Here is a 91,484-nt window from a genome sequence, read left to right on the forward strand (position 1 = left end):
GTGAACTCTTGGCCGGGGAACTCCGGGTTGTTCGGATCAATGTTGGGGTCGATCGGCTCGGGCAGCTGGTTGGCTGCCACGGTCACGGTGACGTTGGCCTGCTCGGGCGTGCCGCCATCGGTCTGCGCCGTGTAGCTGAACTTGGCGTCACCCACAAAGCCTGCCTTGGGCGTGAACTCCAGTTGGCCGCCCACCAGCTTGACGCTGCCGCTGCCGTCGGTCAGAGCCACCGCAGCACCGCCTTCGGTGATGGCCTTGCCATCGACCTGCGTGATCGTGACGTTGCTGCCTGCGAACTTGTCGTTGCCCAGCACGTCGACGGTGACGGACTTCCCAAAGCCGGTGCCCTCGATGTCGTCGTACGCATCCTGCTCCGCTCCGACATTGACCGTCACTGTAGTGGTGGTCTTGCCGCCCTTGCCGTCGTCCACGATCACTTCAAAGCTGTCTGTGCCGGGACCGCTCCAGTCCTTGTTGGGCGTGTAGGTGTACTCGCCGGTGTTCTTGTCGATGGTCACTGTGCCATGAGCGGGCGGTGTGCCCAATCCGTAGGTCAACGAATCACCATCAGAATCCTTGCCCACAACCTTGCCATTGAAGGGCTGATCTTCGCGCACAGTGACTTTGTAACCGCCATTGCTGAACTCCTGCCCCGGCACGTGACCCGGGGCACCAGGGCTCAGCCCTTTATTGGGATCTACGGGCTCCGGAGGATTGTTGACATTCTTGCCACCTCCACCGCTCCCGCCACTCGACACGGCCAGCCCCCCCAGACCCAACCCCACAAGCCAAGGCAGCCACGCAGCAACCGACTCATTCGATTCGATCTCAGTGAACTCGAAGCCCTCCCAGGCCCCACCATATTGGCCCCACCAAAGCACGCCCTGCTGATCTTCCAAGACCAGATCGTTGCGCCCTTCCTCTGCATATGGCGCGAAAAATCCGTTCACATAGATTTGTTTTCCATCGACCAAAGTCAGCACCAGATCATTACCGACACGGGTCGATTTGGCGATCTGTTCCGGAGCAACTTTGAGGATGACTGCAGAAGGCTTATCTAAAACCAGGCCTTGCTCTGTAGAGGCGACTTTTCCACCAGACTTGTATACGGCTTCCATGAACTTCTCCTTGATTCCTAACCTTGGCAAAGTTCTGAACCCTCTACCTTGGGGTGCTCAATGCCAAATGCTCGCGAATGCTAGGAGTTAGCGATCTGGAACGCTTTTGAAAAAGCGAACATTCCATCTGCCTACCAGACAACGATTCAAAACAAATGTCAATTTCGCTCTCAACAGACATTCACCCAATCACAGCAATGTTTAAAAACAGGAATTTGCTTTTGAAATTCGGAAAAACTTGTAAACAAACGTCAGATTAGGTGCATCTACGTGAGCCCCGGCTCCAAAACGTAACACGCCGTTAAAAATCATCTTCACAATCCATAGTTTTTCAAAATAACCATCTAACTTCGGATTGTTGCCGTGTCTTACTGGTCACCTGCAGGCCCTTCGAGTGAACGAATCCTCGTCATCGACGACAACGTGACTGAACTGAAAATCCTGCTGGAACTGCTTCGAAGTAATGGCTATCGCCTTTCGGTCGCCATGGACGCCATGCAGGGCTATCGCCGTGCCACTACTCAGCAATTTGAACTAATCCTATTGGACGTAAATATGGGCAGCGTAGATGGATTTGCCGCCTGCAGACTATTAAAGGCAGATCCGTCCACAGCAGGCATTCCCGTGATCTTTGTGACTTCTTGTGCCTCCCCCAAAGAGCGTTTAATGGGGTTGCAGTTAGGTGCTGTGGACTACATCCCAAAGCCGTTCGACATCAATGAAGTTTTAGCGCGTGTGGAAATCCACTTGGCTTTGGCGAAACGCCAAGGAATGCCATATCAAGATGTTCGCGCTTTACCAGATCCGCAACCGTCAGTCCCCGCTCTTGAGCGAATAACGGAAACACTGAGCATTGATCACAATTTAACGTTGCTGCGAGCAGCCCAGCAGTTGGTGCTTTCCGATTTGTCCAAGGTTCCTACTCTGCCTGAATTAGCCTCCAAATTAGGCACCAATGAAAAGCGCTTAACACGCGTCTTCCAGGCTCACACGGGCAGCACGGTTTACAAGTTCATCCGGGAGACTCGCCTTCACGAAGCTCAACGCATGCTTGCTAGCTCTGCCATGCATATAGAGGAAGTTGCGGCAGCAGTAGGATTTTCCAGCGCTGCTAATTTCTCGTCAGCCTTTCATTCCTATTTTGGGTGTACCCCATCATCTTTTCGGCGCTCATACATGAGTCCAAAACCATGAGGCAATGCACATCGAGCTATGTTCGTCTGCTCTGCAGCATATTTCTATGGTGGGCAATCAATGCGAGCGCACTTGAAGCGTCTGCGCCCCCTCGAATTCAGATCAGCGATGTAGCTCTCGGCCTTCCGGTCCTGGACAACACAGTCGAGGTCTGGGAGCGAGGTATGGCAAACGAAGCACCACTACAGGTGGCAGCCCTTCCTAGCAATGAGATTGACGGGTTCCATACCGTTACAGCCAAGGCGCTTGAAGGGCGATTCGATATGACACATCTGTGGCTCAGGCTGGCACTGCACAACGATCTAAACACCCCTCAATCAGTGCAACTGGCTTTGGGGGTGAGTTGGCTGCAACACGTGACTTTTTATGTTGTACGCATACAGGAAGGTCAAGTTCGTGCAAGTCGAACCCTGGCGGGAATCAGCGACCCAAACGAGTCGCTCAATCGAGTACCCCAGATCGCCATAAATCTCGCGCCAGGAGAGAAGGTGCGTGTACTTGTTCACGTCAATAGTCACGCGTCAAGTAAGTTGAAAGTCACGCTGCATACAGTGAATCAATGGCATAGGGTGGAGCGTGACTATGCGTTGTTCAGCGGACTTCTGATTGGCAGCATACTGGTGTTCGTAGTCTATTCCGCGGCGCTCTGGAGAATTCTGCGATCTCCCTTGATGGGATGGCAAACACTGGGGCTGTTGCTGACCGCACTCTATGAAGCTACCTATCGTGGCTATGCACAGACAATACTTTGGCCCAGCAGTACAGAATGGGGCTACCGAGCTCATCACGTTTTGGTTGCTGGCATCGTGCTGAGCATATTGCTATATCTGCGTGCGCGATTAGAAAAAACCCAGAACTATCTACCCTCAGCAGGAGTAATCCTGCTCAAGGTCGTTGCCCTCTTAGAGAGCATTGTTCTCATCGGTGCTTTATTTGGGCCTTATGACTGGTTTGCCCCAACTGGCATCATCGTTGCACCACTGAGTCTGCTAGCAATTCTGGCTTGCACATACATCTATCATCGTAGTGGAGGGCCTGGCAGCCTGACAGCTTTGCTGCTCGTATCTGTCTTGGCATGCTGTGCATTGCTGCGCGCCGTTGCTCTCTTGATACCAAACATCGCGCTGGTTCAGCTCTTCGAGCAATATGCGCTTGTACTGCCCGCCTTGACGGTCGGTCTGTTCGTCATCACCAGCTGGGCCTATCAGCATTCCCACCAACGTCACCAGGCACAGCGCACATTGCTCCAATGGCAAAGCCAGCAGCAAGAACGCCTTGAGCATGAGGTCAAGTACAAAACTCGCGCTCTTAAAGAGGCTCTGGAACAAGCTGAGCAACGTTCGTTGGAGCAAAAGGAGCTGCTCGCCTATGTCAGTCATGATTTGCGAGCGCCAGTCTCCGCGATCATTGCCTATCTACAACTGATGCAACTGTCCCCGAGCAAAGTTGACATAGATAAATTGGCCGCAGTTGAAAGAAGCGCTACTTATCAATTGGCATTGATCGACGAATTGGTGGACTATGCCAAAGATGAGTTGCAGCCTCCTTTGGCATTGAATGAGCAGTTGGTAGATCTAAGCTCTCTGCTGGATGAACTCACCAAGTACGCTCATGCGCTGGCCCAGCGTCAACGCAATAAGTTCTCACTGCAAATACAGAGCACGCTGCCCGTGCATATCTACTTGGACGGAAAGCGCCTGCAACAGGCTGTACTCAATCTCTTGTCCAACGCTGCGAAATTTACATTCGACGGAAGCATTGACCTGAAGCTGCAAGGTAAGTACGTTGGCCGAGACAAATGGCATCTTCGCTTTGAGGTTAGCGACAGTGGTTCCGGCATGGAGCCGGAAGTACTCGCCAGAATTCAAAAATCGCTGACAGCTAGTCGCACTCATGCAAAACGAGGACTGGGGCTACTGATCGCACAACGCATCATTGAGAGGATGACCGGCCATCTATCTATTGATAGCCATCTAGGGCGTGGAACCAATGCAGTTTTTTTTCTAATGGTCAAACAGGTATCGGATAGTCCTCTCTTCCAAGCTTTGATACCTCTGCCCACATCTGATAAACACTGTGAGCACAAGATCATGCAGAAGCTGGAGGCTCTTCAAGAAGAGCAGAAGTACGAATTGGAGCAGCTTGCAAGGCGGGGGAACTGGAGCGATTTGCATGCCTGGATTGATGCCATGGACAACGGTACAGACTACCAAGGCCTGGTCAGTGCGGTCAGGCATGCGCTGGATGAATTGGATTTTGAGCAAATCAGCAATATTGCACGCACTGCTCCATTGCGGAGTTTGAACAGCGATTCTTCATAAAGGCTGCTTGTCGGCCTTCCAGGAAGCTGGTGTACCCATAGTCTGATCTATGCTCCTAGAGACGGTCTGTCCTGCACAGTTCCAAGCGGCCATACATCGAACTTCTCACGTTACACGCGCGTGACACCTACTCGCAGGAGGTGCCCTTGCTAGTCAATGGCGGCAAGACTGACTTTGTAGCGACGACACTGCCCATCTTCAGGCACCCATACTCGATCAGCGACACCCCCATCTTGAGCGAGATCTCGCACTTCCTCTCGCTTGACTGGACAATGATCCAGAGCCTCAAGATGATTCACCACTAGCTCGCCAGGCCAGCAACTCGCTGCTTCCATTACATCTTTGGCATCCATAAGAATTTCTCCTCCCATATCGAAGCGTGCTCCGCCTGCTGGCAGGATGGCGATATCGGGTCTCAGCCTATGCAAGCAGTCACGTACTGCAGGAGTAAGCAAAGTGTCGCCGGCCAGGTAGACACTAGGTTCGCCAGGCAATTCCAGCAGGTAGCCGTGACCATGCTCCATGAGTCGCCCGACCCACCCTTTCCCATGTACACAGAGGATTGGAGTAATGTGGCCACCAAGACTCCAAAACTGACGCTCCTGAGCGCTCAACGACTCTGCATTGAGGCCCCGCTGGCAAAGATACTCCGCATCACGCGGCATGCAGAACACAGGGATCCTTCTCTCACGTAGAAAGCGCTTACCGATGCGATCCAGGTGATCGAAGTGTCCGCGCTGGCAATGGGTAATGAGCGCATGCGTAACTCGCTCAAGCACGGCCTCTGAATTCGCAGGAAGTTCGACGATTGGATTGCGCTGCCGTCCACGTCCCAGATAACGCAACCCAGGCAGACTTCCGCGAGGGGCGAGCATTGGGTCGACAAGCAGACCAATGGCCTTGCCTTGGGCCTCAAACTCTAGAACGATAGTGGCATTGCGTAACTGGGTGATTTGCATGAAAAACTCGGAGCTGGAGGAAATGCCTCATTATTCCGATATGCCTCTGCATGGAAAATGGCAAGACTAGTCAGTTAATTACCAATTCATGCCAGATTCCACATCTCAAATGGAACCATTCCGCCTTGCATTGCTGCTGTATCCCGAATGCATGCCGGCCGGCCTCTTTTCTGTAGCGGACATGGTGCGAGCCGCCAACCTGCGCGCCAGGCGTATGGTGTGCGACGTGATCTGGGCAGGAGTAGATACAACGCCAGTCACAACCTGGCAAGGACCGTCGATAGCTCCGAAGACCTGCCTACATGCTGTGCGCGCGGACGCAGTGGTGGTACCAGGCCTGTGGCTATCGTCTGCAAGTGACCTACGAGCCCCATTGCAGAAACTGGCTCCGGTGATCCGAGCATTGCGGGAATTGCCCAAGGAAACTCAGGTGTGGAGCTATTGCGCAGGAGTTCTGCCAGTTGCTGCGAGCGGGAGATTGCATAGGCAACGTGCAACGGCAACCTGGTGGCTGCGGGAGTCATTGCAAACCAGCTTTCCACGCGTTGAATGGAGCTTTGATGAGCCAATGATCATCAGTGAAGGCTTGTTGACTGCTGCCGGCGCTCACGGATATCTGCCGCTCGTGCAGCACATGTTGACCAAGAGGCTAGACTCCGCTGAGCTTCGCGATCTACAAAATCTACTAATGCTGCCACGCCCGGCAGTGTTGCATGCCGCATTTGCCAATTTGGAACTCATTACCCTGACTGATGAGTCTCTACGTCAGGCACAGATGATTGTGCAACGCAGCCCCGCAGGCGAGTTGCGCTTGCCGACGCTTGCTGCCCAACTGCATATCTCTCCACGAACATTGGCTCGACGAGTGCAGGAGCATACGGGTCTGGCAGCAGCTCAGTGGATGCGACGCATCAAGCTGCGCCAAGTGGCCGAAGCACTATGTGAGACCCAACAGCCGCTCAAACGCATTGTCGATGACCTTGGCTTCGCCAGCGAAGCGAGCCTCATCCGGGCATTCAGACAAGCGACCGGCATGACGCCTGTGGCGTATCGTACGGCCCACGCCTGAATTTCGACTCAGCGCCTGCTTGCGTTTGTGTCACGTATGTGGATCGCTTAGGAAACCTCTGGATAAATCCCGCACGCATGTGCTTGCGCATGCGTGCCAATTGCAGCTGCACCCCGGCGCATGCAGCAATCGGATCGGGACCAGAACCTCTTCACCAAGAGCCGCTCACACTACCCATCCACGAGTCATGCACAGATGATTGTGACAGCCGATTTCAGCAACACTTCTGGCATCCAGCCTCTTTTCAAAGCCAGCTTGCCGAGTTGCTGCTCTCGGCTCCTCGCCTGGCAATCCTGCAGGCGATACCGCACTACCTCAAGCAGACACGGCAGCGTCTGTTGTCGTAACCTTTTTCGATGTGAAGCCTTACCATTTGTTTACGTGACCGCCCCGGCAGGTCTGCAACGGCTGCATCGCATCCAGATACTTCTCGAACGTCGCGGAGGCGGCCTGCCGACAACACTTATGGCTTGCGTGAATTGGCTTTACAGCAAGTCAGTCATCGCAGTGGTTTAGAAGGGATCATGCCTGATGTGTCAGGGCTGCCCATGGTGACGTCGAAACACCGTTTGAATCAAGTCGCCTACTTTCAAATGCTTGGACAGACTTGCTTTCGCCCACATTTAGTGAGCAGCCCATTCAATTTTGGAAAGATCAACGCCTTCCAAATGCATTTCCCACAAAGGACTCATGTCGCGAAGTTTGGCAACCTTCTCTTTAAGCAAGTTGACAGCAAAGTCAATCTCAGCCTCCGTTGTGAATCGCCCCAAAGAGAAGCGAATGGAGCTGTGAGCCAACTCGTCATTTCGCCCCATTGCGCGCAAAACATAAGAAGGCTCCAATGAAGCGGAAGTACACGCAGAGCCCGAAGACACGGCCAAGTCGCGAACTGCCATGATCAACGACTCGCCTTCAACATAGTTAAAGCTGACGTTAAGAATGTTGGGAACGCGCGACTCCAAAGATCCATTCACATAGATCTCATCAATGGCCTGCAGACCTTTCCACAGCCGATCACGTAGCTCGTGAAGTCGAGGAGCTTCATTTGCCATCTCAAGCTTAGCGATCCGGAAGGCCTCTCCCATCCCAACAATTTGGTGGGTGGGCAGCGTACCGGAGCGCATCCCTCTCTCATGCCCTCCTCCGTGGATCTGTGCTTCCAATCGAACGCGGGGCTTGCGTCGTACATAGAGTGCCCCGACCCCCTTTGGGCCGTACAGCTTATGAGCAGTCACCGTCAGAAGATCCGCGTAGATCTCATCAACGTTGACTGGAATTTTCCCTGCGGCTTGAACTGCATCGCAATGAAAAACAATCTTCCGTTCACGGCATGCCTTGCCAATTTCCGCAACCGGCTGAACCACACCCGTTTCATTGTTAGCCATCATGATGGACACAAGCGTGGTGTCAGGGCGTATCGCCTTAAGCACTTGCTCCAACGTAACAAGACCGTCTTCGTTGACGGGCAAGTAGGTTGTAGTGAAGCCTTGACGCTCTAACTCTCTGAAGGTGTCGAGAACAGCCTTGTGCTCCGTTGCCTGGGTGATGATGTGTTTGCCCTTTTCCTTCAAGAAATTTGCAGCACCTTTGATTGCCAGGTTGTTGCCCTCGGTTGCACCCGAGGTCCAGACAATCTCACGCGGGTCAGCACCCAAGAGCTCAGCGACAAATCCCCGTGCTTCCTCAACAGCACTCTCTGCATCCCATCCATAAGAGTGGCTTCGGGAGGCAGGGTTGCCGAAGATGCTGCAAAAATAGGGTTCCATCGCATCAAAGACGCGTCGATCAACAGGCGTCGTAGCGCTGTAGTCCAGGTACACCGGCAAGCGTGAGGGAGTAGTTGTCATGATCAAAAATCTTTCAAGGTTTTTTATTATAAAAAAAAGCTTTTAAAGTAAGCTAAATGCACCCTCGAAAGGTATGGACTTCCAGCTCAAGGTTTGGCAGATTGATCAGGAGGCAACGAGGCCGAACGGATGCTGACAAGCTGAGATGAACTGATGAACGGGCAATGCCCTCCTTCCCGAACTGGCGACTTCAAAAGAACGCAGCTATAAAGGCTTTAGGCATTGGAAACACCAGAGCTGCCCCCCTCGGCATCCTCTGTTCAATGGAGGACCCCGGATTCAGCAGCCTCTGGCGATAAAGAGGCAGGAGGCTATGTAACTCCTCCTGATTGCGTTATACGACTTCGCGCTTTGCGTCCAAGGCAGCTTCTACAGCGAGTGCAACAGATGCTAGATCAGCATCGTTGCCATTTGTGGAAGCCAGCATCAGTCCAACGGGTAGATCGCCTTGCAGATGGCAGGGGATGCTGAATGCACATCCGTCCAGAAAATTGATCGCGAACGTATTTCGCAACAATAGTCCGTTGGCCTTGAAGAATGCGTCATCGCTCTTGACCAAGCCAGCAATCTCAGGCGCAACGATTGGTACTGTCGGACTAATCATTGCATCGAAGGGCGCCAGTACTGCCTCTGCACGCGCAATCCAGCGCGTTCTGGCGTCCTGCATCTCAATGTAGTCTGCAGCGCTAACAGTGGAGCCCAACGCAATGCGCTGCGCCACTCTCGAGTCGAAGCTCTGTTGCTGATGCGCGAACTTGGCTTTATGCACCGCGTACGCTTCGATTGCTGAAAAGCCGCCAGGCGAGTTCAGACGTGGAATCTCAGCAAGCTCTTCAAACGCAATTGTCGTGATGTGGGCTCCTGCTTGAGACAGCCAAGACAATGCTCGCTCAAACGTCTGAGTAACAACGCTATCAGCACCGTCAAACATGACGGAACGTGGAACTGCCAACCGCATGCCTTCAAGCGGGCGACGCTTCACATCAAGTGGAGCACCAGAAAGAGCAGCATCTACAGTAATACAGTCCGCAACGCTTCTCGTCATTGCACAGACAGTATCCAAGGTCCGAGAGAGCTCAAGCGCTCCCTGCCTTGGTACTCGAGACTGAGTACTTTTAAACCCAACCAGTCCGCACAATGCTGCAGGTATACGTATCGAGCCACCCGTATCTGAACCCAACCCCGCAATCGCCAAACCTAGCGCCACTGACACGGCTGCTCCCGAGGAGGAACCTCCGGGAATGCGCGCAACTTTGGCATCAGCAGGATTCACTGGAGTGCCGTAGTGAGGATTGATGCCCACGCCGGAAAACGCGAACTCGGTCATGTTCGTTTTACCAACAATCGCCGCCCCTTCTTTTCTCAAGCGAGAAACGGCTAGAGCATCAACCAAAGCAGGTTGCGCGTTGCGATAAACAATGCCCCCGGCTTGTGTTGGCTCACCAGCAATGTCGTACAAATCTTTCACAGAAACTGGTAAACCAGCAAGCGCCGGGATCTCAGCTCCCGCAGCAAGAAGCTGATCGGCAGATCGTGCAGCCGCTAACGCGGCATCTGCGTACAGAGCAGTAAAGACATGCTGGGCGGAAGAATGCGCGGCCTTCTCCAAGGCACTGGCTACCACTCGCTCGTGAGTTGTCTCTCCACGCAGTATGCGCACTCTAATTTCGGAGATGTTGTGGCTCATGATCGTCGAATACACCAAGTATCAAGCAACAATCGGGAGCATTTCCACGGTGTAGCGATGCACGATAGAGCGGTTCTTACGCGGGTCGTGCAACGCTATCTGCATTTGTGTTGCGGGACGGATGCCCTTACCTTGCTCATTAGGAATCGCACCTAACGTTCCGCAGAACATGAAGTTCCCCTCAAGTCGCTCATTCATTGATTTGAAGAAGCCATCGCGCAAGGATTCCAGAGGACGGATCGAGGCAAGTGTCCCGCTCTGGTAGGTCACCCATTTATCGCCTTCCAAAATGCTCGACTGGAGCTGAATTTCGTCTTGGTAACTCGCAATCTCCGACCAGCGCCAAGCTGCATTTGCTATGGGCTTTGGACACATCTGCTTGGACACCGCAACCGAATAGCCTTCGACTTTTCGATCTGTGTGGTCAGAGCCAACCGTCAGCCACCACTCCCCCTCTGCATAGAACATTACGGGCTCGGCTTCACCGGAACTCTCTGAACCAATGACCTCCTGTACGGAGTCTTGGCAAAGCAGATTTTTTCCAACGCGGTAATACAGCGGTACAGAGGATGGGCGAGGCACACCGAGCTCTGCGAGTTCTTCGATATGGTGCTCAATGGCCTTTGCATCACGCCCCGTCCAACCAGCAACAATAAAACGATGCGGATTAATGCCAATAACGCGGCTTGCAGAATTGCCATTGGGATTATCAGAAATGCAAGAGAAATAAATCATGGCTGTCGATCAAAGGTTATGCATCTGAGCGCAGTTCAATTTTGTTAACTCCGCTAACCGATCAGCCAGTCCTATTTCAGTAGCTATTTACCTGAAATTCCCGAAATCGCTTTCCCACTTTTTTCAGACTCAGAAGATAGGGCTTTTAACAAGGCCACGGTTTGGCCAAACCCATCCACAAGCGATCCTAAAATTCTAGAAAGTTCCTGGAAATCAGATTTTGATAACTCACCAAATAGTCTATTATTGACTGAAACAATTTCTGGCTCTATTGCCTGTACCTTGGCATAGCCAGATGGAGTCAAAGTTAGTAATACACTGCGCCCATCATCAGGGTTAGATTTTTTATGGATAAATCCGCTCTTTACGAGCTTCTTTACCTCATTGGTCACAAATGCGCCTGTTACGTTGAGTCTGGTTGCAACGTCGCTGACGTTCACTCCATTTTCACCACCTTGTCTCGCAACCACCATAATAATGTTGTATTGAGACGAGGAAACGCCTAAGTGCTCCGCCAAATATTCGCGAGCCGATTCAAGAAGATCTGCCACGACATAAATGTCATAGATCAATTGACGAAACTTGCTATCTGACTGAGGGCTTTTGTCGAGAAGCGCAGGAAGAGAGACGGTAGGACCCAACGTCAACTTTTTTTTCCTTGTCTTTCTTCGTAGCGCTTTCACTCGATTTCGCTGGGCGACGCTGCATGCAGAAACTCCAGAAGTTCTATGGAACAACCAGAGATTGTGACGCATCTTGATCCTTAGCTTGTCAAGCAGGATCGTAGTAGTGGGTCTCCAGCAGATAGCACCCGTTCTTCGATCGGAAGGGACCATGCCACGCTCCAGGGGGACGCACGGCGTATGTGTAACCTTCAAAGGACTCGCCACCATGGCCACTGTCATCAGCACCGACGGTCATGTCGCCCTCCAACATGAACACCTCTTCCCAGTAGTCATGGACGATGGGCTTGTATGTTGCAAAGCCGGCCGGGAAGCGCAGGATACGAGTACGACTACCCTGCTTTTTCTCCGTGTCCAGCGAGCCGGAGATGATGGTCTCCAACGCACCGGAATCGGGGGCATAGCCTTCAGGCAGCTTCCAGCCTGGCGCGTTGAGGTCAATTTTGTGAAACTCGTGATGAGCTTTGGTAACAGCCATTTCACTTACTCCTAGGTAAAAAAACATCAGATCGACGCTGAGATCGTCGGCTGCTGCAGGGAGGCATATCGCCCACTAAAGAAAACCAGAGGTGAGCCCTCTTCACGCTTGTGAATACGCAATACACGGCCAACAAAAATCACGTGATCGCCACCGTCATATTCGGCATAAGGAGCACATTGAAAGGCGACAATAGAATTGGCCAACGTGAATGGAAGCCCGTCATGCAATTCCACTTCCGTTTCACCCCACTTATCACCTTTTGCCGTTGCAAATCTATTTGAGATGTGCTCATGCTGTTGACCCAGCACATTGACACTGAACATCTTGGCTTTACAAAGAGCCGGCAAGCTCATTGCTCTCTTATCGATAGAGAAAAGAACCAGTGGAGGATCGAGAGAGACCGAATTGAACGACGTAATAGTCATTCCAATCCGAAACTCGCCTGCTTCATCATCTGCAGTAACTACCGCTACGCCTGTTGGGAACAACCCAAGTGCAGAGCGAAAGTCTTTTCGATCAATTTCCGGATAAGGTGCAAACGAGTAATTCATGACAATGTCTCCTTAACAATGCGGACAGGCGTGCGCCAAATCTATTTACAGATATTCCGCAGGAACGCCGTAGCTGGACATCAAATGCTCCGCCACGCCTTCCAAGGATTTCCAGTCTGTGTGCATATAGTTGTAATTGCGCACGACAAACGAAGCACCCGCGTAGAACTTCTCGTACTGTTGATGACGGCCAGCAAACTCAGAGCCCGTCAAATCCCAGGCCAGCTTGTAAAGCTTCATGCGTTCGACGGCCTCGGTCTGTGGCGTTGTCCAGTACTTCTCAAACTGAGAACGCATGTGCGCATCGCCCATCACCGAGATGTCTGCAGGCATCTGAAACACACTGCCGCCGCATAGTTCACGCAGTTGATCGATGATGATCGAATGATTTTCGGTACACCAGTTCAGCGCCGCATACTGGAAACGGCGGTTGAAGCACAAGAAGCCTTCTGTTGGCCATTCCTCGGCACTTTGGATCTGGCCATGGATTGCAGCGTCAAGCATGCCTTCCCAAGCGGCTAGCTTGCCCAGTGTTTCTCGCACCGCTGGAACCTGGTCGGCTCCCGAAGCCTTAGTGATCTTGCTTGCCAGACCGACGATGAGCTGCAGCTTCGAATGGAAGCGCACATTGGACTGGTGATTGCCATAGGTGTGGCTCGGAGTCTTCACATAGATCTGGCTTGCCAGTGCGGCGTCGTTGTGTACGAAAACCTTTTCCCATGGCACTTTGACTTCGTTGCAAAGCAGCATGCAATCTGATTCATCGTAGCGATAGGCCAACGGATTCTCGAACTCTGCCTTCACGTCACGAGACAGCGGCTTGCGCGACCACAGCTCCAAGCCAGGTGCGTTGCAAGGTATCGTGCAAGTTATCGATTGCTCGGCTTGGTCAGGTGCCAGTGGCGTAATGTTGCCGACCCAGATCTCGTTGGTGTATGCAGCACCTGTTGCCAGCATTTTCTGGCCGGAGATCACCAGACCATCATCCTCCTCGCGCACCACGTGCAAGGTCGGCACCGGAATATTGAGCTTCTTGTAGGGCTCAGGATTGCGGCCGGCTTGCGGAGGGATGATGGCATACGTCGAATAGATGTCATTCTTTCGCATGTGCTCGTAATGAGCCATCAAGTTGTCGGCGTACTTACCAAAAACTTCAGGCGCCAAGCTCATGCCAGTCACGAAGCTGGCAACGTGGTCTGGCGAACGGCCGAACATGCCATAGGTCTGGTCGGCGATAGCACGGTGCACGCGGCTGCGGAATTCCAGGTCTGCCTTGCTGCGGGCCCGCAGAAAGTAACCGCTGTAACGCTCACCGTTTTCCGCATATGTCATGAAATCACGGTTCTCAGGCGCCGCCTTCATGTCATAAATGGCTGCAATCGATTGCGCACCATTGCGGAACGCAGGGTGTGTCGTCACATCCGTCACACGCTCGCCACCAACGAAAACCACACGACCATCGCGTAGTGACTCAAGATGTTCAGCACCAGTCTTCAACATGTCCATATCTCCATTGGTTTGTTCTTGCGTTTTGGCCGATTCATGCAGCTCTGCTATCTAGAGCTCATGAATCGTTCGTATCAATCCGCGAGCCAATTGTATTACTAACTTAGCTAAGTTAGTTAGATATATAGTCGTACTTTTAATGCTCGGAAACCCCTACAAGGGCCTCCAACCGAACCTGGTCGGGCACTTCGCGACCGTCCGCGTTGTCATATACGGCCACGCCACGATCAAGAACGATGACCCTGTTGGTGAATTCCAGTGCCAAGGAGACATGCTGCTCAACGAGCAAAATCGCCAGATCACCTTCAGCGCGCAGCCTATGCAGTGCCTGAACGAGACCATCGATGATTACGGGCGCAAGCCCTTCCATGGGCTCATCGAGCAGAAGAACGGACGGATTGCCCATCAGTGCCCGGCCCATGCTGAGCATCTGCTGCTCCCCCCCCGGAAAGCTGGTTGCCTCCGTTGTTGATTCGCTCCCCTAAACGAGGCATCAAATCGATGACACGCTCCAGATTCCAGGGCTTCGCGCCAGGAATCGCAGCTGGCTTGGCGGCCACGAGTAGGTTCTCACGCACTGACAGCGATGGAAATATTTCCCGCTCCTGCGGTACAAATCCGATGCCAAGCTTGGCACGCTCGTATACAGGCAGCTTCTCGATGTTGGTTCCCGCCAGAACGATGGAACCGCTCTTGTGTGAAGCTCGCCCGACAACGCTCGAAAGCAAGGTGCTTTTGCCAACACCATTTCGCCCAAGCAGTGCCAAAACCTCTCCCGCACCGAGAGAAAGAGAAACGTCAGATAGAACTTGGGTATCACCCCAGCCGGAACAAAGCCGGGCACAAGTCAATATCGAATCACGCATGGTGTGCCCTCCCCAGATAGACTTCTCGAACCTGCGGGTCCGCAGCAATTTCAGCCGGCGTTCCTTCTGTCAGAAGCCGTCCTCGCACCAAAACACTGATTTGCTGTGCAAAGCGGAACACGAGCTTCATGTCGTGTTCAATGATCAGCACGGCAATATCGCCAGGAAGACTTGCAATGGTGTCCATCACCAGATGAGAGTCTGCAGGCGGAACCCCCGCTGCTGGCTCGTCTAGCAGCAGCACTTTCGGCTCCAGCGCGAGCGCGATGGCAATCTCTACCAAGCGCTGCCGGCCGTAGGCAAGGGCGGAAATACGATGGCCAGCGTGTGACGCCATCCCAAGCTTCTTGAGGATGTCCATGGCCACTTCCGCGGCCTCGCGCTGCTCACGAGCTCCACCAAACATGCGAGATCCAACACCGCGCCGCTCCAGTACCGCCAACTGCACGTTCTCCAGGACGCTCGATTCCCGCAATAACGTGTTGAGCTGAAAAGTTCGCACGATGCCACTGCGCACACGATGATGCATGGGTACATTGCTTATGTCCTCGCCAGCGAGCAAAACGCTGCCGCTCGTTGGAGCAACCTGCCCGGTGAGCAAGTTCAGAAATGTAGTTTTTCCAGCACCATTCGGACCGATCAGAGCTCGCCGCTCGCCCGCACTCATCGAGAAAGTGACGTTGTCGGTGGCGACGAAGGCTCCATACTTCCTGACCAAATTTTTGGTTTGAATAATTGGTTGCGTCATTTGACGACCTCCAGACACTCGACTTCAGAGCGCTTCAGTTTCTGGAAAAGCAAGTCAGCTATACCAAGCAATCCGCCACGATTGAACAGCACTGTCAAAACCAGCAGCAGACCAATCCAGAACAGCCAAAATGCCGGTTGATCCTTAGACAAGGTGTCTTGAGCCACCATGTAAACCAAGGCGCCAATGAAGCCTCCGTAGAGTCGACCAACTCCACCCAGCACCAAGATCACGATCACGATTCCAGAGAGTTCTAAGCCGAATACCGACAGAGAAACAAATTGATTGGTTTGCGCAGAAAGTCCACCAGCGAGTCCTGCGAGAGCACTGCTGATTGCAAATGCAACGAGCTGTCGCGTCCACACTGAAACGCCCAAAGCACGCATCCGTGCAGGATTCTGGCGAATGCCGACAAGAGAACGGCCGAACGGCGCATTCACCAGATGACGAACGAACAGCCACGCGGCAAACAGAACGACAAGGGCATACACATAGGCGGTCTTTCCGAACATGTCGAAATCGAACTTGCCCAAAATTGCCGCTACATTCATCCCTTGGAGTCCATCCGCACCGCCCGTGATCTGTACCGCATGGTTGGCGAGTTCCAGTAGCAGCAGTGATACAGCCATCCCCAACATCAGGAGTGCTAGACCTTTGGTGCGCAGAATTACTGCTCCCGCAATGACACCAAGTAATCCGGCAACTAGACCAGAAATTGCCAATGCCGAAATCGGCTCACTCCAGCCATACTTCGCAAGCAAGCCCGCCGTATAAGCTCCCGCACCGAAATAGGCTGCATGACCCAAGGTCACGATGCCTCCGTACCCCAGCAAGAGGTCGAACGACAGGGCAAAGAGCGCCATGATCAGAATCTGCGAACCAAGTTGCAGATACTGTGGAAAGACAAAGTACGCAGCAATGGCCAGCAGCCAAGGGAGCGCCTCGATCGGCCGAAAGCGGCGGATCGACAGAAGTTCGTTGATTGCAGGATGGGAGCTCATACGCGTCCAAATAAGCCGTTGGGGCGGATCAGAAGAAGAATGAAAAGCGCGACATAGATGAAGATGCCTCCGAACTCGGGCGCAAGAATCTTGCAAGCCGAGTCCCCGACACCTAATAGCAGCGCTGCAAAGAAGGGCCCCTTTACCGAGCCCAAGCCGCCAACTGCAACAACAATGAGGAAGTACACCAAGTGCTTTAATGCGTACTCTGGTTCGATCGCCATCACCTCTGCACCGAGTGAGCCACCGAGAGCGGCCAAAACGCTGCCAAGCGCAAACACGATTGCAAACATCCTCTTGCTATTCATCCCTGTGGCTTCAGCCATCGCGCGGTTGTCCACCGCAGCACGGATACGTGCCCCCACCAAGGTTTTCTCAATAGCTACCCACAGCGCGCCAAAAACACACAGACCAGCACAGATCAGGAATAGTCGATACACAGGGAACGAGTAACCACCCAATGTGAGCTGTCCATTTAGTAGATCCGGCAGAACAACACGGACGGGCTGCGCACCAAACTCGACATGAGCCACCGCGGTGGCCATAAAGATCAGACCCATGCTGAGAACCACCTGATCCAGTTCGGTGCCTCGATATACGCGGGAGTACAGGGCTCGTTCAAGGATCAAGCTGATCAGGCCAACGCTGACGCAGGCCAATGGCACAGACAAGCCAAAAGGCAGTCCCAGCTGATCCATGAAGGTCACGAGGAAATAGCCACCAGCCATTGCAAAGGCGCCATGGGCCAGGTTTGCGACACCTAGCAGGCCCATGGTCACTGACAAGCCCACAGAGGTCATGTACAGGACCATGGCGTAAGCGGCACCGCTAAAGGCGATGCCAACCAGTATGTTGAGAACGTCCACGCTCTGCTTCCTAAAGATAAACCGATTCCAGAAACGTGATCACTTTTCAGGGTTGACCAACTTCCAAGGGTCCTTGACGTCTTTAACGACGTCGAACGCGACGTTCTCGTACTTGTCTCCGACCTTCTGAATCTTTGCGAGACTGACCTCGTGGACGATGTCTCGTGTTACTGGGTCAATTGCAATGGGGCCCGCAGGCGTGTTTGGAGATTTCCAATTCTTCAAGACACCCATAGCTTGATCAGAGGTGAAATTCGCGCCATGCTTTTTGATGATCCCGAATACCGCCTCCATGCTGTTCCAAGCGGCGACAGCAGGTAGATCTGGGTATGCGTTTTGACCATAGGCCTTTTGGTATGCGGCCAGAAACGCTTTGGCACTTGGACGCGAATCGGTCGCGATGTACACAGCGCTGTTAATCATCCCCACCGATGCTGGTCCTGTCTGGGGCAACTGCTGATCCGAGACATTTTGTGCAGTACTGAGCAACTGAACACCTGCAGCCTGTAGACCTGAGTCACGGAACGCTTTCATCGTTGCAATACTCGGTGCGCCGCTCAGCGTAAAAACAAATAGCGACTTGGGCGATGCCGCTTTGATACGCGCCATAGCAGGCAGATAGTCAGTCGTCCCCATCGGAGTCCTGTCTGAGCCCACGATGGTGCCCCCGTTGTCCTCAAAGCCGCGCTTGAAGCCGGATTCCATATCATGACCCGCGGCGTAGTCGGCTACCAATGTGTAGGCGCTCTTGATGTCGTGTTTGGCAGCCCAAGCACCCATCGTGTAGGCCATCTGCCAGTTTGCATAAGAGAAGCGCACAAAATATGGAGACGAGCGCGTCAATGCTCCAGTAGTCGCGTTCATGATCAAGGTCGGCACTTTGGCCTCTGTCGAAACCGGCGCAATAGTCAACGCCTGAGGACTCAAAGTCACGCCAGTCAGGAGTTGGACCTTGTCACGCACGACCAACTCCTGTGCCAGACGCTTTGTGCGATCCGGATTGCTACCGTCATCACGCTTAATTAGTTCGACTTTCGTGCCTGAAGGCAGGTCTTTACTATGCAGCGCCAAGTACAAGTCCGCGCCACGGACCATGCTTTCGCCGATATCTGCTCCAGGGCCCGAAACACCAACAACCATCCCCACTTTTACAGTCTGGGCGGCTGCGCTTGTGACACTGACCGACAGTGCACATAGGACCCCTGCACCGAACGAAATCTTGAATCGCGACCATGCTGACATCGTTGTCTCCTTTATGAAATCGATCTGACTAGCAACTCATCTCTTTTTGCAAACAAAGAAAGCTTACTAACAAAGCTATCAAAATACCAGAAAGTATTGCCAAACCAAGGGAAAGTCAGTAGAAGGGACTGAGGCGATACATTGCCTTATCTGATCGATCAACGCTGAAGCAGCAACGGTTTAGCGAACTGAATCCCACCGGATTTACTAGAGACTCAACCCTTTGAGAAAACCGATCCATGAGCAGCTAGTGAATAAATTCACACCAGAAGTGCGTGAGCGCACAGTGCGGCTGACGCAACAGTTCAATCGCGTTCCCCAGTGTTATGTGCGGAATACAAGTTCATCCCTCAAGATTGGCTGCAGCGTCGCTACATTGAGCAACTAGGTTCTGCGTATCGAGATTGGAGACACGTCGCTATCGCATCCGGATACTTCTCGGACGTCGTGGAGTCGGCCTATTGGCACTCCTGACGAAGATCACCAGCACTGGTGCCTCTGGCATCTCCTACGATGTGTTGTTTGCTGCCGATGGATTTATGCCCATCTCCTGCCCCACCAGGAGCTTGATGAAGAGGATTCACCGATGCTGGCTCGACCCCAGTCAACCTGGTCATGTTCGCTCGGCCGCACCAGCATCGCCAGCTGCAGTTTCTGCCAGACACCGCTCGCTAGTCATACTCCTGCCATAGCCCTAGGCCTGAGGGATATCCTCCAAAGGAACGCCTGTTTACGGCACAAACAGGATGCCGTCGAGAGCTGTTTCATCGCTCACAGAGAGCTTACGTACGCCGCCTTTGGCAAAGGTGCGAAGGCTGGAATTAGGGCAGCAGCCATCGCCACAGTTCTTTGTTAACGGATTGTCTTGCCATGAAGGCATGAAGCATCAATGCTTCAGGTTGGCATCGAAGAGGATCGCGTTATCGTCTCTACCCAGCCCCCCTGTCCCCTGGGAGACGATTTTTCCACCCCCCTAGGGTTTGCTGTCTTTGCGTGGCCGCATTCGGCTTCTAGGCTTCTAGATTGCCAAGACTCCCTTTTTACTGAGCAAACAGAACATGGCCTTCATCAATTACGTGACTCAGATCCAGTTTGACTTTGGCGCCGTTCAAATGCTGCGCCAGGAATGCGAGCGTGTCGGTATCAGCAAGCCGCTGATCGTGACCGACCCCGGCGTCAAGGCGGCAGGAATCTTGCAAAAAGCCATAAATGCACTGGGTGGCCTGCCCCATGCAGTATTTGACCAGACTCCTTCCAACCCCACCGAAGCGGCAGTGCGCGCTGCGGCTGAAATCTACAAATCCCAGAACTGCGATGGATTGATCGCTGTGGGCGGAGGCAGTGCCATTGACTGCGCCAAAGGCGTGGCAATTGCAGCTACGCATGAAGGCCCGCTCTCGTACTACGCGACGATTGAAGGCGGCTCGCCTCGTATTACGGAGCGAGTTGCACCGCTGATTGCCGTCCCCACCACCAGCGGCACAGGCAGCGAGGTAGCGCGTGGCGCCATCATCATCGTGGACGACCATCGCAAACTGGGTTTTCACAGCTGGCATCTGGTGCCCAAGGCTGCCATCTGCGACCCCGAGCTCACCTTCGGCCTCCCCCCCCATGCTGACGGCAGCAACCGGCATGGATGCCATAGCCCATTGCATGGAAACCTTTATGGCCTCGGCCTTCAATCCACCAGCTGACGGCATTGGCCTGGACGGGCTGACCCGGGGCTGGGCGCATATCGAGCGGGCCATGCTCAATGGCAACGACGCGGAAGCCCGCCGCCAATTGATGAGCGCAAGCATGCAAGGGGCCATGGCTTTTCAGAAAGGGCTGGGCTGCGTGCATAGCCTCAGTCACAGCCTGGGCGGCATCAACCCGCGCCTGCACCACGGCACGCTCAACGCCATGTTCCTGCCCGCAGTCGTGCGCTTCAATGCCGAAGCCGAAAGCGTTCAGCGCGAGGACCGCCTCAACCGCATGGCACATGCCATGGGTCTCAGCAGCGGAAGCGATATCCCCGACGCGATTCGAGATATGAATGCCCGCCTGAACCTACCATCGGGTCTGGCTGCCATGGGCGTGGAGCGCGCGCAGTTTGATGCAATCATCAGCGGTGCACTCAAGGACCACTGCCACGCCACCAATCCACGGCTGGCATCCGCACAGGACTATGAGCAGATGCTCAGCACCTCGCTCTGACAGACTGCACACAGTGCTCAAGCCTCAACGACAGGGCTCTGCTTGAGCGCTTCGCGCACATCGTCCATCAATTGCCTCGCCATGCTGCTGAGCACCTCGAGCTCATCGTCGGACATGTTTCGAGGCTCGTCATCAAGTATGGAAAGGCAGCCCAGCACATTGCCTTTTTTGTCCACCAGAGGCACACCCGCGTAAAAGCGCAGCTTAAGGCTATGCACCACCGAGTCGCTTGCAAATCGGGGGTCTCGCGCCAAGTCTCCGACCACAATGGCCTCTTCTTCATACACGACATAGGAGCACACCGTGCCATCACGAGGGACGCCTTGTTGAGCGCCCTCCTGCGCTGACAGCGGCAGCAGACTGCCCGGCGCAAAGACACGTTCAGCATCCACCCAGGAAACTTGAGCCCACTTGGTGTTGAAAGCGTTGACGGCCTTCTTGGCCGTATCGCGATATAGCGCTGTCAATGCTGGAGCCAGCACTCCGCTTTCATGCAGCATTTTGACGCGCTGCTCATCGTCATCGGGAATCGGAGCAGCAATCACACACTCGCCGGGATCTCCAACCTGCATGGCCTCTACCCACAGATGCAACTCACGCAGACTGGTAACGCAGGCCTGCGCTCCTGTCTGTCGGGCAAACTCGGGGTCAGCTGCCACGGCTGGAGCATTCCACAGGCACAGCACCACTCGTGCACCCGGCCAATGGCGGCGAATGCGCCGCACGATGCGTCTCGCCATGCTTTGTGGCTGGTGATTGAAGATCGACAGCACCAATAGATCCGATTGCTTCACGGCCTGAACCCACTCGCGATCCGCCAACAAGCCATTGGCATCAAACTGCAAGGACTTCGAGTCCGGGGCAAGTGCCCATCCGGAGCAGCTAACCTCATGACCATGCAAACTCTCTGCATGGGCCACCATGGCTGCGCCCAGGGCATCCACCTCCCAGCGCACACCCGCGCAATGAATGCGCAGGCATCGACGCTGATCACCTTCACCGGGAGCCGCCTGGGCATGCTCGCCACTGCTTCTGAATGCATATTGGTCCTGCAACTCATCAAGCAAGGCTGCCATGCCATTGGACAGACGCAAGCGATGTTCGGCCGTTGCCGACTCCAAATGCTGCTGGGTTGCAATACGCAGAGCAGGAATGGCAACCTCATCATAAAACCCGCTGACGGCACTGGCTCTGTCATCCTGGTTGGGCTTCGAGAGCAGACGCTCCTCCACGGACTGTACGGCCATGCTGATGGCATCATCAGCGTCATCGGCCAGCAGACGCTGGTACAGCCGTTGCTGCGGCCCGAGCACAGGCTCGCTGCCCAGCAATACCTCCATGAATTTGAGCGAAGGGATGTAGCGCCCCAGCACCAGCAGGCACACCGTCAAAGGTGTGGAAAGAATCAGGCCGATCGGCCCCCAAAGCGCTGTCCAGAAGGTTGCGGCAACAATGATTGACAAGGTCGACAAACCTGTACTTGAGCCATATAGCCATGGCTCGATCACATTGTTGCTGATCAGCTCCAGCAGCAGAATCAGGCCCAGAGTCATCAAAAACATATCCCAACTGGGATCGACCGCAAAGGCCAGCGCCAGCGGAAATACCGCAGACATCATCGGGCCCACATAAGGCACAAATCGCATGATGGCGCCCAGCACCCCCCAGAGAATTGCCCCTGGCACACCAATGAGCAACAAGCCCATGGCGAGTGGCACGCCATAGCTGACGTTGACGATGAACTGCATGCGCAGATATTTGCCAATGCGCTGCGAGGCCTCATCCAGCGCATCGGTGGCCACATTGAGGTTGCCCCCCACCAGCCTAAGCAACCGATCCCTCAGCTCGTCCCTGTCAAGCAGAATCAATATGACAAACAGCAACACGATGCCTGCGGTCGTCACCGGCTCGGCAATACGCCCCAGCCACTGCAGCATCCGTGTAGTGGGCTTGGATTCGGGAGGCTGAACCTCCACTTTCTGCACCCGCGCCCTGGCGCTGTCCACGCTGGCAATCTCTTTCTCAACGGTGTTGTAGGTCTTGAAAACGCCATCCCAGGCGCTGGGCATGTTTGCGCTCTTGCGCAGGCTGCGCAATTTGTCGCGAATCGTCGATTGATAGGTCGGCAGATCGGCACTGAGTTGCTGCACCTGACTACCCAGATACATGCCCAAGCCGCCGAGTGCTGCCAGAGAAAAAGCCACGACCACAATGGCCGAAGCCATTCGCGGCAGCCCCCAGCGCTTGAGCTTGCTGACAGCAGGGTCGAGCAAGAAGCCGAACAGCATTGCCAGGGCCAGTGGAATCAGCATGTCCCGCCCGAAATAGAGGGCAAGAATCACGATGGAAGCAATCATCAGCCCGATGAGCAAACGCAGGGCCGGCAGCATTTCTGCCAGATGCACAAGCCCCGGAGCCACGTTGGCCCTGGCTCGTCTGTCCATGCCCTCCCACAAACCGGGAGCTGGCTGCCGGCCCTCTCCGGCCGAACCCGCCTCTCGCGAGAAAGTCTCGATTTCGACCGGTGCCCCCGCATACGGCTTGGTTGGCGCAACCGCGCCAAAGTTGACCTCGGGGATTGCAGACGACTCATCGGACGGGGAATTCTCGTTTCGGTTCTCTGACATTGGCATCCTTGATGGACTGTTGTCTATGATTTTCTGAGACAAAGTGCGCTCATCCAGAATTCCAACTGGCTCTGCCCCCCTCTGCTGTCAGGCTTTGTCGTAAATTGCAAAAAAGCGCTATAGAGCCTCGACCCGACCCGGATCAGGTGCATGCAGCCACTGAGCAAACTCATCGGCCAGTTGCCGGCTGGCCGCCGCCGCGGCATTCCAGGCCTTGGCGCGCGCATCATGGTCTGTGCCATAGCTCAGAAAATCGTGCCGATCCGGCAACTTGGCGTTTGGCAGGCAAGCCACCCAGGCGGGATCAGGGGCCAGCACAATCATCGAGTCCAGATACGAACTCGGTCCATGACGCCATTTCAGCCCCTTGTCCAGCCATCCAGGAATCACCGCCTTCTGGAAATGAGGATATAGCACCACCCCATCGCCGTTACGAGAGGCCAGATAATCCAGATGCATGTGATAGTCGGTAATGCCGCCATCCCAGTAGGCCCCCTTGGGAGCATCTGAAATGTCTTGCACGGCATCCAGCACGAAAGGGATGGAGCAACTGGCTCGCAAGGCATCCATGAAATTACTCTCCGTCAGCCGGGTCTGCGCAGACCGAATGTCCGCAACCCCAAAGGGCAGAGCATGCACGGCATCGTTTGCAGAAGAGGAAAAGATCACACGCTCCAGCAAGCAGCCCAATGCCGACCGATGCAATGCATTGCCGGCAAACGCGGCCGCATAGCCCAATGGCGTGCGCCAGGACGATGCACGTGACAGCAGACCACGCCCGCGGGCGGCGATCACATGCAGCCTATAGCGAGGATTCGCCAGAACCTCGCTCACACGCCCCCCCGTAAAAGTCCTGTAGTGACTGAGCAAACCGCTCACTGACCAGCGATGACGGCGTGCGCTTCTGCCCTTCGGGAGGATCAAAGCGCTGTGCAATATAGTCACGCTCCAGTCGCTCAAAGGCTTCCACTGGTTCGTCCAGGCAAGCCGTCGCCATGCGCCAGGCACCGATGGAAGCGCCAATCAGATCCACCGGCTGTGCGCTGGCCTGTAACCACTGTCCAAAGATGAAGCGATCCAGAGGTCCGAGAATCAAGCCCTTGGGACCGCCCGCGGCCGCCGGTATGACTCTGACCATATCCGGCTGCAAGCCCCGCCGCTCTATAGACTGCCGCGCCTTGAGGCCGGCATAGATTCGCAATGCTCTTGTGGATGACGTCATGTGGGCATTGTGCTTTCAAGCCCCGTTGCTCGCGATCAGCTCGGTGACTTCACCAGTTGAGCGTGACCGAGGTACCGCCACCGGCCCGGGCTGAGATGCTCAGTTTCGCCCCCATGACAAGCGCTCTGCGGCGCATATTGACCCACCCCATGCCAGCAGATGCTAGGTCCGGGATTTTCCTGCCACCGGCCGATCTGACGGGCCCCGCATCCTCAATGCTCAGGCGAGCATGCACAAAGGAGGCATCTGAAACATTTGAAGCACTTTTCCACTGTTCGTCGGCAGCCAGCGTGATCCAGAGTTCAAGCGCGTCAGTGTGCTGCAGCACATTGCTCACGGCCTCCTTCACCACTGCCATGATTTCCTCGGCCATGGCGCCGCATGGCAGGCTGCCGGTATCGCCAGACATCTCCGGGTCCCAAACATCCCAGTGCAGACTCATGCCTCGATGATCCAGCACGGGTTGCAGCCTGTGCCTGAAACGTGCAAGAAGGACGCCCAAGGGTTCATTTCGGCTATCCATGGAATCAACAATCAGCCTTAGATCGAGCAGGCATTGTTCTGCGTTGCTGCGAATCGCCGGGTCCGTGCCGAGCCCTGTCAGGCTGATCAGCTGCACCAGTTGGCTGCCGACATCGTCATGCAATGCCTCCGCTATGCGCCTGCGCTCCAGCTGTACCTCTCTCGATGGACGTGCGCTTTTACGTCTACGCCACAGCACGCTGCGATATGCCAGAGGCAACAGCCAGACGACAGCCGCCATGCTGCCTGCCGCGCCTAGCGCAGCAGTCCACCAGGGAGCTGAATTGAAAACCGCTCCAGGCTGCAAAAGCCAGGGCAGCCACAGCAGCAGCTGAACACTCCAGAGAAGCAGCTGCCAGACGTAGGACATGGTGAAAGCGTTCGCAGACACTGGCGCCTAGAACCAGCCACGCAAGTAGGCGAAACGCACGGCCTGTGCTCGGGTGCGCACCTGGAGCTTGCGATAGATGTTCTTGATGTGCGTGTTGACCGTCATGGTGCTGATCTCCAACTGCACGCCGATCTCTGCACTGGTATTGCCACTGGCCACCATGCGCAAGACATCGCATTCGCGGCTGGAGAGCCTGTCGGACATACCGGACCCCGGAACAGCCCCGGTGGCCGGCCGCTTGTCATACCGCTGCAACAGCCGCCTGGCGAGACTGGGAGTGATGGATGCACCGCCATTGACGACCTGCAGCACCGCTTGAGGATAGTTGCCAAACCAGGAGTTCTTGACCAGATAGCCGGTTGCTCCCAGCTCGAAGGCGTGCAACACCTGCTCCTCCGTCTCCACCACCGAAACCACAATGACCTCGGCCTGCGGGCGTTGGCTTTTCATCACCTCGATCAACTCAAGACCATCGTCAGCCCCCAGCTTCAGGTCCAGCAACATGACATCAAACTCATGTTGACGAATGGCTTTTCTTGCATCCTTGAGGTTGTCCGCCTGAGCAACCACCATGGTGCGTCGATCATTCATGATTTCCTGTGCGATCACCATGCGTAGATGCGCATCATCGTCCACCAACAGCACTCTGACGGGCTTGTCGGGCTGCCCCACCATATGATCGGGCCACATGGAAGGACTACCGAGCTCCACAGCCATGGGTCGGAGCATCAAGGCATCACCAGAGTTGTTTGCACCGTTCGGGTCCATTTCTCTCTCCTGGCCAGAGTTGCCTGCCGGGGACTCAGGATGGTGCTCAAGACACCATATAGATAAAAACTCCCCAGCGCGTCATTAGATAGTTTTTAGCAATTAAAACTGCAACTCAGCGTAAGAAAAAATGCAATTTGAGTAATCACGGTTTTCTGACGACACCTACTCAAAACCGCCAACTCCTCATCACAGGGGCCCAGGTGCACTAAAACTGAACATCCAGAGAACCTGCCGCGTGCCAGTCGATGGATGCCTGACGCAGCACCATGTCGATGTCCATGCTCAGCGCCAGTCCAGTTTCAGCAGGGAAAGTCACTGCCAGCTGGCGCTCACCCCAGTTAAGTGCGCGGGTCGATGCCCGCCAGATGGCCAGATGCAGCACCCCCGTCAAAGGCTCGAATACAGGCTGCTCCATCGGCGCATGCATGAACTGAAAGGCATCGCTGACCTGCTCCGGAAAATTCCACTGCCGCGCCAGATGGGCTGTAATCTGCCCCGAGCAATAGCCCATCAGCTGCATTTCGACCTGGGGGCGCTTGGGATGCATGGGCTCCAGCAACTCGGAAAGCCTGAAGAAAGTGTCAGGGTCGGCAGCCTGCAGCAACAGCTCTCCCAGGCCATGCAGCAGTCCCAACGCATAGGCCTGCGAGGCATTGGCCTGAACCGACATTGCGAGCGCGCGTGCCATGCGTGCCGTGTCCAGGCTGTAGCGCCAGAAATTCGCCAGACTCCAGCCTGCCGAAACATGAGATGCGCTGACTGGAGCCGCCTTCTGCATCAATTGCCGCAACTGAACCGGCGCCAGCAGCACCAGTGCTTCGGGAATGCTGTGCACGCGTTGCCCCAGCAGATGCGCTGGCCCATTGGCCGCGGCCAGCAGACGAGCGGTCAGGACCGGATCGGTGGAAAACAATTGCACCAGGCTGCGCATGCCGGGCTCCGGCTTGCGCAGTTCACTCGACAGCAGCGCAACGACGCGCGGCTGGCTTGGCAGCAATACATGCTGCTCCAGCAACGTTGACAGGCTCAATGGTTTGACGCGGCTCATCTGGATCAAAGGCAGTGGCAAGGCTGTCGCCACCACGAAATGAACACGAGTGGGCCCATAGGAAGGTCAGAGCTTTTCATCTCTATTCAGTTGCACTGGCTGGCCCATGACCAACTGGCTGGCAAGCTTGCGTGTCAGGGGTTGTAACACGGAAAAGTGATCAGCCCCCTGAACCGAGACACAGTGCAGCTGATTCGATTTTCGTGTGGCGCACATATTGTCAAGACTGTTGGTATTGCCGGGGCTCTTGCTGCCCTCGATGATCCACGTCGGGCTCTTTATGGCATGCAGCCAGTAGACGGGCGAACGCAAGCGCTTTTCATCCGCCGAGATCAAGCCCCATTTCACGGGCCAGCCATAGCCGCCGATCTCGTCCACCGGACCAAACGCGAACACCCCCTGAACGGGCAAGCCTGCCGTCGCCGTCAGCAAAGCCAGCGTGGCTCCGGTACTGTGCCCACCGAGATAGATGCGTGCCGGGTCGACATAAGGCAGCTGTGCTGCCTGCAGGATGGCTGCTGCCACATCCTGCACCTCCCCCCAGAAATACTCACGCTGGCCGGGATTGTCATTGCCGCCGCGCAATGTGGGAAACAGCATCGCCATGCCAGCCTTGCGAAAAGCGCTGGCGCTTTGATCATTGGCGGCTGGCCCTTCGCTCCAGAAATCGTCCAGGCTATTGGTATCTCCCCCCGTCAGCCAGACCATCAAAGGCTGCTTCCTCCCATCTCTGGGGTCCGGGGTGACAAAGGCATTGAGTTTCAGATCCCCGCTCCGATAGCTCATGGAAACAAACAGCTGAGAAGGCGGTGTCGGCATCGGCTGGATAGGCTTATGCGCCGCCGGCAACAAGGCTGTCGCAATCTGTGTTGTCTTGCCTGCGCGAGCCTGCATCAGGTTCTGCAGAGCGATTTCGCCAGAAGCGATCTGTTGATCCACCACCTGCTCGATCTGCACCTGCTCCGCGCGCTGGCTCTCGTGCTGCTTGCGAGCGGCAGCGTGACGCACTTTGGCCATCTCATGCTCTGCCATCGCTGCACGCGTGATGCAGCGCCGCTGCTGATCTATGTTGATGCCCTCTTCCTGGGCCTTGTCAACCTGGGCAAGATTGAGCTTGACGGTATGACAAAAGTCATCGCTCTCTGGCGCCAGGGCTGGTGGCCAGACCAAGGCTGCAGGCTGCTGGGCATGGGCCTTGTCTTTGATTCTGTCCAACGATATCCAGCCGCGCGATGCCATCTTGGTGCCAATAAAGACCACCAAGATTGCCACCCCTATGGCCGGTAGTATCACCCGCCCTCTCGCTTTGCGCATTGATGTGCTCCCACAAAAAAGGCCGCCTGTAATATGAATTAAGTGGCGGCCCGGTAGGAGATTATTTCTTTAATCCTTGCAACTTCGCAAAGGCTGATGCCATGGCGTTTTGCTGTGTGGGCTGGCTGCCACGCTGGGGTTGCGCATAGCCACCACGGTTGCCGGCACCGTAGTTGTTGCCACGACCAGCGCCTTCAAAGCGGTTGTCGCGCGGGCCGTCTCGGCGCGCAGGCGCAGCGTCCAGCTTCATGGTCAGGCTGATGCGCTTGCGGTCCACATCGACCTCCAGCACCTTGACCTTGACGATCTGGCCGGTCTTTACCACTTCACGCGCATCTTCGATGAACTTGTGACTCATCTGGCTCACGTGCACCAGCCCGTCCTGATGCACGCCCAAGTCCACAAACGCGCCGAACTGGGCCACGTTGCTGACCGTACCTTCCAGCGTCATGCCTTCCTTCAGATCCTTGATGTCTTCCACGCCATCATTGAAGCGGGCGACAACAAAGTCGGGGCGCGGGTCACGGCCGGGCTTCTCCAGCTCGCCAAGAATATCCTTGATGGTCACAGCACCAAATTTGTCATTGGCAAACTGCTCAGGCTTCAGAGACTTGAGCACCTCGCCACGACCCATGATCTGGTCCACGGGCTTGCCGGTAGAGACAATGATCTGCTCCACCACGGGATAGGTTTCGGGGTGAACGCCTGTCATATCGAGCGGATTGTCGCCACCGCGAATGCGCAGAAAGCCTGCGGCCTGCTCGAAAGTCTTGGCTCCCAGACCGGCCACTTCCATCAGTTGCTTGCGGTTCTTGAACGAGCCATTGGCATCGCGCCAGCGCACCACCGACTTGGCGACCGAACCCGACAGGCCTGAGACGCGTGTCAGCAGCGGGGCCGAAGCAGTGTTCAAGTCCACACCCACGGAGTTCACGCAATCCTCGACCACGGCATCCAGCTGGCGCGCCAGCTCGCTCTGGTTCACATCGTGCTGGTACTGGCCCACGCCAATGCTCTTGGGGTCGATCTTGACCAGCTCGGCCAGCGGATCCTGCAGGCGGCGGGCAATCGATGCCGCACCTCGCAGGCTCACGTCGATATCGGGCATTTCCTGCGCCGCAAACTCGCTGGCCGAATAGACCGAGGCACCTGCCTCGCTCACCACCACCTTGTCGATTTTCTTGTCGGCCTTGGACGCGATCTTGATCAGGTCCGCAGCCAGCTTGTCCGTCTCGCGGCTGGCCGTGCCGTTGCCGATGGCGATCAGATTGATATCGTGCTTTTCCACCAGACGGGCGAGCACGGCCAGCGAGCCATCCCAGTCGCGGCGCGGCTCGTGGGGGTAGATGGTGGTCGTATCCACCAGCTTGCCGGTGCTGTCCACCACGGCCACCTTGACGCCGGTGCGAATGCCGGGGTCCAGGCCGATCACGGCACGCTGGCCGGCAGGCGCCGCCAGCAGCAGGTCACGCAGATTGTCGCCAAACACCTTGATGGCCACCTTCTCGGCATCTTCGCGCAGGCGGCTGAACAGGTCGCGCTCGGTGGACAGGCTCAGCTTCACGCGCCATGTCCAGGCGACGCATTTACGAATCAGATCGTCAGCGGCGCGCTTGGCATGGCTCCAGTCCAGGTGAAGCGCAATCTTGCCCTCAGCAAGGCTGGGTTGGCCCGGTTCAGGCTCGACCGGTTGCACCAGCTTGGCTTCGAGAACCTCCAGCGCACGGCCGCGGAACACGGCCAGGGCCCGGTGCGAGGGCACGCGCCCAATCGGCTCGTCGTACTCGAAGTAGTCGCGAAACTTGGCGACTTCGGGGTCGTTCTCGTTCTTGCTCTCGACCTTCTTGGACTTGAGCAGGCCTTCATCCCACAGCCATTCGCGCAGCTTCTGCACCAGTGCCGGGTCTTCGGCCCAGCGCTCGGACAGGATGTCACGTACGCCGTCCAGCACGGCAAAGGTGGTGCTGAAGTCGGGGCCGGGCTTGCCATCGTCCAGGGTCGTCGCGGGCTTGCAGAAAGCCTCGGCTTCCTTGTGCGGATCCAGTGTGGGGTCGGCAAACAGCTTGTCGGCCAGCGGCTCGATGCCGAATTCCTTGGCAATCTGGCCCTTGGTACGGCGCTTTTGCTTGAAGGGCAGGTAAATGTCCTCCAGCTCCTGCTTGGTCGGCGCACTGGCAATCGCCAGGCGCAGCGCATCGGTCAGCTTGCCCTGCTCGTCAATGGCCTTGAGCACCGTCTCACGGCGGTCGTCGAGCTCGCGCAGATAGGTCAGGCGCTCGTCCAGCGTGCGCAGTTGCGTATCGTCCAGACCGCCCGTGGCCTCCTTGCGGTAGCGGGCCACAAACGGAACCGTGGCGCCGCCATCGAGCAACTCCACAGCCGCGCTCACCTGCTGCGGCTTGACATTCAGTTCTTGAGCAATCTGACCAATGATTTTTTGCATTCGATATTCGCCCCACGGCGTTCAACACAGGAAGCCAATGAGTTTGCCATAGGCATGCCGCCAGACTGCCCTCGATATCCAGCATAAGTGCAAGCAAACCTTAAAAACTATGCTTTCCATAGCTGCTTTCCCTTGATGAGCATGCACGGAAGGCCAATTTCATTAAAATTATTGCGACATGCCCGATACCTTCCAGGACGATTTTTTTGCCGATGAGCTGCCTCCACCCGGAGACGGTACCGGTAAGGCTCGGACTGAAGAAGCGCCGCAGGCGGATGACACAGTTGAACGCAAACCCAGGCGCGGCGCTATTTCTCTGGCCCCTGCAGCTGCGCAGTACCAGGACCTGGCCGCGCAACTGCCTCCCCTGCTGCGCATGGGCGTCTCGACCTGGTCCTACCCGGGCTGGGAAGGCCTGGTCTGGGACGGTGCCTACGACAGCAGCGTGCTGGCCAAAAAAAGGTCTGACGGCCTATCACCAGCACCCACTGCTGCGCACCGTCTGCGTCGACCGCACCTTCTGGCGGCCGCTGACGGCCAGCCAATATGCAGCCTTTGCCGCGCAGGTCGATGACGACTTTCGCTTTGTCGTCAAATGCCCGGCCGGAATCACCGATGCCCAGGTACGCAGCGAGGAAGGCAAGCCGCGCGAGAGCAACCCGGCGTTTCTCGACCCTCACCTGGCCATAGAGCATTTTGTGCAGCCCACACTCGAAGGACTGGGCAGCAAGCTGGGCGTTCTGGTCTTTCAGCTCAGCCCCCTGCCGTGGAGTCTGCTCAGCCGCCCCGGCCTGCTGATGGACAAGCTCGGACTGCTGCTGTCCGCCGTAAGGCAGGCGCTACAAGCACATCCGCAAGTCGTCGTGGCCGTCGAGGTCAGAGACCCCGAGCTGCTGACCCCGACGCTCCCCCAGACACTCAAGACCCATGGCGCAACCTATTGTCTGGGCCTGCACGGCAAGATGCCTACGATTGAAGAGCAGTTGCCCATGCTGCGTGCGCTATGGCCCGGGCCGCTGGTCTGCCGCTGGAATCTGAATCGCATCTTTGGCGCCTACGGCTATGCCGATGCCCAGAAGAAGCACCAGCCGTTCAACGAGATCCTCAGCGAAGATCGGCATACCCGGGAGCGGCTGGCCCGCACGATTGCGGGCATCACCGGTGCCGGTCAACCCGCTTTCGTGACCATCAGCAACGATGCCGAGGGATGTGCCCCCCGCTCGATAGCGCTGCTGGCGCAGGCGCTTGCGAGCCTTTCAGACTCAGGCTCTGACAAGCATCCGCGGCCGTCATCCTGAATTAATACTCGAATCCCCCTCAGACGCTTACTTTCAAAGCGCTGATGGCTATCAAAAACAAAGCCCGACAGGCCACAAACCTGCCGGGCTTTCTGAATGACAACTCCAATCAGTCCTTCAGCGCCGCCAGCGGGTGCGAATGTGCAGGCCAGGGGCTGTCAAAGAACGCCTGCCACTCGGTATCGCTCACCTCTTCGATGCTGGCGGGATTCCAGCGCGGGCTGTGATCCTTGTCCACCGCCAATGCGCGGATGCCCTCCACGGTCTCGCTGCGGCCCGGACGCAGATAAAAGCAGTGACGCACCATATCGCGCTCCATGCGCAAGTCCTCTGCCAGATCCATCTGGCGCGCACGGCGGATTTGCTCGAGCACCACATGCAGCATCAGGGGCGAGCGCTTGCGCAGCGTGGCAGCCTCGGCCTGGGCCCATTCGCTGCCAGCCTGCAAGGTCTGCACAACAGCAGCCACCGTGGGCTGAGAAAAACAGGCATCGATTTCCGCGCGGTGAGCGGTTGTCTTGGGCTCGGTGCTCACAAAGCGGGAGCGCACCACGGCATTAAGCGCCTCCACATTGGCAAAATCCGTGGTTGCCAGGGTCTCCCACAGCTCTGCCTGCTGTTCGGCAGGAATGCAGCCATCGGCCAGACCAAAAGCCAGGGCATCGCCCGCGCCTATAGTGTCGCCGGTCAAGGCCAGCCATTCGCCCACGGCACCGGGGCAGCGCGAGAGGAAATAGCCCCCCCCTACATCGGGGAACAGGCCAATGGCCGTCTCGGGCATTGCCATCTTGGTGCGCTCGGTCACGATACGCAGCGAGCCGCCTTGGCTGATGCCCATGCCTCCGCCCATGACGATGCCATCCATGAAAGCGATATAGGGCTTGCCAAAGCTGTGAATCAGATGGTTGAGCGCATATTCCTCGGTGAAGAAATCTTCGAGCTGCGGATTGCCGCTGCTGCCGGCCGCGTGCAGGAAACGAATGTCGCCACCGGCGCAGAACGCCCCGAACACCCCTTCCTTGTTGCTGCCACGAATGGCCACGCCCAGAATCGAGTCGTCTTTTTGCCAGGCCAGCAAAGTACCCAGCAGATCGCGCACCATGCCCAGAGACAGCGCGTTGAGCGCCTTGGGCCGGTTGAGCGTAATCATGCCCAGCTTGCCACGGACTTCGGCAATCACATCGGACATATCGGCGCTCGGGGTGGGGGTCATTGTCTTGCTCCTTGAATCAATTCCATGCTGGTCGCCAATCGGTCGCCAGGCCATGCGCACCGATTATGCGGTTGCACTCCACGCAAGCAGGGACAAGGACGTGACAAATACCGCCAGCATCGCAGCCACAAAGCCCGAGCGGTCTGCAATGCTGACTAATATGGGAGCCGTGCCAGGCTGCAGCTTCTGCGGCCCACCTTCTGCCTCATGAACGATCTGCCACCACCGCCCGAAACCCCTCGCGAAGAACCGCACCTGGAATCCAAGCAGCTTTCCGCACCGCTGCGCTATCTGCTCATTGCCTTTGCGCTGGTTTGCGTGATATTGGGGCTGATAGGCGCCGTGGTTCCCGGCATGCCCACCACGGTATTCATATTGATGGCCGCCTGGGCGGCTGTGCGCAGCTCACCCAGACTGCATCGCTGGCTCTATGCTCACCGAGTGTTCGGCCCGCTGCTGCACAACTGGGACACTGGCGGCAAGGTCAGCCGCCGAGCCAAATGGACGGCAACCGTCAGCATGGGCGCCAGCAGCCTGCTGATTCTGTATTTCTCGTACAAGCCATGGCTCACGGCCATGACGCTGAGCATCATGGCCTGCGTATTGCTCTGGCTGTGGCTCAGGCCGGAGCCGCAGGTTTAGAGCAGTTCACCGCACTTTCCACGAAGCGTGTGCAGACAGTTGCTGCCGCCACCAAGTATTGCTGCCAATGACGGACGCGACTGTGACAACTAAGCTGCGTGATCTCCGTTACGAGCGAGCAGATGGTTGAGCTGCAGCATGAACACGTTCCTGACGCGACTCTTCAAGGTGCTCCATGAACGTGGTGCCTGTGTAGCGGGAGCGGAACAGGCCGGCTTCCACCAGGCGGGGCACCAACTGTTCCAGCACGCAATGCAGAGACTCGACGGAGCCGCCGGGCGCGGCCAGAAAGCCGTCGATGGCGCCGGTGGCGCTCCATTCGACGATCTGCTCGACGGCATCGTCCACCGTGCCGACCACCTGCCAGTGCGCAGCCGAGAGGATCTCCGGCCGCAGCAGCAACTCGTCGATCCGCAGTGACTCGCGCTCGATCAGGCGCCTGAGCAGGCCCGCATGCGTGCGGCTGGAGGGCGTCGCCACAGGCACCGGCAGGTCAGCTCCGGTAATCGGTCGGTCCGCAGGCCAGTCCGTGAGGTCCAGACCGATCATGGCCTTGATCGAGGCCAGCTTGCGGTCCCGGTCCACGCGGCCATGGGTCTGCCTGAACATCTCCCGCGCCTGTTCGCGGCTGTCGGCCAGGTACAGGCTCAGGCCGGGCAGCAGGCGCACATCCTGGGCCTGGCGGCCATGGCGCTGCGCGCGCACGGACAGGTCCCGGCGCAGTTCCAGCGCCGCGTCGAGGTCGGGCGTGGGCGCGAAGACGATGTCGGCCACGGACGCCGCAAAATCGCGCCCGGTGCTGGATGCGCCTGCCTGAACCAGCGGAATTCGCGGGCCACCGAAGGCGGGCAGGTTCAGGGGGCCACGCACCTTCAGATGCGGCCCCTCGTGGTCTATGGGGCGCACCAGTGAAGCATCGACATAGCGGCCGCTGCCCCGGTCGATCTTCAAGGCCTCGTTGGGAAAGCTATCCCACAGCCGGCGCACCACCTCTGTGAACTCGGCAGCCCGTGCATAGCGTTCGTCGGCGTCGGGCATGGCCTGCAGTCCGAAATTCTCGTGGCCCTGCAAGGCGGTGACGATGTTCCAGCCGGCGCGGCCCTTGCTGATCCAGTGCAGCGACTGGAGCTGGCGCGCGACCGCATAGGGCGGGAAAAACGTGGTCGATACCGTGGACACCAGGCCGATGCGCGAAGTCTCGCGCGCAAGCGCGGCCATCAATACCGTGGGGTCCAGGCTGGCGAAGCCGGCGCCCGTCTCCAGAACCTCCATGGGCAGAAAGCTCACGTCGGGCCGGAAGACGAAGTCCAGGTGCGCGGCCTCGGCGCGCCGGGCCAGGTCAAGGGCGAAGTCGCTGGAGTACAGCCCTTCGATATTGCTGCCGGGCCGCCTCCAGGCATCGCCGCTCAGCCAGGTGGGGGCCAGCGAAAGGCCGATGTGCAGTGGTTTGCGCTTTGTCATGCTTGCATCCTTCCCCTCTTAGAACGTTCCGCGTACGCCCACGCCGATCATGCGCGGCGCCGTCATGCTGGCCTCGATGCCGCCGATGCCGCGGTTTTGCTGCAGGTAAGTGGGTGCCCGCCTGTCGAAGACGTTCTTGATGTAGCCGTACAGCTGCACGTGCGCGTTGTACGCGTAGCTCATGCGCAGGTCGGTGATGGTGTTGGAGCCAACCACATAGGCACGGGTGTTGGCTGTATCGGAGTAGTAGCCGTCCAGGTGGCGCACCTGAGCCGAGACATTGAACCGGGGAGTGGCATCCCAGCTCACGCCGACGCTGACGGTGTAGCCGGGCGAGCGGGCGAAGCGGTTGTGCTCGTAGCCGGGGTTGCTGCTCATCTCCTCGATCCTCGTGCGCAACACGCCGGCGCCGGCCTTGATCCTCAGATTGTCCAGCGCGCGGTAGTCGGCGCCCAGCTCAAAGCCGTAGGCATGGGCCTTCTCGGCGTTGATGGTGTAGGACTGAGCCACGCCCGGCGAGATCACCACCGGAATGTTGTACTGCGCATCCCGCATGTCCATGTAGAACAGATTGGTGTTGAGCATCAGCCTGTCATCGAGCAGGCTGGTGCGGCTGAACAGCTCGTAATTCCAGATCGATTCCTTCTTGAAATAGGCCCATTGCCGGCTGGTGAGGTTTAGCGATACGCCGCCCGGGTTGTAGCCACGGCTGACCAAGGCACCCACCGTCCAGCGTGGCGTGGCTGCATAGGCCAACGAGATCTTGGGCAACAGGGCCGAGAAGGTCTTGGTGTAATCCAGAGGGGTAGGCGCCAGCACCGAGCTGCCGTTGCGCACCACCTCGTCCTGCTGGTAGCGCAGCCCGCTGCTCAGGGTCCAACGATCGGTCAGGCGCAAGTTCAGCTCGCCGAAGACACCCAGGTTCTTTTTCGTGTCATCGAAGGCGGACAGGCCGCGCAGCAGCAGGCTTTCGTCAGTGCTGGTACGGGCGTAATAGATGCCGCCGAAGCCGCTCAGGCGATCTTTTTCGTTGCCCACGAAGGCGCGGAATTCGTTGGAGAAATTATTCTGGCGGATATCGGCATCACCCTCGCCGGAAATACCTGTGTAGCGCTGCACGGACGAGCGCGAATACTGGGCCTGGTTGACCAGCCGCAGGCCGTTGCTCAGTTCGTAGCTCAGATCGAGAATGCCGGTATCGGTCTTTTGCTTCCAGCTGGGCATGGTCGTCGTCCAGTGCTTCAGCGCGCCGAACGGAGCTGAAGCGGCCTCCTGGGTCGGGCGGTTGCTGTCGTTGTGCGAGTAGGTGAATTTGGCTTCCAGGCCGGGGATGCTGTTTGGCAGCCACAGGAGTTTCAGGCGCGCGTTGAGCGCACGGAAATCCTGGTTGGCCTGGCCCTGCTGGAACCGCGGATTGTTGTAGTCGATAAAGGTGTCGCGCCCCGCATAGTCCACGGCAAGCCGCGCGGCCAGCTCCTCGCCCACGGGACCGGAGACGGCGATGGAGGCGCGGCGCGAGTTGTAGTTGCCGGCCTCCAGCTGGTAGGCCGCCTCGGGCTTGAAGCTCGGATCCTTGGTATTGACGATGATTGCGCCCGCTATCGCATTCGCGCCCTGCGAGGTGGTCTGGGGACCGCGGAACACCTCGATGCTCTCCACATCCCAGACCGAGGTCGCGCCGAAGAACATCTCGTTGTAATTGAGGTAATGGCCATCGAGATTGATGGTGGCGCGCGGTACCGTACCGCCCCAAAAGACGTTCTGCCCGTTGTTGGGGCCCTGCGTGTCCTGCCCGCGAATGATGGGTGCACCCACCGTGTCGGTGTAGACCACGTTGGGCACGTCATGCAGCACCTCGTGGACCGAGGCATTGCCGCTCTCCTCCTTCTCGATGTCCTTGCCAGACTTGACCGACACGGAGGATGCCGTGTCCTTGAGTTCTCGCCTGACCTTTTCACCGCTGACCACGACCACGTCAAGCGTGGCGGTTTCCTCCTCGGAGCCCGACACACCCTGCGCGAAGACGCCGGCTGGCGCCATCAAGGTAGAGAGTACGACAGCGCCCGCCCGGGAGGGGAACCTGCGATGCAAACACAGTTTCACAGCATCTTCCTTTAATGAGAATGATTCTTGTTTTTATGTTACAGCATGATGCATAGAAATTCCACCATCAGGAATTCATTCCCATCTGCGGAAAACAAGAACAACACTGAAAAGATGTATGCGTACCGGGGGTGCCTTCCACCCGAAAGGAGCCGGTATCATCGAGACCAGCGGCGCCCGGGCGCCCACCTGCGATGCTCCAAGTACAGGCAAGGAAGCCGAGCCTTTGAAAACAACAACACCTCAGACAACCGCCGGGGAGAAGCGCTCCGGCACCATCCAGTCGGTCTCGATCGCCGCCCGCTTCCTCATGGTCCTGGCCAATGCCGAAAGCGAGCTGGCGCTTGGCGAGGTGGCAAGGCGCACCGGAACGGGGGGCTCCACGGCCCACCGCTACCTGCAAAGCCTGGTCAAGGAAGGTCTGGCAAGACAGGACCCGGCCAGCGGTCTCTACGACCTGGGCAGCGCGGCACTGAGCATCGGCATCGGCGCGCTCAAGCGCGTGGATGCGGTGGAAATTGCGGCGCAGCATATGAAGTCGCTGACACACCAGCACGCGCTCAGCGGCGGCGTGGCCATCTGGACCGACCGCGGGCCGACCCTGGTACGCTGGTACAGAAGCGCCTACTTCTCTATCAATCCGCTGGCGCTTGGCGACATCCTTCCCATAGACAACACCGCCTGCGGTCTGGTGTTCCAGGCCTTCCTGCCCAAGGCCACCATCGACGCCGCGCGCCGCCAGCAACCCGCCCATTTCCGCGGCAAGCCACCGACCAAGGCCGTGCTTGATGAAGTGCGCGAGCGCTGCTGGTCCGAATTGACCAGCCACCTTCTGTCCAACGTCACGGGCCAGGCAGCACCGGTGTTCGACGCACAGCATGAGATCGCCTGCGCGGTCACCACTGTCTCTGACCTGGGCCAGCTCAAGTCGCCCGACGACAGGCATGCGCTGCTGCGCGAAGCCAGCCTGATCAACCAGGCCACAGGCGGACGAGCCTTTGGCTCAGACTCTCCCTAGAAGCGACGCGCAGGAAGATACCCAGGCGCTTCAGCCTTCCATGGCATGCATTGCCTTGCGCCTTCTTGGCACCACCAGGGGAGTCCCGGTCACAGGGTCAGGAATGATCACCGATGACAGGCCGAACACCTCCTCGACCAATTGCTCGGTAAAGATCGCTTCGGGCTTGCCCTGTGCGGCGATGCGCCCGTCGCGCATGGCGATCAGGTGTGAGGCGTAACGGCAGGCCTGGTTGAGATCGTGCAGCACCGCAATCACGGTGCGGCCGGTCCGGTTGATGTCCGCCAGCAACTCCAGCAACTCGATCTGGTGTGCAATGTCCAGAAACGTCGTGGGCTCGTCCAGCAACAGGATGGGCGTCTGCTGCGCCAGCACCATCGCAATCCACACACGTTGGCGCTGCCCGCCTGACAACTCGTCCAGAAGCCGGTCCGAAAGGGCCATCACATCAGTGGCCTGCATGGCCTCGGCCACCGCCTGCTCGTCGACATCCGTCCACTGCTTCAGGAAAGACTGATGGGGGTAGCGCCCACGCGCCACCAGGTCTGCCACCGTGATGCCCTCGGGCGCGATCGCGCTTTGCGGCAGCAATCCCAGGCGCCGCGCAACCTCCTTGGCAGGCCATTGCGCGATATGCCTGCCATCCAGGATGACCCTCCCTATGGTCGGTGCCAGCAGGCGCGAGAGCGCGCGCAGCAGGGTGGACTTGCCGCAGGCGTTCGGCCCCACGATGACGGAAAAGGAGCCATCGGGAACAGCAAGGGACAGGCCCTGCGAAATGGTGCGCTCGCCGTAGCGCAGCGTCACTGCATCAGCACTCAGTCGATATGTCATGGCCGGTCATGCCCCACAAGCAATAGGTCCTTAGGCATTACAAATTCGGAATGCATTCTACAATGAGGAACACCCTGAAGAACCTTGACCTTGATGTACTCGGCCCTGTCACGGTCAGATCGATATGAACAGACTAAAACTTACCGCCCTGGGGGCGGCTGCGGCACTGTCCGTGCTGGCCGGTATCGCGCTCATGCAGCGCAACGCCGTCCACGAAGCCGGCGCCACGCAGCAGGCTTCTCTACCGCAGCGCATCGTGTCCACCTCGCCCAGCGTGACGGGCATCCTGTTGGCCATCGATGCCCCCGTGGCGGCAACCGCAGCCACCACGCCCAGCCGGTTGACCGATGACAAGGGCTTTTTCTCGCAATGGGCCCACGTTGCCGACGAGCGTGGCGTACAGGTGCTCTACCGCAACCTGCAGTTCGACATCGAAGCCGTCCTGGGCGCCAACCCTGATCTGCTGGTGGCCTCTGCCACCGGCGCCGACAGCGTGGCCCAGCACCGTTCCGAGCTGCAGGCCCAGGGCGTTCCCATGGTCATGGTCGACTACTCCAGCCAGTCCTGGCAGGACATCGCCACGCAGTTGGGCAGCATCACCGGTCGCACGAAGGAGGCTGCGGCGGCGATTGCCCGCTTCGATGCCCACGTCGCCCAGGCCGCCGCATCCATCACGCCTCCCGCCAAGCCGGTCAGCATCGTCGCCTACAACCTGGCCGGCAGCTACTCAATAGGCCGAGCCGCCAGCCCGCATGCACGACTGCTGGCCGCGCTGGGCTTCAAGGTGGAAGGCCTTCCGCCCACGCTGGCCGCTCAGGTGACGCGTTCCTCGGACTTTGAATTCATTTCCCGCGAAAACCTGTCGGCCGCCATCACCGGGGATGCCGTCTTTCTGCTGGGTGCCTCGCAAAGCGATGTCCAGGCCTTCCTGGACGACCCGCTGCTGGCCAACCTTCCCGCCGTCGCCGGTCGGCGCGTCTATTCGCTGGGGCCGACATCGTTTCGCATCGACTACTACTCCGGGCAACAGATGGTCGATGCAGTGGCCAGCCATTTCCACTGAGCCATGCGCGCATTGCTCCAGAGCGCGCTAGCTCGGCCCGCTCCACACTCGCACCTGCGCCGCAGGCGCAGCCTGAGCCTGGCGGGCGGCACGCTGGCCCTGGGTATCGTCGCCGTGCTCAGTATCACCGTGGGCTCGCGCGACATCGCGCTGGCCGATATCCTCGCCGCGCTGCGCGCGCCCGACCTGGGCGATGACCGGCACCTGGTCGTCAGCCTGCTGCGTGTGCCGCGTACCGTGGTTGCCATCCTGGCCGGCATGGCCCTGGGCGTTGCTGGCGCGCTCATGCAGGCCGTGACCCGCAATCCCCTGGCCGAGCCGGGCCTGCTGGGTGTCAATGCCGGCGCAGCCCTGGCCGTGCTGATCGGCATGACGGCCCTCGACCTGACAACCGTGGCCCAGTATGTCTGGTGCGCCTTTGCGGGAGCGGGGCTGGCCGGCGCGGCCGTCTTCGCGTTCGGTCAGTCCCGGGGGGCGGGCACGCACCCCGTGCGCCTGGTGCTGGCCGGGGCCGGCCTGTCCGTCATGCTCACCTCCAGCGCGGGCATCATCCTGCTCAATGCGCCCCCGGAAGTCTTTGACGGCTTCCGACACTGGGCGGCCGGTTCACTGGAGGGCAGCGGCTACGCCGGCGCCGCCGTGCTGGTGGCCGCCGTGGCGGCGGGGCTGGCGGCGGCCTGGTCCATTGTCGGCCAGCTCAACGCCATGGCGCTGGGCCATGACCTGGGCCTGGCGCTGGGCGTCAATGTCCGCGCCACCGCTCAACTGGCCTGCCTGGCGGTCATGCTGCTGGCCGGTGCAGCCACGGCAGCCGTGGGTCCTATCGCCTTCGTCGGCCTGGTGGCCCCGCATCTGGCCCGCCTCTCGTCCGGGCCCAACTACCGCTGGATCCTGCCGCTGTCCGCGCTCTACGCTGCAGTGCTGCTGCTGGGTGCCGACGTGCTCGGCCGCGTCGTCGCAGCGCCTGCCGAAGTGGCTGCGGGCATCGTCGCCTGCCTGATCGGCGGGCCGTTCTTTGTCTGGGTGGCGTGCAGAAACCGGTTGAGCAGGCTATGAAGGCGTCCGTGAAGACTTCGGTACTGCGCTGGGGCCCATATTCGTTCCGCTGGCGGCCAAGGCCGCTGGCCGTGGGCATGGCACTGGTCGTGCTGACCCTGATGCTGGGTGTGTTGCTGCTGGGCACGGGAACCCTGTCGCTGAGTCCGACCGAGGTGCTGGACAGTCTGCTGGGCACGGGCGCCAACCCCGCCGCCGAGCGCGTGGTTCTGCGCGTGCGGCTGCCGCGCGTGCTCACGGCGGTCTTCGTGGGTGCGGCGCTGGGCATGGCCGGTGCCATCTTCCAGTCCGTCTCCCGCAATGCGCTGGGCTCGCCGGACGTGATCGGCTTCACCACGGGCGCAGCCAGCGGGGCAATTGCGCTGATCGTACTGGGCGATGCCGGGCCACTGTGGATATCGCTAGCCGCCGTGCTGTCGGGCATGGCCACGGCGGCGGTGGTGCTCGCGCTGTCCAGCGGCCGGCGCGTGGCAGGGGGCTACCGGCTGGTGCTGGTGGGCATAGGCGTAGGGGCCACGCTCTCGGGCCTGAACACCATCCTGCTGGTCATGGGCGATCTGGACCGGGCCGTCTCCGCACAGCGCTGGCTGGCCGGCTCGCTCAGTGCGCGGACCTGGGCGCATGTCGTGCCAGCCGCATTCAGCTTCGTCGCCATCGTGCCGGTCGTGCTGCTGTGTGCCCGCCGCATCAACCTTCTGGAACTGGGCGATGACGCCGCCACCCAGCTCGGCGTCAACGTAGCGCGCACCCGGCTGATCATGGTGATGTGCGCCGTTGCCCTGACGGCCATCGCCACGGCGGCGGCCGGGCCCATCGCGTTCATCGCGCTGGCAGCGCCCCAGGTGGCCAGGCGCCTGGGCCTGTCACCTGATGTACCTCTGTTCACGGCCGCAGCCATGGGCGCCGTACTGCTGCTGGCGGCCGACCTGCTCAGCCAGTGGGCGCCGGTGCGCCTGCATCTGCCTATTGGGCTGGTGACGGGCTTGCTGGGTGGGGTGTATCTGCTGTGGCTGCTTTTTCGTTCCCGCAAAGGCTAGGAGTGCGACAGCAGAGGTTGAGACCGCACTTCTATCTCTCTTCGAGCCATCGCCCTGAATAGTCGTACGACATCATGCGATCTGGATAGAAAAAGGGCTCCTAACTTTACAGTTAGGAGCCCTTTTAGATTGGTCGGAATGGCGGGATTCGAACTCGCGACCCCTTGCACCCCATGCAAGTGCGCTACCAGGCTGCGCTACATTCCGTGTCGATGACGCTATTGTAACCGATTTTCGACCATCTTTTGGGAAGGCTGCAACTCAAGCAGTTGCTCGATTATCAGCCACGACGGTCATCTGGCGCTGCAGGTTTCATAGCAAACCTCGCAGCGACATTGAAAAAGGCCTGTGATTTTCATCACAGGCCTTTTCAATTTGGTCGGAATGGCGGGATTCGAACTCGCGACCCCTTGCACCCCATGCAAGTGCGCTACCAGGCTGCGCTACATTCCGTGTCGATGGGATGAATTATAGGGAGGAAAAACACCCTCCCCGGGGAAAACGCGCACTTTTTTCAAAAAAGTATCGAACTGGTGCTGAAAGCTGCAGGCCTGATATCAACGCACACCCGGCCGCATAAGCGCTCAGCACGCACAGCACACTCCGGCCAATCGCGAGCCCTGCGCAGGGCCTGACCAAGGCTGCCCAAAGGAACGACAAGAGTGGGCGCTTCAGCGATTCCAGGCAGGCATCCATCGCCGAGTCACTCCTGTTCCATCCGCTGACGCTGTCATCCCCGAACCTCCTGATCAAACCTGGTCCACCAGGAATGACTGTTATTCCTTGATCACGAAACCCTCAGTACTCACTCTCGCTCAGCTGGCTTCACCCAGCCGCTTTGCACGGCAATATTGATAGCACCAACACGGTGCACACAAGAGATTTCCCTGAGTCCTTGAGGTAAAAAAACCACTGTCATATCGCTGAAAAGATGATTTCATCGGCATCCGCGGAACTGCAGAGCAAGCTGTATACAAACCCCCGCTATATTTCAAAACGTAAATCCAATATCTAACTCGAGAGGACACTCATGAAGACTGCTTTTATCGCCATGGCTGCAGCCCTGGCCTGCTCCGGCGCCGCTTTTGCCCAGAGCAATGTGCAACTGACCGGACTGGCCGATATGTATGCCGGCTCGGTCAAAATGGCCGGCCAGGATCGCAAGGGCGTTGTCGGCTCCGGCGGCATGACCACTTCCTGGTGGGGCCTGAAGGGCACGGAAGACCTGGGCGGCGGCCTGAAGGTCGATTTCAACCTCACCGCCTTCATGCGCATGGACACGGGTGAACCCGGCCGCTTCCCCGGCGATACCTTTTTCTCGCGCGATGCCAACATCGGCCTGAACGGCAATTTCGGCCGCATCGGCCTGGGCCGCGACAAGGCGCCCAACTTCCTGCCCACCATTCTGACCAACCCCTTCGGCGATTCGTTCACCATCTCGCCTCTGGTGCTGCACGCGAACACGCCCACCGCAGCCTGGGGCGGCAACCGCCTGACAACGCCCGCCGACACCGGCTGGAGCAATATGCTGGTCTACACGACACCTAGCTTCGGCGGTCTGACTGCCAATGTCTACTACCAGTTCGGCGAGCAAACGACTCCTGGCAACAAGAGCAAGAAGAACGTCGGCGTGAACGCCCTGTACTTCAACGGTCCTCTGAGCCTGACGGCCTTCTACGAGCGCGACCAGATCACCAACCCCGGCAGCGGCACAGTCATGCCCACCAAGAGCGACTGGATGGTCGGCGGCAGCTACAACTTCAACGTCGTGAAGCTCTACGCCACCTACGGCCAGGCCAAGGTCAAGGATCTGGATAGCAAGAGCAAGACCTACTCGCTGGGTCTGGACATTCCTGTCTCCGGTACCCCCGGTACTGTCAAGGCCGCCGTGGCCCGCACCAAGTACGAAGCGGCCACCGACGCCACCCGCACCACAGCGACCCTGGGCTACGACCACTTCCTGTCCAAGCGCACCGATGTCTACACCGCTCTGATGTATGACCGCGTGACCGATGCCAATCCCAAGACCGGCACCAGCCTGATCGCCGGTATCCGTCACCGCTTCTAAGCACCGGGTTTGAGCGAGCCTCTGGCTCGCCATCCACTCAAAAGCGAGGCTCAGGCCTCGCTTTTTCATTTTCAATCCGGTGGCCGGCCTATTCACTTGGGTGCGGATGTCTCCAGAAGCTTCAGCCGACGCTGCAGCTGCGCCTGCTTTTCCACATCGCCGCCCTGCTGCGCTGCCTTGAGTTGCAGCAGAAGCCAGGCCATCAAAGGCCTGCGCCAGCCTTGCTCCGAAGCGGTATCGACGCCTTGCCGCAGTAGGTCAGGCACCGCAGCGCCGCCACGCAGCAGCACACCCGCAGCCACCAGTCTCGATAGCGGATCCTTGATCTCGGCCACAGCGGCTACACCTGTTCCGCCGCCGAGCAACTGCCGCGCCACGCCGCGCTGCGCCTCGGGCAAAAGCTCTATATCACCCGCTTGTGGACTCGCCTGCAGATAGCGGGCATAGGCCTGCTCTGGCTTGCCCGCATCCTGCGCCAGCGCCTCATAGGTCGGGCAGCTGTTCCAGTCCAGGCTGGCCACCTGCGCCGCGCAGCGCATCAGCTCCAGCTTGGCGGCCTGCGCGGGCTGGCCGGTGCTTGCCACTGCATCACGCGCCTTCTGCCACTGCAGCGCCTCCACGCGCTGATGCCCTTGCAAATAGGCCTGAGTAGCTTTTTGCGCCGCAGCTTCGGCACTCAAGGCCCAATCCGGTGCCGGGGCTTGGTTGCCACAGGCCGAAATCGCCATGACGGATATAGCAGCTATCACTTTCCCACATTGACCCAGAGTCTGCTTTTGGTTGATTTTTTGCGTCATGGCAGCTTCAACTCCGGCTTGTGGGAAAACGGCCATTTGCGCTGCAGATCGTTGAGCACAGACTCCAGCCTCAGCAGATTGCTTTCGACCTCGGCGCGCAGCGCACCCAAGTCGGTCGAGGCCTCGCGGGCATTGCTGCCCACCACCTGCATATCGGCCAGTACGGCATCGACCTTGGCCATGCTTTTGCGCGTATCGGCCAGCAAGCCGTTGAGCTGCTCCATGGTGGCCTTGACCTGAGGCATCACGCCATTCGCATCAAAGACCTGGCTGTCGGCGCGCGCCACCATGCGGTCCATGCGTCCGAGCAGGGAGTTGGCGCGCTCCAGCATCTGGCCGACCTTCTTCGCTTCCTCGTCGCTGCCCAGCACCGCTCCGAGAACCCCGCCCTGGCCCTGCATGCGCTCGGCCAGCTTGCGCACTTCGGCCAGTGATCCGCCCAATGCCGAATCCGTGGCGGTCAGTGCCGCCACATTGGCCAGCACCTCCTTGGCGGAATTGATGATCTGGGGCAGCTCTGCCGTGGCGTCGCCGCTGAGCACGGGCCGCACGGAATCCGGCGGCAGTGGCGCATCGCCCAGCATGCCGGTATAGGCCTTGATGGTGGTGCCGCCCACCAGTCCCTTGACCAGCGTGAACACGCTGGACTGGCGCAGCCAGTGGGCATCCTTTTCGGTCACATCGACCAGAATGCGAACCGAGCCGTCCTCGGCCAGCTCTATCTTGCGCACGCGGCCTATGGGAAAGCCCGAGAACGTCATGTCCATGCCCACGATCACGCCCTCGGAGTCATCGGCCGTCAGCACCAGACGCTGCGTGGGCTCGAACACTCCACGCGCGTAGAGCAGATAAGCGGCAGCACTCAGAATCAAGACCAGGGTCAGCGCCAGCAGCGCGGCTGCCTTGGCACGCAGATGTGCGACGGGTTTGAGGCTGAGCAACTCCTCGTCGATCAGTTGCTCCTCGGCCATACGCGTTTCGCTCATGGCTCCATCCTTTTCAGTAATAGTTGCCCATGAGCGAGATCACCTCGATCAGGAGCAACACGGCAAACATGCGTGCAAAGCCACCCAGCTCCGCCCCACCCTGCCTGTGCCGCGCAACAGGCGTGTACATGGCAGAGGCCAGCGGCATGACGGCCACCGTGAGGCTGAAAAACCAGGTCTTGAGCACAAACACCAGCGTCAGCGACGGCGTGAAGATCTGGCCGAAGATGCGCGTGTAGGCAGCAAACCCGGCCAGACTGAAGCCATAGACGCTCAGATACACGGTGACCAAGGCCACGATGCAGCTGAGCGCAGCCAGCGTGACGGCCGCAAACACGCCCGCCGCAGCGCGCGGCACCAGTGCCGCACGGACAGGATCAATGCCTTGCGTCTTCCACTTCGCGAGCTGGCCCTGCATACGCATCTGCACCACCTGCACGCCGGCCGGAATGGTGCAGCGCATGGCCACAAACAGTGCGGCCGTCAGCGGTATCAGCTCGATCACCATCACTCGCACCACCAGATCCAGCGCATAGCGCGACAGACCGTAACTTTGTGCGGTAACAATGACGATGCGCGCAATCACCGCACACAACAAGGCCGCCAGCGCGGTAAAACCTGTGAGTATGGGGGCGGTCTGCGCAAACATCTGCTGGGCCAGCATGGCCCGCCCGTGCTTCTGGTAGCTGGATGGCGACATGACCAGCACCAACAGCACGGCTGTCAGATAAATGCTGCGCCACCACGCCAGGGCCTGCGCGCCCAGCGCGGCCCAGATCCGCCCCGGCAGCTTGATGGTGGTTTCACTCCAGCTCATGCAGGAATGATAGCGTCCACTTTAGGGTACGGGCGCAGCCGCCACGGTTGCCGCCTGTCAGACATGGCGCTTTGCCGCAGCACTGCCCTGCAAGCCTTCGGGCAAGGGCTCATCGGCCTGTGCATGCAAGGCCTCGATGATGTGACAAAAGCTGTCCGAGCCGTCGCACTGGCTGCGCAGCTGCATGAGCTCATGCTCCAGAGCCTGCAGCTCGGCCAGCCGCTCGCGCACATGACCCAGATGGGCGTCCAGGGTTTTGTTGGCAGCCACGCAATCGGCCTTGCGCGCACCATCGAGCGCCAGCAGGGTACGCACTTCGTCGAGCGACATATCCATGGCCCGGCACAGCCGAATAAAACGCAGCCTGTGAACATCGCCATCGGTGTAGAGCCGGTACTGATTGTCCTCGCGCATGCCGGGCGAGAGCAGTTGCTCCTTTTCGTAGTAGCGGATATTGGCCGCAGCAATGCCGGAACGTTTGGCTGCCTCGCCAATGCGCCAGCGCGGAATATCGTGCGAATCGAGGGACATGCTTGACCTTGAAGTGACTTTATTGTTTTCAATACTGCCATGAAGCAAGAAAGCCTGTCCACCCACGCCCATGGCGGCGGCCACAATGGTCATTCACACGATCACGATCATGCTCATCCGCATGAACATGTGCCAGCCACGTCGAAACCTATTGCCGCCACAGCCACATCGGCCTGCGGAACCGGCTGCTGCGCACCGTTTTCCATCAGCGAGCCAGCCAAGAGCCAGGCTCACGATGAGGGTGACGGTCATGACCATGCTCACGACCATGGCGTGCTGCCCGGCTGGCCGCGCATCTATGCCGCTCTGGCCGCAGCTCTGGCGGCAGAGGCCTGCCACTGGTTTGGCGGCGACGGCGCCAACCCCACGCTTCAATATCTGGGCATGGCGCTGGCCGTGCTGGGCATAGCGCTGTCGGGCCTGGGCGTCTACAAGGCCGGCCTCAAGGATGTGCTGCGCTTCAAGCTCGGCATTCATGCCCTGATGGCCGTGGCCGTCACGGGCGCCTTCATCATCGGCCAGTGGCCCGAAGCTGCCATGGTCATGGCGCTCTATGCGGCGGCCGAGCGCATCGAAGACCAGGCCATGGACAAGGCCCGCCTGGCCATCCGCAATCTGCTGCAGCTGGCGCCAGAGACCGCCGATGTGCTGCAGCCCGACGGCAGCACCCAGCGCATGGCCGCCAGCGAGGTGCCTTTGGGCGCCGTGCTGCGTGTGACGCCAGGCGCTCGCGTCCCACTCGACGGCCTGGTCACCGAGGGCCAAAGCTCGGTCAATCAGGCCCCCATCACGGGCGAGAGCGCGCTGGCGCACAAAGGCCCGGGCGACGAGCTGTATGCAGGCTCCATCAACCAGGACGGCGAGTTGCACCTGCGTGTAACTGCACCGGCCAGCGACAGCCTGATTGCGCGCATCGTCCATGCCGTGGAGCAGGCGCAGTCCTCCAAGGCTCCCACACAGCGCTTTGTCGACCGCTTCGCCGAGGTCTACACCCCCATCGTGCTGGTGCTGGCGATTGCCCTGGGCCTGCTCGCGCCCTGGCTGCTGGACTGGAGCTGGCATCAGGCCGCTTACCAGGCCCTGGCCCTGCTGGTCATCGCTTGCCCCTGTGCCCTGGTCCTGTCCACCCCGGTCACCGTGGTCAGCGCGCTCACGGCTGCTGCCAAGCGCGGTATTCTCATCAAGGGAGGCAGCGCACTGGAATCGGCTCGCCAGCTCAAGGCCATCGCACTCGACAAGACCGGCACGCTGACCACGGGCTCACCCAAGCTGGTGGACTGGCAGAACTGGAATGCTGCGAGCGGCGATGAAGCCGCAGCCCGCGCCTATGCTCTGGCATCGCGCTCCGACCACCCGGTATCGCGCGCGATTGCCCAGGGGCTGGAGACCCAGGTCGGCAAGGACTTTGCCGAAGCACAGCAATTGCAAGCCCTGCCCGGCCGCGGCGTGCAGGCCCAGATCGACGGTGAACGCTGGACGCTGGCCAATCTGCGCTGGGTGGGCGAGCAAGGCTGGGACAGTGCCGAACTCCAGGCCGCGCTGATGCTGCAGGAGCAACAGGGCCGCACCGTCACCCTGCTGGCCAATGAACAGGGCGTGCAGGCGCTGTTTGCCGTGGCCGACCCGCTGCGCCCGCAGGCCAAGGCGGCCGTGGCCCAGTTGCAGGCGCTTGGTGTCAAACCCATTGTGCTCAGCGGCGACAACAGCGCCACCGTGCGCACGGTGGCCGCGGAAGCAGGCATCAGCGATGCACGCGGCAATATGCTGCCCGAGGACAAGCTCAAGACCCTGAGCGAGCTGCAGCGCGACATCGGCCCCACGGCCATGACAGGCGACGGCATCAACGACGCGCCGGCGCTGGCCCAGGCCGATATAGGCTTTGCCATGGGCGGCATGCATGCCACCGACATGGCCATGGAGACCGCCGATGTGGTGCTCATGAACGACGACCTGCGCCGCATCCCCGAGGTGGTCGATCTCTCGCAGCGCGCGCACAGCGTGCTCTGGCAGAACATCAGCTTGGCCCTGGGCATCAAGCTGGCCTTCTTCATTCTGGCCGTCAGCGGCAATGCCAGCATGTGGCTGGCCGTGCTGGCCGATATGGGCGTGAGCCTGCTGGTGGTCGCCAATGGCCTGCGCCTGCGCCATTGGGGGAACAGGCCTGAAAACACATGAAATTCGACCTTAACCCTTGATAGGCAAGCGCAAGCAGCTATCTAATTTACGATTTACTGCACCGGGCGGGGAACTAAACCCGCCCTTCGCTATCATTCACCCCATGCGTCGCTTTTTCTCTCTGTTCATGATTTTGCTGCTGGCCCTGCGTGGCCTGGCAGGCGATGCCATGGCCATGGAGCAGAACACCAACCAGGCCCATCACATGGGACATGCGCTGGTGCAGACGCAAAGCCTGGACGAAGTGGCCGCCATGGCAGAGGCTTCGCACCACGCGCATGCAAGCCTCACGGCCGACGCACAGCCGCATCACGACATGGCCGCGTCCCACAAGGCAGGCCCTGCAGGGGCCGTCAGCTGCAGCGCCAATGCCGCCGACAGCGACTGCCACCAGCATGAAGGCCATTGCACGGCCTGCGGCATCTGCCACTCGACGCTGGCCAACCCCGAATTGCTGACACTTCACTCCAGCCTCCCTCTGGCCGCCCAGCCGGCCCATGGTGCAGCGCGCTTTGCCAGCGCCGCGCCTGCCGACCTCGTCAAACCACCGATTTCTGCGCTCTGACGCCCTAGGTGCGTCCGCATTTTGATAGCAGCCACGTGCTAGCTGTCTAGTTTCGAGCCGTCAAACGCTCAAGACTGCGGACCTTCTCCCGGTTTTAGACGACAGGAATCCTCTATGCGCCACGCGCATCCTCTTTCTTTGACAGCCATGGCTTTGCTCATGGCCGGCGTCAGCCCGCCAGTCCTGGCCCAGACGCCCGAGCTGGCTCCCCCGGCCGCCCAATCCCCAGCCAAGGGCAACCGCGTTTTCGATCCCGACGCTCCTACGCTGGCGCTGCAGCATCGGCCACTCGCGGCCGGTGCTGCCATCGTGAGCCAACCCGGCGACTGGAAGGCCGCCAATGCTGCCGTGGGCGAGTTCCCGCGCGGCCATGGCGATGTGCTCAGGTGGGAAAAATCCCAGGGCAATGCCTCCGGCCCAGCCCCGGACAGCGGTGCGCCCGCACATCAGCACCATCACGGAGTCCAGCCATGAAGCGCCTTGCATTCAAAGCCGCGCCATTGCTCGCCGCACTGGCGCTGGCTGGCTGCGCCAGCATCTCGCCCGACGGACTGCGCGGCAACGTGGCCAGACATACCGAAGGCAGGCTGCCCGCGGGTGCACAACTGCCGTCGCCGGACGCGCAAGCCCTGCAGGATGCGCAGACCCAGATTGCCGACTGGCTCAAAGCCCCTGTCGATGCCGACACCGCCGTGCGCATCGCCCTGCTCAACAACCCCGGTCTGCAGGCCCAGCTGGCGCAGCTTGGCATTGCCGACGCGCAGCGCGTGCAAGTGCTGACACTGCCCAACCCCAGCTTTACCTTCGGCCGCTTTCGCAACGGCCACGAGCGCGAGATTGAACGCCAGCTCAGCTTTGGGCTGGTTCAGCTCATCACCCTGCCCTGGCGCAGCCGCTGGCAGGGCTGGCAGATGGAACAGGCCACGCTGACGGCCGCCCAGCAGGTGCTGCTGCTGGCCTCCGACACACGCCGCGCGTGGCTGCGCACCGTGGCAGCCGAGCAGGCTCTGGCCGCCAACGAACGCATGCACGAGGCAGCGGCCTTGGGCGGCGAGCTGGCACGCCGCATGGCCCAGGTCGGCAACTTCAGCAAGATGGACCAGGCCAGAGAACTGGCCCAGCAGCAGCAGGCCTCCGCCCAGCTGGCACGCGCGCGTCTGAACGCCCAGCTGGAACGCGAGCAGCTGGCCCGCCGCATGGGTCTGTGGGGCGAGCAGTTGGCCTACAAGCTGCCCGAGCAACTGCCCGCCTTGCCCAAAGCCACCGAGCTGCGCGGCGGCGATGACGCCGAAGCCACCGCCCTGCGTCAGCGGCTGGATCTGGGCGCTCTGCGCCGCGACCTTGATGTGACCGCCGGCCGCCAGGGCTGGGCCACGATTGGCACCATCTTTGGTGATATCGGCGCCAGCTACAGCAACAACACCAGTACTGAACGCGCCACCGGCCACAGCGACAAGACCCAGGGCTGGGAGTTCGACGTGCCGCTGCCGCTGTTTGACTGGGGCTTTGCCGCGCGCGGCATGGCACGCAACCAGGTGCTGCGCAGCGCATCGCTGCTGCGAGACAACGCCATACGCGCACGCAGCGAAGCCCGCAGCAACTGGCTGGCCTACCGCACGGCTTACGACCTGGCCCAGCAGCAGCAGGCCGAGGTTCTGCCCTTGGCCAAGCTGATGCAGGAAGAAACCGTCTACCGCTACAACGGCATGTTCATGAGTGTGTGGCAGTTGTTGGCCCAGGCCCGCAGCACCACGCAAGCGGTGGTGACCGCCACCGAGGCACAGCGCGACTTCTGGCTGGCCGAGACCGATCTGCGCCTGGCCCTGACAGGCACATCGCCAGGAACCACCCCCACCGTCAACACCAGCGCAGCGCCCGCTGCACAAGCCGAAGCAGGTCACTGATATGCAACGCCGATCCTTTTTCACTGGCGCTGCCACTGCAGTGGCAGCCGCCACAACTTCAATGGCCGTCAGCCGGGTTGCCATGGCGGCCCTGCCCGAGCCCGTCATGCAAGGCAGCGCCGACACGGCTGCGCCTTTGACGCCGCCCAACGGTCGCCCCTACCAACCCGTGGTCACGCTCAACGGCTGGACCACGCCCTGGCGCATGAATGCGGGCGTCAAGGAGTTCCACCTCGTGGCCGAGCCCGTGGTGCGCGAGGTGGCGCCCGGATTTTTCGTCAATATGTGGGGCTACAACGGCCAGTCGCCGGGCCCCACGATCGAAGTGGTGGAAGGCGACAAGGTGCGCATCTTCGTCACCAACCGCCTGCCCGAGAGCACCACCATCCACTGGCATGGCCAGCGTCTGCCCAATGGCATGGACGGTGTGGGCGGGCTGAACCAGCCCCACATCCCGCCGGGCAAGACCTTCGTCTATGAGTTCGAGGCGCGCCGCCCCGGCACCTTCATGTACCACCCGCATTCGGATGAGATGGTGCAGATGGCCATGGGCATGATGGGCTTGTGGATCACCCACCCCAAGACAGCCCACCCGCTGATCGACAAGGTGCAGCGCGACTATGCCTTCCTGCTCAGCGCCTATGCGGTCGAGCCCGGCACCATGACACCGCGCATCAACGAGATGACGGATTTCAATATCTGGACTTTCAACAGCCGCGCCTTCCCCGCCATCAGCCCACTGGTGGCTCGTCAGGGCGACAAGGTGCGCATCCGCGTGGGCAATCTGACCATGACCAACCACCCCATCCATATCCACGGCCATGAGTTCGAGGTCACGGGCACCGATGGCGGCCCCGTTCCAAAGTCCGCCCGCTGGCCCGAGGTGACAACGGATGTGGCCGTGGGCCAGATGCGCCAGGTGGAATTCATTGCCGACGAGCCCGGCGACTGGGCTTTCCACTGCCACAAGAGCCACCACACCATGGGCGCCATGGGTCACGACGTGCCCACCATGATCGGCGTGGACCACCGCGGCCTGGTGGGCAAGATCCAGAAGATCGTGCCCGACTACATGCTGATGGGCGAGCGCGGCATGGGCGATATGGGCGCCATGGAAATGCCTTTGCCCGACAACACCTTCCCCATGATGACCGGCCAGGGCCCTTACGGCCCCATCGAAATGGGCGGGATGTTCACCAGCTTCAAGGTACGCAAAAACCTGGGTGCCAACGACTACAAGGACCCCGGCTGGTACCAGCAGCCCAAAGGGACCCGTGCCTATGAATGGCAGGGCGCACCTTTCGATGCCAAGGCCCCCCGCCAAAGCACGCCCGGCACCGCCCCCGGTGCCGCCACCGTACGCAAACCCGAAACCGGCCCCGCCACGGGTGCACACACCCAGCACTGACGCCAGGAGACTCCCATGAAGACTATTCATTTCATAGCTGCCTGCACTTTGGCAGCAAGCGCTGGCGCTAGTTTTGCGCATGGAAACAGCACCCATGCCAGCGGTCCCGTGATCAAGGAGCAAAAGCCCTGGGGCATTGCCGCCGAGGCCAGGGAGGCCCGGCGCACCATCACCATCCAGATGACGGACGACATGCGCTTCAGCCCCAGTCATTTCAGCGTGAAAAAGGGCGAAACCCTGCGCCTGCGCGTGGTCAACAAAGGCCTTCTCATGCACGAGATGGTGCTGGGCACCCGGGCATCGCTCGATGAGCACGCGCAGATGATGCTCAAGTACCCCGGCATGGAACATGCCGAACCCTATATGGCCCATGTGGCCACAGGCCAGACCGAAGACATGGTGTGGAGCTTCAACCGCGCAGGCGAATTCGACTTCGCCTGCCTGATCGCCGGCCATTACCAGGCCGGCATGACGGGGCGTTTCACCGTCACCGAATAACGCAAGAAAGGAATTCCCGATGACAAGCACCAACCGCCGCCACGTTCTGCATCTGCTGGCCGCCGCTGCCAGCATGGCTGCGCTGCCAGCAATGGCGGCTGCTCCCGCCAAGATTGCCATGGAGGTCTGGAAAGACCCGAACTGCGGCTGCTGCAAGGACTGGATTGCCCTGATGGAGCAGGCTGGTTTCGCCGTCAAGGTGCACGACGTGGGCAACAGCGCCGTACGCGCCAAACTGGGCCTGCCTACCCGCCTGGGTTCCTGTCATACAGCCCTGGTGGGCGGGTATCTGGTCGAAGGCCATGTGCCTGCCGCCGATGTGCACAAGCTGCTGAAGCAAAAACCCAAGGCGCTGGGCATCGCCGTACCGGGCATGCCCATTGGCAGTCCCGGCATGGACGGCCCCGAGTACGGCGGCCGCAAAGACCCCTACGACGTGCTGCTGGTCACCCAAAGCCTGATGCGCAGCGATGTCAGCACCTCGGTCTTCACCAGCTATCGCGGCTGACCCCTCAATTCAGGAGAACATGATGAGAAACCTCTTTCACACCACTTTGGCAGCCCTGAGCCTGGGCTTTGCGCTGATCACTCCCGCTTTGGCGCAGGATCACTCGGCACACGCCGGTCACGGCGCAGCAGCCGGCACTTCTGCAACCGCACCTGCAGCTCAGGCCGATGCATTGACTGCCGGTGAAATCACCCGCGTGGACAAGCGCACAGGCAAGCTGACGATTCGCCACGAAGAAATCAAGAACCTGGACATGCCTCCCATGACCATGGTGTTTGTGCTGGCGGGCGCCAGCCAGTCCAACGACTTCAAAGCCGGTGACAAAGTGCTGTTCCGCGCCGAGGACAAGGATGGCTCGCTGATCATCACCCTCATCCAGCCAGCGTCCTGATGCAGTCTCGCCGTTGAGACGATGACGATGCCATGCAAGCATGGCATCGTCGTCACGTCAGCGCCCCGTGGGCAGTGCAGCGGCATGCCCTGCCACGCGCTCCAGTACATCCCCGGGCACATCACGACCGCTGTGCACCAGCAGATCACAGGCATTGTGACCCTGAGCATCTCTGCGCCGAAGATCGATCCCGGCCGACCAGAACCAGCGCACAGCCTCCCACGCGCCATGGTCCACAGCCAACAGATATGGGGTGCGGCCCTTGTCATCCCCGGTCTTGTCAAGGTCGGCCCCCGCCTGCCGCAGCACTTGCAGCATCTCTGTGCGCCCGTTGAAGGCCGCCCAGGCGGTGGCGGTCATGCCCGTTGCCAGACTCACCTGATCCAGCGGACTGCCTTGCTCCACCAGCCATTGGGCCGCGGCATCATTGCCGCAATTGAGGGCAGTGATCAGCGCATTGAGACCTGTGCTCTTTTGCACATAGGCGATATCGTCACCGTCCCTCAGGCGCAACTCCAGCGCAGCAATATCGCCTTTTTCAGCGGCCTTGAGCAGTTTCATACTCATTTCAGTACATCCATTTCCTGATCAGCGCCCGCCCAAAGCGCTTTTCCAGCAGCACTTCGGCCTGCTCATCGCCATCATCCCGCCCCTGGGCCACGGCGTGACTGCGGCATAGCGACATCAAGGCCAGCGCGTCCAGATAGTCGCCCACATCGTCGAACATACGGGTCAGCAAGGGGCTGCTGTCATGGTCCAGATACCAGACAGAGCCATCGCAGCGGTCAAAGCACCAGAGATTGCCATTGCCCAGGTAGTCCCCGAACACCACCAGCTCGCTCAACTGCGCCTCCAAGGCCAGCGCCTGTTGCGACGCACTCATCTCCACAATATCGGCGATGCCCGGGAACACGACTTGCACCGAACCGATGGCATCCATGTCTGCATCCGGCGCCATCAGATCAAAGCGCGGACTCAGCAAGCGCTCGGCCCAGTCCAGCACACCGAGCTGCAACAGATAGTCACGCAAGGACTGGGGAAGAGCGCAACCCAGGCGCCATTCGCACAGGCGCAGCTCGGCCCGGCTGAAGGGCTTGACTTGAGCCGGCTCTTCGTCCATCCAGGCATGGGCCTGCAGGCCTTGATACCAATGGGCCAGCCGCTGATCGAGCGAAGCATCGGCGGGCAGCCAATACGGCTCGGGCAGGTCGGCCTCATCCCACACGTCATGGTTTTCTACAAAGCGCTGGCTGCGCCCGAACTCGGCCTGCAGAAAACAAGACCATGCCACCGCGTCCGATGGTGAAGGCCAGTGCATCTGAGCGAGCACCGCCACCGGCATCCACGGCACATAGCCCATGCGCGGCACCTCATTCGCATCGCGCGCCACAAAGCGCAAAGCAGGCTGTGTTAGCAGATCTGCTGACGGGGACTGATGTGGCGCATCGAGCTGGGCAGCGGCATCGGCGGGCAGATCCACCCAGTCGCTCAGCGCCAGTTCGGGCAATGCCTGTACCAGCGTAGGCAGGTCTTTGAAGATTTTCATGCTGACTGTGTTTTTTAGGTGCATGGGTGCTCAGGGCTTAGACTGCGCGTCCTATGTTGACGCTAGAGCAGTTTCACTCCGGGCTGGCCAATGGTTCACTGGCCCGCGCACACCATATCAGGCTCTGCGATGGGCTGACCGAGTTCCCCGCCGCGCTTTATCAGCTGGCCGATACGCTGGAGATCCTCGATCTGTCGGGCAACCGGCTCAGCACCCTACCCGATGATCTGACGCGTTTTGCGCGGCTGCGCATTCTGTTTGCCTCGAACAATCCGTTCAGCGAACTGCCCCGCGTGCTGGGCCGCATGCCGCAACTCGAAATGGTGGGCTTCAAGGCCTGCCGCATTGCGCATGTACCCGAGGACAGCCTGCCGGCGCGTCTGCGCTGGCTGATTCTCACGGACAACCGCGTGCAGCAGTTGCCCGAGTCCATCGGCCAATGCACGCGTCTGCAAAAGCTCATGCTGTCATGCAACCAGCTGAGGCAGCTGCCCCAGAGCCTGCAAGTTTGCCAAGCGCTGGAGTTGCTGCGCGTGGCAAGCAACCATTTCGAAGATGCTCCTGAAGTCATCTTCCGGCTGCCACACCTAGCATGGCTGGCGCTTGCAGGCAATCCAATGACTCAAAAACAGGAGCTGGATACGCTTTCAGGGCATGGGATTGAGCCCATTTTCTATCAAAATCTGCAGATCACCGGCAAGCTGGGCGAAGGCGCCAGCGGCCATATCTACCGCGCCAGCCTCAACGGACAGGAGCTGGCACTCAAGGTTTTCAAGGCCGCCCAGACCAGCGACGGCACGCCTCAATCCGAACTGGCAGCAGGCATTGCGGCAGGACAGCATCCTCATCTGCTGACGCCACTGGCGCAGGTTCTGGGCGCTCCTGACGGGCAAATGGCCACGGCCCTGCCCCTGCTGGATTCAGCCCTGCAGCCGCTAGCCGGTCCGCCAAGCTTCGACAGCTGCACACGTGATGTCTATGACCCCGAACTTCGCCTGCAAGCCAACCAGGCCCAGCAGCTGCTGCAAGGCATACGCTCTGCCATCACCCATCTGCACGGCCGTGGTCTGCTGCATGGTGATCTGTATGCCCACAATATCCTGTGCAATCTGCAGACCGGGCACGCCGTGCTCAGCGACTTTGGGGCCGCTGCGCTTTTGCAGGGCCTGCCCGAAACGCAGAAAGCGCAGCTGCAGCAGATTGAGCTGCGTGCGCTGCGCTATCTGGAGGATGAGGTTCAGGCTCTTGTCGGCTGAGTCTTACTGCAAGAATGCGGGCTTGGCATAACCCGCAAACTTGCTGTCCACCACGCCCTTGAACTCGGCGGACTTGTAGGCTGCAGCCAGATCCTTGGCCCATTGCGCATCCTTGTCCTTGGTCTTGACGGCCACGATGTTCAGATAATGCTCGGGCGTTTTTTCCAGCAGCACCGAATCTGAAAGCTTCAGGCCCGAGGAGATCGCAAAGTTGCCGTTGATGATGGCGTACTGTGCATCATCGAGCGCGCGCGGCAGATGAGCCGCATCCAGGGGCACGAGCTTGATCTTCTTGGGATTGGAGGCCAGATCCAGCTCGGACACGCGCAGCGGGTTCACGCCTTCCTTGAGCCTGACCAGACCCGCCTGCTGCAGCAGCAGAATGCCCCGAGCCAGATTGCTGGCGTCGTTGGGCAGGGCAATGCGATCGCCCTCCTTCAACTCGGCCAGACTTTTGCGCTGCTTGCTGTAGACGCCCATGGGCGCAATCGGCCCCTGTACCAGGGCCGTCAGATCCAGCTTGCGGTCACCCTTGAACTGGTTGAAATACACCTCGTGCTGGAAGAAATTGGCATCCAGCGAACCGTCGGCCAAAGCCAGGTTGGGCTGGACATAGTCGTTGAACTCCACCAGGCGAACCTTGTAGCCCTTCTTCTGCAGAATGGGAACTATGCCGTATTGAAGCTGGTCGATGTTGGAGCCGGCCGTGCCACCGATGACCAGTTGCTTTTTGCCGGCGTCCTGGGCTGCGGCCTGCAGGGCACCCATAGCCAGAGCGGCTCCCGCCAGCAGGGCGGTGGCCAGAAGACTGCGGCGGCGGTGCGCTACGGAAAAAAGAGTGGTCATGCTTTGCTCCTCGTTGATGTACTGTGTTTTGATATCAAAGGTCTGACTCTGCATCCATGCAGAGGCCTTTGCAGTATCCAGACAGGGAGAGCAAATTCCAACCAATAAAAACCCATGCTCTTATTTGCTTTTCATCTAAAACCGGCAAATCCACGAGCATGAAAAAAGGGCCGCATCGCGGCCCTTGACGTCTTCAGTCCAACCCCATCACTTCAGGAAAGCAGGCTTGGAGTAGCCGGGGAACTGGCTGTCCACCACGGCCTTGAACTCTGGCGAGCGGTAGGCAGCAGACAGATCCTTGGCCCACTGGCTGTTTTCGTTGCCGGTCTTCACGGCCACCACGTTCAGGTACAGATCGGGAGTCTTTTCCAGCACCACGGCCTCGCTCAGCTTCAGACCCGAGGAAACGGCAAAGTTGCCATTGACCACCACATAGTCAGCATCTTCGAGCACACGCGGCAACTGGGCTGCCTCCAGCGCCACAAACTTGAGCTTGTGGGGATTGGCGGCCAAATCCAGCTCGGAGATACGGGCCGGGTTCACCCCTTCCTTGACCTTGACGAGGCCTGCCTGCTGCAACACCAGCAATGCACGAGCCAGGTTGCTGGGGTCATTGGGCAGAGCCACCTTGGCGCCGCTCTTGATATCGGCCAGAGACTTGTGCTTTTTGCTGTACACGCCCATGGGTGCCACCGGGCCCTGAGCAATCGCAGTCAGCGCCAGCTTGCGATCCGTGGCGAACTGATCGAAATAGGCACGGTGCTGGAAGAAATTGGCATCCAGCGAACCGTCGGACAGCGCCAGATTGGGCTGAACATAGTCATTGAACTCGATCAGCTTGATCTGATAGCCCTTTTTCTGCAGCTGAGGCACTATGCCTTTTTGCAGCAAGTCATAGTTGGAGCCGGCGGTGGCGCCAATCAGCAGGTTCTTCTTGGCCGGGTCCTGCGCCAGAGCAGGTACACCGGCAGTCGCCAGCAATGCGACTGCGGCAGTGGCCAGAACGGCACGGCGGCTGGCGGCAAAAGAAAAATGAGCGGGCATGGATCTCTCCTTGAATTGGATGCGCGTGGGCAGCACGGCTCTCATTTGTTTACCGAGCTGCAACAATGTGAGCAAGTATGACCCCTACACGGGCAAACCCTAAAGAATAAAAAACCATCTATTTATCCATAAAAACATATAAGAAATACAAGGAGTACTGGCATGAGCGCTTTTTCAACGATTCAAGATCTGCTCGCACACGAAGGCCATATCGGCCGTGTGCAGGGCATCTCCGTCGGCCATTTCAGCGACTCGCGTCGCCCCACGGGCTGCACCGCCGTGCTTTGCCCTCAAGGCGCCGTGGGCGGTGTGGATGTGCGCGGCGCAGCCCCTGGCACGCGCGAGACCGATTTGCTGCACCCAAGCAATCTGGTGCAGGAGGTCCACGGCATCATGCTGGCCGGCGGCAGCGCCTGGGGGCTGGACGCCGCCACAGGGGCCGTGCGCTGGTTGGAAGAGCAAGGTGCCGGCCTGAATATTGGCGTGGGCCGGATTCCGCTGGTGCCGGCAGCCGTGCTCTTCGACGTGATGATGGGCGATATGCGCATACGCCCCGATGCTGCGGCCGGCTATGCCGCCTGCCGGAATGCGGGGCTGGACTCAGGCACCGGGCGACCCGCCGAGGGCAGCGTAGGCGCTGGCGCTGGCGCCGTGGTGGGCAAGGTCTTCGGCCATGAACGCGCCATGAAGGGCGGCATAGGCACGGCCAGCTTTACCGTCGATGGCGTCACCGTGGGAGCCATCATTGCCTGCAATGCGCTGGGCGATATATTCAACCCCTTCAACGGCGAGTTGCTGGCCGGGGCGCGCACGGCAGACGGCCTGCAACTGCGTGGCACCCGCGATGCCTTGCTGGCGGGCGAGGAGCCCAGGCCGGTTCTGGCCGGCAGCAACACCACGATTGGCGTCGTAGCGACCGACGCTGTCATCACCAAGGCCCAGGCTCATCGCCTGGCCGTGGTAGCCCATGACGGCCTGGCACGTGCCATCAACCCCGTGCATACCATGAGCGATGGCGACAGCCTGTTTGCCCTGGGCACGGGTCGCAGCGGCAAATCGCCGGGAATGATGACGCTGAGCACCTTGGCGGCCGAAGCCGTGGCCATAGCCACTGCGCGCGCCGTCTTGCTCGCCCAATCGGTACGCATCGAAGGCCAGACGACGCTGCCCAGCCATCAGGATTTAAGCGCAAGCAGCTAGGCCATCGCCTCAAGTCGCCGCAACTGCCCCTGCGTCAGCAATTTGTCGCGCATGCGGCGCGTCATGGACTGGGTGCTTCCGTCTTCGGCGGTAAACAGAAACAGGCTTTGTTGCGGGCTGACCCAGGTGAGCTTGGTGCGCAGTTGCTGGCGCTCGTTGCACAGCTCCACCCAGGTGCCCAAAGGCCATTCGGCAACATCAGCAGGCTTGCTCTGCCCCATGGATGCATGTGCCGCCATGGGAGCAGAAACAACTGCCTCAGTCTCGTCCAATGGAGCACTTGCTGTCTTTTGCGGCGCTGTGGTCTTGAAGACAGGTCCTGAGGAATGGGCTGCGGCCTGAACCTGCGCCTCTCGCATCACGGCCACTAATGGCAGATCCTCGACTCTGTCGGTCAGTACCGGCAAGGTGATATCCAGTCCTGCGCGCACGGTTTCTGAGGCGCCATCCAGACCCGCCAGCACGCTGGGCAGTTCACCGAGTACACCCACCTTGGCAAATTCGTCGGAGCTGGACTGGCCCGCGACCTCGGCCGCATCCAGTACCCGCTGCTGAAGGCTTCCCAGTCGGGCCGCCAGTGCGGCGATTTCGACATCCGTGCGGCCCACGCTGCGCAAGCCTCGCGCCAGGCGGCGCTGCAGCTTGGGCGCCATGGCAACCAGCCGCGTCACATCCTGAGCGGCCTGCGGCGACACGCTCCACAGCAGGCTGGGCACCAGCGCCAGATAGCCCCCCGGGTCGCGCTCCTGCCCTGGCTCAGCCCGCTGCTGTGCCTGGGCAATCACACCGGCCCAAGGGCCGGTCACAAAATCCAGAATATCTTCAGGCACACCCTTGGCACTGGGCAAACTGCGAATCATCTGCGCCAGTTGCAGGGCATCGGGCTTGATCTGCTCGATGGCGCCCACAATCTGACGATCGACCAGCCCCAGCGCCGAGCTCATCAGCCCTGGCCGCGTGGAATGCTCGACCTCGGTATGCTGGCTCAGAGCCGCAATGCGGCTCATACGTCCTTCCGGCGGCCACTGCTCGCGCACAAATTGCAGCACTCGGGCAAATACATTGGCATTTGCCTGCCCTGCACTAGCCAACTGGTTCGCCGCAGCCTCTGCCACGGTGATGAAGTGGGCAAATCCCAGAGCAGATTCGCTGGCAAACCAGAGGCTGCGAGCCGTCAGCTCGTCCAGCAACTGCCGTGCCGGGTGCAAGCGATCTTCAAAGAAAACACCGTCTTGCGCCACCAACTGGCTCAACATGGGTTCAAGCCGCAACAAGACCCGCTGCACCGGCGGCAGCAGGCGGCCGTCGCTGGTCATATGGCTCATCATTCGCTGCAGCGTGCGTATCTGAATCAGAGCACTGGGCGCCTGACTGGGCTGTGGTGCGCGCAATCCCCTCAGAGCACTGGGTACCCAGGGTTGTTGCGAAGTCTGCAGCGCATTGGCCGAATACGAAGTCCAGCCTGGCTCCAGCCCCGAATCTTGCACAGGCGCGATAGAGGCCGGCTCGGTCGCCGGCCAACCCGCCAGCATGGAGTCTGTCAGCGACTGGGGCACGGTGCAACGCGAATCATCAATCCAGCGCAGATCTGAGGCCAACTCCTGCAATAGCCGCAAGGTCAGCAGGCATTGAGGCCGGGTGTCGCCGTCCGCGCCATAGCGGGCAGGCTGCACGCCATGCTGGCGCAGCAAATTGGCAGCACGGGAATATTCAGAAGCCAGAATCGAGCCCAGCTGCTGCGACACGAATTCATGCCAGCAATCGGCCACTTCCGTGGCGGGCTGAACAGCCGTCAACGACTGGCTCAAAGCGCGTACATAGTTCTCCAGCCGCAGCGGATTGCACTCTGGCCGAGCGGATTCAAGCCCCTGAGCGCCGCTCATCAACGCATCCAGATCAGCCAGCGCCAGCTCGACCTGGGGCTCGACCATCTGCACCAGCTTGTGCTCGGCCTTGAGCTGACGGCTGGCCGACTCGGCCATGGCCGCCAATGGCAAAAGCCGGCCAGTGACAGTATCCAGCGTCTGTGCAGAAAAGGAAAAAGGTTGGCGCGCTGACAGTACCAGCGCCTCCAGCAAATTCTGCGGGAAGCTGCTGATCACCGAGGCCCGGTGCTGCTGCAGGTTATGCAGCGCAGCGCCGAGCACATCGCGCCTTACAGAGTGGAAACCCGTCGAAAGCGATTGCTCCAACGCATATTCGGTGCGCTGCAACAATCGCAGCGCGAATGCATCAGCGCCACGCACCACCTGGACAAGGCAGGTGCGCAGCACGGAAACGGATGCATGTGCGAGGCTCATAGCCCCTAAGAATACCCGCTCCAGCCGATGCTGGAGACATTTTGATGCTTACTTCAACGCCTTGTAACGCATGCGCTTGGGCGCAGCACCTTCCTCACCCAGTCGTTTCTTCTTATCGGCTTCGTACTCCTGGTAGTTGCCGTCAAAGAATACCCACTGGGAATCGCCTTCGGCGGCCAGGATATGCGTGGCAATACGGTCCAGGAACCAGCGGTCATGCGAGATGACCATCACGGTACCGGCATATTCCAGCAGCGCGTCTTCCAGCGCACGCAGGGTTTCCACGTCCAAGTCATTGGAGGGCTCGTCCAACAGCAGCACGTTGCCGCCTTGAATCAGCGTCTTGGCCAGGTGCAGGCGACCGCGCTCGCCACCGGAGAGGTTGCCGACCTTCTTTTGCTGGTCTTGGCCGTTGAAGTTGAAGCGGCCCGCGTAAGCGCGCGACGCCATGGTGAACTTGCCCACGGTGATCATGTCCAAACCGCCGGAGATGTCTTCCCACACGGTCTTTTCGTTGGCCAGCTCATCACGGTGCTGGTCCACAAAGGCCATCTTCACGGTCTGGCCGATATCCACCGTACCTGAATCAGGCTGCTCCTTACCCGCGATCAGCTTGAACAGAGTCGACTTACCGGCACCATTCGGTCCGATGATGCCGACGATGGCACCAGCGGGAATGTTCATCGAAAGGTTGTCGATCAGCATGCGGTCGCCAAAGGACTTGGAGACATTGGTGAACTCGATGACCTTGGAGCCCAGACGCTCGGCCACAGGAATGAAAATTTCCTGTGTTTCATTGCGCTGCTGGTATTCGTAATCGCTCAGCTCTTCAAAGCGCGCAATACGGGCCTTGGACTTGGCCTGACGACCCTTGGCATTCTGGCGCACCCACTCCAGTTCCTTCTTCAAGGCCTTGGCACGTGCTTCTTCGCCCTTTTGCTCGGCTTCCAGGCGGTTGCCCTTCTGGATCAGCCAGTCGGAGTAGTTGCCCTTGTAGGGAATGCCATGGCCACGGTCCAGTTCCAGAATCCATTCGGCCGCGTTGTCGAGGAAGTAGCGGTCGTGGGTAATGGCGACCACGGTGCCGCTGAAGCGGTGCAGGAACTGCTCCAACCAGTCCACGGACTCGGCGTCCAAGTGGTTGGTCGGCTCGTCCAGCAGCAGCATGTCAGGCTTGGACAGCAGCAGCTTGCACAGGGCAACGCGGCGCTTTTCGCCACCGGAGAGCTGACCCACGATAGCGTCCCATGCCGGCAGGCGCAGTGCATCCGCAGCGATTTCCAGCTGATGTTCAGAGTCCGTTCCCGCAGCAGCGATGATGGCTTCCAGCTCACCTTGCTCGGCAGCCAGGGCGTCAAAGTCCGCATCTTCTTCTGCGTAAGCTGCGTACACCTCTTCCAGACGGGCCTTGGCATTGTTCACCTCGGCCATGGCTTCTTCCACGGCCTGGCGCACGGTGTGCTCGGGATTGAGCTGAGGCTCCTGAGGCAGGTAGCCGATGGACAGGCCCTGCATGGGGATGGCTTCGCCTTCATACTCCTTGTCCACACCGGCCATGATCTTCAACAGCGAAGACTTGCCCGAGCCGTTCAGACCCAGCACGCCGATCTTGGCGCCGGGGAAGAAACTCAGGGAAATGCCTTTCAAGATCTGGCGCTTGGGCGGCACCGTCTTGGTCAGCTGATTCATCGAAAAAACGTATTGAGCCATGTCCGAATTGCTTTGAGTTACTTGGATTTATGCAAAAAAGTGTGCCGCTTTACACGGCAATCAAACCATGATTATCGGTGCATGCGACAATACCCCTCGCAACAGGCGTCCAGTTGCCTGCTGCAGCAGCACTTCAGCTGGGGACAAAGGAAGCGTTTCCAAGCTCCCAACACGCAAACTATATCTGCCTACAACTGGCCAGGCACCCCACGGGTGCCATGACAGGCTGATACCCCGCGCCCAGGATTGGCGCAATTGATCACAATGACATTTGAAGAACTGAATCTGGCACCCGCCATTCTGAAGGCCGTACAAGAACAGGGTTATGAAAACCCGACTCCCATTCAGGCACAGGCCATTCCTCTGGTTCTCGCCGGGCACGATCTGCTGGCCGGCGCCCAGACCGGTACCGGCAAGACTGCCGCCTTCACGCTGCCCATGTTGCAGCGCCTGGCAAGCGGCACAGCGCCCAAGAACAAGTTTGGCGGCAAGGGAATCCGCACTCTGGTGCTGACCCCTACCCGCGAACTGGCGGCCCAGGTGGAAGAAAACCTGCGCGGCTATGCCAAGTATCTAGACATCACCTCGACGGTGATTTTTGGCGGTGTCGGGATGAAACCGCAGATCGCCCGCATCGAAAAAGGCGTGGACGTTCTGGTTGCCACGCCCGGCCGTCTGCTGGACCTGGCCGGTCAGGGCTTCATGGACCTGTCCACCGTCGAGATGCTGATCCTGGACGAGGCCGACCGCATGCTGGACATGGGCTTCATCCATGACGTCAAGAAGGTTCTGGCGCTGGTGCCCAAGGACAAGCAAAGCCTGCTGTTCTCTGCCACCTTCAGCGATGAAATTCGCGAGTTGGCCAATGGTCTGCTGCGCAACCCCCAATCCATCCAGGTCACGCCGCGCAACACCACCGTGCAGCGCATCAAGCAGGTGATCCACCCCGTGGGACGCGGCAAGAAAAAGCAGGTGCTGCTGCACATCATCCAGGAAAACAACTGGAGTCAGGTGCTGGTCTTCACCCGCACCAAGTTTGGCGCCAACAACGTGGCCGAGTACCTGACCAAGAACGGCGTTTCCGCCATGGCTTTGCACGGCAACAAGAGCCAGAGCGCCCGTACCCAGGCCTTGGAAGGCTTCAAGACAGGCGAACTGCGTGCGCTGGTGGCAACAGATATCGCGGCACGCGGCATCGACATTGATGAACTGCCCAATGTGGTGAACTACGAGATCCCCAATATCTCGGAAGACTATGTACACCGTATCGGCCGTACCGGCCGTGCCGGCCGCGAAGGCAACGCAGTCAGCCTGGTCTGCATGGACGAAGAAGGCTTCATGATGGATATCGAGCGCTTTACCAAGCAGGAGATTCCGGTGCAGCCCATCGAAGGGTTTGGTCCTGAAGAAGGCGAAATCGCCGAGCCCATTGCCATGGGCCGACAAACCCTGTGGGGTGGCGCTGGCAAGCCTCCCAGCCGCGATGTGATGCAGGCAGCTGCCAAGGCAGCCCGCCAGGAAATGATGGAGCGCATCCGCTCCAACAAGACTCCCAATGGCGGCCGCGGTGGCCGCCGCCCTGCTGCCGCAGATGCCCAGCAAGGCGAAGCAGAAGGTGAAGCACAGCAACGCCCCGCACGCCAGCACAAGCCCCGCAGCAACAACCGCGTCAACAGCCAGCGCAGCCAGGGCCAGCAAGCTGTCGAACGCGGCGAACGCAACTCCGATCGCGGCGCAGAGCGCAACGGCGAGCGCAGCAACTCCTTCGGCCCGAGCGAGCGTGCTCCACGCCCCCAGGGCAACAACGATCAGCAGCGCACTCCCAAGCGCGGCGGCGCCCGCCAGTTCGGTGATCGTGAACGCGGCAACCGCTACGACGACCAACCCCCCCCGCGCCGATGCGCACCTGGGCACGCAGCAAGGACATGCCCGCCACAACGGCGCGCGCGGCAGCAATGCCGGTGGCCAGCCAGATCCAATGCGCACCAGCGTGGACAGCATGGCTGACCGTGGTCGCCGTGGCGGCTTTGGCGGCGGTCGCGGTGGCTTCGGCGGAGGCAATCGCGGTGGCAACCGTGGAGGCTTTGGCGGCGGTTACGGCCGTTAATCCACGGCGTCTATGGCTGAAGGTGTGAAACTACCTTCAACCCAACCTCCTGAAGGGCTGCAATCTCCAATATTGCAGCCCTTCTGTTTTTTCCAGCTGCAGCATCGCTGCGTGCTGACAGCCGACAGCAAGCCAGCCGACCTAATATGGGCTCCAGATGTGCGAAGCTTGAGCTTCCGCTCTTGGCATGTTCTTTTTATCTGCGTTGAACTTATGACATTTCTTACCAAGCCTGTTTTCTCTCATGCCAAGCGCACGCAGTCCGTCTGGACCCAAAGCATGCTCAAGCTGACGACAGTGGGCTCGGCAGTGCTATTGACGGCCTGTGCCAATGTGCAGCTGCCGCCCTGGGCTGGCATGTCAGGCCCTGCAACGGCCCCAGCCCCCTCCGCAGCAAGTTCTCCTGCCGCCCCTTCGGTGATCAGCCAGGCGGTTGCCCCTACGCCACAGCTGACTGCCCTGCCCTATAACCCGGCCATCGAGTCTCGCTTTACCGACCCCACCACTCTTTATGACACTCCGGGTCTGGGTAGCGGGCGACAGCAGTTCAGCACGCAGACAGAAATTTCTGCATGGTTGCAATCAGTGAGCAGCAAGGCTGGTAACGGCTCGCAACTGTCCACCGTCACTATCGGTACCTCTCAAAGAGGACTGCCGATTCAAGCGCTTATTGCGACTCAAGGCCAAAGCACCCAGGCAACAACCATCAACAGCAGCGGCAAACCCACTGTGCTCTTGGTCGGCGGCCAACGTGGCGACGAACCTGCCAGCACTGAGGCCCTGTTGGTCGTCGCACGTGAACTGAGCCAGGGCGGCCTGCTGGCGCCCTTGCTGCAGCAGACCAACATCATCATCGTACCCCGGGCCAATCCTGATGCGGCAGGCACAGCCAGCCACGTCACAGCAGACGGCACAGACCTCGTTCACGATCATCTTCTGCTAAGCACTCCGGAAGCACAGGCCCTCGCCCGCCTGACCCGTAACTACCGGCCTGCAGCTGTGATTGATCTACGTGAATTTGCAGCAGCTGGCACGTTGCTGCAGAAATTTCAGGCCGTGCAGCGCTACGACGTACTACTGCAACCCGCTGCCACGGCCAATGCACACGAATTTGTCAACAAGGCAGCACGAGAGTGGTTCAGCCAACCCATACGCAACGCTCTCAAGCAGGCAGAGCTCAGCAATGAATGGTTTTTTCAGCCCAGTGCTCAGCCTGAGGACAAATCAATGTCCATGGCCGGTTTGACTGCCGACACTCTTGCCAACACCAGCAGCCTCAAAAACTCTGTCGCTCTGCTGATAGCCAGCCGCGGCTCCGACCTGGGGCGCCTGCACATTCAGCGCCGCGTGCACAGCCTGGTCACTGCGGCAACTGCAGCACTGCGAGCCACGGCCGAGAAATCAAAAAACCTGAAGCAGGTCGAATCCTTTGTGTCCCGCGATATTTCCGCTCTCGCTTGCCGCAACACCCTGACCATCCAGGCCAAACAAACACCTGAGCAGCGCACCATCCGCATGCTGCAGGCCGAATCCGGCCAGGAAATCGAAGCCCGTGTGGACTGGAATTCATCGCTGAACATAAAGCCCGAACAAAGCCGTCCCCGCCCATGCGGTTACTGGCTGTCGGCTGACTCAGGGCGAGCCGTCGACCGTTTGCGCCTACAGGGAGTGCAAGTCATGCAGATTGCAGAATCTGGTCAGATGCTGGCAGAAAACTACACCCCATCCCGTACCGGCAGCAACACCCCCGTGCTGACGCGTGGCGCCATTGAAGCGCCAATGGGCAGCTACTACATCACCCTCAACCAGGCAAAAGCGCATTTGGCGACTGCAGCTCTCGAACCTGACACACCCTTCAGCTATGTAAGCAAAAGCCTGATTACTGCCCCCACGGACATTGCACGCGTCGTCGCCGCACCATCGGTCGTTTTTGAAGAAGAAATGGAATGAAAATATAGAGGCAAGATCGCAGAGTCTTAAATGCACTCTGCGCACACTGCTGATGCAGAAACAAAAAGCCCATTCATGCAATTGCATGAATGGGCTTTTTCTTCGCTTGGCCTGCCCGACAGGGATCGAACCTGTGACCCACAGCTTAGAAGGCTGTTGCTCTATCCAACTGAGCTACGGGCAGATGATTGATTTCACTAGGTTTCTTCGCTCTGGACTCAACCTAGATTTGCGGAGCGCTCCGCATTGGTCATTTCTCGTTTGATATGACCGATCGTTATTATGCCTTGGTTCGGGCCGCCTTCGGTACAACGTACGGCAGGTATGCATCCACCGCCAAAAGGGTCGCAGGAGGGTTGATGGCGGTCAATTGATATACTGTATGCATGTACAGCCATCGACTCTTGAGCGGCATGCCCGTCCAACTCACTGCCTCCCCAGTTGCTTTGCCTCTGGCAGATTGCAGCGTGCGCGCAGGCTTCCCCTCACCGGCCGAGGACTTCTCGGGGAAGCGGCTGGACATAGCTGAATTGCTGGTTGAGCACCCCCAGGCCACATTTCTACTACGCGTGGCCGGGCCATCCATGCGCGAATACGGCATCGATGACGGAGACATGATCTTGGTCGATCGTGCGCTGCGCCCCCGCCATGGCAGCATCGTCGTGGCTATCATTGATAGTGACTTCACTGTCAAAGTGCTGCACACCGCCAGCGGCTCCTGCAAACTCAGGGCCGGCAATCCCACCTATCCCGACATCGTGCCCAAAGAGGGGCAGACTCTGGAAATCTGGGGCGTCGTAACCAGTTGCATCAAGCGCTTTGCCAGGTGAACACATGCACATTCCCGCCAAACGACGGCCAGAGTTTGAAGCGGCCCGCGTATACGAGTACCCCGAGCACCTGCTCGCCTCGCTAGAGGGGGTGCCAGCTGCACCGGGCGTCTATATTTTTCATGCCGCCGAAGGCGAGTTGCCGCTGTACATCGGAAAAAGCATCAACCTGCGCGCCAGGCTGCTCTCGCACTTTCGCACCGAAGATGAGGCCCGAATGCTGCGCCAGGCAGCGCGCATCAGCTTCATACGCACTGCTGGCGAAATCGGGGCCCTGCTGCTGGAAGCGCAACTCATTAAGCAGCAGCAACCGTTGTTCAATCAGAAGTTGCGCCGTAACCGGCAACTGTGCGCGCTGCAGCTGGCCAGCGATCAGCCGCAAGTCATCTACTCGCGAGACATCGACTTTGCCAGCACACCCGACATTTTTGGTCTATATGCAAGCCGTCATTCAGCCCTTGAGGCGCTGCGTGATCTCGCCGATCAGCACAAGCTTTGCTATGGCGCGCTGGGCCTGGAGAAGCTGGCCCAAGGCCGCGCTTGCTTTCGCAGCATGGTGCGTCAATGTGCCGGTGTCTGCCACGGCGTAGAAACCTCAGAGCAGCATCGGGCCCGGCTCATCGAAGCCCTTGAAGGCCTGCGCGTGGTGACCTGGCCCTTTTCTGGAGCCGTCGGCATCGAGGAAAAGTGCGAGGACATGCGGCAGATCCATGTCATCCACAACTGGTGCTACCTGGGCAGCGCCCCGACCGTGCAAGCCGCGCGCAAGCTCAACAGCGTGGCCGCAGGCTTCGATGCGGACGGCTACAAGATCCTGTGCCGCCCCATCCTCGGCGGCAGCGCCAAGATCATCCCCTTGTAGGGGGAGCAAATGTTTGCGCTCATCGACGGCAACAACTTCTACGTCAGCTGCGAGCGGGCTTTCCGGCCCGCTTTGCAAGGCATTCCTGTCATCGTCCTGAGCAATAACGACGGTTGCGCCATCTCACGCTCCGATGAGGCCAAGGCCCTGGGCGTGAAGATGGGGCAGCCGTTTTTTCAGTTGCGTGATCTGGTCGAGCACAAGGGCCTCGTCTGCCTCTCACCTAATTTTGAGCTGTACGGCGACATGAGCGACCGCATGATGTCGCTGGCTGCCGGTCTGGGCCCCACCCAGGAGATCTACAGCATTGATGAGTCATTCATCGGGGATCTGGACGGCGTGCGGGATCTGACGCGCCGCGCCTTTGCTATTCGGGCACGCATCCTGAGATGGACAGGTATCCCTACATGCATAGGCCTGGCCCCCACCAAGACCCTGGCCAAGCTCTGCAACCATGTCGCCAAGGACTCGGAGCGCAAGCCTGGCAGCTATCCCGCAGAGCTGCAGCGGGTCTGCAACTGGGCCGAGCTATCCGAGCAGCAACGCATCGATATCCTCGGCCGCACCGCCGCTGGCGAGATCTGGGGCGTGGGCCGGCGTATCTCGGCCCAGCTGGCCGAGCAAGGCGTGCTGACGGCACTGGACCTGGCCAGGCTGCCCGCCCATGCCGCGCGCGATGGCTGGAGCGTGGTGCTTGAGCGCACCGTGCGCGAGTTGCAAGGCGTCAGCTGCATGAGCTTGGAGCTGGCCCCAGCTGCCAAAAAGCAGATTGCATGTACCCGCAGCTTCGGCCACCCCATCACCACCCTCCCCCCACTGATTGAAGCCGTGAGCGAATTTGCGACCAGGGCCGCAGAAAAGCTGCGCGCTGGCGGCTTGCGCGCAGGTGCCCTGCATGTTTTCGCGCACACATCGCCATTTAGGCCCGGCCCCAAGTTCTACAACATGGCCGTGATGCAGCTGCAGCCCCCATCCTCCGACACCAAGGCCCTCGTGAATGCCGCTGTGCGCGGCCTGCGCATGATTTATGAGCCCGGCTACCAGCTCTCCAAGGCCGGAGTGATGCTGCAGGATCTGTGCCCGGCAACCGTTCACCAAGGCGACCTGCTTTTCGAGGAACCAGGCCGCGATCAGAGTAAGCTGATGGAGGCCATGGACAAGGTCAACAAGCGCTTTGGCAAGGGCACGGTGCATGTCGCCAGCACTGGTGTGCCCGAGTTGGACGAGAGCGGCTGGCGCATGCGACAAGAACGCCGCACACCGAGATACACCACGAAACTGGATGACATTCCCATTGCTAGGGCTTAAGGACGATGACCTTCTATGCAATGTTACAAAAAACAACAAACACTAAATGTAGTGCCAAGTGGCACGTTTGTACGCCCCAAACACTAGATGTAGTGTCCATTCCAAGAAGTCACCGATCACAGAAGTGGCAGGAAGTCAAGAAGAAGTATTAAAAATATCTTTACTGAGCTAAACTAGCCCCAACACACCCGCCACACGTCCTAGCTTCGGCTAGGGTCTGCCTTAAAAAGCAGCGTGCAAAAGGCGGGTTTTTCATGCCCGAAAGTTCTTAGTGTGTCCCTAACCACTTTCACTAAATCGGCGTCAAATCCCAGCACGCTGCTTACCAAGCTCGAAGGCCAAGGTCTTCAAGTGGCGGATCGGTCGACGGCGCTCAACTATCTCCAATATGTTGGCGGCTACCGACTCAAGGGATATTGGCACCACCTCATCGACAAAGCAACCAATCAATTCCCACAAGGCTACAGCTTTACTGATATAGCTAATCGTTGCGAGTTTGATCGAGAGCTACGAGCTGCGACGATTGAAGCCATAGACAGGCTAGAGGTTGCAATTCGATCTAGCATCGCCAATTATCTAAGTCAGAAACATGGCCCACATTGGTTCTTAAAGCCATCCGCATTCAAACCCACAAAAGCATGGGGTCTTGGCCAACTTCTCCAAAAAATTGAGAGTGAAGTAGGCCGCGGAAAGAACAATTTCGTGAAGCACTACTTCAGCAAGCACGATGACCCGTACCTTCCTCCAAGCTGGTCAATTAGTGAATGCGTGAGCTTTGGCCTATGGTCAAGAACCTACGAAATCCTGCGCGATACCAATGACAAAAAGGCAATCGCCATGAAGTTCAACATTGATCAACCCAATGTGTTCGCGTCTTGGATTCACGCGATAACAGTTCTTCGAAATGTTGTAGCACATCACGGCCAACTCCTCGGCAATACTCAAAATGTCAGCCCTTGCGAGTACAAGAGACTGGGAATCATTTTTAAGGACAACAAGGAGTTCTTTGCCTTAGCCACTGTTATTCAGTACATGCTCACCCAGACATCGCTACCCAATCGCTGGAAAGCAGATCTGAAAGCCATCTTCGACAAATATCCAACCGTCAAAATCTTGGAGGTTGGGTTCCCACAGAATTGGGAAACCCAGCCTGGCTGGTGAACTCAAAAAGGGCTCTTGCAGCTCTATTTTGCCGTTTCATCGCAAAAAAAAATCCCGGTGGAAGCAAGTTTGCGCATCTACTGCAGACGCTCGATTAGCGCCCTGTCTACCTGTACCTGCCCCTTCAGGGCGTTGACTTGGGCGTCCCGGCGCTCGACCAGTCCGACAAGCTGGCCAACCACGCCCGCGCCTCCCGCAGCAAGGGCTGCGAGTCGCTGGTGCTGATCTGCGAGATCTCGGCAGGCACCGGCGTCACCGGCAAGCTGGGCGTTGCGGGTTGCCGCAGCCCTGATGTCGTGCTGCAGGCCTGCAATGCGGGCAGCATCAGCAGTGCGCCCAGCCTCCAGACGGGCCATTTCTTGCGTGTAGTCATGGGTGTTTTCCTGTTGGGCAGCACCGTGCCCAACCACGGCCGCCGCTTTCTTTTCTGTAGCTGCTTGCGCTTGCTGAGCCTGCGCCGCCGCCGCTTTTGACTGTGAAGTCTCGACCTTGGCCAGCCGCTGGGTCTGCACTGCCAGCAGCAGGGCAAGGGCCAGGGCCAGCCACGGCCAGATCCGGGACGCGCCGGTCATGCCAGCCCCCGCTCGCACAGATGGCGCTCTGCCGCGCGGCGTTTGACCAGGCCAGGCAACTGCTTGCCGCCTGCGAAGGTCCAGCGGCTCAGCTCGGCGCAGGCTCCGTCAATGTCGCCCGCATTGGCCTTGCGCACCAGGGTGCTGCGGCAGAAGGCGTCATCCCCCACGTTGAAGGCAAAGCTCAGGAAGGCCGCCCGCTGTCCATCGGTCAGCGGCGCACGCACGCAGCTCAGGGCGTCGGCATGCTTGGCCAAGTCCTTGTAAAGCATCTCCTCGCACTGCTCACGAGTGAACGTCTGCCCATCGCGCAGCTCGGGGCCGGTATGCCCCGTGCAACTGGTCAACACGTTGACCGGGTCGCGGTAGCTGCGCAGCACGGTGCCCTCGTACTTCTGCACCAGGGGCACGGCCAGGGCCACGGCAGCGCCGCCAATGGCCGCAATCAGTTTTTCTTTCCAGCTCATCGGCTTGTCACTCCTTTCATTGCAGTCCAGAAGCCCACACAGGCACCGCCCAGCATGACGATGGCTGCCAGTGGCTTGGCAATGGCTGCCACCCAGTTCAGCACCTTGAATGCCCCCTTCATGGCGGTGAAAAATTCCAGCATTTCCGTCAGTTGCTGCTTGAGTTCCTGCAGCTCCTGACGCTCTTGTTGAAGCTCCTGGGCCAGAGCCTTCAGATCGCGCTCGATGGTCGCCATGCGCTCACTCCCTTTGTCCAACCGTTCTTTAATCTGCCCATGCTCCTGCACAGGCAGCTCATCGATTAGCTCCTCCATCAGCCCCTCCTATGGCTTGGTTGTAATGAACAGCAGCAGGCAAAACAGCGCCGGTGCCAGCGCATCCAGGCCACTGGCCCAGTTCCAGGCCCTGGGATCAAACCCACCCCACCAGGGCATGCCCGCGCGATGGCCTGCGGCAAATGCCTGAATCCATCGGTACTCGGCCTGGGTGTGCTCGCGCGCCAGCCACCAGCTGCAGGCCAGCGCCCCACCCAGCCACCAGTTGCCCACCACCAGGCCGACCAGGGTCTGGGCCAGCATGGCGATCAGCGCGTGAATCAGCGGCGTCCAGTCCATCAGGCGCTCGCAGTCACCGGCACGGCGCCGAAGAGGTCGGTACCCTCGATGGTGGGTGCCAGCTCATACAGCCACTGCACCACATCACCACCGGGCGGCACCTCGGGCACATCGATCACGCGGCTGGTCAGCGGGCGCTTGCCGGCTTGAAATGCCGACTGGCTCACATAGCCCTGAAACACGGTCTGACTGCCTGGCGAGTTGAGCGTGCGGATCGTGTATTGCGCGATCACGAAATGGGTAATGGGCGCACCCGAGTCGTCGTCAAACAGGGAAGCGTGAAGGCCAATAATTTTTTCAGTCATGGTGTTCATCCTTTGCAATAAATAGAGAGCGGTTTAAGGGAGAAGAAGGGGTTCAGCTGGCGGGCGCGTCCACCTCTGTTTTCAGCACAGGAGCACCGTCAACGATCAGGTGCGTGACGTCTGTGACATCGAGGCCAACGGGCACACAGACCACGCCAGGCGGAGTGACCTCTGCGACGATGGATTCGGGGCATTCCAGCATCTGAAAAATGACGGTTTCGCCGGCACGGTGCATTGCGTAGCGCATATGAATTACCTCTTTGAAACGATTACGGAAATGGAGCGGGCGGTTACCGTCGATGCAGGCGACGTGTTGTTGTTGGACACATAGAGGCGCACACGGCGACTCAGCCCGTTACCCGAGAACGTGAAGCTGAAAGACTTCATGCCGCCTGTGTTCATCGGGAACTGGAATTGCGTGCCACCATCCACTTGGATTTGCAAACCGCCCGCGCTGCCTGCCCCAACGTCTGCGTGAAAACTGACGATGTAGGTCGCATTGCCGTCAGCTGCTGGTGCAGTCACACCGAGAATTTCTCCGTTGACGGGCCCAACTAGATCCCCTGCCGTAACCCCAACTGCGACCGTCGCAATGTTGTAGTCAAGGTTCTCCATGGAAATGACACGCTGCGCGGTGAGGACGCCGCTGAAGCTGCCCGATGCGCCGGAGAGGTTGCCGGAGAAGACGGCATTGCCGTTGGAGATGTAGAACCCGGGGGCGAAGATGTTTCCGTTTGCCTCGATCTGCAGATAGCGGCCGCTGTTTGCATTGCCCAGCAAGATGCCGTTCGGGCCAATATGAAACCCGTTCTGACCAGCAGGCGGCCACTGATAGCCGGAGAAGCCACCCGAGTTCAAGCCGTTGCCGTTGATGGTGATACCGCCAATGGTCCCCGCAGTTGAAAAGATGCTTCCACGTACAGTCACCTGACAGAATTCGGCTTGGCCGTCTGAGTTGATGCTCCATCCTGTTGAGCCCGCCACGTAGTTCGAGGAGTTGATCCAAGATCCCACGGACAATTTGCCACCCGTAAGCTTGCTCACGTTGATGCTGGTGGCTTGAATGGTGTCCGCCACCAGGTTGCCGAAGCGGGCCCAGAGCGCCGTCACATTGCTGATATAGGCAGCGTCCATATAGACGCCGGCCGGGACAACCTGGCCGTTGACGGTCTGCGAAGTGGTCTGCACCGAGAACGGCTTGACGTTGCTCACGCCTGCAGGAGATCCGCTGGGGGCCGCGATCCAGAAGGAATTGGCCATCACCCCGAAATCGATCTGCGGACCCGCCGTGCCGCTGGTCGTGCCCGAGACACCGAAGCCGCCCACCACCTGCTGACCGCCCTGGGACAGCTGCATGCGCACGGAATACTGCGCACCCAAGTAGCCGTCGGTAGTGGCGCGGGCCGTGGCCTCGGTGGCAATGGCAGCTGCCGCTTGCTCGGCAGCGGTCACATCCTCCAGGGTGATGTAGTCCAGCTCGCAGAAACCCACCTGACCGTTGTAGTTCCCAAGGAACATCAACGACAGTAGCGCCGTCTTGTTCGCCATAGCACGCGGCGAGGCCTTGGTACCTGACCCAGTGGACGAGCCAGCCGCACGCCCCTGGAAGTAATACTCCACGGTCTGCCAAGCTCCCAGCGCAGGCGCCGCATTAGAAACGGCATAGTGCGCAGAGCTAAGGTCTGAGATTTCCGCGTTGTTAGTGTTCACAAACAACGTATTGACAGCATTGCGGGCAGCAATACCCAAGTAGACGGTGCCAGTGCCTGCTGTGCGCCTATATCGCGCGGTCAGCTTGTAGAGCTTGGCGTCATCAAAGGGAATCGTGGGCAAGTGACGCAACCACTTCAAACCGCTGGCCGTTGCATGACCCACAGTGAGAACCGCCCCGCCACGGCCATCAGCTGCAGCAGCCGTCACAAAGGTAGCTGCTGCGTTGCCGGCGACAGCAATCCATTCCGACTCCCCGCCCAGTGGATTCAGCGCCTGCAGGCCAGCCGCAGCAGAACCCACAGCCGCCTGCACCTGATCCAGGCGCGAGGACTCGCTGGTCACGCGGCCGTCGATGTTCGTCACCCTCGTATCCACCGCCGTCAATGCTGCGGCCGTGGCCAGCTGGCCAGTACCGGTGGGCATGCGGCTTTCCAGCGCTGTAGCGCGTGAAGCCAGAGCCGTGTCGGCATTCGCACGGGCAGTGGCCTCTGTGGTCACTGCGGCGTTGACGGCACTCAGGCCAGCCACGCCGTTGTCGCGCCAGGCCGTGACCGTAGTGCCGAGCTCGACCTGGGCGCGGTCCCACTCCACCCATCCAGCGCTGACCGTTGCCGTACCGTAGAAGCGGAAAATCACATGCAGCGCAGTGGTTCCAGCGGGCAGTTCAGCCGTCACCAGGGTGAGGCGCGTTCCGCTCTCGCCAGGCGTTACTACAGTGCCTGTGTATGTTGCCAAGCTCGCGCCAGTTGTCTGATCAGACTTAGCCTGGATGTACACACGCGCTGAGAGCCCAGCAGTCGCACGGACATAAACAGAGAGCGCCGCACGCTGTCCCGCTACCGCAGTCGGCTTGAAATTGTTGTTGGTGGTGACGTCTGAATAGAGAGAGGCGCTCAGCCCGGTGCAGTCCATGCGCTGGGCCTTGCCAAGCGGGTCAAGCCAGGATGAGAGCAGCGACGGTGTGGCGACAACTCCAGACGACTGCCCGCGCGCGTACCCATCAGCCAAGCCAGCGACGCTGCCCGCAATATCAAAACTTGGGTTATAGAGCAGGTTCTGCCCGCCAGCCTCCGACACGCCAGCCTGCAGGTTCGTGATTTGTGTGGCCTGAGAGGTCAGCGTGCCGTTGATCGTGGTGACGCTCGAATTCAGCCCGCTGATGGCCGTTGCCTGAGAGGTATTGACGCCCTCAGCTGCGGTCACGCGATTGGTCAACGCGGTCAGGGCCGACGAGGTTGATGTAATACTGCCTTCGGCATTCGTGACACGACTATCCAGCGCCTGAATTGCAGATGCATCGGCTGCATCACGCGCTAGGCTGTTATCGCGCCAGCCGGTTACAGCGGCGCCGAACTCAAACTGAGCGCGGTCCCATTCCACGAATCCGGTAAACGGCGCAGCGGTAGTCCCCGCGACTCTCAGCCCGACCCAAGCCAGAACTGCGTCAGAGCGTGGCGTCAAATTTTGCAGCAAGATCCGCTGCATCGATCCGTCAGATGTCAGCCCGCCTGTCCGCTCCTCAAGCCAAGTGCCTTGAGCATTCAGAAAACCAATCACGATTCGGACCAAGAACCCCGGCGTGGCTCTGAAATATGCAGAGGCTGATACCTTGTTATTGGCAGACAGGGATATGCGGTGGGTATCGGTCCAAATTTCTGCCCAGGTTGCCAGCCCTGTGTATTCGAGCCGCTGAGCAAGTTCAGATGGCGCCAAGAAGGATGGGACAAGACTCCTGACGGAATTTGGAGCTCCGCTACCGCCTCGGGTAACCCAGCCATCGGCCACCCCTGCTACTGCACCAGCAATTTCAAACGAAGGGTTGTAAAGCTGGTTCTGCCCGCCAGCCTCAGACAAGTTGTTTTCAAGGCTCGTGATAGCCGATCCCTGGCTGGTCAGCGTGCCGTTGATATTCGTCACGCTCGTTTGCAGGCCGCTGATCGCTGCGGCCTGCGAAGCGTTGACACCTTCAGCCGCCGTCACACGATTGGTCAGTGTGGTCAGCGCACCCGAGGTTGAAGAGATATTGCCCTCAGCATTGCTAACGCGGGAAGTGAGTGCCGTGGTGGCGTCAGCGTTCGCAGCATCGGCAGTGGCATCTTCAACCACGATGGTTTGCACACGCACCTGCAGGCCTGTCCCAACGCCGGTATGCAGACGCAAGCCAAAGCGCAGATACACAGAGGTCGCATTCCACGCAACAGCTCCGGCTGTGTTGGCAGCCTTGTCAGAGAACAACGCCGTGAACTCCACAACTTGGCCAGCCGAGGGCGCAGACACTGACGCACTCATGGCATCGGAGCCGCCCAGCGTGAAATCCGCCTTGTTCGTGCCAGCCACGATGTTGAGAGACACAGGAAATACCTGCGAGGCCATAACCTTGCAGCGCACCCGCACACGGTAGACACGCCCAGGCGCTGCGGGCACGACGCCCTTAGTCAGGACGTTTCCGCCCGCTGCCGTCCAGTTGGTGAAGTCCGCGCACACGCCAAAGTCCGCATCATTGGTCACGATAGTGCCAGGCGTAGTAGCCACGGTGGTGGGTGAGCCCTGACGTGCAGCCGTCCAGTTGCCCAGTCCTGCGCTGAAATCGCTGGGCAGCACTGGGCCATTGGTGATCGAATTTTGCAGCGCCGTGATGCTCTGGCCCTGAGTAGTGAGACTGCCCTCAGCTGCGGTCACACGGGTGTCCAGCGAGGACAGCGCCGAGGCATCTGCCTTCAGGTTCACGGACGTCTGCAGGTCTCGAACGGCATTCTTCCAGATAGTCCAGCCGTCATTGACGGTGGAATAGCGGCTGTACTGGTTGAGCTCGTCATCGGTACTGAAAACTTGGACGATGGGGCCACCAGTTGAGTCATTCCAGCGCACCGTTGTTTCCAGATAGCCGAATGATGATGTGCCTGGCGCGCCGATGACCGAGCGAGTCTTGAGCTCGCGCACCGTGCGGCGCTTGTAGTTGGCCCAGTACCAGCTGGGCGGCTGGTCCGTGCTGCGCGTGTCGGTGATGGTCAGCAGCTGGTCAACCGCCGACACCGAATTGCTCAGGCTCGTGACTTGACCAGACGTAGAGGTGATATTTCCCTCTGCCGCAGAGACACGCGAGGTCAGGCCCGACACAGCCGAGCTGGTGGCTGCATCGCGAGCCTGGCTGTTGTCGCGCCAGGCAGTGGCGACCATACCTGCCTCAAGCTGTGCACGATCCCACTCAACCCACACAGCCGCGCCGGCTAGGTCATAGACACGCAGAATCACGCGCAAGGTCGTGGTATTCGCATGCATGGGCCCCATCTGCAGCGTGGCGCGCATGCCCTCCCCTGGGATGAGTTGAGCACCTGTGAAGGTCTGCAGCGTCGCACCGGCAGAATCGAGTGATTGACCGAAGATCCGCACCTTCACGCCTGCCCCGGCCCGAACGAACACTGACAGCATGTAGCTGCCTGCAGCATCCACAACGGGATACAGGGCCGTTATCGGGTTGAAGTCCTTGTACTGGCCAGCTGTCAGCCCTGGCGCATCCACTCGGGCCGCGAATTCCTTGGCTGCCAGCCAAGAGGCAACGCGCGAGACCGTCGCCGTTCCTGCCCCACCCAGCGCCCAGCCATCGATAGAGCCGTTGCTTGCCAGCTGTTCATAGCTGGAGTTGTAGATCAGGTTGGATCCACCGGAGGCAGACAGGTTGTTCTGCAAACTGGTGATCTGACCGCTTTGGCTGGTCAGCGATCCCTCGGCCGCCGTCACTCTGGTATCCAGTGCCGTCACTGCAGCCGCCGTGGCCAGCGATCCGGTACCGGCAGGCAGCCGAGCCTCGATGGCTGTGGTGCGCGAGGCTGCTGCCGCATCGGCAGCGGCGCGTGCGGTGGCCTCATCGATCACGCTCGCCTCGCTGGCAGCCTTGCCGGTACCGGTGGGCATCCGGGCCTTGACGGCATCAATGGCCGTGGCATTGGCGCTGTCACCAGAAACACGCGCCTGGCGCTCGCTCCAGACCAGGCCGGATGTGACCTGGGCCACATCCGAGCCCGTGTAGCTGCCGCGCAGCTGGGCGGCCAGGGTGGTGCGGGCCGTGGCCTCTGCAGTCAGACCCTGCTCGGTCTGGGTAATACGGTTGGCGTGGTCGGCCAGCTGCGCCGCATGCGCGGCCACGGCTTCGCCCAGGCTGGCATAGTCGCCCACCAGATCCCAATAGGTGGCATTGGTGGGCAGGTTGCCCACGGTGTTGACCTTGGCCCTGTAGAGCTTGTTCTGGTACTTGACCAGTTGCCCCGCCTCATAGCCCTGGGCCGGGTCGAATTCGCTCGCGCCGATGATGTCCGAGACCTGGGCATTCACGGCATCGATGCGGGCCTGCAGGTCATTGGCCGCTGCATCCAGCTCTGCAGCCATGGCCGCCACATCCTGGCCGCGCGCTGCTGCCTCTGCGGCAATCGCCTGCGCGCGGCTGTTCGCCTCGGCTGTAATCGCCTGCGCACGGGTGTTGGCCTCTGCCGCCACAGCCTGGGCGCGCGCCTGGGCTTCGGCCAGCACGCGGGCATTGACGCTGCCCGCGCCTGTGCCGCTGATCAGGTCGATTTCCTTGGCCAGATCCGTATAGAGCTGGCTTTCGGTGATCTTGCCCTCCAGCACGTCCAGCAGCTTGCCCACGTCCTGGGCGGTCTCGAAGGTCACGCCGGCCGAGGGCAACGACTCCACACCGTCCACGCTGACATGTGTGACCCAGATGGTGTACTTGGTGCCCAGCTCGACCGGGATCGATGCGGGGTGCCCCTGCTCGGTGCCCACGGACTTGGCTGCGCTGAAAGCCGGGGCTGCGCCGCCCGTGGTCCAGGGCGCCGCATAGATCACGCTATGGTCGTGACCGTGGCCGTCGGTGTAGGTCGGGCTGGCCCAATTCACCTGCGCGGTAGTCATGAGCGGCACGGCCGTCACGCCCGTGGGCGCAGGGGGCGGCGTCAGGTCCGGTTCACGGATGTTCTCGAAAACCGTATCCAGCACCGCCACAAAGCGCACAACCCCAGTGGCCAGCTGGCCCGACGTATCGACCGCACGCAGGCCGAACGTCCACTGACCTGCATCCGGCTTGGTGGTCTCGAACTGCGCGAGATAGACATCATCGGCGGTGCCCAGCGGCTGCATGGCATCCCAATCGGCCACGCTCAGGGGCACATCGCCAGGCACATAGCGGATCTGCACGCCGGCAAAGGCTGCCGGGCGCTCGCCGGCGTACATCCAGGCAAAGCGGCGCAGACCGCCCTCCACCTGCTGCACCACGAAGGTGCCAGGGTTGCGCGGGGGCAGCTGCGTCATGGTGGTGATGTAGAGCAGCGTTGCCGACTGCCCGGACTGCCCATTCGCATTGAACGGCCGCACAACGATCAGCCACTCCCCCGCCCCATCGATGCGGAAGGTGCTGCGCGCGCCCTGGGCGTTGCCGTCCACCATGCGTAGCTCGGACCCGTCATGGCCGGCCCACACCTGGGCATGGTCGCAATCGCCCTCCACATCCCAGACACAGGACAGCTCGTACCACTCCGTATCACCCTGCAGATTGACTTTTTCGGTCACGCGCAGGTTCTTGACCACGGGGCGGCCCAGCTGGGGAATGCTGCTCTGGTTGGGCGCGGGCACATAGGTGCCGTTGAGCACGTAGTCCCAGAACTCGGGCCCTTCGGGCACGGCTGTGACGCGGGCGCCCTTGAGATCCGACTCGGGATCGATGCCCGTCACGCGCACGCGATAGCCTGGCGTGGCCTTGAAGTCGTAGCACCACAGCGTGTCGTGCGCGGGGTTGCCGATGCCCTCACCGGGGAATTCCAGATCCTCGGGCCACTCGCCCACCAGGGTGACAACGTCCGATTCGGCGGTCAGCGGCTGCACGGGCCACACGCGATAGTCGCGAGCACCAGGCACGCGCAGACCGATGTAGGCAGAGGCCAGGGGCGGCACCACTTCATCCAGGGTCAGACGCACCTGGGCGCCGATGCGCTGGGCAGACAACACGCGCCCGCCAAAGCCCCATTGCGTCAGGTCGTGGGACACCGACAGCACCGACAGCCGGCGATAGTCCAGATGCTCGATGTCTGCCGTGAAGTGAACGGTCTTGTACTGGTACAGGCTCTGAGCCAGGTGGTAGCGCGCCATGACGGCCGCATGGGCCTCGCTGGTGATGCCCTCGCCCGTCACTCTGGCCGGGCTGAGCATGGTGGTCACGCCGGGCGCCATGACGCGCAGAGTCGTCATCTCCCAGGTATCGCGGCTCAGCCATTGGTACTCGATGCCGTCGGCGGCGTTGCTCAGCGCGTAATCCACGCTAAAACCGCCCTTGAGCATGTTGGCCATGTTGACCACGGCGCTATTGGGCTGGCCGTTGGCCACAAAGACGGCGGTGGGCCGGCTGCCGTCGGTCCAGGCGAACTCACCCATGCCTGCCAGAGCCACCTCTTCACAGAAGGCACCCAGCGACATGCTGGAGGTCACCCACTTGTCATAGGTGTAGCCGCGGGCGGCGCAGTGCAGCATGAAGGCCTTCAGGCCCTCGATGTCGATCTGCTCATCAGACAGGCCGAAACCAAACTGCAAGACGCGCTGGCCCTGGCGGTCCGTCACCCACACGCCGCGCAGCGTCTGAAGCAGAATGGCGCCGGGGTTGGACAGACCGTCTGCGCGCGTGCTGGCCGTGGCCCATTCGGTGCCCTCCAGATGGGCATAGGCTTGGCGCGATAGGTGGCGCGCACTTGGTCCAGGCTGCCGCTGAGCTGGCCCGAGGCCCGGATCTTGATGCCGATGCGGCCCCACTGGCTGTAGTCGGTCGTGTCAGCTTGCACGCTCTTGAGAGACACCCAGTTGAACTTGCAGGCGTCGGCTGATCCGCCCTCGTTCCAGCGCGGCACGCCCAGCTTGGCCCGCACTTCATACTGTCCAGGCGCCACATCAAAGGAATGAGTACGGCGCAGCACATCGGTGCTGGAATTCGTGATCGTGCTGCTGGCCAGCGTACCCCAGGCAGTGGTGCCGACCAGGCGGGCCTCAATCGTCAGATCAACCGAGTTGGGCTTGATGTTGCCCTTGTTGTCTACGTCATACAGTTGGCCCTCGATGTCAAGCTGCAGCACACCCGCGCCGGCCGAGCCAGTGCGCGTAATCCAGTCGCCGCCGTTGACGAACTCTGCGCCGGCAACGGCATCGACATTGCTGTACAGCGGCACATCCTGACTGGGCATGCCTGGGAAGCCGTTGTAGTAGATGCTCACATCGTTGTAGTTGCCGATGGGCGTATCCCCGATGGCGAGATCCGCAGCGCTATGCACGTTGATGCCGCCGAGCAGGATCGTGCTCAGGTACTGGTCGTCGCCCTCATACCAAGCATAGGACTTGCTGGCCAGGTCAGGCGTCACGCGCATCTCGCCCCAGAGCACAGGGATGGACTCATAGGGCCGCGAGGTGTTTCGCTGGTCGCTTAGGCTGTAGATCTGCTTCTGCGCCTGGGAGTGAACAGAGGGAATCTTGGGGCCCAGCACCTTGTTGATCAGCACCGATCCAGCAATGAACACGCCGAACTGGATCGCAGAAAGGTACATCCCCGCCGCGGCCGAAACATACGTCCCACCAAGGGCTCCGTAAATGCCGCCGGCGATGCCGCCAGAAAAGTAGGTCAGTGCAGCCAGGGCCACCAATTGCAGTGCACTCTTACGCAGCACGGCCCGGCAGGCGATCAACTGCCCATGCTTGGGATAGGTATGCGCCCACATGGTCTGCGGCACCATGGCCCCGCCAATCATCACCGTCCAGGCTCCCGAGCGGATACCGGGCACATGGCGCTCGAGGAAGGTTGCCAGGCTCTCGCCAGGCTGCAGATCTGCCGGCACGTTGCGCTGGCCGTCCAGCGTCAACGCATTGGGCGAGACAACCAGCCGACCCGCCATGTCCAGCACATCGGCGGGAACCCCGCCAACGGCAGCCACAGCGACAGATTCAGCGCGATTCACTTCCATCGGTAATAGCCCTCAACGACCAGGCCGTAGCCTTGCAAGTCTTGCACCCGGTGCAGCACAGACGCACCCAGCTTGTGGGAGGTATGCAGCACATGTGGTGCGTAATTGGTAAACACATAAATGCCGATATGGCCGGCCTGCTCGGCATCGAAGTCGCGCATCAACACGGCATCGCCGTCGTGCGGAACCAGCACAGCCGTGCCGAGTTCGGAGCAGTAGCCGGCGATCGCCGCAGCCTGGGCGTCCAACTCGAGCGGCCGCACGCGCTTGCCGGCCAGCACCACCTCACGGCCGAACAGCTCTCGCTGCAGCAGCAAGGCTAGGTCTGCGCAGTCCATATGCCGTGGGCAATAGGGAATGCCAACGAAGCGATCGAGTTGCAAGGCATCCAGCATCAGAAGACCCCCGGCAAGGTGTGTGGGTTGGCAATCTGCAGACAGGCCGAGCGGCGCATGAGCTCGTCCACGCTGCAGGAGGCCTGGGCAGACGCCCCGCTGATGCTCACGCTGGACATGGGCAGCCAGTAAACGTGCTGGTGCACATCGGGCTGATCGCGCGGCACGATGATCAGCTTGGCCATCGTGGTGGTGCCCGGCTGGCGGCGCTCGAGTTCGTCGCTGACGCCGCGGCCTACGTTGTCCATGCTCAGGCGCATTCGAGGTGCCTGGCCGGAAACGTCGTCGGGCAACGTGAAGCCGAATGGCAGGCCGATGTAACTGATGCCACGGCTCACGAAGTCCTGCACGTCGTTGCAGATATGCATGGACTCCGAAAAGCTGGGGTTGGAGACCTCGAGCAGCTCGATATGCCCGACGTCGTCGGTCAATCGCTGGTTTCGCGTGCGAAAGTCATTCATCGCAGGTACTCCAGCACGCAGGAGCGCTTGCTCTGTGCATACTCAGCAATAGTGGGCACCAGCTTGCCGATGGCTCCATCTTTGAAGCGACCTGTGCGAAGCGTCTGAGTCCGCGGATCTGTCCACGTGAAAAAGCCGATGCGCTTTATGGTGTTGAAGTACCAGTCGTAGAAGGACTCAGCATCTGCAGCACTGTCGAACAGCAGCGTGACGGGCACTTCCACCACGACACGGCTCTGGCCCACGCGCTGCTTGGCCATGCCGCGCTCCATTTCGCTCTTGATGACGCCTGGGTCGAACTCTTCGCCGGTATCGTCCAGCAGGATGGTGAGATAGTCTGGGAGTTGCGCCATGGTCAGGCCTCCTGCAAGTTAAAGCGCTGCCTGGTGGCGCGGGCCGTAACCCCACCAGAGGCCGTGTCTTCTGCGACGGCCTTGAGGATCAGCTTGATGGCGACGCTGCCATCAGCACGGTTTTGCGACTGGACCTGGGCCTCGACAGGAGCACCCTGGTTGATGACCTGCATGTCGATGCGTACAGGAGCAGACTGGGCACCGCCAGCAGGAGCAGAGCCAGCAGCCTGCAGAGGGGTCACGTAGCCATTGGCGCCGGCCATCATCAGGAACTGCTGATCACCGATGTTGAGCAGCTCAGGGATCTTTCGCTCATTGACCTCATAGAGGTTGCCGGCCGTCACGGGGCCGCCGTTGGCGCGGCCGCCAGCCACCGAGCCCAGATCGATGCCACTGACCGAGCCCCAGCCCGAGACAGCCATGGTTTCAGCACCTGTGGCCTGCACGCCGGGGGCTTGCGTGCCGCCGCCGAAGAGTTGCGTCACACCGCTGATCAACGTGCCCAGCAGCCCGTTGCCTTTGGCCCCACCCAGAATCGACACCATCTGGGCGCGGAGCTGAATGCGGATCAGCTCAGAAATGACCGACTGGGCATAGTCCTTGAAGCTGCTCTTGCCAGTCATGGCAAATGACAGGGCCGCATCCTCCAGGCCGCCATAGACCCGGTTGAACACACCAGCGGTTTGCTCTGCCACATTGGCGGCGCTTGCGGCGTAGTCGTCGAATGCCTTTGTGGCGCCCGTCAGCCAATTGCCCTGGGCCTGCCCAATGGCATCGAACGTGTTCTTGTAGCTGGCCTTGGCCCTGCGCTCGAATTCATCGATCTGCTGGGCCTTTTCGTTGTAGAAGCTCTCCAGATACGGAGTGAGCTGACCGCCAGAACGGGCACGCGCCTGCTCACGATCACGGTTGTTGTCGTAGCGGCGGCCAGCATAGGCGTCCTTGATCTGGTTGATGCCGTTGTAGTACTCGCGCTGACGCCCGCCCATACCAACGAGCTGCACTTCGCGCTCCTGAGCTCGCTGCAGAGTGGACAGGTACTGCTCCGCCTCGACTCGGGATTGCTCGATGGCCATGGCCTGCTGTGCAAATGGCTGCTTGGCCAACAGGACTGCCTGGGCCTGAATAAGGCGCTGCAGACTTTCCTCAGTGCCATCGTAGGCAGCGCTGATCTGCTTCCACTGCTGGGCGAAGTTGGGAGCCAGTGGCGAGTTCTCCGACAGCAGCTGATCGGTCAGCTTGCTACCCTTGCGTGCATCGGCAAGCTTTTCCTGGGCCTGCAGGTCGGCCATAGCCGCTTCGACATTCTTACGGTGAGCATCCGATAGCTTGAGACGCCCCGCAGCAACATCGTTATCCAGCTTCGCACGGATCTTCTGGCTTTCGGTGAGCTCGCGGTCGACCTCCAGCTCCTTCTTGGCTTCATCAACCTTGGTTCGGATGCTGGAGATCAGAGTCTCATAAGCAGTCTGCTCTCTCCTGCCTGCAGCGCCAGAGCCTTTGTCCTTGAACTGCTCCTCGGTGGCTTTCTGAAGCTTCAGGTAGTCATCCTTGACCTTCTGCCGAGCAACTTCATCGTCTCCAACCGCCTTGAGCTTCTTTTGATAATCACTCTCGAGGCTGATTAATGCCTTTTTCTTCTTGGCCTGGTTGTCGGCGTGTTGATCGAGCAGTGCTTCCCATTTTTCCGTCGCCTTTAGGTTGACGGCACGGGCACTCTCCGAGGCAGCTGTCTCTCGCTCTGTGACTTGCTGCTTTCGGAGCACTTCAAGATGTGCCTCGGCAGCATCAAGCATCGGCTTGATACGACCGTCCCAAGGTGAGGCACTGGCTCGCTGGCGAAGGTTGTCGACAGTCTCCTGCTGCTTTTTAATCAGGTCATCGGTAGCAGACTCCCGGCCAACGCTCTTAATGAGATCCCAGACGTCCTTGATGGCGTCCTTGATTGCGATCCAGCTCCGTTCGACCAATCCCAGATGCTTGACCATTTCATCGGATCGCGACACCAGCGAGTCCGCAAAGGCCTTCTGAGCCACCTTGACTGCTTCCGTCGTGCGCCCTTGATCTTCGAGCGCCTTGATCTGCAGATAGACCGCAGAGGTCAGATAGTTCGTGCCCTCGTTGAGCTTGAGGGTTGCCTTCAGGGGATCGTTCTGCAGGCTGGCGAACTTTTCAGCTGTCTTGTCCACGGCAGTGCCTGTGGCGCGCTCCCAGCGAATCGCCACTTCCGAATAGTCACGGAGCTGGTCGCCACCGCGAACACCTGCCGCCACCATGGCAGTTATTGCTTCAACGGCCTTGCCATGGGTGCCTATCACGCCGTCGATACTCACCGCATAGGCACGCATCTGGCTCAAAGTTACCCCAGATGCATTACCGGACATCACCACGGCTTCGCGCATTCTGTCGACTTCGCGGCTGCCCTGGTAATAAGCAAGAGCCAACACGCCGACTGCCCCTGCTGCAACCGTGTAGGGATTGATCAAGCCAAGGATGTAGCCAGCCAACGCCTTTGCGGCTGCACCTGTGCCGCCGAACATATCCTTGAGCTGGCCGCCCTGCTGCAGCAACACTGTCAGCGGCTGCTGACCACCCTGCAGGGAAACGACGATATCGGTGAACTGCGCAGGCACCATGCGCATAGCCGCTGCAGTCTGTGCAGCGCTTACACCGGTGGCACCGAATGACTTCTCGGCCTGTCGCAGGTGGGCGATCATGGGCGCCGCCTGCGTGGACAGCCCGCGCTGGGCTGCCTGCATTTCCAGAATATCAGCGGTGGTCTTGCCAATCTGGCTTGACCGCTCCTGCAGTGACCGCAGGAATGCGTTGTCCGAGGCCAGCTTCTTCTCAGCCGCTTCCTGCTGGTGCAGAGCATTGACCCAGAAATCCACATAGCCAGCGTCGGTGGCCAGCTTCTTCGCGGACTGATGCTGGGCCTCAAACAGCGCAGTGGCGCTCATGCGCTGCTCGGCACCGCTGGCCTCTTGCAGCGCCTCACGCCAGCCGTTGACATAGACAGAAGAGTCCACCAGTCGCTTTGCGCCGGCAGACTGAACGTCAAACAGGCCGGTGACCGTTTTGCGCGACCGCGCTACGGCCTCTGCCAGCTCGGCGTCGTCACCCGAGATGACGAATTTGAGGAACTGGACAGCCTCGCTCATGCGTGCACCTCAACGGCCCCGCTTTGCGCGTCTGCGGAGCATGCTTGATAGGGCACCACTGACGCGGCCACGGCGCTCAGCCGCCTGCTCCGGGGTTTCATGTGCGCTGCCAGGCGCAGCGGCCATGGGGTCCGTGGCCGTGGCAAGCTCTGCGCAATACGAGCACGAGAGCTGCCGCAGCGTTGCACTTTCCCAGGGCGATAGCTGCAGACCGGTGACCTGCTGCCAGGCGTTGATCTGCAAATAGCCGATGGGCACCAAGCCCATGCCGTTGTGCTCTGCCGGCCCAAAATCCCAGAGGTACTCGAGCAGATACGCAGCAGGGCCGGCTTCAGGCACATCGTGCGTTCGGCCTTCCTCTGCCAGTTTCTGACGACGTGTGAGCGGTTGTTCTTCACTGCGGCGGGGCTTCTTGGATGGGTTCGACGGCTTGAGCGTGGCGCTGAGCCACGCGAGGGTGCGGACGTGCAGCGTCAGGCTTTGGCTGCACCCTTGCAAAAATTTGCCCAGTCACCTGCGAAGCTGTTGACCTGATCGGTGATGTAGCCGCACGAGGGGTCGGCAAACAGACCGCGCAAGAACTCGCGCTGGGTCTGGCCTTCGAAGTCGAAGCCGGTGATGTCTGCGACCATGTCCGCCAGCAGCTCGGCTCCGTCCGCATGGCGCTCTTCATCCGTCAGATTGCGAGAACGGCCTTCATCACCAGCCTGGCGCAGCAATTCGAGGATGCGTTGCCTGGCGGCCTGCTGTGCCTTACGGTGTTGCTCGGAGCCTGGGCCGTAGATCGTGACGATGACCGGCTGAGCCGCGATTTCCACACCGGCCTCGCCCGCCTCGGGGGAGAACATCATGGGGATACCACGAACATCCTTGAGGTGCAGGGTGCCGGTTTGGACAGTCTGGAGAGAGGAACGCTTGATGAGGCCCATGTCTATTTCCTTGATTCGTTATGAAAGTGAGTGCACCCAGCCGATCAGGGCACAGCAACAAAGGAGGCGGTCACGTTGACGGCGGCGGCAACTTGCGTGTCCACGCGCGGGTTATCCGTGCTGTCGTCGCTCCACTTACTGAAGGCAAAGCCGTCAGCGGCCTTGGCAGTGACTGGCGTACCGCTACCGCCTTCGGCCACGATCTGAGTGGCCACGCCCAGAATGGAGCCGTTCGTGCCGGCCTGGTACTTGAGCTGGAAGGTTGGAGGCTCGACCTCGAGGATGTCGCTGTCGATTTCCAGCACGGCGGTCTTGCCGGTGATGCTGTCCACGCCGCCCACATTGGTCTTGAAGGACATGCATTGCGCCGTGAAGTAGTGGCAGGTGCCATCCTGCAGACGGATGCAGTAGCTGAAGCTGTCATCGGATTCGGAGGCAGCAGCCATCAGCTTCTGACCGGCATCGTTCTTGGAACGTGCCATGGGCAGCGTGATGGCGCCTTCATCGAAGGAGCCCTTGCGCTTGTTGTTGATTTCCACCCAGAAGTGACCCACTAGCCCCCGGTTTTTCCATCTCAATCTGACCCACGCATTAACCCTAGCCTGCTGCTTTCTTGTGCAGCAGG

At 59.8% G+C, this 91,484-nt stretch carries 74 protein-coding genes, 3 tRNA genes and 5 pseudogenes; 27 read left to right on the top strand and 55 right to left on the bottom strand.

Going from position 1 to position 91,484, the window contains the following annotated elements; all coding sequences use genetic code 11:
* The coding region (locus V8Z78_RS22105) for an Ig-like domain-containing protein (protein ID WP_349732142.1) at positions 1–1,118 on the bottom strand (1,118 nt) is incomplete at its 3' end.
* A gap of 363 nt (positions 1,119–1,481) precedes the next feature.
* On the opposite strand from V8Z78_RS22105, the gene V8Z78_RS22110 reads away from it, so the two are divergent.
* Both V8Z78_RS22110 and V8Z78_RS22115 read left to right on the top strand, forming a co-directional pair.
* Positions 1,482–2,312: a response regulator transcription factor gene (locus tag V8Z78_RS22110; protein ID WP_003063310.1), complete on the top strand. Its 831-nt coding sequence runs from the start codon at positions 1,482–1,484 to the stop codon at positions 2,310–2,312.
* 164 nt (positions 2,313–2,476) lie between these two features.
* The gene (locus V8Z78_RS22115; protein ID WP_349732143.1) at positions 2,477–4,633 is read left to right on the top strand and encodes a sensor histidine kinase; all 2,157 of its coding nucleotides are present in this window, start codon (positions 2,477–2,479) and stop codon (positions 4,631–4,633) included.
* Between the two features lie 149 nt (positions 4,634–4,782).
* On the opposite strand, the gene V8Z78_RS22120 is transcribed toward V8Z78_RS22115, so the two are convergent.
* Positions 4,783–5,592 (bottom strand): MBL fold metallo-hydrolase, encoded by an 810-nt coding sequence (locus V8Z78_RS22120; protein ID WP_003063315.1) that lies wholly within the window; start codon positions 5,590–5,592, stop codon positions 4,783–4,785.
* Between the two features lie 373 nt (positions 5,593–5,965).
* Between V8Z78_RS22120 and V8Z78_RS22125 the strand changes: the two genes are divergently transcribed.
* Positions 5,966–6,661 (top strand): helix-turn-helix domain-containing protein, encoded by a 696-nt coding sequence (locus V8Z78_RS22125; RefSeq protein ID WP_349732144.1) that lies wholly within the window; start codon positions 5,966–5,968, stop codon positions 6,659–6,661.
* Between the two features lie 623 nt (positions 6,662–7,284).
* On the opposite strand, the gene V8Z78_RS22130 is transcribed toward V8Z78_RS22125, so the two are convergent.
* From V8Z78_RS22130 to V8Z78_RS22195, 14 genes and pseudogenes are all read right to left on the bottom strand, one after another.
* Positions 7,285–8,508, bottom strand: a complete 1,224-nt coding sequence (locus tag V8Z78_RS22130) for an IscS subfamily cysteine desulfurase (protein WP_349732145.1) — start codon at positions 8,506–8,508, stop codon at positions 7,285–7,287.
* Positions 8,509–8,842: 334 nt separating this feature from the next.
* Positions 8,843–10,195, bottom strand: a complete 1,353-nt coding sequence (locus V8Z78_RS22135; RefSeq protein ID WP_349732146.1) for an amidase — start codon at positions 10,193–10,195, stop codon at positions 8,843–8,845.
* Positions 10,196–10,216: 21 nt separating this feature from the next.
* Positions 10,217–10,930, bottom strand: a complete 714-nt coding sequence (locus V8Z78_RS22140; protein WP_349732147.1) for a DUF2848 domain-containing protein — start codon at positions 10,928–10,930, stop codon at positions 10,217–10,219.
* An 83-nt stretch (positions 10,931–11,013) separates the two neighbouring features.
* A complete protein-coding gene (locus V8Z78_RS22145) occupies positions 11,014–11,685 on the bottom strand; it encodes a MarR family winged helix-turn-helix transcriptional regulator (protein ID WP_349732148.1) in 672 nt (223 codons plus the stop codon).
* Positions 11,686–11,701: 16 nt separating this feature from the next.
* A complete protein-coding gene (locus tag V8Z78_RS22150) occupies positions 11,702–12,091 on the bottom strand; it encodes a cupin domain-containing protein (RefSeq protein ID WP_349732149.1) in 390 nt (129 codons plus the stop codon).
* A gap of 26 nt (positions 12,092–12,117) precedes the next feature.
* Positions 12,118–12,645 (bottom strand): flavin reductase family protein, encoded by a 528-nt coding sequence (locus V8Z78_RS22155; protein WP_349732150.1) that lies wholly within the window; start codon positions 12,643–12,645, stop codon positions 12,118–12,120.
* Between the two features lie 45 nt (positions 12,646–12,690).
* Complete coding sequence (locus V8Z78_RS22160; RefSeq protein ID WP_349732151.1) at positions 12,691–14,145, bottom strand: 4-hydroxyphenylacetate 3-hydroxylase family protein; 1,455 nt, start codon at positions 14,143–14,145, stop codon at positions 12,691–12,693.
* Between the two features lie 142 nt (positions 14,146–14,287).
* Positions 14,288–14,581, bottom strand: coding sequence for a hypothetical protein (locus tag V8Z78_RS22165; RefSeq protein WP_502878869.1), 294 nt, complete (start codon positions 14,579–14,581; stop codon positions 14,288–14,290).
* The gene (locus tag V8Z78_RS22170) at positions 14,526–15,017 is read right to left on the bottom strand and encodes an ATP-binding cassette domain-containing protein (protein WP_349732153.1); all 492 of its coding nucleotides are present in this window, start codon (positions 15,015–15,017) and stop codon (positions 14,526–14,528) included. The genes V8Z78_RS22165 and V8Z78_RS22170 overlap by 56 nt, the downstream gene beginning before the upstream one ends.
* A complete protein-coding gene (locus V8Z78_RS22175) occupies positions 15,010–15,765 on the bottom strand; it encodes an ABC transporter ATP-binding protein (RefSeq protein WP_179625895.1) in 756 nt (251 codons plus the stop codon). The genes V8Z78_RS22170 and V8Z78_RS22175 overlap by 8 nt, the downstream gene beginning before the upstream one ends.
* Entirely contained in the window at positions 15,762–16,766 is a 1,005-nt protein-coding gene (locus V8Z78_RS22180; RefSeq protein ID WP_349732154.1) for a branched-chain amino acid ABC transporter permease, read from the bottom strand. Before V8Z78_RS22180 ends, V8Z78_RS22175 begins: the two co-directional genes overlap by 4 nt.
* Positions 16,763–17,632, bottom strand: coding sequence for a branched-chain amino acid ABC transporter permease (locus V8Z78_RS22185; RefSeq protein ID WP_349732155.1), 870 nt, complete (start codon positions 17,630–17,632; stop codon positions 16,763–16,765). Before V8Z78_RS22185 ends, V8Z78_RS22180 begins: the two co-directional genes overlap by 4 nt.
* A 39-nt stretch (positions 17,633–17,671) precedes the next feature.
* Positions 17,672–18,874, bottom strand: a complete 1,203-nt coding sequence (locus V8Z78_RS22190; protein WP_179625893.1) for an ABC transporter substrate-binding protein — start codon at positions 18,872–18,874, stop codon at positions 17,672–17,674.
* Positions 18,875–19,331: 457 nt separating this feature from the next.
* A pseudogene (locus V8Z78_RS22195) lies at positions 19,332–19,761 on the bottom strand (transposase family protein); the annotation flags it as partial.
* Between the two features lie 171 nt (positions 19,762–19,932).
* Between V8Z78_RS22195 and gbd the strand changes: the two are divergent.
* A pseudogene (gene gbd / locus V8Z78_RS22200) lies at positions 19,933–21,070 on the top strand (4-hydroxybutyrate dehydrogenase).
* Between the two features lie 17 nt (positions 21,071–21,087).
* On the opposite strand, the gene V8Z78_RS22205 reads toward gbd, so the two are convergent.
* From V8Z78_RS22205 to V8Z78_RS22235, 7 genes and pseudogenes are all read right to left on the bottom strand, one after another.
* Positions 21,088–23,514: an AI-2E family transporter gene (locus V8Z78_RS22205; RefSeq protein ID WP_003063324.1), complete on the bottom strand. Its 2,427-nt coding sequence runs from the start codon at positions 23,512–23,514 to the stop codon at positions 21,088–21,090.
* Positions 23,515–23,814: 300 nt separating this feature from the next.
* Positions 23,815–24,835: pseudogene (locus V8Z78_RS22210) on the bottom strand (patatin-like phospholipase family protein).
* Between the two features lie 133 nt (positions 24,836–24,968).
* Positions 24,969–25,565, bottom strand: coding sequence for a sensor histidine kinase (locus tag V8Z78_RS22215; protein WP_349732156.1), 597 nt, complete (start codon positions 25,563–25,565; stop codon positions 24,969–24,971).
* 273 nt (positions 25,566–25,838) lie between these two features.
* A complete protein-coding gene (locus tag V8Z78_RS22220) occupies positions 25,839–26,600 on the bottom strand; it encodes a response regulator (protein WP_349732157.1) in 762 nt (253 codons plus the stop codon).
* A gap of 208 nt (positions 26,601–26,808) precedes the next feature.
* Positions 26,809–27,651 (bottom strand): HDOD domain-containing protein, encoded by an 843-nt coding sequence (locus V8Z78_RS22225; protein WP_046462648.1) that lies wholly within the window; start codon positions 27,649–27,651, stop codon positions 26,809–26,811.
* A gap of 66 nt (positions 27,652–27,717) precedes the next feature.
* Positions 27,718–28,911, bottom strand: coding sequence for an alpha/beta hydrolase family protein (locus V8Z78_RS22230; protein ID WP_349732192.1), 1,194 nt, complete (start codon positions 28,909–28,911; stop codon positions 27,718–27,720).
* 115 nt (positions 28,912–29,026) lie between these two features.
* Positions 29,027–31,408, bottom strand: coding sequence for a Tex family protein (locus V8Z78_RS22235; protein ID WP_349732158.1), 2,382 nt, complete (start codon positions 31,406–31,408; stop codon positions 29,027–29,029).
* A 178-nt stretch (positions 31,409–31,586) separates the two neighbouring features.
* On the opposite strand from V8Z78_RS22235, the pseudogene V8Z78_RS22240 reads away from it, so the two are divergent.
* Positions 31,587–32,706: pseudogene (locus tag V8Z78_RS22240) on the top strand (DUF72 domain-containing protein).
* Positions 32,707–32,815: 109 nt separating this feature from the next.
* Here V8Z78_RS22240 and V8Z78_RS22245 read toward each other — a convergent pair.
* Positions 32,816–33,919, bottom strand: coding sequence for an enoyl-CoA hydratase/isomerase family protein (locus V8Z78_RS22245; RefSeq protein WP_003063347.1), 1,104 nt, complete (start codon positions 33,917–33,919; stop codon positions 32,816–32,818).
* 207 nt (positions 33,920–34,126) lie between these two features.
* Between V8Z78_RS22245 and V8Z78_RS22250 the strand changes: the two genes are divergently transcribed.
* Positions 34,127–34,561: a YbaN family protein gene (locus V8Z78_RS22250; protein WP_012837742.1), complete on the top strand. Its 435-nt coding sequence runs from the start codon at positions 34,127–34,129 to the stop codon at positions 34,559–34,561.
* A 108-nt stretch (positions 34,562–34,669) separates the two neighbouring features.
* Here V8Z78_RS22250 and V8Z78_RS22255 read toward each other — a convergent pair whose 3' ends face one another.
* Positions 34,670–36,022 carry an NtaA/DmoA family FMN-dependent monooxygenase gene (locus V8Z78_RS22255; protein WP_349732159.1) on the bottom strand — a complete coding sequence of 451 codons (1,353 nt, stop codon included), beginning with the start codon at positions 36,020–36,022 and terminating at the stop codon, positions 34,670–34,672.
* Between the two features lie 18 nt (positions 36,023–36,040).
* Positions 36,041–38,125, bottom strand: a complete 2,085-nt coding sequence (locus V8Z78_RS22260) for a TonB-dependent receptor (protein WP_349732160.1) — start codon at positions 38,123–38,125, stop codon at positions 36,041–36,043.
* 118 nt (positions 38,126–38,243) lie between these two features.
* Here V8Z78_RS22260 and V8Z78_RS22265 point away from each other — a divergent pair, with 118 nt between their 5' ends.
* Positions 38,244–39,143, top strand: a complete 900-nt coding sequence (locus V8Z78_RS22265) for an IclR family transcriptional regulator (protein ID WP_034356617.1) — start codon at positions 38,244–38,246, stop codon at positions 39,141–39,143.
* Between the two features lie 30 nt (positions 39,144–39,173).
* On the opposite strand, the gene V8Z78_RS22270 is transcribed toward V8Z78_RS22265, so the two are convergent.
* Positions 39,174–39,977: an ABC transporter ATP-binding protein gene (locus tag V8Z78_RS22270; RefSeq protein WP_349732161.1), complete on the bottom strand. Its 804-nt coding sequence runs from the start codon at positions 39,975–39,977 to the stop codon at positions 39,174–39,176.
* Positions 39,978–40,101: 124 nt separating this feature from the next.
* Here V8Z78_RS22270 and fepB point away from each other — a divergent pair, with 124 nt between their 5' ends.
* From fepB to V8Z78_RS22285, 3 genes are read left to right on the top strand one after another with little or no spacing between them, the layout of a single operon-like run.
* The gene (gene fepB, locus V8Z78_RS22275; RefSeq protein WP_349732162.1) at positions 40,102–41,040 is read left to right on the top strand and encodes a Fe2+-enterobactin ABC transporter substrate-binding protein; all 939 of its coding nucleotides are present in this window, start codon (positions 40,102–40,104) and stop codon (positions 41,038–41,040) included.
* A gap of 3 nt (positions 41,041–41,043) precedes the next feature.
* On the top strand, positions 41,044–42,096 hold the full coding sequence (locus tag V8Z78_RS22280) for a FecCD family ABC transporter permease (RefSeq protein ID WP_179625881.1): 1,053 nt from the start codon (positions 41,044–41,046) through the stop codon (positions 42,094–42,096).
* On the top strand, positions 42,093–43,133 hold the full coding sequence (locus tag V8Z78_RS22285) for a FecCD family ABC transporter permease (protein ID WP_046462639.1): 1,041 nt from the start codon (positions 42,093–42,095) through the stop codon (positions 43,131–43,133). Before V8Z78_RS22280 ends, V8Z78_RS22285 begins: the two co-directional genes overlap by 4 nt.
* Positions 43,134–43,263: 130 nt before the next feature.
* Here the strand turns inward: V8Z78_RS22285 and V8Z78_RS22290 are convergent.
* Both V8Z78_RS22290 and V8Z78_RS22295 read right to left on the bottom strand, forming a co-directional pair.
* A tRNA-Pro gene (locus V8Z78_RS22290) sits at positions 43,264–43,340 on the bottom strand.
* A gap of 169 nt (positions 43,341–43,509) precedes the next feature.
* A tRNA-Pro gene (locus V8Z78_RS22295) sits at positions 43,510–43,586 on the bottom strand.
* Between the two features lie 577 nt (positions 43,587–44,163).
* On the opposite strand from V8Z78_RS22295, the gene V8Z78_RS22300 reads away from it, so the two are divergent.
* Positions 44,164–45,201, top strand: a complete 1,038-nt coding sequence (locus tag V8Z78_RS22300) for a porin (protein ID WP_003063368.1) — start codon at positions 44,164–44,166, stop codon at positions 45,199–45,201.
* Between the two features lie 92 nt (positions 45,202–45,293).
* Here V8Z78_RS22300 and V8Z78_RS22305 read toward each other — a convergent pair whose 3' ends face one another.
* From V8Z78_RS22305 to V8Z78_RS22320, 4 genes are read right to left on the bottom strand one after another with little or no spacing between them, the layout of a single operon-like run.
* Entirely contained in the window at positions 45,294–45,998 is a 705-nt protein-coding gene (locus tag V8Z78_RS22305) for a hypothetical protein (RefSeq protein ID WP_349732163.1), read from the bottom strand.
* A complete protein-coding gene (locus V8Z78_RS22310; RefSeq protein ID WP_003063372.1) occupies positions 45,995–46,984 on the bottom strand; it encodes an MlaD family protein in 990 nt (329 codons plus the stop codon). The genes V8Z78_RS22305 and V8Z78_RS22310 overlap by 4 nt, the downstream gene beginning before the upstream one ends.
* 13 nt (positions 46,985–46,997) lie before the next feature.
* Positions 46,998–47,801: an MlaE family ABC transporter permease gene (locus V8Z78_RS22315; protein ID WP_003063374.1), complete on the bottom strand. Its 804-nt coding sequence runs from the start codon at positions 47,799–47,801 to the stop codon at positions 46,998–47,000.
* Positions 47,802–47,858: 57 nt separating this feature from the next.
* Positions 47,859–48,332 (bottom strand): Cd(II)/Pb(II)-responsive transcriptional regulator, encoded by a 474-nt coding sequence (locus V8Z78_RS22320; RefSeq protein ID WP_003063377.1) that lies wholly within the window; start codon positions 48,330–48,332, stop codon positions 47,859–47,861.
* Between the two features lie 39 nt (positions 48,333–48,371).
* Here V8Z78_RS22320 and V8Z78_RS22325 point away from each other — a divergent pair, with 39 nt between their 5' ends.
* The 8 genes from V8Z78_RS22325 to V8Z78_RS22360 all read left to right on the top strand — a co-directional run bounded on the left by V8Z78_RS22325 (position 48,372) and on the right by V8Z78_RS22360 (position 55,781).
* Positions 48,372–50,507 (top strand): heavy metal translocating P-type ATPase, encoded by a 2,136-nt coding sequence (locus V8Z78_RS22325; RefSeq protein ID WP_349732164.1) that lies wholly within the window; start codon positions 48,372–48,374, stop codon positions 50,505–50,507.
* 103 nt (positions 50,508–50,610) lie between these two features.
* Positions 50,611–51,072 carry a hypothetical protein gene (locus tag V8Z78_RS22330; protein WP_046462635.1) on the top strand — a complete coding sequence of 154 codons (462 nt, stop codon included), beginning with the start codon at positions 50,611–50,613 and terminating at the stop codon, positions 51,070–51,072.
* A gap of 114 nt (positions 51,073–51,186) precedes the next feature.
* The gene (locus V8Z78_RS22335) at positions 51,187–51,546 is read left to right on the top strand and encodes a hypothetical protein (RefSeq protein ID WP_179625824.1); all 360 of its coding nucleotides are present in this window, start codon (positions 51,187–51,189) and stop codon (positions 51,544–51,546) included.
* Positions 51,543–52,976: a TolC family protein gene (locus tag V8Z78_RS22340; RefSeq protein WP_349732165.1), complete on the top strand. Its 1,434-nt coding sequence runs from the start codon at positions 51,543–51,545 to the stop codon at positions 52,974–52,976. Before V8Z78_RS22335 ends, V8Z78_RS22340 begins: the two co-directional genes overlap by 4 nt.
* 1 nt (position 52,977) lies before the next feature.
* On the top strand, positions 52,978–54,384 hold the full coding sequence (locus V8Z78_RS22345; protein ID WP_034361657.1) for a multicopper oxidase family protein: 1,407 nt from the start codon (positions 52,978–52,980) through the stop codon (positions 54,382–54,384).
* Positions 54,385–54,399: 15 nt separating this feature from the next.
* Positions 54,400–54,882, top strand: coding sequence for a cupredoxin domain-containing protein (locus tag V8Z78_RS22350; RefSeq protein WP_256630085.1), 483 nt, complete (start codon positions 54,400–54,402; stop codon positions 54,880–54,882).
* 19 nt (positions 54,883–54,901) lie between these two features.
* Positions 54,902–55,390 carry a DUF411 domain-containing protein gene (locus tag V8Z78_RS22355; protein WP_349732166.1) on the top strand — a complete coding sequence of 163 codons (489 nt, stop codon included), beginning with the start codon at positions 54,902–54,904 and terminating at the stop codon, positions 55,388–55,390.
* A 22-nt stretch (positions 55,391–55,412) separates the two neighbouring features.
* Positions 55,413–55,781: a copper-binding protein gene (locus V8Z78_RS22360; RefSeq protein ID WP_349732167.1), complete on the top strand. Its 369-nt coding sequence runs from the start codon at positions 55,413–55,415 to the stop codon at positions 55,779–55,781.
* A 57-nt stretch (positions 55,782–55,838) separates the two neighbouring features.
* Here the strand turns inward: V8Z78_RS22360 and V8Z78_RS22365 are convergent, their stop codons facing one another.
* Positions 55,839–56,348 (bottom strand): ankyrin repeat domain-containing protein, encoded by a 510-nt coding sequence (locus V8Z78_RS22365; RefSeq protein ID WP_349732168.1) that lies wholly within the window; start codon positions 56,346–56,348, stop codon positions 55,839–55,841.
* Between the two features lies 1 nt (position 56,349).
* The gene (locus V8Z78_RS22370; protein ID WP_349732169.1) at positions 56,350–57,327 is read right to left on the bottom strand and encodes an SMI1/KNR4 family protein; all 978 of its coding nucleotides are present in this window, start codon (positions 57,325–57,327) and stop codon (positions 56,350–56,352) included.
* Positions 57,328–57,380: 53 nt separating this feature from the next.
* Here V8Z78_RS22370 and V8Z78_RS22375 point away from each other — a divergent pair, with 53 nt between their 5' ends.
* On the top strand, positions 57,381–58,583 hold the full coding sequence (locus V8Z78_RS22375; protein ID WP_046462628.1) for a leucine-rich repeat-containing protein kinase family protein: 1,203 nt from the start codon (positions 57,381–57,383) through the stop codon (positions 58,581–58,583).
* A 3-nt stretch (positions 58,584–58,586) separates the two neighbouring features.
* On the opposite strand, the gene V8Z78_RS22380 is transcribed toward V8Z78_RS22375, so the two are convergent.
* Together V8Z78_RS22380 and V8Z78_RS22385 are read right to left on the bottom strand one after the other, a co-directional pair.
* Positions 58,587–59,429, bottom strand: a complete 843-nt coding sequence (locus V8Z78_RS22380) for a MetQ/NlpA family ABC transporter substrate-binding protein (protein ID WP_034361679.1) — start codon at positions 59,427–59,429, stop codon at positions 58,587–58,589.
* A gap of 207 nt (positions 59,430–59,636) precedes the next feature.
* Positions 59,637–60,473, bottom strand: coding sequence for a MetQ/NlpA family ABC transporter substrate-binding protein (locus V8Z78_RS22385; RefSeq protein ID WP_349732170.1), 837 nt, complete (start codon positions 60,471–60,473; stop codon positions 59,637–59,639).
* Between the two features lie 162 nt (positions 60,474–60,635).
* Between V8Z78_RS22385 and V8Z78_RS22390 the strand changes: the two genes are divergently transcribed.
* Complete coding sequence (locus V8Z78_RS22390; RefSeq protein WP_349732171.1) at positions 60,636–61,673, top strand: P1 family peptidase; 1,038 nt, start codon at positions 60,636–60,638, stop codon at positions 61,671–61,673.
* On the opposite strand, the gene V8Z78_RS22395 is transcribed toward V8Z78_RS22390, so the two are convergent.
* Both V8Z78_RS22395 and ettA read right to left on the bottom strand, forming a co-directional pair.
* Positions 61,670–63,973, bottom strand: coding sequence for a DUF1631 family protein (locus V8Z78_RS22395; protein ID WP_349732172.1), 2,304 nt, complete (start codon positions 63,971–63,973; stop codon positions 61,670–61,672). The two genes, V8Z78_RS22390 and V8Z78_RS22395, sit on opposite strands and share 4 nt — an antisense overlap.
* A 48-nt stretch (positions 63,974–64,021) precedes the next feature.
* On the bottom strand, positions 64,022–65,683 hold the full coding sequence (gene ettA, locus V8Z78_RS22400) for an energy-dependent translational throttle protein EttA (protein WP_003063408.1): 1,662 nt from the start codon (positions 65,681–65,683) through the stop codon (positions 64,022–64,024).
* Positions 65,684–65,947: 264 nt separating this feature from the next.
* On the opposite strand from ettA, the pseudogene V8Z78_RS22405 reads away from it, so the two are divergent.
* Positions 65,948–67,790 (top strand): annotated as a pseudogene (locus tag V8Z78_RS22405) (DEAD/DEAH box helicase).
* Between the two features lie 213 nt (positions 67,791–68,003).
* Entirely contained in the window at positions 68,004–69,740 is a 1,737-nt protein-coding gene (locus V8Z78_RS22410; RefSeq protein WP_039050894.1) for a M14 family zinc carboxypeptidase, read from the top strand.
* Between the two features lie 107 nt (positions 69,741–69,847).
* On the opposite strand, the gene V8Z78_RS22415 is transcribed toward V8Z78_RS22410, so the two are convergent.
* Positions 69,848–69,924 (bottom strand) — tRNA-Arg (locus tag V8Z78_RS22415).
* Between the two features lie 229 nt (positions 69,925–70,153).
* Here V8Z78_RS22415 and V8Z78_RS22420 point away from each other — a divergent pair.
* The 4 genes from V8Z78_RS22420 to V8Z78_RS22435 all read left to right on the top strand — a co-directional run bounded on the left by V8Z78_RS22420 (position 70,154) and on the right by V8Z78_RS22435 (position 73,901).
* Complete coding sequence (locus V8Z78_RS22420) at positions 70,154–70,570, top strand: LexA family protein (protein ID WP_349732173.1); 417 nt, start codon at positions 70,154–70,156, stop codon at positions 70,568–70,570.
* 4 nt (positions 70,571–70,574) lie between these two features.
* Complete coding sequence (gene cho / locus V8Z78_RS22425; protein ID WP_349732174.1) at positions 70,575–71,432, top strand: excinuclease Cho; 858 nt, start codon at positions 70,575–70,577, stop codon at positions 71,430–71,432.
* Positions 71,433–71,441: 9 nt separating this feature from the next.
* Complete coding sequence (locus V8Z78_RS22430; RefSeq protein ID WP_349732175.1) at positions 71,442–72,740, top strand: Y-family DNA polymerase; 1,299 nt, start codon at positions 71,442–71,444, stop codon at positions 72,738–72,740.
* 273 nt (positions 72,741–73,013) lie between these two features.
* Positions 73,014–73,901, top strand: a complete 888-nt coding sequence (locus V8Z78_RS22435) for an Abi family protein (protein ID WP_349732176.1) — start codon at positions 73,014–73,016, stop codon at positions 73,899–73,901.
* 77 nt (positions 73,902–73,978) lie between these two features.
* Here the strand turns inward: V8Z78_RS22435 and V8Z78_RS22440 are convergent, their stop codons facing one another.
* From V8Z78_RS22440 to V8Z78_RS22510, 15 genes are all read right to left on the bottom strand, one after another.
* Positions 73,979–74,473 carry a hypothetical protein gene (locus V8Z78_RS22440; RefSeq protein ID WP_349732177.1) on the bottom strand — a complete coding sequence of 165 codons (495 nt, stop codon included), beginning with the start codon at positions 74,471–74,473 and terminating at the stop codon, positions 73,979–73,981.
* On the bottom strand, positions 74,470–74,940 hold the full coding sequence (locus tag V8Z78_RS22445) for a lysozyme (RefSeq protein ID WP_349732178.1): 471 nt from the start codon (positions 74,938–74,940) through the stop codon (positions 74,470–74,472). The genes V8Z78_RS22440 and V8Z78_RS22445 overlap by 4 nt, the downstream gene beginning before the upstream one ends.
* A complete protein-coding gene (locus V8Z78_RS22450) occupies positions 74,937–75,254 on the bottom strand; it encodes a hypothetical protein (RefSeq protein WP_349732179.1) in 318 nt (105 codons plus the stop codon). The genes V8Z78_RS22445 and V8Z78_RS22450 overlap by 4 nt, the downstream gene beginning before the upstream one ends.
* Before the next feature lie 9 nt (positions 75,255–75,263).
* A complete protein-coding gene (locus V8Z78_RS22455; RefSeq protein WP_349732180.1) occupies positions 75,264–75,554 on the bottom strand; it encodes a hypothetical protein in 291 nt (96 codons plus the stop codon).
* Complete coding sequence (locus tag V8Z78_RS22460) at positions 75,554–75,859, bottom strand: hypothetical protein (protein ID WP_349732181.1); 306 nt, start codon at positions 75,857–75,859, stop codon at positions 75,554–75,556. The genes V8Z78_RS22455 and V8Z78_RS22460 overlap by 1 nt, the downstream gene beginning before the upstream one ends.
* 52 nt (positions 75,860–75,911) lie before the next feature.
* Entirely contained in the window at positions 75,912–76,106 is a 195-nt protein-coding gene (locus tag V8Z78_RS22465) for a hypothetical protein (RefSeq protein ID WP_349732182.1), read from the bottom strand.
* 5 nt (positions 76,107–76,111) lie between these two features.
* Positions 76,112–84,181, bottom strand: a complete 8,070-nt coding sequence (locus V8Z78_RS22470) for a phage tail tip fiber protein (protein ID WP_349732183.1) — start codon at positions 84,179–84,181, stop codon at positions 76,112–76,114.
* A complete protein-coding gene (gene gpJ / locus V8Z78_RS22475) occupies positions 84,172–85,560 on the bottom strand; it encodes a TipJ family phage tail tip protein (RefSeq protein WP_349732184.1) in 1,389 nt (462 codons plus the stop codon). The genes V8Z78_RS22470 and gpJ overlap by 10 nt, the downstream gene beginning before the upstream one ends.
* Entirely contained in the window at positions 85,551–85,955 is a 405-nt protein-coding gene (locus tag V8Z78_RS22480; RefSeq protein ID WP_349732185.1) for a hypothetical protein, read from the bottom strand. The genes gpJ and V8Z78_RS22480 overlap by 10 nt, the downstream gene beginning before the upstream one ends.
* Positions 85,955–86,416, bottom strand: coding sequence for a DUF1833 family protein (locus V8Z78_RS22485; RefSeq protein WP_349732186.1), 462 nt, complete (start codon positions 86,414–86,416; stop codon positions 85,955–85,957). Before V8Z78_RS22485 ends, V8Z78_RS22480 begins: the two co-directional genes overlap by 1 nt.
* Positions 86,413–86,769 carry a hypothetical protein gene (locus V8Z78_RS22490; RefSeq protein ID WP_349732187.1) on the bottom strand — a complete coding sequence of 119 codons (357 nt, stop codon included), beginning with the start codon at positions 86,767–86,769 and terminating at the stop codon, positions 86,413–86,415. Before V8Z78_RS22490 ends, V8Z78_RS22485 begins: the two co-directional genes overlap by 4 nt.
* A gap of 2 nt (positions 86,770–86,771) precedes the next feature.
* Positions 86,772–89,930 carry a phage tail tape measure protein gene (locus tag V8Z78_RS22495; protein WP_349732188.1) on the bottom strand — a complete coding sequence of 1,053 codons (3,159 nt, stop codon included), beginning with the start codon at positions 89,928–89,930 and terminating at the stop codon, positions 86,772–86,774.
* Positions 89,931–89,939: 9 nt separating this feature from the next.
* Positions 89,940–90,269, bottom strand: a complete 330-nt coding sequence (locus V8Z78_RS22500) for a hypothetical protein (protein ID WP_349732189.1) — start codon at positions 90,267–90,269, stop codon at positions 89,940–89,942.
* Positions 90,270–90,403: 134 nt separating this feature from the next.
* The gene (locus V8Z78_RS22505) at positions 90,404–90,859 is read right to left on the bottom strand and encodes a hypothetical protein (protein WP_349732190.1); all 456 of its coding nucleotides are present in this window, start codon (positions 90,857–90,859) and stop codon (positions 90,404–90,406) included.
* A 44-nt stretch (positions 90,860–90,903) separates the two neighbouring features.
* A partial coding sequence (locus tag V8Z78_RS22510; RefSeq protein WP_349732191.1) for an InlB B-repeat-containing protein occupies positions 90,904–91,484 on the bottom strand: 581 nt, incomplete at its 5' end.

The sequence above is a fragment of the Comamonas sp. wu1-DMT genome, from assembly GCF_040187805.1.
In the GTDB taxonomy this organism is placed as follows: domain Bacteria; phylum Pseudomonadota; class Gammaproteobacteria; order Burkholderiales; family Burkholderiaceae_C; genus Comamonas; species Comamonas thiooxydans.

Bases quoted from the DNA above. Each gene is read 5' to 3' on its own strand.
- V8Z78_RS22115 (WP_349732143.1), top strand. From the start codon at position 2,477: ATGGCAAACGAAGCACCACTACAGGTGGCAGCCCTTCCTAGCAATGAG.
- V8Z78_RS22120 (WP_003063315.1), bottom strand. From the start codon at position 5,592: ATGCAAATCACCCAGTTACGCAATGCCACTATCGTTCTAGAGTTTGAG.
- V8Z78_RS22130 (WP_349732145.1), bottom strand. From the start codon at position 8,508: ATGACAACTACTCCCTCACGCTTGCCGGTGTACCTGGACTACAGCGCT.
- V8Z78_RS22135 (WP_349732146.1), bottom strand. From the start codon at position 10,195: ATGAGCCACAACATCTCCGAAATTAGAGTGCGCATACTGCGTGGAGAG.
- V8Z78_RS22140 (WP_349732147.1), bottom strand. From the start codon at position 10,930: ATGATTTATTTCTCTTGCATTTCTGATAATCCCAATGGCAATTCTGCA.
- V8Z78_RS22145 (WP_349732148.1), bottom strand. From the start codon at position 11,685: ATGCGTCACAATCTCTGGTTGTTCCATAGAACTTCTGGAGTTTCTGCA.
- V8Z78_RS22150 (WP_349732149.1), bottom strand. From the start codon at position 12,091: ATGGCTGTTACCAAAGCTCATCACGAGTTTCACAAAATTGACCTCAAC.
- V8Z78_RS22155 (WP_349732150.1), bottom strand. From the start codon at position 12,645: ATGAATTACTCGTTTGCACCTTATCCGGAAATTGATCGAAAAGACTTT.
- V8Z78_RS22160 (WP_349732151.1), bottom strand. From the start codon at position 14,145: ATGTTGAAGACTGGTGCTGAACATCTTGAGTCACTACGCGATGGTCGT.
- V8Z78_RS22165 (WP_502878869.1), bottom strand. From the start codon at position 14,581: ATGCTCAGCATGGGCCGGGCACTGATGGGCAATCCGTCCGTTCTTCTG.
- V8Z78_RS22170 (WP_349732153.1), bottom strand. From the start codon at position 15,017: ATGCGTGATTCGATATTGACTTGTGCCCGGCTTTGTTCCGGCTGGGGT.
- V8Z78_RS22175 (WP_179625895.1), bottom strand. From the start codon at position 15,765: ATGACGCAACCAATTATTCAAACCAAAAATTTGGTCAGGAAGTATGGA.
- V8Z78_RS22180 (WP_349732154.1), bottom strand. From the start codon at position 16,766: ATGAGCTCCCATCCTGCAATCAACGAACTTCTGTCGATCCGCCGCTTT.
- V8Z78_RS22190 (WP_179625893.1), bottom strand. From the start codon at position 18,874: ATGTCAGCATGGTCGCGATTCAAGATTTCGTTCGGTGCAGGGGTCCTA.
- V8Z78_RS22205 (WP_003063324.1), bottom strand. From the start codon at position 23,514: ATGGACAGACGAGCCAGGGCCAACGTGGCTCCGGGGCTTGTGCATCTG.
- V8Z78_RS22220 (WP_349732157.1), bottom strand. From the start codon at position 26,600: ATGGACCCGAACGGTGCAAACAACTCTGGTGATGCCTTGATGCTCCGA.
- V8Z78_RS22225 (WP_046462648.1), bottom strand. From the start codon at position 27,651: ATGAGCCGCGTCAAACCATTGAGCCTGTCAACGTTGCTGGAGCAGCAT.
- V8Z78_RS22235 (WP_349732158.1), bottom strand. From the start codon at position 31,408: ATGCAAAAAATCATTGGTCAGATTGCTCAAGAACTGAATGTCAAGCCG.
- V8Z78_RS22245 (WP_003063347.1), bottom strand. From the start codon at position 33,919: ATGACCCCCACCCCGAGCGCCGATATGTCCGATGTGATTGCCGAAGTC.
- V8Z78_RS22250 (WP_012837742.1), top strand. From the start codon at position 34,127: ATGAACGATCTGCCACCACCGCCCGAAACCCCTCGCGAAGAACCGCAC.
- V8Z78_RS22255 (WP_349732159.1), bottom strand. From the start codon at position 36,022: ATGACAAAGCGCAAACCACTGCACATCGGCCTTTCGCTGGCCCCCACC.
- V8Z78_RS22265 (WP_034356617.1), top strand. From the start codon at position 38,244: ATGCGTACCGGGGGTGCCTTCCACCCGAAAGGAGCCGGTATCATCGAG.
- V8Z78_RS22270 (WP_349732161.1), bottom strand. From the start codon at position 39,977: ATGACATATCGACTGAGTGCTGATGCAGTGACGCTGCGCTACGGCGAG.
- fepB (WP_349732162.1), top strand. From the start codon at position 40,102: ATGAACAGACTAAAACTTACCGCCCTGGGGGCGGCTGCGGCACTGTCC.
- V8Z78_RS22280 (WP_179625881.1), top strand. From the start codon at position 41,044: ATGCGCGCATTGCTCCAGAGCGCGCTAGCTCGGCCCGCTCCACACTCG.
- V8Z78_RS22285 (WP_046462639.1), top strand. From the start codon at position 42,093: ATGAAGGCGTCCGTGAAGACTTCGGTACTGCGCTGGGGCCCATATTCG.
- V8Z78_RS22300 (WP_003063368.1), top strand. From the start codon at position 44,164: ATGAAGACTGCTTTTATCGCCATGGCTGCAGCCCTGGCCTGCTCCGGC.
- V8Z78_RS22305 (WP_349732163.1), bottom strand. From the start codon at position 45,998: ATGACGCAAAAAATCAACCAAAAGCAGACTCTGGGTCAATGTGGGAAA.
- V8Z78_RS22310 (WP_003063372.1), bottom strand. From the start codon at position 46,984: ATGAGCGAAACGCGTATGGCCGAGGAGCAACTGATCGACGAGGAGTTG.
- V8Z78_RS22315 (WP_003063374.1), bottom strand. From the start codon at position 47,801: ATGAGCTGGAGTGAAACCACCATCAAGCTGCCGGGGCGGATCTGGGCC.
- V8Z78_RS22320 (WP_003063377.1), bottom strand. From the start codon at position 48,332: ATGTCCCTCGATTCGCACGATATTCCGCGCTGGCGCATTGGCGAGGCA.
- V8Z78_RS22325 (WP_349732164.1), top strand. From the start codon at position 48,372: ATGAAGCAAGAAAGCCTGTCCACCCACGCCCATGGCGGCGGCCACAAT.
- V8Z78_RS22330 (WP_046462635.1), top strand. From the start codon at position 50,611: ATGCGTCGCTTTTTCTCTCTGTTCATGATTTTGCTGCTGGCCCTGCGT.
- V8Z78_RS22335 (WP_179625824.1), top strand. From the start codon at position 51,187: ATGCGCCACGCGCATCCTCTTTCTTTGACAGCCATGGCTTTGCTCATG.
- V8Z78_RS22340 (WP_349732165.1), top strand. From the start codon at position 51,543: ATGAAGCGCCTTGCATTCAAAGCCGCGCCATTGCTCGCCGCACTGGCG.
- V8Z78_RS22345 (WP_034361657.1), top strand. From the start codon at position 52,978: ATGCAACGCCGATCCTTTTTCACTGGCGCTGCCACTGCAGTGGCAGCC.
- V8Z78_RS22350 (WP_256630085.1), top strand. From the start codon at position 54,400: ATGAAGACTATTCATTTCATAGCTGCCTGCACTTTGGCAGCAAGCGCT.
- V8Z78_RS22355 (WP_349732166.1), top strand. From the start codon at position 54,902: ATGACAAGCACCAACCGCCGCCACGTTCTGCATCTGCTGGCCGCCGCT.
- V8Z78_RS22360 (WP_349732167.1), top strand. From the start codon at position 55,413: ATGAGAAACCTCTTTCACACCACTTTGGCAGCCCTGAGCCTGGGCTTT.
- V8Z78_RS22365 (WP_349732168.1), bottom strand. From the start codon at position 56,348: ATGAGTATGAAACTGCTCAAGGCCGCTGAAAAAGGCGATATTGCTGCG.
- V8Z78_RS22370 (WP_349732169.1), bottom strand. From the start codon at position 57,327: ATGAAAATCTTCAAAGACCTGCCTACGCTGGTACAGGCATTGCCCGAA.
- V8Z78_RS22375 (WP_046462628.1), top strand. From the start codon at position 57,381: ATGTTGACGCTAGAGCAGTTTCACTCCGGGCTGGCCAATGGTTCACTG.
- V8Z78_RS22380 (WP_034361679.1), bottom strand. From the start codon at position 59,429: ATGACCACTCTTTTTTCCGTAGCGCACCGCCGCCGCAGTCTTCTGGCC.
- V8Z78_RS22385 (WP_349732170.1), bottom strand. From the start codon at position 60,473: ATGCCCGCTCATTTTTCTTTTGCCGCCAGCCGCCGTGCCGTTCTGGCC.
- V8Z78_RS22390 (WP_349732171.1), top strand. From the start codon at position 60,636: ATGAGCGCTTTTTCAACGATTCAAGATCTGCTCGCACACGAAGGCCAT.
- V8Z78_RS22395 (WP_349732172.1), bottom strand. From the start codon at position 63,973: ATGAGCCTCGCACATGCATCCGTTTCCGTGCTGCGCACCTGCCTTGTC.
- ettA (WP_003063408.1), bottom strand. From the start codon at position 65,683: ATGGCTCAATACGTTTTTTCGATGAATCAGCTGACCAAGACGGTGCCG.
- V8Z78_RS22410 (WP_039050894.1), top strand. From the start codon at position 68,004: ATGACATTTCTTACCAAGCCTGTTTTCTCTCATGCCAAGCGCACGCAG.
- V8Z78_RS22420 (WP_349732173.1), top strand. From the start codon at position 70,154: ATGCCCGTCCAACTCACTGCCTCCCCAGTTGCTTTGCCTCTGGCAGAT.
- cho (WP_349732174.1), top strand. From the start codon at position 70,575: ATGCACATTCCCGCCAAACGACGGCCAGAGTTTGAAGCGGCCCGCGTA.
- V8Z78_RS22430 (WP_349732175.1), top strand. From the start codon at position 71,442: ATGTTTGCGCTCATCGACGGCAACAACTTCTACGTCAGCTGCGAGCGG.
- V8Z78_RS22440 (WP_349732177.1), bottom strand. From the start codon at position 74,473: ATGACCGGCGCGTCCCGGATCTGGCCGTGGCTGGCCCTGGCCCTTGCC.
- V8Z78_RS22445 (WP_349732178.1), bottom strand. From the start codon at position 74,940: ATGAGCTGGAAAGAAAAACTGATTGCGGCCATTGGCGGCGCTGCCGTG.
- V8Z78_RS22450 (WP_349732179.1), bottom strand. From the start codon at position 75,254: ATGGAGGAGCTAATCGATGAGCTGCCTGTGCAGGAGCATGGGCAGATT.
- V8Z78_RS22455 (WP_349732180.1), bottom strand. From the start codon at position 75,554: ATGGACTGGACGCCGCTGATTCACGCGCTGATCGCCATGCTGGCCCAG.
- V8Z78_RS22460 (WP_349732181.1), bottom strand. From the start codon at position 75,859: ATGACTGAAAAAATTATTGGCCTTCACGCTTCCCTGTTTGACGACGAC.
- V8Z78_RS22465 (WP_349732182.1), bottom strand. From the start codon at position 76,106: ATGCGCTACGCAATGCACCGTGCCGGCGAAACCGTCATTTTTCAGATG.
- gpJ (WP_349732184.1), bottom strand. From the start codon at position 85,560: ATGGAAGTGAATCGCGCTGAATCTGTCGCTGTGGCTGCCGTTGGCGGG.
- V8Z78_RS22480 (WP_349732185.1), bottom strand. From the start codon at position 85,955: ATGCTGGATGCCTTGCAACTCGATCGCTTCGTTGGCATTCCCTATTGC.
- V8Z78_RS22485 (WP_349732186.1), bottom strand. From the start codon at position 86,416: ATGAATGACTTTCGCACGCGAAACCAGCGATTGACCGACGACGTCGGG.
- V8Z78_RS22490 (WP_349732187.1), bottom strand. From the start codon at position 86,769: ATGGCGCAACTCCCAGACTATCTCACCATCCTGCTGGACGATACCGGC.
- V8Z78_RS22495 (WP_349732188.1), bottom strand. From the start codon at position 89,930: ATGAGCGAGGCTGTCCAGTTCCTCAAATTCGTCATCTCGGGTGACGAC.
- V8Z78_RS22505 (WP_349732190.1), bottom strand. From the start codon at position 90,859: ATGGGCCTCATCAAGCGTTCCTCTCTCCAGACTGTCCAAACCGGCACC.